Consider the following 113,430-nt stretch of genomic DNA (forward strand, 5'->3'; position numbering starts at 1 on the left):
TAGCCACGCGCGGCCTCGGCCAGCGGCAACCGGTGCGAAATGATGGCACTGGGCTTGAGCTCGCCATTGCCGATGCGCTCCAGCAGGTAGGGCATGTGCTTCTGCACGTGGGTCTGGCCCATCTTGAAGGTGAGCCCCTTGTCGAATGCATCGCCAAACATGAAGGCATGGATGAAGCCGGCATACACGCCGGGCACGCTCACCGTGCCGCAGCGGCGGGTGGCGGCGATGCACTGGCGCAACGCCACGCCGCTGCTGCCTTCCAGCTTCAAGGTGGTCAACGCGGTTTCCAGCGCACTGCCTTCGGCTTCGAACCCCACCGCCTCGATGCTGGCATCCACGCCGCGCCCATCGGTCTGCGAGACGATGATGTCGGCCGGGTCGTCGATTTCGTCGAAGTTGATCGGGATGACACCGTAGGTGCGCGATGCGAAGTCCAGCCGGTAGGCGTGGCGGTCGACCATGAACACCCGTTCGGCGCCCAGCATGCGGCAGCACGCCGCCGCCATCAGGCCGACCGGGCCAGCGCCGAAGATGGCCACGGTGGACCTCTGCTTGACGCCTGCGTCCACCACCGCCTGGTAGCCGGTGGGCAGGATGTCGGAGAGGAACAACACCTGCTCATCGTGCAGGGCATCGGGCACCACCAGCGGGCCGACATTGGCCTTGGGTACGCGCACGTATTCCGCCTGCCCACCAGACAAACCGCCATAAAGATGGCTGAAGCCAAACAATGCCGCAGGCGGGCGCATGTCCTTGTGGTTGAGCGCCGCACCCTTGCCGGTGTTGGTAGTTTCGCAGGCCGAAAATTCCTGCAGCAGGCAGTGGAAGCACTGGCCGCACGCCACCACGAACGGAATCACCACACGGTCGCCCGGACGCACTGCGGTGACATCCGGGCCCACCTCTTCCACGATACCCATGAATTCGTGGCCGAGAATGTCGCCAGGGCGCAGGTCGGGAATCTTGCCGTGATACAGATGCAGGTCCGAACCGCAGATCGCGGTGGCGGTCACCCGCAGGATCAGGTCGTCGCGTTCCACCAGCAACGGGTCGGGTACCGTTTCAACCCGCACATCGCGCGAGCCGTGATAGTTGAGGGCGAGCATGCAGTTCTCCGTGAGGGCCGGCGGTCAGCGGCAACGCACGCAGTGTTGATGGGGCGGCGTTAAAAACCTCAGCACGGCGCGTGCGTGTGATGTGGACGCGCACGCGCAGCGACGCGGTGTTGATGCGCAGGTCACGCGTGGCTAACCCCGCCGCTCGCAGGCTGGATCGACTCGCACGGTGGCTGTAAGCAGCTCGCGCCGCTGGCCATCTTCAACAATCCACACTCTGCAGGAGACCGCAATGGGAAGCATCTTGAAGCTCGTGACCGCCGGCGCCGTGGGCGTCATCGCCTACAAGGCCTGGCAGCGCCGCCAGGGGTTGGCGACTGATACGCAGCAGGGCGATACGCAGCAGGGCGATACGCAGCAGGACGGCAGCACGCCGCCGCATGGCGACCCGCTGCGCGGTGCCCTGCAGAATGACGCCCAGCGCGATACGCAGCACGCTGCAGGCGGTCGCGCGCAGGCGCTCGGTGCGTTGTCGGTGTTCCACGAGCAAGAGCGCACCCTGGCGCAGCTGGCCGTCACCAAGGGCGTGGTTGGCGAGGTGCTGGAATTCGCCCGCAAGATGGACCAGGCGCATAGCGCCGCACTCACCGACCTCAGCCGCTTCGGGCCGGATCGTAGCAGTGCGCAGGCCAAGTCCACGCTTGCCCAGTTCGAAACCGGGCGCAAGCGTCTGGACGGATTGCATGCACAGGAGTTCGAGCGCGAATACCTGCAGGCATCGGTGATCAGTCACGAAAAGGCGCTCGCCGTGCTGGACGCGCAGGTCAGCAGCGAGCCGGGCTCCAGCGACCTGGGCAAGGAGCTCAAGCGCGAGCGCGACATGATTGCCGAACACCTGGAGCATGCGCGCGGGCTCAAGGCCAAGCGCACGCAGACGCATTGATCCGACTACCAGCGCATCCGGCAGACACACGCCAACGGAAAACGCCATGAGCACAGCAGACGCAAACCGCAAACCCACCGACATGGAACACGTGAGCATCAGCGAGGAATGGGAGCTGCAGTATTGGGCCCGCGAACTCGGCATGTCAGAAGACGATCTGCGGGCTGCGGTCGAGGAGGTCGGCAACGTCACCACCAAGCTGCGGGATTATCGGCCGCCGCATTGAGCGGTGTGTGATGCCTGCTTGCAGGCTGCGCCTGGCCGAGCTGTAGGTGCGTGTTGCCGGGTGCCTGCTGAGTTGATCAGTAGTGGAAGTGATGGGAAACAGGGGCGGCCACGGTCGCCCTTGTTCTTTTTGCGTCGGCAGATCGCATTTGAGGGCATCGATTGCATCCGAGCCAGTTGCACATGCGTGGGTACACGAGGCGCAAGGTGCTTGTTCCCCCCTTTACATCCTCGTGTTCGTTCGACCACCAAAGTCATGAGAAATTGCTGCACACCGGCACTCGTCCTGTGCTCGGCTGCGTGACGATTTGCTGCGCTGATGTGATTCTGATGGTGGCTTAGCGTGGTGTCGTCAGATACCGAGATCGATCCCAAAGCGCAGGCAGCGCCCACTCGCCCTGTGCTCGGCTATGTGAAGATTTGCTGCGCTGTTGTGATCCTGATGGTGGCTTAGCGTGGTGTCGTCAGATACCGAGACCGATCCCAAAGCGCAGGCAGCGCCCCTAGCTGGTAGCCGCTGGCATTCAATCGCGGAAGCTCTGCCCGAGTCGATGCGGCATCGGTTCTTCATGGCCCACTTGTCGCTCAATCACTCAGTCACGCAGTCGCTTGGTGGGCCGCGAGCAGCACTCGCTGATGCTAGAGAAGCCGCTCGAAGGCGGAGATGGCGGGGCAACGTTTCGCGTTCGCATCCCTGCCTATGCCGCCGGGTCTCGAGTGATTGATCCAAACAAGTCTGCGCGTGCCCAGCACTACGCTCAACATGTAGGCTTGCGCTGCTGCCACGCTTCTCAAAGCCGAAGCTCTACTTCAGCCCCGTAAAGCTCAGCACCTCAAGCCTGCGCGCAGCCATGCCGCCCCTCACGCATCCTCCGCCACCGGCTGTTCGAAGCCCGCCGCCTGGCGTTGCCATAGGCTGTCGAACACGCCGCCGCGTCCGCGTAGTTCGGCCGGGCTGCCGTCTTCGACGATGCGCCCGTCCTGCAGCACCACGATGCGGTCGAAGCCGATCACCGTGGACAAGCGGTGGGCGACCGCCAGTACCGTGCGGCCGCGCATCAGATGGTCCAGTGCGGACTGGATCTCTGCTTCGGATTCGGTGTCCAGCGCGGAGGTGGCTTCGTCCAGGATCAGGATCGGGGCGTCCTTGAGGAACGCACGCGCAATGCCCAGGCGTTGCCGCTGGCCGCCCGACAGCATCACGCCGCGCTCGCCAACCAGCGTGTTGTAGCCCTGCGGCAGTTCGCGGATGAAGCCATCGCAGAAGGCGTGCCGTGCCGCAGTGTGGACCTCGGCATCGCTGGCTTCCGGGCGGCCGTAGCGGATGTTGTCGGCGATGCTGCGGTTGAATAGCGCGGTTTCCTGCGGCACCACGGCAATGCGGTCGCGCAGGCTGTCCTGGCTCACGCTGCGGATGTCCTGGCCGTCGATCAACACACGGCCCGATTCCACATCATCCAGCCGCTGGATCAAGGCGATCAGCGTGGACTTGCCGGCGCCGGATGGGCCAACGATACCCACCTTCTGCCCGGCGGGAATGTGCAGGTCCAGTGCCTCGATCACCGCCGGGCGGTCCGGGTAGGCAAAGCGCACGCCTTCAAAGCGCACGTCGCCTTCGGCCAGCGCCAGCGGTGCATCGGCATCGGGCAGGGCGTGTGGCTGCAGGATGATCTGCAAGGTATCGGCGATGGCGCCCAGCTGCTGCGTGGTGTCGACCAGGGTCAGCGCCAGGTCGCGTGAGCCGTGCAGGATGCGGAAGGTCAAGGCGCTGACCAGCACCACATCGCCGGCACTCACCGCGCCGCCGCGCCAGGCGCTGATCGCCCAGATCAGCATGCCGCCCGCCATGATCGACAGACAGATGTCGTGGATGACGCGGGCCTTTTCCACATACATCCAGCTGCGCCGGTGCGCGACCGCCTCGTGGCCGATTTCCTGCGCCAGGCGTGCGCTCTCGCGGTCGCGTGCAGCAAAGGCCTTGATCGTCCACACGTTGGACACCGCATCCACCAGCTCGCCGCCCACGCGTGCGGCCTGCGCGGCAAAGCGCTGATGCTTGGCACGGCCGCGGATGCCGAAGCTGGTGATGATCGCGGCCACCACCGCCACAAACCCGATCAAGGTGGCGGCCATGCGCCAGTCCACGGTGAACAACACCACGATGGCGCCGATGAAGTCGACGATGGGCGGCAGGATCTTCCACGCTAGGCCGCCATAGATCTGCCCGGCCGCGGTGCCCAAGGCGGTGATGCGGTTGCCCAGCGCACCGGCAAAATGCTCGGTGAAATAGCGCATCGGGTGGCCGGTGAGATGGCGGAATAGGTCCACCCGGATATCCACCACGCTGGCCACCACGGTACGGCAGCCCAGCCAGCCGCCCAGCCGCCAGAACAGGTTTTCCACCGCAATCAACCCGATGAACAGGCCCAGCGGCGTCCACACATCGGCCTGGGTGCGCTGATCGGTGGACATGGCATCCACCAGCAGCTTCATGCCGTACTGCACCGCGACCGCGCAGCCGGCCGCGCCAATGATCAACACCAGCAGACCACCGAAGTGCCATGGGCGTTGGCAGATGTAGTGCCACAGAAAACGTGCCGGCCTGGCCGGCAGCAACTCCGATTGCGCGGCGGCGGCGGTACTCATGTGGCGATGTCGTCCAGGGCAAACTGTGGTGCGGAGAACCCGAAGCGCACCTGTTCGTGGCGCAGCTGCGCGGCCAGTTCGGCATGCACCTCGCGCTCGCCGGCCGCATCGGCGTAGCCGAGCAGCCCGGTGAGGCAGTGACGGTTGTTCTCCCAGCCGGGGTAGTCGAGCACCGGATACAGGCACAGCCCTTCCATCGCCACACCGCGCTGCAGCGCCAGCGCCACTTCGCCGCCCACGTGATCGAGCCAGCGGGCGCGGTGGTCGCCTTCGGCGCCGGTTTCTGCCACCACGATCGGGCGTTGATAGCGCTGCCAGATCTCGCCAAGCATCTCCGAGAACGGGCGATAGTCGGGCGAATCTGCCGCGATGGTGGCCCCGCCCAGATACCACTGATTGTTGGAGTAGTAGTTCACGCCAATCATGTCCAGGTACTGCGGCGCGCCGCCCAGGCCCGGCCATTGCGTGCCGCACAGCATGTCCCAGGCTTCGAACTGCGCCTGCCGCAGGCGTTCGGCTTCGCGCCGTGGCCCGGGGCGGTCGTTGGACGCGGCCACATGGATCGCCGGGTCCACCTGCACGAAGCGCGCGCGCGGCTCCACGCTGCGCACAGCCTCGATCGCGGCGATGCTCGCGCGCACCAGTTGGTGCTTGAGCTCGAAGCCACGCCCGCGCGCCAGTGGATGCATGCGGCCCTGATCGCCACCGGCCCACGCCCAGTACGAGATCTCGTTGAGCGGTGCATACACCGGCACCGCGTCGGTTTCGTTCTTGACGCACTGCGCCACCGCAGCGCTGAAACGCGCAAAGCGCTCCACGAATTGCGGGCGCCAGATATCCACGTCATCCGGCCACCCGTAATGGCACAGGTCCCAGATCACCTGGGTGCCGGTGGCCTGCGCCGCATGCAGCATCGGCAGGAAGCTGGACCAGTCGTAGTGGCCGGGCCGCTGCTCGATCAGATGCCAGCGCAGCCCATCGCGTACGGTGCGCAAGCCATGCGCGGCCACCGCGCGGTAGTCGTTCGCCGCCCAGCGGTCGTGCCGGGTGCCAGCAATCAGGTCAAGCCGGCGGCCATCGCGGCGGCGATGGGTGGAACACTCGAAACCGGCCATGAAAAAACTGTCGAACACTGTGGGGGTATGCATCTCACATCCTGCTGCACGACGCGCGCCGGAGCCACGTCGCATCTTCAAACCAGTGGCCGGCAGCACATGGCTGCCGGTTGGTGCGGTCATGCCTCATGCGGCGAGTTCGGCGCGGCGCTTGTGCTCGGCATCTTCGATGCGCTTGTACAAGGCCAGCGCCTGTCCCACCACCTGGTCCATGTTGTAGTACTTGTAGGTGCCCAGCCGCCCAAGGAAGGTGACGTTAGGCGTTTCCGCGGCAAGCCGCTCGTAACGCCGGTACAGCTCGGCGTTTTCCGCACGCGGAATAGGGTAGTACGGGTCGCCCTCGGCAGACGGGTATTCGTGGGTGATGCTGGTCTTGGGGTGCTGCTGGCCGGTGAGATGCTTGTACTCGGTGATGCGGGTGTAGGCCACCTCCTCGGCCGGGTAGTTGACCGTGGCCACTGCCTGAAACTGCTCCTGGTCCACGGTGCTGTGTTCGAACTTCAACGAGCGATACGGCAGCTTGCCGTAGCAATAGTCGAAGTACTCGTCGATGGGCCCGCAGTACACCAACTGGTCGTAGTCGAGCTCGTCGCGGATCTCGCGGTAGTCGGTGTTGAGCATCACCTTGATGTTGGGGTGGTCGAGCATGCGTTCGAACATACGCGTGTAGCCGTGCAGCGGCATCTGCTGGAAGGTGTCGGTGAAGTAGCGGTCGTCGTCGTTGGTGCGGGTGGGCACGCGCGAGGTCACCGACTTGTCCAGCTGCGAGGGATCCAGACCCCACTGCTTGCGCGTATAGCCACGGAAGAAGGTCTCGTACAGTTCGCGGCCCACCTGGTTGATCACCACGTCTTCGCTGGTGCGGATCTCGGCCACCGGTTCGGCGCGGCTGGCCAGGAAGGCGGCGGCTTCTTCTTCGCTGCGCAGCTGCAGGCCGTAGAGCGCGTTCAAGGTGGTCATGTTGATCGGGATCGGTACCTGCTGTTCGCCCACCTGCGCCAGCACGCGGTGTTCGTACGGCCGCCACTCGGTGAAGTTGGACAGGTAGTCCACGATGCGCTGCGCATTGGTGTGGAAGATGTGCGGCCCATAGCGATGGATCAGCACGCCGGCATCGTCGTGGAAGTCGTAGGCGTTGCCACCGATATGCGGGCGGCGGTCGACCACCAGCACGCGCTTGCCCAGGCCGGCGGCCAGGCGTTCGGCCAGCACGCTGCCGGCAAAGCCGGCGCCGACAATCAGGTAATCGAAACCACGCCGGCGGCTGCCGCCGCTGCGCTCGGTGGCCAGCGGTGCGCCGCCGGAAGCCTTCAGGGTGTCCATGTGATCTTCTCCTTCATCAAATCGTAGGTGTGATCCCAAGACATATCGCCCAGCACCGCGTCGGCGCGTTCCAGCAGCTGTTCGCGGTTGGCGCTGTCCTGCAACGCGGCCTCGCAGGCGGCGATGAATTCAGATGGGGTCTCGGCGATGTACACCACATCGGTATCGCCGTAGGTGCGCACCACATCGTGGATGGGCGTGGACACCACCGGGCAGCCGCCCGCCAGATATTCGGGCGTCTTGGTCGGGCTGATGTAGCGCGTGGAGGCGTTCAAGGCGAACGGCATCAGCGCCACGTCCCACCCGGACAGATAGCCGGGGAGTTCGTCGTAGGTCTTGCCGCCCAGGTAGTGGATGTTGTTGGCACGCGGCAGCTCGGCCGGGTCGATCTTCACCACCGGGCCGATCATCACGAACTGCCACTGCGGGCGCTGCGCGGCAATCTCACCGAGCAACGCCACATCGAACCGCTCATCGATCACGCCGTAGAAGCCCAGGCGTGGGTGCGGGATGTCGGCCTGATCCGGTGGGTCGTCCTGCGCAGTGCGCGCAGCGGCGAAATGCGCCACGTCCACGCTGCTGGGGCACGGGTGTGCGTTGGCATGCAGGGCGCGCTTGGCTTCCCAAATGCTGTAGCCGCCGGTGAACACCACATCGGCGCGCTGCAACAGCTCGCGTTCGCGCTGCACCAGCTCCGGCGGCGCGCCGCGGAAGGCGGATAACTCGTCCATGCAGTCGTAGACCACCGTGCGTGCCTGCAGGTGATCGCTGAAGCGCAGGCTCATCGGCGTGTAGTACCACAGCACCAGATCGCGCACGCCCAACTCGGCCAGGTAGCCGTCCAGCAACTGACGCTGCACCTGCGTGGCGGCATCGCCGTCGCAGCCGGCCGGCAGCCGCGGCACCAGTACCTGCACGCCGCCTTCTTCGCCACGCACCTGCAGCCAGGGCTCGGGCTCGTCGCAGGCGATGGGTTCTTCCCAGAACAGCAGGTTGGCGTCTTGCGCAAAGCGCGACATCAGATGTTGCGGGCGCTGGTAGACAAAACTCCAGCGCAGGTGCGACAGGCACAGCAGGGTCGGGCGTGTGGCATCGAACTGCGGTGTGGTCGCCGATGGCACGGCACGGCGGCTCTTGCCGATGTCGTATTGAAAGTGTCCAGCCCAACTCATGCAAGGTCCTCGATCGGGGGAAGGGGAATGGCGCCTCAGGCGCCGGAATGCCCGTGTGCGGGCAGCAAGGCACGTGCAGGCTCGTGACGGCGGCGCCCATCGCTGCCGGGCAGCAGCTTGCGCAGCGGCGCCACGCGTTCGCCCATCGGCGTGGTGGCGCGCGGGCGCACCAGGCGCGACTGCGCATAGCCTTCCGGATGCAGCGACTGCCAGCGCCAGGTATCGGCGCACATGCGCTCCAGGTCGTACTGCGCCTTCCAGCCGAGCAGTCGGTTGGCCAGCGCGGTGCTGGCGTAATACACCGCCACTTCGCCATCGCGGCGCGGCGCGAACTGCAGCGGAATACGTCGCCCGCTGGCCCGCTCGAACGCGGCGGCAACTTCGAGCACGCTGTGGCCCCGGCCGGTGCCCAGGTTGACCACCAGCCCCTGGCGCTCGTGGTGCAGATACTCGATGGCATCCACATGCGCGCGCGCCAGATCCATCACGTGCAGATAGTCGCGCACGCCGGTGCCGTCAGGGGTGGGGTAGTCGTCGCCGAACACCTGCAGCGCATCGCGGCGGCCCACTGCCACCTGGGCGATGTACGGCATCAGATTGTTCGGCACGCCACGCGGATCTTCGCCGAGATATCCGCTGGGATGCGCGCCCACCGGGTTGAAGTAGCGCAGCAGCGCGGCGTTGAATTGCGGCCAGGCCGCGCTCAGGTCGCCGATCATTTCTTCCATCATCAGCTTGGTGCGCCCATACGGGTTGATCGCCTTCAACGGCGCATGTTCCTCGATCGGGCTGCTGTTCTCGTCGCCGTACACGGTGGCGGACGAACTGAACACCAGGTTGGCCACCCCGGCAGTGCGCATCGCACGCAGCAGCGCCAGCGTGCCGGTGACATTGTTGTTGAAGTAGCGCAGCGGCTCGCGCACCGATTCGCCCACCGCCTTGAGCGCGGCGAAGTGGATCACCGCCTCGATCCGCTCGCGCTGCATCAGCTCGGCGAGCTCGGGCGCACGCACGTCCAGGCAATGAAACGCCGGGCGCGCGCCGATCAGATGGGCCAGGTGATCGAGCACGCGTTCTGATGAATTACTCAGATTGTCGACGATGCAGATCTCATGCCCGCGCCGCGCCAATTCAACGCAGGTGTGGGAGCCGATGTAGCCGGTACCGCCGGTGACCAGGATTCTCATTGCTGTGGGCCTTGTGGGGGCGCGGGCGCGCGAGCTAGCCAGTGGCGCGTGCTGCGACAGATCGCACGTCCGGGTGCGCATGTGTGATGGCCCTGATTCCCAAGGCGCACTGCTTCACCGCCGCGTGGTGCCTGCGGCAGGAAGTGGCAACGCGGAAGAGGTCATGCATCACGATCCAGTGGTGTCTACGGTATGGATCGCGCCGTTAGAAGAAACGCAACAGCAAGTATGCGCAGCGCGAGTGCGGCCTTGACCGGAAAATCACGCATGGACGTGGCTGCCAGATGCAGTATCTGATGTGCGCGCACATGCCGTGATGCGCAAACAAAAACGCCACTCGAGCCAGTGGCGTTGTAGAACGCAAAAAAGGCTGTGTTGGTCAGAGCGTGACCGCACCACCGGAGATGGTGAGCAAGGTGCCGGAGGTGTAGCTGGCAGTATCGGAGGCCAGCATCACGTAGGCCGATGCAAGCTCCACTGGTTGGCCGGGGCGGCCCATCGGCGTTTGCGAGCCGAAGCTTTCCACCGATTCTTCGTCCATGCCGGCGGGAATGAACGGTGTCCAGATCGGGCCCGGCAGCACCGCATTGACGCGGATCTGCTTTTCGGCCAGCACGCCGGCCAACCCGATGGTGAGATTGGCCAGCGCACCCTTGGTTGCGCCATAGGGAAGGATGTTTGGCGTGGGCTTCTTGGATTGCACCGAAGCGGTGTTGATGATGGAACCGCCGTCCTTCATCAACGGCACCGACAAGCGCACCAGGTTGAACACTGCGTGCACATTGGTATCGAAGGTCTTGCGCCACTCGTCCAGGGTGATTTCTTCGAAGCTTTGGAAGTACTTCTGGTAGCCGGCGTTGTTGACCAGGATGTCCAACCCGCCGAATTCGCTGTTGACCTTGTCGATCAAGGACGCAGCCTGGTTGGGGTCGCTGATGTCGCAGCCCACCAGCAGTGCGCGCACGCCGGCTTTTTCGATCAACGCACCGATGCGTGATGCGTCTTCCTGCTCATCCGGCAGGAAGGCGATGGCCACATCCGCGCCTTCGCGTGCGTAAGCGATGGCCACGGCGGCGCCAATGCCGCTGTCGCCACCGGTGATCAACGCGCGTTTACCTTTCAGCTGCCCGTGGCCCACATAGCTGTCTTCGCCGTGATCCGGGCGCGGGTCCATCTTGTCGGTCTTGCCGGGGAAGCCTTGCTGCTGCGGCTTGAATGGCGGGCGCGGGTAGTTGGGCACGGGCATGGTGATCTCCTGACGGGGAAGGAAGCTGGACGGTCAGTGTGGCCACGCAGAAGTAAACATCGGGCATAGGCGATGTCGCCGCGATGTGTGTTGGCTGCGCACACCGCCGCGCGGCACTCACCCGCTGCTGATTGCGGCGGTTCACCACGCAGTATTCATGCGTTTTTGCTGTGCTTGCTCGAATACTTTCGGTATCAGAGGAGCGTACAGATGATCTTTCGTCGTCATGGTTTGTCGTTGTGTCTGCTTGGGCTGACGCTGCTGTTTATCGCCGCCCAGGTGTATGCGGGGTTGCATGCCTATAACGAGGAACTGGCACAGTTGGGCCAGGCAACCCTGACGCTGGGTCAGTACCTGCGCAGCGGGCACTTCATCTCTGCGTTGTTTGAAAACTGGGAAAGCGAATTCCTGCAGATGGGCATGTATGTGCTGCTCACTGTCAAGCTGCGCCAGGTGGGCTCGGCCGAATCGCGGCCGCTCGATCCTGATGAAGAAACGAGCGAGATTGCGCCGGGCCGCACCCCGTGGCCGGTGCGCAAGGGTGGCCTGTGGTTGCGCCTGTACGAGCACTCGCTGGCCATCGCCTTCGGTGTGCTGTTCCTGCTGAGCTTTGTGCTGCATCTGCTGGGAAGCTGGCGGCTGGAACTGGCCGAGCGCGCGCAGCAGGGCCTGCCACCGATCAGTTTGCTGCAGCACTTCACCGATGCCGCGTTCTGGTTCGAGTCGATGCAGAACTGGCAGAGCGAATTTTTGGCGGTGTTCTCGTTGGTGGTGCTGACCATCTGGTTGCGGCAGAAGGACTCGCCGCAATCCAAGCCGGTGTCCGCACCGCATTCCCAGACCGGTGGCTGATGGGTGCTGCCTTCACGCAACGCTGCTGCACCTTCACCCTTCGGCAATGCGCGCGTGCCTAGCGTTGACCACAACGACACTGTGTCCAGAGCGGAGTGCATATGGGGACCGAACCGAAAAAACCGTGGGGTCCGGAAGACGACCAGAAGAAGCCGTTCACACCGCAGGAGCGGCGCAACGAGGACGTCAAATGGAAAGAGCACGACATGCCCGATGAAGACCGTGACGTCAACAAGGCCGACCCGGAGCACGATTACGAGCGCCCGGACGGCTCCGAACGGCGCTGACCGCCGCGCATCGGTGCAACGAACAACGCCCGCATCGCGCGGGCGTTTTTCATGTGGTGGAAAACGCAACGCGCACTTCAGCATCAATGATGGTGGTAGCCCACATCCGCAGCGATCTTGCCGCGGAACACCCGGTACGACCACGCGGTATAGCCCAGCACCAGCGGCAGCAGCACGATCAAGCCCACCATCGGGAAGATCTGCGATGACGGTGGCGCCGCCGCCTGCCAGATGGTGTAACTCGGCGGCACCAGGTACGGCCACATGCCCAGCACCAGGCCGATGAAGCCCAGCACGAAGATGGCCAGGGTCAACAGGAACGGCGAGGCATGGTTGCGCGAGGTGTTGCCGGCGCGCCACAGCAGCATCGCCACCACCGCGGTGATCACCGGGATCGGCGACAGCCACCAGAAGTTGCCGTGCTCGAACCAGCGCGCCATCACGTGCGAACTCAAGAACGGCAGCCACGCGCTGACCAGCACCATGAAGGCCACCACTACGCCCACTAGCGGGCGGGTGAGCTGGCGCGCCAGTTCGTGGGTGCGGCCATCGGTCTTGAGGATCAACCAGGTGCTGCCGAGCAACGCATAACCGAACACCAGCGCCGCCCCGGTGAGGATGGTGAACGGGCTAAACCAACCGAACACGCCGCCGACGTAGCGGCCGTTGTCCAACGCCATGCCTTCCACCAATGCGCCCAGGATGATGCCTTGCGCAAAGGCGGTGAGCATCGAGCCGCCAATGAATGACAGCGTCCACAGCCGCCGCGAGCGATGCGCCTTGAAGCGGAATTCAAACGCCACCCCACGAAACACCAGCGCCATCACCATCAACAGCACCGGTAGGTACAGCCCGGAGAGGATCACTGCATACGCGGTAGGGAACGCCGCAAACAGGCCGGCCCCGCCAAGCACCAGCCAGGTCTCGTTGCCGTCCCAGATGGGCGCGGCGGTGTTCATCATCAGGTCCACTTCCTGCTCGTCGCGGGCGAACGGTGCCAGCATGCCCAGCCCCAGCACGAAACCGTCCAGCACCACGTACATCAGCACGCCGAAGCCGATCACGCCGAACCACACCACCGGCAGCCAGTAACTCAGGTCCATGGCGCGTGCTCCTGTTCCAGGGATTCATCGGCCGCCGACAACGGCCGCGCAGGCGTGTGTTCGCCGCTGGCCACGTCCGGGCCATCGCCGCGCGGTTGCGGGCCGGTGCGGATCAGCTTGGCCAGGTACCAGATACCCCAGCCGAACACGAAGGCATAGCCGGCCACGTAGACCGCCAGCGACACCGCCACCATCGCCGTCGATTGCGGGCCCATCGCATCGGCCGTGCGTAGCAGCCCGTACACCACATACGGTTGGCGGCCGATCTCGGTGACGAACCAGCCGGCCACCAGCGCAATGAAGCCGGCCGGTAACATGAGGTTCCAGGCAATGATCAGCGGGCGCGCGTGCAGCCGTCCGCGCCACCACGCGATGGCCGAGATCCAGGCCAGCAACAGCATGGCCATGCCCAGGCCCACCATGATGCGGAATGCGAAGAACACCGGCGCAACCGGCGGGCGCTCCTCGCGCGGCACCGAAGTGAGCGGGGCGATTTCGCCATCCAGCGAATGGGTCAGGATCAGGCTGCCTAGGCGTGGAATCGCCACTTCGTAATCGTTGCGCTCGGCCTCGGCATTGGGCACGCCGAACACCACCAGCGGCACGCCATTGCCGTCGCCATCGCTGTGCCAGTGCGCTTCCATCGCCGCCACTTTCATCGGTTGGTGTTCCAGCGTGTTGAGCCCGTGCTGGTCGCCCACCAACACCTGGATCGGCAGCACGATGGCGGCAAACGCCACCGCCAGCCGCAGCATCAGCGCCGCCGCGTCCACATGCTTGCGCTTGCGCAGGTAGTACGCGCCCACACCGCCCACCACGAAGCAGGTGGTGATGAACGAGCCCAGCGCCATATGGGTGAGCCGGTACGGGAACGACGGGTTGAAGATGATCTGCAGCCAGTCCACCGGATGCACCACGCCATTGACCATGCGGAAGCCGCGCGGGGTGTGCAGCCAGCTGTTGGACGAGAGGATCCAGAAGGTGGACACCAACGTGCCCAGGGCCACCATGCAGGTGGCGAAAAAGTGCAGCCGCTCGGACACGCGCCCCCAGCCAAACAGCATCACGCCGAGGAAGCTGGCCTCCAGAAAGAACGCGGTGAGCACTTCATAGCTGAGCAGCGGGCCGATCACCCCGCCAGCGATGCGGCTCAGCTCCGGCCAGTTGGCGCCGAACTGGAACGCCATCACGATGCCGCTGACCACGCCCATGCCGAACGACACCGCGAAGATCCGCAGCCAGAAGAAATACAGGCGCTTCCACACGTCGTCGTGGCTGCGCAACCAGCGCCATTCCAGAAACCCCAACAGGCTGGCCAGCCCGATCGTGAAGGCGGGGAACAGCACATGGAACGAAATCACGAACGCAAACTGGATGCGAGAGAGCAGCAACGCGTCCACAGACATCTCCCTAGAGGGCGGGCTGGGCAGGCGCGGGCAGGCCAGCCGCACCGGCCCCGCTGCGTGCGACGCCGGCACAGGCCGCACGCCGCGAGCAGGCATGCCGGCCGAGCGCAGCGGGCACCGCAGCCGGCATCACGCCCGCCTGGCGCGCAGGTACGCCGCGCTGACGCAACACTGCGCGAACAGGGTCCGCGCCCTGGCCGGGCGCGACCGTGATCGGCTGCACAGATCGGCGTTCGCGCGCTGCCGGGCGCTGTCGCGCCGCGCGTTCAACCACGACGCAGATGGCGCAGGCAGCGCGGGGCGAGCCAGTCCGCCAGAACCGCGTTCATCGAGCCCGGCGTCAGGCACAACGCGTCGCGCACGGCGGCAATCGCCTGCTGGTCGGTCAGCTGGGGATGCGCATTCCAGGCATCGCAGACCGCGCGGATGGTTGCCTCCGGGATGCCGTCGAACGGGTAATAGCCAAGCTCGCCACGGCGGTGCTCGGCACGCCAGTGGGCCAGTTCCGCCTGCACATCTGCACGCGGATGCGCAGTGCGTGGCTGCGCCGAGAGTGCATTCATGGGACACCTCATCACCTGTGTCGCCTCAGTGTTGGCAGCTTGCGCGCAGGTGCACGTGAGCGGTTTCTACACATGGTGCTGACACGCGGTGCGTAATTTGTGGGTAAGTCAGTCGCCCGGGCGGGAGCCCATGAAGGGTTCAGTCCGATGCGTCACGATGCATTGGCTGCCGCTGACTCCGCTGGCATCCTTGCCGCTTCGTTCTGAATCAACCGAGCTGATCCATGGCTCCGTGCCACCGGCCGCAGATTCTCGCGGTCGCTCAGGCCCAACCCTTTGCAGTGCTTGGCGCGTGTGCGGGATTGGCACGCCGACCGGGCCGGACCATGACGCTTGGCACTGGTAGAACCCGCTGTGGCCGGCGAACGTCCGAAGGCGGCTTGGCGAGCTCTAGCCGCGACGGGGGCAAGCGTGGGATGGTTCCGCTGTCGGCGGGTGAAGGACCAGGGGATGACAGGCCGCGATCTTCGCGCCGTCGTCACAATTTTCAACCGAACATGTACCAGTCATTGCGGACAGAAGCGCCTATGGACCGTCTTTCCTGCGCCATCATCGACGACGACGTGGAGTTCTGCGATCAGGTGGTGGAGTTGGCCACCGATAGCGGCTTCCGCGCCAAGGGGATGCATTCGCTTGGCGAAGCCAGCCATTGGCTGGACAGCAACTTCCCCGATCTGCTGGTCGTCGACGTCGGCCTGCCGGACGGCAGCGGCTTCGACCTGATCGAGCGGCTCGACCCGGACCACACTCCGCAGATCGTGGTGGTGTCCGGCGACTACGCGCGCGAGACCCAAGGCCGTGCGCATCAGTTCGGTGTCAGCGAGTTCCTCACCAAGCCATTCGCCCCCGAGCGTCTGGAGCGGGTGCTGGGCGGGCTGCGTGAGGCGCAGCAGGGCAACCTGGGCATCGTCGGCAACAGCGACAGCATCGTGGCGTTACGCAAGGACATCGTGCGCGTGGCGCCGACCGATCTGAACGTGCTGGTGACCGGCGAAACCGGCACCGGCAAGGACCTGGTGGCGCGCGCCATCCACCGCGTGTCCGGGCGCCGCGGGCGCTTTGTGCCGGTTAACTGCGGCGCGATCCCGGAAGAACTGCTGGCCAGCCAGCTGTTCGGCCACGAGCGCGGCAGCTTCACCGGTGCCGACCGCCGCCATGCGGGCTTTTTGGAACAGGCGGCCGACGGCACGCTGTTCCTGGACGAAATCGGCGAGATGCCGATGCGCCTGCAGGTGTACCTGCTACGGGCGATCGAATCGCGCACCTTCATGCGCGTGGGCGGCAGCGAGGAGATCCCGTTGAATGCACGCGTGGTGGCCGCCACCCACCAGCGCGTGCAGCGCGACCAGGCGGTGCTGCGTGAGGACCTGTTCTATCGCCTCAACGAATACCCGATCCAGGTGCCGCCCTTGCGCGAGCGCCGTGGCGATGCGCGTCTGCTCGGCCTGCGCGTGATCGACGAGCTCAACGCCACATACGGCAAGCGCAAGTTGCCCACCAAATCGCTGTTGCGCTATTTGGCCCACCACACCTGGCCGGGCAACGTGCGCGAGCTGCGCTCGTTCATCCGTTACCTGTACCTGCGCACCGATGGTGACCTGCTCGTCGCACCCGAGGTGGAGCAGACCGTGCCGCAGGCCGACGAAGACGGGCTGCTGATTCCGGCCGGCTGGACCATGCGCCAGGCCGAAGACGCCATGATCGAAGCGGCGCTGGCACGTACCCGCTACAACAAAAAGGCGGCTGCGCGCGAACTCGGCATCAGCGTGCGCACCTTGCACAATCGCCTGAGCGACAAGGACAACGCGTGAGCGATGCGGCCCACCTGCGTCGCCGCGAGCTCATGCATCAGTTGCGTAACCGGCTCAATGTGATGGGCTTCGCGCTGTATTCGCTGCGCGCCGAAACCCCTTCCAAACCGCTGGACACCCTGCGCACCGCGCACCAGTCCGCGGTGGAGCTGCTCAACCAGCTGGGCGAAGAAGAACGCGCGCTGCAACCCGCAGAAACCGCGCCGGATACGGCCGATCAGTGATGTTCGACGGGCGCCTGCTGGCGGCTGAGTAGCGTGGTGATGGTGCGCGGGTTGTAGGGCTTCATGCAGTACGACAGATGCGCATACCGTTGCGGCAGCGTGTAGCGGTCGTAGCCGGAGCAGAACGAAAACGGCACGCCACGCGCCAGCAACGCATCGGCCACCGGGAACACCGCCTGGCCGCGCACGTTGACATCCAGCAGGGCGCCATCGATGCCGATCCCCGATGCCACCAGTGACAGTGCTTCGGGCACGTTGCCCACCGGTCCCACCACCTTGACACCGGCCTCGGCCAATAGATCGTTGAGCGATTCGGCCAGCAAATAATCGTCTTCGACCACCAGGATGCGGCGGCCGCGCAAGGGGCTGTCGTGCATGGGATGACTCCGGTAAGACGCTAAGGTGTAGAGAGTCGCGCAGCGCATGATGTACGCAACGTCGGTTAACGGTATGCGTAAGCGGGCGCGTCAGACCTGCACATGCAGCGGCCGGAAGCGGGGTGTCATGGCAGGCGATGCCGGTTTGCGCGATCATCTACGTTCTATGGCGGCCAGTTGTCGCTGGCTGATGCGACTCTCATGACCGACACCTCCCTCCGCAGCGACGTCCACAGCGACGCCGCTGTGCATTCCCCCCTTTTCATTCTGGGCGTGGGCGCCACCGGGCTGGATGCCACGCGGCTGGCCGAGCTGCTGGAGACCATCGGCAACGGGGCCAACCTGGCGGTGATGCTGCTGCTGCGCGACCGTGCGCTGCTGGATGAAGCGCGGCTGCGCGACCTGCTTGGCCCCCAATCCCAGCAGTTGGTGGCGCCGTGTGACGGCGACCGCTTGCAGCCAGGCCGCTTCTATCTGCCGCCGGCCGATACCCTGGTCACGCTGGAAGAAGGCCGCCTGCGTCTGCGGCCGCTGGATGGCGAAAGCGACCATGGCCTGATCGACAGCTTTTTCGTCTCGATGGCGCACGACCAGGATGGCAACGTCATCGGCCTGATCATGGGCCGCGTGGATGGTGACGGTACGTTGGGCACGGCGGCGATCAAGGAATGCGGTGGGCTGGCGCTGGTGGTGGGCGATGCGTCCCTGCACGGGCTGGATCTGCATAGCGCCAGCAGCCCGGCCGCGGTGTCCGACGATATCCTGCCGCTGCCGCGCGTGGCCGCACGCATCTCCGCGCACATGCAACGGCATCACGGTGTTGCGCATGCCGTGCCGGAAGGCGTGCGCAGCGGCGCGGAGAGCAATCAGCTCAGTCAGGTCGCCGGTATCCTGCGCAACACCACCGGGCACGATTTCCACGGCTACAAGCGCGCCACCTTCCTGCGCCGCGTGCAGCGACGCATGCAGGTGGTGCAGGTCGATACCCTGGACCAATACCTGGATGTACTGCGCAGCCGCCAGGACGAGCCGCTGCTGCTGTTCAACGATTTGCTGATCGGGGTGACCCAGTTCTTCCGCGACCGCCGCGAGTTCGAGTTCCTGGAGCAGCAGGTGATTCCGCGGCTATTCCAGGGCAAGCAGAATGGCGACAACCTGCGCGTTTGGGTGCTGGGGTGTTCCACCGGGGAAGAGGCGTATTCGCTGGCGATGCTGCTGCGCGAACATGCCGAGACGCTGGAGTCGGTGCCGCAGATCCAGATCTTTGCCAGCGATATCGATGGCCGCGCGCTGGCCACCGCACGCGTGGGGCGCTATTCCTCCAGCATCGTGGGCGAAGTGCCGCCGGAGCGCCTCAAGCGCTGGTTCACCAAGGAAGGCGACACCTATGCGGTGAGCAAGGAGTTGCGCGAGCTGTGCGTGTTTTCCCAGCACAGCATCGTCAAGGACCCGCCGTTCTCGCGGCTGGATCTGGTGTCGTGCCGCAACCTGCTGATCTATCTGGATGCCGAACTGCAGAACCGGGTGATCCCGCTGTTCCATTTTGCGTTGAAGCCGGGCGGCTACCTGTTCCTGGGCAATGCGGAAAACGTCTCGCGCCACGCGAAATTATTCGCACCGGTGGAGCGCAGCTTCCGCGTGTTCCAGAAGATCGACGCCGAGACGCGGCTGCATTCCACCTTTCCGTCATTGTCGCCGGCGCGCCCGGGCAAGGTGCCGGCGCCGGTGCAGCGCTTGCGTTCGTCCAGCCAGGCGCTGGTGCGTGCGGGCGAGCGCATCGCCGACCGCTACGCGCCTGCGTACGCGGTGTTGGACGAGCACTTCGATGTGATGCATTTCTCCGCGCAGGCCGGGCGCTTCGTGCGCCCCGGCAGCGGCCCGCCCAGCCTCAACCTGCTCAACCTAGTGCACCGCGATCTGCGCCTGGAACTGCGCGGTGCGCTGAGCCGTGCAGAGGCCGACAACGCGCCGGTGCAGGTCAAGGGCATTCAGATGCGTGGTGACGGGGTCACCTGGGCGGTGGACATCTTCGTGGAGCCTACCTCCGATTCGGAGGTGCCGCGTGGCTATGTGGTGTTGTTCCAGGAAGTGGAGCTGCGCGAGCTTGCGGAATCAGCGTCGCAACCACCCGCCTCCGACAACGAACATGTGCAGGTGCTGGAAAACGAGCTGCGCATTACCCGCGAACGCTTGCAGGCGATGATCGAGGAGCTGGAGAGCACCAACGAGGAGCTCAAGTCCTCCAACGAGGAGTACCAGTCGCTCAACGAAGAGCTGCAAAGCGCCAACGAAGAGCTGGAGACCTCCAAGGAAGAGCTGCAGTCGGTCAACGAGGAAGTCACCACCGTCAACGGCGAGCTGGCGCATCGCGTGCAGGAGTTGGCGCATGCCAATAGCGATCTGAAGAACCTGCTGGAAAGCACCCAGATCGCCACGGTGTTTCTGGACAACGAACTGCGCGTGACCAACTTCACCCCGGCCGTCACCGACATCGTGCCGCTGGTGGAAAGCGATATCCATCGCCCGATCAGCCACATCAAGATGCGCGTGGCCTACGAGGAATTGCAGGACGATGTGCGCCGGGTGATCCGCACGCTGGCGGTGCTCGACCGCGAGGTGGAAAACCCCACCACGCGCGCACGCTACATGGTGCGCGTGCTGCCGTACCGCACGGTGGACAACTTCATCGGCGGGGCGGTGATCACCTTCATGGATGTCACCCCGCTGACCCGTGCCGAAGATGCGCTGCGCGGTAGCGAGCAGCGCCTGCGCACCTTGATGGAGGGTATTCCGCAGCTGGTGTGGCGCTCGCTCGATGGCGGCCGCTGGACCTGGTCCAGCCCGCAATGGTCGGCCTACACCGGCCAGGCCGATCAGGAAAGCCGCGAGCTGGGTTGGCTGGAAGCGGTGCACCCGGACGATCGCGAACTCACCATGGACGCGTGGCGCGACTGCCCGGCCAGCGGCGGGCTGGACGTGGAGCACCGGCTCTACAACGCGGCCGAGCGCGGCTACCGCTGGTTCCATACCCGCAGCGCGCCGGTGCGCGACGACAACGGGCACGTGCTGGAATGGCTGGGCACCTCCACCGAGTCGGACAACCTGCGCCGCCTGCAGGAAGAGCAGCGCGTGCTGGTGACCGAGCTGCAGCACCGCACCCGTAACCTCATCACCGTGGTGCAGTCGGTGGCGACGCAGACCATGCAGAGCAGCGGCACCATGGACGAGTTCGCCGGCAAGTTCGAAGACCGGCTGGCCGCGCTCTCGCGTGTGCAGGGGCTGCTCTCGCAGGCAGAGAATGCGCCGGCCACCATCGGCGCGTTGTTGCGCATGGAGCTGGATGCGCTCGGTGCCGAGCCCGATCAGCGCCGCATCATCCTGGACGGGCCGGATGTGGCCTTGCGCAAATCCACCGTGCAGACCCTGGCATTGGCGCTGCACGAGTTGGCCACCAACGCACGTAAATACGGTGCACTGGCGGTGGACACCGGCACGCTGACCATCCGGTGGCGGGTGGAGACCAGCGAGAACGCGCCGGCACGGCTGGTGTTGTCGTGGGTGGAAGAGGGCGCCAGCCTGCAACAGCGGTCCGTGCGCGCGGACGCGGGTGGCTTCGGCAGGCGCCTGATCGAAAAGGCGTTGCCGTACAGCCACGGCGCGCAGACCCGCTACGAGCTCAGCGACACGCGATTGGAATGCGAGATCCAGCTGCCGCTGACGTCGGTAGACGACTGAGGGCAGCGCCCTACGTTGCTGGGGCGAAGGGATGCGGGTTCGGTATTCGTATCCTTGCAGGGCGGCGGCGCTGCGTGTAAGTCACATCGCGCGCAAGCGCGCTCCTACGCTGTGCGTTGCATTGGCGTGGCTGGCGGCAATGCAGCAGGCGTGGCGTCGGCACGGCGCCGCGCCTTGGTTCCGCGTTGCCGGCGCTCAAAGGGGCACGCGCAGCTGTGCTGCGCGGTCGCCAATACTGCGCCCAGACGTGCCGCCGTGCGCCGCTATCGCAGTCTTGCCCTTCAAGGGCGCCTGGCCGCCGGTGGCAGCAAGAACTAGTGCGATGACACTGGCGCGGCGCAGTGCGTGTCATTGCGCTGCGCCACGTGCCCGTTGTTTCGGCACGCATGCAGCGCGTCGGTCTACTACCCAGCGTGATTGTCGGCGTGTATGGCAACAGCCAGCGCCGGTGAATGTGCGATGCATTGCCTGAGTCTGCTCGATCGTCTTGCTGCGGACTCGTCGCAGCGGCGTGGCTGCGCTGCGCATCTTCTGCACACGGATAGATGTGTTCGCAATACAGCTTCAAACGTTGGTGCAGATGCGCTCGCTGGCTATGCCACAGGCGCTTCCATACGCCTGCGCCATGGAAATTCTTGCACGCCAATGCAGTTCTTGCGGCGTGATGTGAGAAATTTTTGAAGACCAGCGTGCAAGGGCCTTGGCATGTCTACATTGCGTAAGTACTGCATCGTTCAAGACTTGGCGCGTTTTTTGCGTGGCTTGTTTGTACAGGGCGTTACGCACAGTGGAGCAGTCATGATTACCCGCATTCTTCAGTTGTCCGCCAGGGTGGCGAGCAACGCATGGGTCGAGGTCGGCGTGGGTGCCGATGCCGACATTCTGGTCGCCGACCGCGGCGGTAAGCGCGAGGAGCGTGCCACCTTCGGCCGCCGCGCGCCGGGTCAGCAACGCTCGCTGCACATGCAGGAGCCAAGCTGGCTGGGCGGTGTGGATCTGGCCATCTGGGAAACCCAGCGCTGCGCGATTCCGTTATGCGGATTCGTGTGCACCGCCTCGGTGGATGGCAACACGGCGGCCACCTGGTTGAGCCCGGACAACCGCGCGCTGTACGCGGCCGGGCTGCGCAATGTGATGGATATCGGCGGCCGCCTGCAGATGGGGTTCTCGTTGCTGGTGGCCTCGTCGTCCAGCATGCCCACGCACCGGCCGTTGTGTATCGATGGCGATGTTGCGCAGTGGTTGCAGCTCAGCGGCCACGAGGCAATGCGTCGTCTCGGCCCTTGGCGCCTGGAGCGTTGCGCTGCAGCGGCCGGCGTGCGCCCCGAATGGGCAGCGGAAGGACGCCCGGCGCCGCTGTTGCGCGCTTGATCGCCTGCGCAACAGGCGCGTAGCAGAGCACATGAAGAAGGGGCGCGCTGCGCCCCTTGGTGTTTCAGTGAAACCGATACAACGATGCCGAGTGGGCAGCGATGTCGTCCCGACATGACCGAAGTCAGATGTCGTCGCCTTCGCTATCGCTATCGCTATCTGCGCGGGCACGTTGCTGGGCCTGCTGATGGTCCTGCTTGCCATACGTGCCGCTTTGGCCAAAGTTGGGCTGGGTCTGGCCATCGCGCTCGGCATGGCCGTCCGGCTCGCCTTCGCCGAGCCCACCGCCATGGCCGTGCCCGCGCGGGTAATAGGCTTGCGGCTGGCCATCCTGCGGCGGCGCGGCATCGGCGGTGTCAGCGGCAGAAGGATCCTGCCGGCCACGGCCGTCGACGGACGCATCGCCGCCGTCGCCTCGGTACGCCGACTGGCGTTCGTCGTGGGTCTCCAGTTTGGGCTTGTCGTTCATGGCAACTCCTGTGTCGTGCGGTGAGCAAAAAACGCCCGGGCCGCGAACGGCCCGGGCAGTCATGCGCGGTTGCGCGGTGGGATCAGCGCTGGATATCGCCGGTCGTGGAACCGGCGCCCGGGCCGGCGCCAAGGTCCGCGCCAGTGACGCGGTCCAGCTCCGGGTTGGACAGCAGGCGCAGCGACATCGCATCCAGCGCCTTGGTCTGGGTGGCATCCAGCGCCACCGTGGCCAGGCCGTCGCCGCCATCCACTGCAGCCTGCTGCTCGCGGTCGGCGATGACTTCCCACTGCTCGCCAGCATTCCACGGGCCGACCATGTCGCCTTCGCCCTGCGACATGTTGTAGTACTTGTCGGTGAAGCGCGGGTCGCCCGGCAGCTTGCCCGGCGGGAAGTTGGGTTCGATCGAATACAACGCTTTTTCGAACGACTTCTGATGCGCCACTTCGCGCGTCATCAGAAAGCGCAGTGCATCCACAATGCCCGGATCGTTGGTCACATTGATCAGACGCTCGTAGACCAGCTTGGCGCGCGCCTCGGCGGCGATGTTCGAGCGCATGTCGGCGGTGGGGCAGCCGATGGAATCCACGTACGCGGCCGTCCACGGCACGCCGGCCGAATTCACCAGCGCCGGACCGCCACCGTAGAGAATCTGCTGCGTGTGGCTGGTGCTGTTCTGGGTCATGTTGCGCATCTCCATGGCTTCTTCCATGCCTTCGGAGAGCACCGCCTTTGGGCCCTTGTTGAGCATCGCAATGATCGAGCCGATGATTTCCAGGTGGCTCAATTCTTCGGTTGCGATGTCGAACAACAGATCCTTGCGGCCCGGATCGTCTTCGCCCAGCGCCTGGGTGAAGTAGCGCATGGCCGCAGCCAGCTCGCCTTGCGGTCCGCCAAACTGCTCGAGCATCAGCGTGGCCAGATCCGGATTCGGCTCGGCAACGCGGACGGTGTACATCAGACGCTTGTTATGCATGAACATGGGTTTCGCTCCATGACTGGCGCCAGGCAATAACTGCCACTGCAAGAGCGGACAGGACGCGGGGCTGGCTTGCGGAGGGAGACCTGCTGAAGATCAGCAGGAAACGCGGGGCGGGCAGGGCCGCCTCGCCCGGAACATCAGGCCGCCTTGCTGGCCTGGGATGCTTTCTGGTTGCCGCCCTGTTCGGCGAGCAGGGTGAGCTTTTCGTCGGTGGCTTTTTCTTCTTCCAGCGTTTCCAGCAGCAGCTTCAACGCATCGGCATAGCCGAGCTGCTTGGCGAGCGCGGCAATGGTGCCGTACGAGGCAATCTCGTAATGCTCCACCTTCTGCGCGCCCCCGATCAGGGCCGCATCACGCACCGGGCCGGCTTCGATCGAGTCGATAACCTCACGGCTCTCTTCGACCAGGCCTTCCATCGCTGCACACTTGATGCGCTTGAGCTTGATGCTGAGCAGTTCAACCACCTGGTCGATACGTTCGACCTGGCCCTGGGTTTCTTCCAGATGCGTTTCGAAGGCCTGCTTGAGCTTGGGCTCGGTCGCGGCGCGGGCCAGGCGTGGCAACGCCTTGGTCAACTGCTTTTCGGCGCTGTAGATATCGGACAGTTCGTGGACAAACAATTCTTCAACGGTTTTGATCGCCATGAGTGGCTCCTTTCTGGGTGGACGAAGGGGATGGGGCGGACTAACGCTTGGCGGTGACGCCTTCCAGTTGTTCGCGTTCAAGAAACGCGACGACGATGGCTTCCTGGTGTTCGATCAACCACTCGGCCATCTCGATTTCCTGCTGCAGGATGTCTTCGCAGATCTGCGCGACCTCTTGCTCTCCCGCACTGCGCGCGGCAACCACCAGCGCGCGGTAGGACGCAATTTCCAGATGCTCGAAGGCGTAGCTGATGCCTACGCCATTGGTGACCTCATCGGTCATCATCGAGTTACCCGCTGCGTGCATGCTGGCGAGCACGCTGCTCAACATTCCCTTGGCGGTTGGGATGCTGCCGTCGAGCAATTCCAGGCAACGCTGCACGCCTGCGCTCTGTTGCTGGGTTTCCTGTACATGCTGCTCGATGCGATGCTTGAGCTCCGGGTAGTGCTCGATGCGCGCGGCCATCGCGGTCATCATGGTTTCTGCTTCCTTCTCCATGGCGTAGGCGTCCTGCAGCCACTTCACCAAACGCTCCCTGGATTGCATCGTCGTCATCGTTGGATCTCTGCGGTCATGTCGTTGTGTGCTGCCTACGCTAATCAGCCGAGTGTTAGGGCGATTGGTGGATGCGGTGAACCCGGTGCGATGGCGGCCTGTTCAGTCCGCGCAACGCGATGGAGCGCATCGATGCATCACGCCGGTTCGATCGACGCAGAGCGCGCCAACGCCGCGTGGAAACCGTCTTGCAGAATCGTGCGCGCGCAGGTTTCGCGCACGTCGGTTTCGGCGGTAGCGCAATCGCGCGGCACGCTCACAGCGAACCCATGCGCAGCGGCGTCGATGGCCGTCGCCAGCACGCAGACATCCAGCGCCACGCCGGTGATGACCAGGTGCTCCACCTGCAGATCCTTCAGCAGCGGCGCCAGCGGCGTGTTCAAGAACGCCGAGTGCTTGGGCTTGAGCAACTGGTAATCTTGCGGATGCGGCGTCAGCAGGCGCGCGATCTCGCAGCCACGCGCATCCGCCTGCGAGGCCAGTGCGATCAACGCGGGAAGGTCCGCATGCCAGTCGGAGAAATTGTCATTGGCGTAGAGCACCGGCCGTTGTGCCTGCCGATAACGCTGTGCCAGTGCATCGATGCTGCGCGCGGCGCCTTGCGCGCGATGGGCGAGTTGCTCGCCCCCATCGAAATCGAAGCGGTTGAACATGTCCACGATCAACAGGGCAGAGCGCTGCGTGCTCATGGCCGTGCTCCGACGGCAAGGGCCACCATGCCCGGCCGACGTACGCGCCTGTTGCAGGGGGGCGCAGGTCGCAGGGCGAGGGATGACCATGGGTCACGGCGACCGCGGGTCAGTGCGCTGGCAGAGAAGAATGTCGGCATGCAAGCCTCCTCGTCAGTGGTCACGCACGAGGCTAAGCACGCTGCGTACAGCGGCAATGAACGCGGCGTCGACGCGGCGTCTGCACTGGCCTGCTCGCCGGTGCGTTACAACAGGGCTTCCTGCACAACGGACCACCGCAATGACGCCACTGGATAAACCTCTGCGCCGTGAATTGCGCATCGGCGAGCAGTCCTACACGCTGACCATCGACCCGGACACGCTCAAGCTGGTGGAGAAGGGCAAGCGCAAGGGCGTGGTGCTGCGCTGGGAAGACCTGGTCAGCGGCGATGCCGCCTTGGCCAGTGCCCTGCAGGCGTCGCTGCAGGGCTAAGAGCAGTATCAAAACGACTGCGCAGCCGCCAAGCGGGCGCGGCCGCTGCGCGGAATCGGCATGTACCCCGTACACTCCAGTTACTCCACGCTGTCCGCACCCACCTGACGACTGCTCGCCACGTGTTGTTAGCAGCTCTTAGGCAAACAGACGCGCTAGTTCGCGTACCGCCGCTTCCGATGCAGCGCGGTCCGGCGCGCCATCGGCGTTGTTGTAGTCGTTGGGACCTTGCGACTGCACCAGGATGCCATCGCGACGCGGCACCACGTTGAGATTGTGGCCGCGCCACACCAGCCCATAGGTGACCTCCGGCTGCGGGATCAGCCGCGCGGTCTGCCCACGAATCGGAATGACGCTTTCATCGCCCAGCAAGGCACGCGCGCCGTAGCCGGTGGCATTGATCACGCACTTCTCGCGCAGGTCGGCGAACTGGCGCGGGCTGTCGAAGCTGCGCGTGTGCAGCTCGCCGCCGGCAAGCATAAAATCGTCCATCAATAGCCGTGCGTAGGTGCTCAGGTTGAAAGTGAGCTGGCTGTAACGGCGCACGAACGGTACCGGGAACGGATGCGCGCCGGCGGCCACCGGCTTGGAGTGCGGCCCCAGGTTGCCAAGCAGGTCGCGTTCCAACGGTGGATAGTCCGGCTCGTGTGCTTCGGGCGAGGCGATGCGTTGGTCGAACGGCACGTCCGACAAGGCATAACCATCGCGCCATTCGATCGGCTCGCCCGGCAAGCCGAGCAGGGTCTGGTAGCGGCGAAACGAGATGCGCGCCATCTCCTCCCAGCGGGTCCTGAAATCCGCGTTGGCGTGTTCGCTGGTGCACACGCGCGAGTCGGGCGACCACACGCCGGTGGCATAGAACGAGCGCACATCCGGCAGCTGCTCGCGTGCGTAGATGCGCACGCGCAGGCCGGCGCGTTGCGCCACCAGCGCGGTGATCAGGCCGATCGCACCGCAGCCGATCACTGCCAGTTCGCGCACATCGGCATCGGCGCTGCGCACCAACCGCAAGGCGTGCTCGGCCGCACCCCACGACAACGACCAGCCGCTGCCACCATGGCCGTAGTTGTGCACGACGGTCTTGCGGCCGATGCGCTCGGCCTCGATCCGCGGCCCCTGCGCGCGGAACGGGCGGGTGCAGCCATTCACCGCAATGATGCGATCGACCGATGCGCGGATCGGCGCCAGCGGCGGCGTGGCAGCGAACCCGACCGGCTGCGCGGCAGGCGCTGGCGCCACGCCAGGGGCCGATGGCATTACCAAGGCGTTGCGGCTGGTACGCGTTGCCGCCCAGCCGCCGCTGGATGCGAGCGCGAGCACGGCGGCGCTGCCTTGCAGGAAATGACGACGATGCATGTGGCTCCCGGTGCAGTGGACGGCAGGCGGCGAGCATACCGCGCAGGCTGCCGCTGTCCGCGCGCGGCGCCTGCGGGTTTGCTCCGCCGAACCGGCAATTGAGGGCGCGTTTGCGCCCATTCGTCGCCTGGGCCGTTGCGCGCGCCGCGTGCCGGCTATGCTCGCCGCGTCCACCCACCGAGCCATCTGCCGTGTCCGCCAGCGTGTTCCTGATTGTCCGCATCGTGTTTGCCTGGGCCGCCGCGCTGATCGTGGCCGGCATCATGTGGGCGCAGCTGTTCGGCTCGGCAGGCTCGTTCTTCGGGTTGATCAGCATCGTGCTGATGGTGATGGCCTTGATGAGTTCGATCACGCATGTGCGGCGGGTGCGCTTGATTGCCGGGCGCCTGGACCACGATGCCTTGTCGAGCCGGCAACGCCGCCAGATCGAGATTCCGCTGGATGCGCAGGCCGCCTTTGCGGTGGTCGAAGATGCGGTGCGCGCCCTGCCGCGCGTGGAGGAGGTGGAGCCTGCACCGGGTAGCTTGCTGATCCGCGCAAAGGTGCGCCGCATCGACCCGTACGAAGGGCGCCAGCCCTCGCGCTGGAATCTGTTTGCGCGCTTTGCGATCAAGCGCAACCAGGTACTGGTGACGGTGACCCCAGGGCAGGGCACCAGCAGCGTCACGCTGTTGTGCGAGCCCGATGCCGGCGCCTGGGTGGACCTGTTCGCGGTGGATGAGGGCAGCAACTATGAAAACGCCGAGGCGATCAACCGCGCGGTGGTGCGCCGGGTCGGCGAGCAGCGCCGCGACGAGCAGGCCGCGGCCGAACAATCGGTGATCGAAAAGGAGCTGGCGGTGGCGCGCTTGAACCTGCTGCATGCGCAGGTCGAGCCGCATTTTCTCTACAACACGCTGGCCAGCGCGCAGGTGCTGGCGCGCACCGATCCGCCGCGCGCCGACATCATGATCGGCCATCTGATCCAGTACCTGCGCAGCTCGCTGCCCAGCGCCGACGGTGCCATCGCCACCCTGGGCGAAGAACTCGAACGCACCCAGGCGTACCTGGAGATCCTGCGCATCCGCATGGGCACGCGGCTGGCGCTGCAGGTGGAAGTGCCCTACGAACTGCGCACGTTGCAGCTGCCGTCGATGATGCTGCAGACCCTGGTAGAAAACGCGATCAAGCACGGGCTGGAAGCCAAGCCCGGCGGTGGCACGGTGTGGATCCTGGCGCGCCGCCAGGACGACCAGGTCACCCTCACGGTGGCAGACGACGGCCAGGGCTTCAACAACCACAGCCACGGCACCGGCATCGGCCTGAAGAACCTGCGCGAGCGGCTGCAGCTGATCTACGGCGGCAAGGCGAGCTTTGCGATCGTGTCCAACTTCCCCAGTGGCGTGGCCGCCACCATCAGCTTGCCGCTGCCGGCAGTGTCATCGCCCGCATCCGCATCTACCGCCGCGGCGCCACCGCCGCTGCCCAGCACTGCCCCCACGCAGACGCAGGTGCAGGCATGAGCGCGCTGCGTGCGGTGATCGCCGAAGACGAAGCGCTGCTGCGGCAATCCCTGCTCGCGCTGCTGGCCGAGGTCTGCCCGCAGCTGCAGGTGGTGGGCGAATGCGAAGACGGCGCCAGTGCGCTGGACACCATCGCCACCCAGCAACCGGATGTGGTGTTCCTAGATATCCGCATGCCCGGTCTGACTGGCATCGAGGTGGCACGCGCGATGCGCGAGGTCAGCCCGCGCACCCAGGTGGTGTTCGTCACCGCTTACGATCAATACGCCATCGATGCGTTCGAGCAGGGCGCGGTGGACTACCTGCTCAAACCGATCAACCGCGAGCGGCTGCAGGCCACCTGGCAGCGCGTGCAACAACGCGCCGCCGCCGGCCAGCCCGATGGCGCCATGCTGGAATCGCTGCTGCAGCGCCTGGCCGCACGCCCGGGCGCAGCCAGCGCCGCGCCGCCACTGGCCTGGCTCACCGCCAGCAGCGGCCGCGAAACGCGGCTGATCGCCCTGGATGAGGTGGCCTATTTCCAGGCCGACCAGAAATACACCACGGTGATGACCGCCGCCGGCGAGGCGATCTTGCGCACGCCGTTGCGCGAGTTGCTCGACGTGCTGGACCCGCACGTGTTCAAGCAGATCCACCGCTCCACCATCGTCAACATGAAAGCCGTGGCCTCGGTGGTGCGCGACGACAGCGGCAAGGGCCGCCTGGCGCTCCGCGGCCGCAGCGAAACGCTCACCGTGAGCCAGCCCTTCATGAGCCTGTTTCGCGGCATGTGAGCTCCGCACCCCGTCTTCCCCCGTACCGCATCGACTGAAAGGATTGCCGCCATGCGCTTGCTCGCTTCCCTGGTGTATTGCCTGCTGGCCCTGGCCGGCTGCCACGAACGTAACGGCACCACGTCCATTACCCGCGCCACCAGCGAGGGCCGCGATGTGCTCTTCAGCAAGACCCTGGCCACCGCCAGCGAATTGAGCATGCATTGCCTGGCCAGCAGCAGCGGGCAGTGCCATTACCTGGTGTACGTGGAGCAGTGCGCCGGCCCAGCTGCGGGCGCCGGCAAGGCTGCGGCCTGCGCCAGACAGACGCTGGACCGCTTCACCCTGGCACCGGGCCAGGAGCGCGCCGTACGCGGCGTGAGCAGGCAGGCACATACCTGCGTGGACATCAGCGCTCCCGGAGCGGATTGCCACGGTTGATGGTGCTGTCGATGTGCCACGCACGCGCTGCAGCGATTGCCCTGAGCAGCCCTGCCACTGCGAAACCAGCGGCAGCAATGCAGCAGCGCATCACGCACGCCTGCTGAATACGCACTGACGGCAAGCGGCCGCATCTGCGAGAATTGCCGGCTTGTTGCCGTTGCACGGCGTCTTACTGCCAGGCCTGTCATGTCCGAACACTCGTTGCGCCGCGATGTCGGCCCCTTCGCCCTCATGCTCACCGGGCTCGGCTCGATCATCGGCTCCGGCTGGTTGTTCGGCGCCTGGCGCGCTGCCGGCCTGGCCGGCCCCGGCGCGATTTGGGCCTGGATTCTGGGCGCGGCCATTATCACCACCATCGCGCTGTCGTATGCCGAACTCGGCGCCATGTTCCCCGAGTCCGGCGGCATGGTGCGCTACAGCCACTACTCGCACGGCTCGCTGGTGGGCTTCATCGCCGGCTGGGCGAACTGGATCGCCATCGTGTCGGTGATCCCGGTCGAGGCCGAGGCATCCGTGCAATACATGGCCTCCTGGCCGTGGCCTTGGGCGCAAAGCTTGTATGTGCAGGCGCCGGGTGGGGCGGGCGAGTTGTCGGTGCCGGGGTTGCTGATTTCGGCGGTGCTGGTGCTGGTGTATTTCCTGCTCAATTTCTGGAGCGTGAAGCTGTTCGCGCGCTCCAACACCTTGATCACCGTGTTCAAGCTGGTGGTGCCGGCAGCGACCGGCGTGGCGCTGATCGCCAGCGGGTTTCATAGCGAAAACTTCAGCGTGGGCATCCACGGCGATGCGCATGTAATCGACCTGGCCGCCGTGCTCACCGCCGTGGCCACCGCCGGCATCGTGTTCAGCTTCAACGGCTTCCAGAGCCCGGTGAATCTGGCCGGCGAAGCGCGCAACCCGGGGCGCAGCATTCCGTTCGCGGTGCTGGGCTCGATCGCGCTGGCCACGGTGGTGTACCTGATCCTGCAGGTGGCCTACATCGGCGCGGTGCCGCCGGAGTTGCTGGCCAAGGCCGGCTGGCACGGCATCGATTTCCGTTCGCCGTTCGCCGAGTTGGCCATCATCGTCAACCTGCACTGGCTGGCCATGCTGCTGTACATCGATGCGTTCGTGAGCCCCAGCGGCACCGGCATCACCTACACCGCCACCACCGCGCGCATGGTCTACGGCATGGAAAAGAACGGCACCTTGCCGGCCGCGCTGGGCAAGCTGCACCCGGTGTGGGGCGTGCCGCGCATGGCGATGTTCTTCAACCTGGCGGTGTCCTACCTGTTCCTGTTCTTCTTCCGCGGCTGGGGCACGCTGGCGGCGGTGATTTCGGTGGCGACGATCATTTCCTACCTCACTGGGCCGATCAGCGCGATGGCGCTGCGCCGCCACGCACCGGACATGCACCGCCCGCTGCGCATCGCCTTCCTGCCGATCCTGGCTGGCGTGGCGTTCGTGATGGCCACCGAGCTGCTGTACTGGGCGCGCTGGCCGCTGACCGGCGAGATCATCCTGCTGATGGTGGTGGCGCTGCCGGTGTACTGCTACTACCAGGCCAAGCAGGGCTGGCCGGACCTGCGCCGCAACCTCAAGGGCGCGGCGTGGATGGTGTGCTATCTGCCGATCGTGGCGCTGCTGTCCTGGGCCGGCAGCACCGATTTCGGCGGCCATGGCTACCTGAGCTACGGCACCGACCTGGCGGTGGTCGCTGCGGTCGGGCTGGTGTTCTACATCTGGGGCGTGCGCAGCGGTTGGCGCACCCCGTCAGTGGAGCAGGCGGTAGCGCGCGCCTGAGGGTCAGTGCCGCGGTGCACCCGTGCGGTGACGCGCATGCAGTTGCACGCTGAGTGATGAAACGCAAAAGGCCAGTGCACGTGCACTGGCCTTTTGTTTTGAAGCGGGTGTTGCGTGAGCGTGTGGCGCGGTGCCTTTCGTGCAACGCAGGTGGGCGGTGCACTTGCGCGGCGCGCGTCAGGCGTTGACCACCAGCCGCGGCGCGCCATCGAACCGGTCCAGGTCGCGTAATAGTTCGGTATAGCGGCGCAGGCGGCCCATTTCGCGCATGTTGACGATGTCCTCGTGGCGCAGCTCGCGCTTGGAGGTCACTTCCTGCTTGTAGCGCAGCACTTCCGGGTAGCGGCGGGCCATGTCCAGCGCATCGGCCACGCATTCCACCGTGTCGGCATCGGGGGTGACCCGCGCGCGGGAGTTGAAGGCGCGCAGCCAGCGCTCGAAACCGGCGCTGTGGTCGAACAGGTCGGCGATGTACCACATCACGAACAGGATCGACGCCCACGAGGTGAAGATGATGACGATGCGGCTGAAGGTGAGGTGGTAGTCGTTCTGCCAGAGCTGGTGGGTGATCACGCCCAGCAGGATCAGCGAGACCGTCTGCCAGCCGATGATCGAGGCGATCACCCATTGTTTCTTTGCCACGCTGAGCAGGTCGACCTCTTCGTCGAGCTGCGCGTCGGTCTTGTCACGCCAGTGCGCAACCTGCTCGTTGAACGGGAGTCGGTGGAGTGCGTTGTCCTGCAGCAGCAGGCCCAAACCTTTGAACAATGCGATCATGACGAGCTCCTGACGGATGGCTGGTACGAGCGACTTGCGACTGGCAGGTGCCAGATGCCCTAGTTCTAGCACTTTCACGCGGCTTGGCAATGGCTGAGCCCTGCACCGGCCGGGCCTTCCTGTGTCATCGCGCACAAAACGCCTGATTTACGGTGGTTTAGTGCGGCGCAGCACCGGTGGCGCCTGCAGTCGTGCTGCACTGCACACTGCGCAGGAGTGCCTGGCCGATTCCGACTCTGCCGCGCCAGAAGTACAGGATGCGTGAGCGGCAGCCATCGCGACACGGTCTTGCAGGGAGCCCGCGTATCATTGCCCGCATGTCTGCCGTCCTGCGTACGCTCACCGCCCCCGCCGCTGCACAGATCCGTCGCTGGGTGTTGGATGCCTTCCCGCGTGGCCAGAGCAGCATCGAATACGATCAGCCCCTGGGCGACGCCGGGCTGTTCGGCCCCGACAGCGTCACCTGGCGTATCCATGCGGAATTCCCCGGCATGCTCGCCGGGGGGCTATGCGCGCTGATGTTGCAACTGCTGCACCCGCGCGCGCTGGCCGGGGTCTACGACCATTCCAACTTCCGTGCGGATCTGGTCGGCCGGCTGCGCCGCACCACCAACTTCGTTTCCGGCACCACCTACGCCCCGCAGGCCGAGGCCGAGCGGTTGATCGCGCGCGTCCGCGCCATCCACAGCCACATCGTTGGCCACACCGCCGACGGTGTGGCGTACCGCGCCGACGATCCGGCGCTGCTGACCTGGGTGCACGTGACCGAGGCCTACGGGTTCCTGCAGGGCTACCGCCGCTATTGCCGCGACGTGCCGGTGGACATCGCCGACCGTTACTACGACGAAGCGCGCCGTGTGGCCGAAGGCCTGGGCGCCACCGATGTGCCCGCCAGCGAAGCGCAGGTGGCGGCGTACTTTGCCCAGGTGCGCGGCGAGCTGCGCATGGATGCTCGCTCGCGCGAGGTGCTGGAGGTGCTGACCAGCATCCAGCTGCCGGTGCCGGCCGCGCGCTTGTCACGCGGGGTCTTCCTGGGCGCCGGCAACGCCCTGCTACCGGACTGGGCCAGCGACATGCTGCAGCTGAGCAGCACACAGCGCCGCCAGGCCGGCGCCTCGGCGCGGCTATTGCGCCGGCTGTCGCCGCTGTTCCGGACCGCGCTGCGCGACGGCCTGTCTGCACGCGCCTGCCGCCGCATGCAGCTGCCGCCTGCGGTGTTGTTGCAGTGGCCTGATGACGCTGTGGCGACTGCGTAAATGTAGGCGCGGCGTGTCACGTTCGCATTGCCACGGACCTTAGCCTCCGCGCGCATCCCTACAAACGCGCATCACCCGTAGGAGCGCGCTCGCGCGCGATGGACCTTACCGATCACGCGCCGGCCCTTCACTCTTGTGCAGGCACCGGGCAAGCACTGAGCAGGCCTGCAAGGCTGTTTGTGGCGATGGCGTAAGGGCGCCTTGCTCCGTCAGCTTCCAAGCCCTGGACTTCGCCGTACGTCGCAATCGCAGCGGCATTGCTAACAACCTGCTATTGCACGGCATCACGTTACGCAGCTTTCGCAGTTGCAGCGGAGTGGCTACGCGGCTGTTCTCAACGGTTTAGGCGTCCTCGATAACGCCCAATCGCGCGCAAGCGCGCTCCTACGGGTGATGCGCGCTGGCGAAGTCTGGCGGTGAGAGCCTGCGATGGGTTGGCGCGCATGGCATCACGGTAAGCATGCCGCGCAGACGCTGTGCGGTGTTTGCGCTTGTGTCTAACGGCCCACGCGTTTTGATGCGTTCTCGCTAACGCCCCATCGCGCGCGAGCGCGCTCCTACGGTGGTGTCGGTTGGCGCTGCGTGCGTGGTTATGCGCTTACCAGATTTTGACGCGCTGTTCCGGTGCCAGATACAGCTGTTGGCCCTGGGTCACTTCGAAGGCCGGGTACCAGGCGTCGAGGTTGCGCACGGTCTGCGTGCGGAAGCGTCCGGGGGCGTGCACATCGGTGAGGACTGCGTTGCGCAACGCCTCGTCGCGGTACTTGCCGCGCCAAGCCTGTGCAAAGCCCAGGAAGAAGCGCTGGTCTGGCGTGAACCCGTCCAGAGTCTGCGGCTGCTTGCCCTGCAACGACAACTGATACGCGTCGTAGGCGGTGGCCAGGCCGGCCACGTCGGCGATGTTCTCGCCCAGGGTGAGCTTGCCGTTGACCGACAGATCCTCGAACGGTTTGTAGCTGCCGAACTGTGCGGCCAGCGCGTCGCTGGCGGTCTCGAACTTCTTCAGGTCCTGCGGCGTCCACCAGTTGTGCAGCTCGCCATGTTCGTCGAACAGCGCGCCCATGTTGTCGAAGCTGTGGCTGATTTCATGGCCGATCACCGCGCCGATCGCACCGTAATTCACCGCATCGTCGGCGGCCGGGTCGAAAAATGGCGGCTGCAGGATCGCGGCCGGAAAGATCAGGCGGTTTTCCAGCGGCACATTCAGCGCGTTGACCTCCTGCGGCAGCATGTACCACTCGCCGTGATCCACCGGCTTGCCCAGCTTGGCCAGGTTGCGGCGGTACTCGAACAGCTCGGCACGTTCGACATTGCCCACCGCATCATCACGCCGTACCTCGAGCGCGCTGTAGTCGCGCCAGTTGTCCGGGTAGCCCACGGCCACGGTGAGCCCGGCGATCTTGGCCTTGGCGTGCTGCTTGGTCTGCGGGCTCATCCACGCCAGCGCGTCGATGCGCTTGCCGAAGGCGGCGATGATGTTCTTGGCCATCGCTTCGGCGCGCGTCTTGGTCTGCGCACTGACGTATTTCTGCACGTAACGCTTGCCCACCGCTTCACCCAACGCGGCGTTGGTGGCGTCGATGCCACGCTTCCAGCGCTGGCGCTGCTGTGGGGTGCCTTCCAGGGTGGTGCCATAGAAGCCGAAGCGCGCGTCGGCAAACGGCTTGGACAGGTACGGCGCGGCGCGGTCGAGCGCGCGGAAGCTCAGGTAGTCCTTCCATGTCTGCAGCGGCTGCGATTGCACCAGCGCCGACAGTCCGGTCACCGCCTGCGGCTGCCAGACGATGAAGTCGCGCTGCGCCTTCAACCCGGCGGCTTCAAAAAATGCGCTCCAGTCCAGGCCGGGTGCCTTGCGCGCGAAGTCGGCCTGGGCCCAGGCATTGGCGCCGTCCTGCACGTTGTTGGTTTGCTCGGCACTGGCATGCACGCGTGCAATGGCGGTTTCCAGCGCCAGGATGCGCTCGGCCTTGGGCGCGGCATCGGCAATGCCGGCAAGTTCGAGCACGTTGACGATGTAGGCGCGATACGCCTCGCGCATCTGCGCCATGCGGCCGCCATCCAGATAGAAGCTGCGCTCGGGCATGCCCAGGCCGCCTTGCACCAGGTACGGCACATACCGCTGCGGATGATGCAGGTCTTGCGACACCCACAAGCCGAACAGGCGATCGGTGTAGAAATCGGTGGAATTGAGCAGGTCCACATCGGCGCGCAATTGCCCGCCGAGAGTGCGCGCCAAGGCTTGCTTGTCCTCGAGCTGCGCGATGGCATCCAAGGCCGGTTGCACCGGGCTCACGCCCTTGGCCTCGATGCCGGCCTCGTCCATGTAGGCGGCGTAGTAGTCGCCAATCTGCTTGTCTTCGCCGGTGACACGGTCGTTGGCGGCGTCGCCTTCGATGATGTCGCGGCTGTGCTGCTCGGTCTTCACGGTGATGCTGGTGAAGCTGTTGAAGCTGGAGCGGTCGTCCGGAATCTGCGTGGTCTTGACCCAGGTGCCGTTGGCGTAGCCGAAGAAGTCATCGCCCGGCGCCACGCTGCGGTCCATGCCGGCCACATCGAAACCGAAGTCGCCCAGTTGCGGAGTGCTGGGCGCCGCCTTGCTGGCATTGTTCGCCGCCGAGGTGCCGCCATCGTGGTGGCAGGCGGTAGTGACCAGCAGCGTGGCCACGGTGGCGGCGATCAGGACAGGGCGGTGCAAAGAGACCATGCGGTGCAACTCGAAACCGGAACAGACTTCGCAGTGTAGGTCTCTGGCGCAGTCGCGTCCTGGCTCTGACGGGTGGTTCGCGTGAGGACGGGTCTTGCGGACACGCCTGGTTCAGCGCCGCCGTTGATACCAGAAGCCCAGCGCATCGCGGGTCTGCAACATGCGCCGCCCGCGCCACAGGAACCGCAACAACAAGCCCACATGCTCGCGCTTGGAAAAACTGCGCAGCTTGCGATCGGAGGTGTGCACGGTCTGGCGCAGGATCACAAAGCGCCCGCAGCGCGCCAGGCTGCGGCTGAGCGCGACATCTTCGCCGGCGTAGTAGCGCGCATCGAAGCCGCCGGCGCTGACGAATGCCGCGCGGGTACAGAACAAAAAGCAGCCTGGCGCAATGCCGCTAAGCCGGAAGATCCAGCCGAACACGGCCTGGGCCATGCGCTCCACCCACACGCGCTTGCCATGCAAGTGCACGCGCGCGCCACCACCCACCGCACCGGCATCCAGTGCCGCAAGCGCGGCGGCCATCACCTGCGGATTTACCTGCGTATCGGCATCCAGAAACAGCAGGCGATCGCCATGCGCGGCCTGGGCGCCGGCATTGCGGGTGGCGGCGATGTGCCGCAACTCCACCTCGATCACGCTAGCGCCGTTGGCACGCGCGATCGCCGCGGTGTCGTCGCTGCAGGCATCGGCCACCACGATGGCTTCGTAGTCCAGTTGCATGGCCTGCGCACAGGCATGCAGGCACTGCAGCGTCTGCCCGATCAACGCGGCCTCGTCATGGGCGGGAATCACGCAGGAGAGCATTGCAGTTGCACTCGGTGGCCAAGGACCCGCGCAGTGTGCAGGGGATGCGCGGGCCATGGCGTGAGCTGACGCGTCCGCAGCGCCTGCGGACGCGTGGTGTGGCTCAGCGGTTGACCGCGCCCATCATCGCTTCGGGATAGCGGGTGCCTGCCGCTGCCTGGGGCGGAAAGATCGCATCGATGCGGGCGAGCTCGTCCGGCATCAGCGCCACGTCCAGTGCGGCGATGTTTTCTTCCAGATAGGCCAACCGCTTGGTGCCCGGGATCGGCACCAGGTCCTGGCCCTGCGCCAGCACCCAGGCCAATGCCAGTTGCCCGGGCGTGACGCCCTTGTCGGTCGCGATCGCCTTGACCTGTTGCACCAGCTGCAGATTGCGGGTGAAGTTCTCGCCCTGGAAACGCGGCGAATGGCGGCGATAGTCGTCGGCATCGAAGTCATCCGGCGAGGCGAACGCGCCGGTCAGGAAGCCACGCCCCAGCGGCGAATACGGCACGAATCCGATCCCCAGCTCGCGCACGGTGGCGAACACGCCGTTGTCTTCGGGCTCGCGCGACCACAGCGAATATTCGGTCTGCACGGCGGTGATCGGGTGCACCGCGTGCGCGCGGCGGATGGTGTCGGCCGCGGCTTCGGACAGGCCCAGGAAGCGCACCTTGCCCTGTTCGACCAAGCGCGCCATGGCACCGACGGTGTCTTCGATCGGCACGTTCGGGTCCACGCGATGCTGGTAGTACAGATCGATGTGCTCCACGCCCAGGCGGCGCAGGCTGGCCTCGCACGCGCTCTGCACGTAGTCCGGGCTGCCGTCGATGCCGCGCACGGACGGGTCGTTGGGATCGAGCTTGATGCCGAACTTGGTGGCCAGGAACACTTCATGCCGGCGCGAGGCAATGGCTTTGCCGACCAGCACTTCATTGGTGTGCGGGCCGTACATGTCGGCGGTATCGAGCAGGCTGATGCCGCGGTCGAGTGCGCGGTGGATCACCGCGATCGAGCCGGCCTCGTCGCTGCGATCGCCATAAAAGGCGCTCATGCCCATGCAGCCGAGGCCCAGGGCGGAAACGGTGGGGCCGGAACGGCCAAGCGAGCGGGTGTGCATGGTGGGGGAAACTCCGTGCAGGGGTGAGAGGGCGGCAGGATCGCGCGCGGGGTGTTAGTGCGGCGTGGCCCGTTGATCGGGCGTGCCCAACGTGGACATGCGACGCGGGTGTCAATCAGGTGCGTGTGGTGACCGCAGGTGAGAGCTGCACTGCATGCGCGCGCTGTGCCGTTGGCGATGCAGTTGTGGAGGCGTGTACTGCGCGATCAATGTGGCAGAGGTCGAACGGCAGTGTGCGGTGGCGACCTTTCGCGATCGAAGTGCATCAAGTCCGCAATGACCACGACGCACGCACAGCGCCATCGGTCTACAGCGACACCATGCATTTCTCGTTTGCGAGCCGTTGAATGCCGCGGAGCACATCACCTTGCACAACAACTGCAAACGCTCCGCCTGCAGGCCGGCTACCGCGCGACGCGCAACCACTCCGCACCTACAACGTCACAACCTGCACAGCACCGCAATCAACGCCGAAACGTATTGCGCGCAAGGCCAGGCATGCACACAGCACATGCCTGGCCCTGCACTGGATCAGCCCTTGAGCTTGGCGGCGATTTCAGCCACGCGCTTGCCGAGCAACCTGGCGGTTTCCAGATCGCCGCTGCGTGGTGCTTCCTCCGGCGATGCGTCGGAGGGCGAGATGGCCAGTGCACCACCCCAACCGGCGGTCCAGTTGATGTCCTGCGGGCCGTGCGCCTTGGTGTTGGACGGCGGCAGGCCGGTGCCGACCCAGACCTGGCCATGCTGCTGCGACAGGGTCCAGAAGTACTGGATGGTGGCGTACTTGTCGCCGTTCACCGAGGCCGAATTGGTGAAGCCGGCGGCGACCTTGTCCTTCCACGCCTGCGTGAACCACGGCTTGGAACTGACATCGGCGAACTTCTTGAACTGCCAGGCCGGCCCGCCCATGTAGGTGGGGCTGCCGTAGATGATGGCATCGGCAGCGCCGATCGCTTCCCAGGCCTCGTCGGGCAGGTTGCCGTCCTGGTCGATGCGGTACAGCGTGGCCTCGCCAACGCTGGCGGCACCGGCGTGCACAGCCTCGGCCTGCTTGACGGTATGGCCGTAGCCACTGAAATAGACGATGGCGATCTTGGTCATGTGCACTCCTGGGTTGAGGGAAGCGCCCATGGAAGCACGCGCCAGCGTGCAGATTAATGACCGCGGGCGGGACGAACTGTTGCCGAGGCCGCCAGGCCCGGGGCCGGCGCGCCGATGTGTTCCACCAGGTAATCGATGAAGCTGCGTACCTTCGGCGCCAGGTGGCTGCGGCTGGTGTACACCGCATAGATGCCGATGTCGGCCAGATGGTAGTCGGGCAGGATGCGCACCAGGCGGCCGGCAGCGATGTGCTCGTCGGCGAGGAAATCCGGCTGGATCACCACGCCCTGGCCAGCCACTGCGGCCGCGCTCAGCACGTGGCCGTTATTGGCGCGCAGGCCGCCGCGCAGGCGCACGTCGATATCGCCGTCGGGCCCGTGAAAGCGCACATCGTCGCCGGTGGGCGCGTAGTGATACAGCAGGCATTCGTGGCCGGCCAGGTCGGCCGGATGCTGCGGGGTGCCCGCGCGTGCCAGATAGGCCGGGGCCGCGCAGGGCACCAGCCGCACCGTGCCCAGCTGCCGGGCAATCAGGGTGGGCGCGGGCTGGCGGGTGATGCGCAGGGCGACATCGAAGCCTTCTTCGACCATGTCCACCAGGCGATCGGACAGCGACAGGTCCAGTTCCACCTGCGGGAAACGCGCGCGGAAGCCGGGCAGCAAGGCGGCCAACTGCACAATGCCGAAACTCACCGGTGCATTGACCCGCAGCAGCCCGGACGGCGCCAGCGCCTGCGCGCCCACCGTGGCTTCCAGGTCGTCCAGGTCGGCCAGCAGCTGCAGGCAGCGCTGGTAATAGGCGGTGCCGGCACTGGTCAGGCTGACCCGCCGGGTGGTGCGGTTGAGCAGGCGGGTGCCCAGCCGCTGTTCCAGCGCGGCCACCTGCCGGGTGATGTTGGCGGTGGAGCGGTCCAGTGCATCGGCGGCGGCGCTGAAACCGCTGCGCTCAGCCACCGCCACGAACACGCGCATTGCATCCAGGGTATCCATTGGCGGTCGATTGTTGCCGTAGTCGCAATAAATTATCCGAATTGGCGCGGTTTATCCGATTTTTGCACGGCATACCCTGTGCACCTTGGCTGCCATACCGGCGCCGCCCCGGAGTTCGCCCATGTCCGTCCTGCCCTCGCTGTACATCTCGCATGGCTCGCCCATGACCGCGCTGCGGCCGGGCGAGCTGGGGACGCAACTCGCCACGCTGGCGCAGGGCCTGCCGCGCCCACGCGCGATCGTGGTGGCCAGCGCGCACTGGTTGGCGCGGCGGCCACTGGTAGGTGCTGCCTCCAAACCCGTCACCATTCACGATTTCGGCGGTTTCCCGCCGCCGTTGTACGAGATCGAGTATCCGGCCCCGGGCGCCCCGGCGCTGGCGCAGCAGGTGACGCGCCTGTTGGAACTGGCTGGCCTGCATCCGCAGCAGGACCCGCAGCGCGGCCTCGACCACGGCATCTGGGTGCCGCTGCGCATGCTCTACCCGCAGGCCGACATCCCGGTGGTGCCGCTGTCGATCCAGCCGGAACTGGGCCCGGCTCACCAGTTTGCGGTGGGCCGCGCGCTGGCGCCGCTGCGTGCGGAAGGCGTGCTGGTGATCGGCTCGGGCAGCATCACCCACAACCTGCACGACCTGCACCAGGGCTATAGCGCCGAGCGCGAGGCACCGTATGTGCGTCCGTTCATCGACTGGACCGAGCGCAGGCTGGCCGACGACGACGTGCCCGCGTTGCTCGATTACCGGCGCCAGGCACCGCACGCCGCGCGTGCGCATCCCACCGACGAGCATCTGTTGCCGTTGTACGTGGCGATGGGCGCGGCCGGTGGCGACCGGCTCGGTGCGCAGCGGATCGACGCCGGCATCGATCAGGGCCTGATCGGCATGGATATCTACCGCTTCGATGGTGCGCCGCCGGTGGACCAACCGGTGGCTGCGTAATCGGGCGTGCGGGGTTGCTGCGCGTGAGATCGGCGCAGGGGTTGGATGGCTGCCGCATGGCCGTCGTTACCAAGTGCCGCGCCGCGATGCGTGAGCGGCGGGCTTCACGCAGGGCCGCATCACGGTGATGCCGCATGAGGTGAACAGGCGCGGCGCGCTGCATGGCGCGCCAGCCCTGAAGGGTTCACCGGCTCAGGGCGCCAGTCTCACTGAGTGAGACGCAAACCGGCATGCTGTCTGGGTGAAACTCCTCGACAAGCTCGCTGTCCTCGCCGACGCCGCCAAGTACGACGCGTCCTGCGCCTCCAGTGGCGCCAACAAGCGCAATTCGCTCGGCACCGGGGGCATCGGCAGTACCGAGGGCATGGGCATCTGCCACTCTTACACGCCCGACGGCCGCTGCGTGTCGCTGCTGAAGATCCTGCTCACCAACTTCTGCGTGTTCGATTGCGCGTACTGCGTCAACCGGGTGTCCAGCAACGTGCGCCGCGCGCGCTTCACGCCCGAAGAAGTGGTGACGCTCACGCTGGATTTCTACAAGCGCAATTACATCGAAGGCCTGTTCCTGTCCAGTGGCATCATCCGCAATTCCGACTACACCATGGAGCAGTTGGTGGAAGTGGCGCGGCAGCTGCGCGAGGAGCATCACTTCGCTGGTTACATCCACCTCAAGACCATCCCCGATGCGTCGCCGGAATTGCTGGCCGCCGCCGGCCGCTACGCCGATCGTCTGAGCATCAATATCGAATTGCCGACCGAGCAGGGGTTGACCCAGCTGGCGCCGGAAAAGAGCGTGGGCGGCATCCGCGCGGCGATGGGCGAGCTGCGCTGGCGCATCGAAGAAAACCAGCTGGAGCGCAAGGCCGAGAAAGTGCGCTGCGCCAAGCCGCCCAGGTTTGCGCCGGCCGGGCAGAGCACGCAGATGATTGTGGGTGCCGACGGTGCCAACGATCGCAGCATCCTGGACACCAGCCACAATCTTTACGGCAATTATCGGATGCGCCGGGTGTATTACTCGGCCTTCAGCCCGATTCCGGATGCCTCCTCCAAGCTGCCGCTGCAGGCACCGCCGCTGCAGCGCGAGCATCGGCTGTATCAGGCCGATTGGTTGCTGCGTTTCTACGAATTCAGCGTGGAAGAAATCGCGCCGTCGCAGTCCAGCGGCATGCTGGATCTGGACGTGGACCCGAAGCTGGCCTGGGCGCTGCGCAATCCGGAGCGGTTTCCTGTGGATCTGAATCAGGCGCCGCGCGAGATGCTGTTGCGGGTGCCGGGCCTGGGCACGCGCAATGTGGAGCGGTTGTTGTTGTCGCGGCGGCACGCGCGGTTGCGGGTGGGCGATCTGGCGCGGTTGCGGGTGCCGATGAAGAAGCTGCTGCCGTTTGTGAGTGTGCTGGATCATCATCCGCGGCAGCGGTTGGATGACCCGGCGCGGTTGCGGGCGCAGTTGGCGCCTGCGCCGCGGCAGGCAAGTTTGTTCGATTGACGCCTGTGCCTTCTCCCGTCGGGAGAAGGTGCCCGAGGGGCGGATGAGGGTACGGTTGCACGCATGACTTGGAAGTTCTTGATTGCTTCTACGAATCCCCAATTCCCACCACCGAATCCCTGCGCCAAGAGCTTCCACGCCTTGCGGCGCGGGTTACTTTTGTCTTGGCAAAAGTAACCAAAACCGCTGTCGCCTGACGCGATCCGGCGCGATACAGCCGCACCGGTGCCCTGCGCTCCTCGCCATACGCGGCACGGCGCCCAAACTCGCTGCGCTCAAACAGGGCGCCTCTTCGGCCACGTATGGCTGCGGTGCTCGGCTCGCTCCAAGGCGACTTGGTGCAGCAAAATCAACGGCGACAAGCGACAAGCGACAAGCGACAAGCGACAAGCAACCAGCAACCAGCAACCAGCAATCAGCAATCAGCAATCAGCCGTATCAGTAGCAGCAATAACCGCAACATCCCGCAGAAAAATCGCAACAACGCAACGAGAGTGCCGCCAGTAGAGCGATGGCGAGATCGGAAATCTTGAGGTCAGGTGCAAGCGATGTTCAGCGCTGAAGTTGAGCCAGGTTGGAGTCTTGATGCATGGCGTGCGTTGGCGCGGGCGGGGTGGTGTGCGCAGGTGGGGCCGGATGCGGTGGATTGGAATGGGGGCGCGCAGGGTGGGTTGTTGATGGGGCAGGGGGTGCTGGATTTGCCGGCGGTGGTGGCGGGGCCGCGGGTGTCTGCGGAGTTTCTGCAGCTGGCGTCGGCGGTGTTGTGCCATCGCGATGTGCAGCGGCATGCGGTGCTGTACCGGTTGTTGTGGCGGATTGCCTCTGGTGAGCGGGCGTTGCTGGAGCGGGCCACCGATGTGGATGTGCATCGGGTGATGCAGTGGCAGAAGGCCGTGCAGCGCGATTCGCACAAGATGAAGGCCTTTGTGCGCTTCCGGCGTTTGCCGGGTGAGGAAGAAGAATTCGTGGCCTGGTTCGAGCCCGAACACTGGATCCTGGACCGGGTGGCGCCGTTCTTTGCGCGGCGGTTTGCCGGTATGCGTTGGGCGATTCTTACGCCGTACCGCAGCGTGCGCTGGGATGGCGAAGCGTTGACGTTTGGCGAGGGCGCGGCGCGCAACCAGGTGCCCGCCGACGATGCGCAGGAAACGCTGTGGCGGACCTACTACGCGCACATCTTTAATCCGGCGCGGCTCAATCCCACCATGATGCGGCAGGAAATGCCGCAGAAATACTGGAAGAACCTGCCCGAGGCCACGCTGCTGCCGGAGCTGATCCGCGAGGCCGGCGTGCGTGTGCGCGAGATGGCTGAACGCGCGCCCGAGCCGGTGCGGCGACGGGTGCCGGCAACGCCTGCGGCGCTACCAGCCGTGGCTGCGCAGAGTCTTGCGCAGCTGCGCGTGGCCGCGCGCGATTGCCGGCGCTGCGACCTATGGCAGCCGGCAACACAGACGGTGTTCGGCGAAGGGCCGGACGACGCGGCGGTGATGGTGATCGGCGAGCAGCCGGGCGACGAAGAGGATCTGAGCGGGCGGCCGTTTGTGGGCCCGGCCGGGCGCTTGTTCAATCAGGCACTCGGTGAGCTGGGGATCGATCGGCAGCGTTTCTATGTCACCAATGCGGTGAAGCATTTCCGTTTCGAGCAACGCGGCAAGCGCCGCTTGCATCGCAATCCCGAACGCAGCCATGTGCAGGCGTGCAATGGCTGGTTACAGGCCGAGCGTGCGCAGCTGCGGCCCGCACAGATTGTGTGCCTGGGCGCGACGGCGGCGCAGGCGGTATTGGGGCCGGGCTTTCGCTTGATGCAGGAGCGCGGGCAATGGCAGCGCCTGGACGATGGCACGCCGGTGCTGGCCACGGTGCATCCATCCTGGGTCTTGCGGCAGGGCACGCCGTCGGCGCGCGACGCCGGCTACCGCGGATTTGTCGCGGATCTGCGCCAGCTGTTACAGGCACCGCCGGCGTAATTGCCGGTGTCGGCGCAAAAAAATGCGCGTGCAAACGCACGCGCACGGTGTCGCAGTTCGAACGACACCAAGGGAACGGCGTGAATACCGGCCGTTCCGTCACCGCCGCTTCGCGGTGATGTCGCAGCCCGCGAGAGCCGCATCTGTAGCGACTGGGTCGTCACAACGGTGCCGCATGTCACAGGCCTGCACTGGCGTAGGAGCGACCCAGCACGCAATCAGGCATCCCAGTGACGCGTCACGCGTGCCGGGGCGCTCCTACATAAAGCAGTGCAACGCGCTCTGAAAAAAACCGCCTGTGCGCGTGTTCGATCACCGCAGGCAAGCAGCGGTGATCAGCCGCACAGGCATGCCGATTACGGCATCAGCACCTTGTCGATCACGTGGATCACGCCATTGCTCTGCATGACGTCGGCCGTTGTGACGGTGGCGGTGTTGCCCTTGGCATCGGTCAGAGTGACCTTCTTGCCGTTGAGCTTTGCAGTGAGCGGTTCGCCCTGCACGGTGGTGAGCGTGGCACTACCGCCGCCGGCCTTGATCTTGGCGATCAGCGAGGCGGCGTCCACCTTGCCTGCCACCACGTGGTAGGTCAGCACCTTGGTCAGCGTGGGCTTGGACGCGGGTTTGAGCAGCGTGTCCACGGTGCCGGCCGGCAGTGCGGCAAACGCGGCATTGGTGGGCGCGAACACGGTGAACGGGCCTGGGCCCTTGAGCGTGTCGACCAGGCCGGCCGCCTTCACTGCGGCGACCAGGGTGGTGTGGTCCTTGGAATTGACGGCGTTGTCGACGATGTCCTTGGTGACCAGCATCGGTGCGCCACCCACCATGGGGTTGGAGGCGGCGTAGACCGGCGCAACGGCGCTGGACAGGGCAATGGCGGTGGCAATGGCAAGCGACTGGAGAGACGTCTTCATGGACAGCGATCCTTTGAGTGGACGATCGCCTGGATGGCAACCGTACGCTTCAATACGCCGGCCACTCCGGCGCGGATGCATCACGCCGCGTCGACATTTCCGCTTCCGTTCGGACTCGTGACAGAAACGTTATGCCGCTGCACGCTGAGATCGCCGGCCGGTGCGCCCACCTGTCGCCGCACCGCATGCATGTCGCGGACCGGGCGCACTTCGATACAGCCGGTGGCCGCCCAGGGGAAGGCGGCTGCGATGCGCAACGCCTCGTCCATGTCGGCGGCCTCGATCAGGTTGAAGCCGCCCAGTACTTCCTTGGTTTCTGCAAACGGCCCATCGCTTACGCGGACCGCGCCGCCGCGTACACGCACGCTGCGCGCGGTGGTCGCCGGCTCCAGTTGTTGCGCCTGCAGCAGCTGGCCTTGCTGGTGCATGACATCGGCATTGGCGAAGCAGTGCCGCATCATGCTGTCGGCTTCTCCATCCGGCAGCGTATCCAGCAAGGTGGCATCCAGATAGACCAGCAACAGAAACTGCATTGGCGCATCCTCGCAATCGTCTGCTGCCGAGTGTAGCCGGCAGGCCTTGCGCTGCGGCGGTTCCACCCCCGCGCGCAAACGCGGTATGTTCCATCATCGGTGCCGTGTTGCGGTGCCACATGCCTTGCCGCGCCGCGGCCGATTTTTTTCTGGGTTTTGCATGCATTCGATTGATGTCGTCCTCGCCATGTTGCTGGCGGTCGCGGCCAGCGGTTACCTGATCCGCATCCTGCCGTTCTCGTTGCCCTTGCCGTTGGTCCAGATCGCGCTCGGCGCGGTGGTCTCCGGTGTGTTCGATGCCGGACACGAGCTGGAACCAGAGTTGTTCTTCCTGCTGTTCCTGCCGCCGCTGCTGTTCCTGGATGGCTGGCGCATTCCCAAGCAAGGCCTGTTCCGCGACAAGGCGGCCATCCTCGAACTAGCGCTGGGGCTGGTGGTGTTCACCGTGGTGGGGGCGGGCCTGCTGATCCACTGGCTGATCCCGGCGATGCCGCTGGCGGTGGCGTTCGCGCTGGCGGCGATCATCTCGCCGACCGACCCGGTGGCGGTGTCGTCGATCGCCTCCAAGGTACAGATTCCCAAGCGGCTGATGCACATCCTGGAAGGCGAGTCGCTGCTCAATGACGCCTCCGGCCTGGTGTGTTTCCAGTTTGCAGTGGCTGCGGTGCTCACCGGCACCTTCTCGGTGGCGACCGCATCGCTGACGTTTCTGTGGGTGGCACTGGCCGGCCTGGGCCTGGGCGTGGCGACCACCTTCGGGCTGAGCCGCATCCAGGCCTGGATCTGGCGCCACTTCGGCGAAGAACCCGGTTCGGCGATCCTGGTCAACCTGCTGACGCCGTTCGCCGCCTACCTGCTGGCCGAAGCCTTCCACGCCTCCGGCATCCTGGCGGCCGTGGCCGCCGGCATCACCATGAGCTACGTGGAAATGGCCGGCAACGCGCCGGGCAACATGCGCCTGCAGCGCTCGGCGGTGTGGGACACGGTGCAGTTCACCTTCAACGGCATCATCTTCGTGCTGCTTGGCGAGCAGCTGCCGGGCATCCTGGACGGCGCGGTGCGCAGCGTGCAGGAGGCCGGGCACCTCAATCCATGGTGGCTGGCGGTCTACGTGGCCACCATCAGCGCCAGCCTGATGGCGCTGCGCTTTGTGTGGGTGTTCCTGTCGCTGCGCTGGAACCTCTTCAAGGCGCAGCGGCGTGGCGAGGCGCATGTGAGCCCGCCATGGCGGATCGTGGTGGCGGTGTCGCTGGCCGGCGTGCGCGGCGCGATCACCCTGGCCGGCGTGCTCACGTTGCCGTTGGTGCTGGAAGACGGCTCGCCGTTCCCGGCCCGGCAGCTGGCGATCTTCCTGGCCGCCTCGGTGATCCTGGTGTCGCTGCTGGTGGCCAGCGTGGCATTGCCGCGCCTGCTGCGCGGCCTGGAGTTGCCCGAGGAAGAAGACGAGCAGCTGAAGGAAGACCTGGCGGTGAAGGCCGCTTCGCAGGCGGCGCTGGAGGCGGTGGAAAAACTGCGCCAGCGGTTGGTGGAAGACAGCGCGCATGCCGAGCGCTACAACGCCGCGGCCAACCAGGTCAGCCAGCGCTATCAGCGCAAGCTGGGCGCGGTGGACATGGCCGAAACCGACCCGGAAGAGGCGGGCGCCTTCGAACAGGCACTACGCCAGTTCCGTCACGCCGCGCTGGTGGCCGAGCGCAACGAGCTGTTCAAGCTCGCCCGCCGCCGCGAGATTTCCGACGATCTGTCGCGCCGGCTGGTGCGCAATCTGGATCTGATCGAGTCGCGTAAACGCGCGTGAGCGCGCCTGCGGCGCGCGGGAATTGGGAATCGGGAGCGGGGAATCGTAAGGGCCAAAGCGGCTGTGCGGCCTCGGCGGCGTAGGAGCGCGCTCGCGCGCGATGGGGCTCTCCCGGTGATGCCGGTCGATCGGGAATCCAGAGTCGGGAACCGTAAAACCCAGCGCGGCGGTCCGGCCATGGCTGTGTAGGAGCGCGCTTGCGCGCGATGGAGCCGTCCCGGTGAAACTTCTCGCGCACAGGTGCGCGCCTGCATCTCACATCGGCCATTCGCGACACGCACTCCAACGGCTGCGTTCGCTATGCACAAGCGCGCGCTGGCAACGGTCGGGAGACACCATCCCATCTTTACGCCTCCCATCTTCATGGCGCACGGCCTACCCTGTAACGCTGATCGTTCCAGTGCAGAACCCCATGACTCCGATCGTTTCCATCCAGGGACTCAGCAAGACCTACGCCGGGGGATTCCAGGCGCTCAAACGTGTGGATCTGGACATCCAGCGCGGTGAGATCTTTGCATTGCTCGGCCCCAACGGCGCCGGCAAGACCACCTTGATCAGCATCATCTGCGGGCTGGTCAATCCGAGCACCGGCACCGTGCTGGCCGATGGCCACGACATCGTGCGCGACTACCGCGCCGCGCGTGCCAGCATCGGGCTGGTGCCGCAGGAGCTGGCCACCGATGCGTTCGAAACCGTGTGGGCCACGGTGCGCTTCAGCCGCGGCCTGTTCGGCAAGCCGGCCAATCCGCAATACCTGGAGTCGGTGCTGCGCCAGCTGTCGTTGTGGGACAAGCGCAACAGCAAGATCTCCACCCTGTCCGGCGGCATGAAGCGCCGCGTGCTGATCGCCAAGGCGCTGGCGCACGAGCCGCGCATCCTGTTCCTGGACGAGCCCACTGCCGGCGTGGACGTGGAGCTGCGCCACGACATGTGGCAGATGGTGCGGCGGCTGCGCGAACAGGGCACTACGGTGATCCTGACCACCCATTACATCGAAGAAGCCGAAGACATGGCCGACCGGGTCGGGGTGATCAACCGCGGCGAGCTGGTGCTGGTGGAAGACAAGCACACGCTGATGCGCAAGCTCGGCAAGAAGCAGCTCAGCTTGAGCCTGCAGGCGCCGCTGCATGTGATTCCCGCGCCGCTGGCCGACCTGCCGCTGGAGCTGTCCGCCGATGGCACCAGCCTGATCTACACCTTCGACACCCAGGCCGAGCAGACCGGCATCGGTGCGCTGCTGCGACGGCTCAACGAACAAGGCATCGATTTCAAGGACCTGCATTCCAGCGAAAGTTCGCTGGAAGAGATCTTCGTCAACCTGGTGCATGGCGCACGCAACGCGGAGGTGCGCGCATGAACCTGCATGCGATCGGCGCAATCTACCGCTTCGAAATGGCGCGCGCGTTCCGCACGCTCACCCAGTCGATTGCCTCGCCGGTGTTGTCGACTTCGTTGTACTTCGTGGTGTTCGGCGCGGCGATCGGCTCGCGCATGGGCGCTATCGACGGCATCAGCTACGGCGCCTTCATCATCCCCGGCCTGGTGATGCTGTCGCTGCTCAACGAAAGCATCTCCAACGCCTCGTTCGGCATCTACATGCCGCGCTGGGCCGGCACCATCTACGAGGTGCTGTCCGCACCGGTGGCGTGGTGGGAGATCGTGATCGGCTATGTGGGCGCGGCAGCGACCAAGTCGGTGATGCTGGGCTTGCTGATCCTGCTCACTGCGCGGCTGTTCGTGCCTTACGAAATCGCGCACCCGGTGTGGATGCTGGGCTTTCTGGTGCTCACCGCGCTGACCTTCAGCCTGTTCGGTTTCATCATCGGCATCTGGGCCGACGGCTTCGAAAAATTGCAGGTGATCCCGTTGATGGTGGTGACGCCGCTGACCTTCCTGGGCGGCAGCTTCTACTCGATCAACATGCTGCCGCCGATCTGGCAGAAGGTCACCTTGTTCAACCCGGTGGTCTACCTGATCAGCGGATTCCGCTGGAGCTTCTACGGCAAGGCAGACGTGCACATCGCGGTGAGTACCGGCATGACCTTCCTGTTCCTGCTGGTGTGCCTTGGCGTGGTGGCGGCGATCTTCCGCAGTGGGTATCGGCTCAAGGCGTGAGGCGTGAGTGCAGTGGTTTTGTCGGCCGCATTTTAGTGGATGCCGTCGAAAGTCCGGGTCAAACGCGCCGCAAGTCCAGATCAAACGCTGAGTGGGTCGAGGGCGCGGTGCCCTCAGCGCTCGCGGGACACGCCGTGAACCCGTCCCTGAGGGCTCGGTGGCGGCATCCATGCCGCCACACGGTCCCGCAAGCGGCGAGGACATCGCACCAGAACGTCTGCTGGTTGCTTCGTTGAAAGCCATGCACACCGACCATTGGATGCCGACGGAAGTCCGGGTCAAACGCGTCGGAAGTCCGGATCAAACGCTGAGTGGGTCGAGTGCGCGGTGCCCTCGCCACTTGCGTGACACGCCGTGAACCCGTCCCTGGGGCTCGGTGGCGGCATCCATGCCGCCACACGGTCCCGCAAGCGGCGAGGGCACCGCACCAGAACGCCTGCTGGTTGCTTCGTTGAAAGCCATGCACACCGACCATCGCGACTGGTCTTTGCCCGCTAACCGGCGCGGGACCTGACGCGGCATGGATGCCGCGTAGCGCCGACATGGACGTGCGGACAGCGTGTCCCGCGCAATGGGCGGGTTAGCCCTGCACCTAGTGCGCGGATCAGCCGGCCTGTCGTCGCCTGGCGTGACGTGGGTTTGTCAGCCGCGCTTACTCGGCAGCAGGCTTGGCGTCGCTCTTGGTGTCCAGGTAATAGGCCACCACCTCGCCCTTGACCTTCATGGTCATCGGATTACCGCGACGATCGCGCGCCTTGCCGGCCTGGACCTTGATCCAGCCTTCGCTGATCGAATACTCCTCGACGTTGTCACGCTCGATGCCGTTGAAGCGCACGCCAACACCGCGGCTCAGGGCGTCGGCATCGTGAAACGGGCTGCGTGCATCGATGGCCAGATGATCGGGAGGGGTATCGCTCATGGGAAAGGGCGTCATGACGACCGGGATGACCGTCTTCGGCCGCACAGGATACGGGCCTGCGCGGCGATGACCAGCCCCCTGCAGGTGGCCGCGGGCGGCGTAACGGTTTGCATGGCGCGCGTCAGGCGGCACACTTCACGCTGAATCTTTCTGTGAGACCCCCGCCATGCCCGACAACAGCGCCGATTACGAAGACGACGACGGCCTGCCCTCCGATCTGGAGGAGGCCGATGACGTCGACGATCATCCTGGGCGGGTCTGGAACCTGCTGGTGCTGATCAATCCCGGCGACGAAGAGACTGCGCTGGGCCAGTTCGACGCCTGGCGTGAAGCGCAGGCCGAGGCGGAAGAGGACGACGAAGACGATGCCTGGCTGTGGGCGCTGAAGGACGCCATCGACTGGCGCTCGGGGTTTTACGTCGACTGGAAGGACACCGATTCGTTCATCGCTGCCATCGACGAGCTCAGTGCGCGCTGGAACCTGCGCATCGACTGGGGCGGCGACCTGGATGACGAAGACTTCGCCAACGGCCTGGGCGTGCCCGACCTGATGGCGGTGGCCTTCGACCGCCTGCGCGAGCACGGGTATTCGCTGTGGAACTGGAACACCGGCGGCGACGCCTACGCAGGCTGGATCGCACTCAGCCGTGACGACGACGCGATGCTGGCACTGACCTCGTTGATGGACGTGGAAGTGCGGCTGGGGAATGAGGCGTTCTGAGGCCGGGATTGGGGAATCGGGAGTGGGGATTCGCAAGAGCGGTCCCCCGGGGCTGCTGCAGTGTGGGGTGCTTAGGAATACGCGCTGTGGCAGCGGGTGGAAGCGTGGCCTGGCGCTGGGTCATGCAGGCTGTGCAGCGACGCGGCGCCTTGGGTGTGGCTAGTTGGGTGATGTGGTGAGCATGCCGAGCATCCACGAAGACCGCCACCAACCGCCGCGTAGGAGCGCGCTCGCGCGCGATGAAGCTCTCCCGGTAATGCCTCATCGCGCGCAAGCGCGCTCCTACACAAGCGCAGGTCACTGCAGTCTGGATGGTTGTTGCCCCGACGCGCGTGCGTGCGTGGGAAAGCCTGGCAGTCGAAGGCATCAGGCCGGAAGACCTGCCGCGTAGGAGCGCGCTCGCGCGCGACGAAGCTCTCCCGGTAACGCCCCATCGCGCGCAAGCGCGCTCCTACACAAGCGTGACGTCACTGCGGTCTGGATGGTTCTGCTCCGACCCGCGTGCGTGCGTGCGTGGGCAAGCCTGGCAGTCGAAGGCATCAGGCCGGAAGACCTGCCACGTAGGAGCGCGCTCGCGCGCGATGAAGCTCTCCCGGTAACGCCCCATCGCGCGCAAGCGCGCTCTTACACAAGCGTGACGTCACTGTGGTCTGGATGGTTGCTGCTGCGATGCGCGTGCGTGCGTGGGCAAGCCTTGCAGTCGAAGGCATCAGGCCGGAAGACATGCCGCGTAGGAGCGCGCTTGCGCGCGATGAAGCTTTCCCGGTAACGCCCCATCGCGCGCAAGCGCGCTCCTACACAAGCGTGACGTCATTGCGGTCTGGTACGCAGCCATGCAACCAACGACACTCACCGATCAGGCGCAGTTACCAATCAGGCCGCAGTCACCGCTTTTACGATTCCCGACTCCCGACTCCCGACTCCCCAATCCCCAATCCCCAATCCCCGCCTCCTCAAGGCACCTCCCCCCGGGCCTGCGCGCGCGCATTGGCAATCAGCGCCTTGAGCAGGGCGCGGTCGGTATGGCGGGAGATGGCGATGGCGCCAAGGGCGATCGCCTCGGTGCGTAGCGGGGCGGGCACGTCGTAGTGCGCGCCGCTGAGTTTGTTCTGGAAGGCGCGGCGGGGAATGCCCAGCCGCGCCGCCATTGCATGCAGCTCGTCCAAGGTATCGCCGAGCAGGTGCGCCCAGCGCTGGTCGCGCCACAGGTGCACGGCATCGTCGACGTAGACGGCCATCAGCTGGCCTCAGGCCTTCTTGCTCTTCTTTTTCTTGGCGCCGTCGGTGGCGTCGGCGTCGTCCTGCGCGGTTTCGGCCGCGCTGTCGTCAGCGTCGGCGTCCGCATCAGCGGCGTCCGCATCGGCTGCCACTGCATCGCTGTCGCTGTCGTCTTCGCCTTCTTCGCCTTCGCCGGCGTCATCGCCATCGGCATTTTCGAACTCGGACACCAGCGTGGTCAGGTATTCCTTGGCGGTCTTGCCTTCTTCGGCGGCCAGGTCGTCGATCATCTGCTGCAGCTGGGTCGAATACTCCAGCGAGATGGTCTTGCCTTCCTTCTCCTGCAGGTTGGCCAGGTGCTTGAGCATGGCCAGCATCGGGACCGGGTTGTCGGCGCTGCCCATGGTCTGGCCGCCGATCGACAGCATCCACTCGCTGCCGCCCTGCAAACCGATCGCGGCGACGACGCGGCCGTCGGCATCCTGCAGCACGGCGTGGTTGGTGACCTGGGGCGCCTGGCCCAGACGGACGATCGGGCGCTTGGGTTGCTGCTTCTTGCGCTTGTCGCGCTTGGCCTTGGAATTGCGGGACATGGTGTTCTCGACGCTGGAAATGGCCGGCCATTCTAGGCGCTTGTGCGCGCCACGGCTCGGACTGGCCCTGCGGTACGCGCGGCGACGCTGCCGATCAGCTCGCCAGGCGGTGCGAAAAGCCCACCCGCCAGCGATGTCTGGCGCGTCAGTTCGGCTGTGCCGACTCGCTGGTGGCCACCCGTGGCGCGGCGATGGCCGCTTCGGCTGCCTTGGCGAGCGCGGCCGCCGAGGCCACCTGCGCGCTGGACGACACCCGCGGCGCCGCCGGCTTGGTGCCGGCCGCAGCAGGTGCAGGCACCGGCGCTGCGGTGCCGGCAGCGGCCGGTGCGGTTGTGCTGCTTCCGGCCGCCGCAGGTGTGCCCACCGTGGCGGTGCCGGTGGCGGCAGCGCCGCTCAGGTCCGGCACATGGGTGTCGGCATCGGGAATGGGTTTGCCCAGTGCCACGCCCTGGTCACTGCCGGCCAGGGCCGCCTGCTCGGCGTCCTGGGTCATCACCACGATGCTGATGCGGCGGTTGATCGGATTCTGCGGGTTGGTCTTGTCGAACAGCACCGACGAGGACAGCCCCACCACGCGGGTCACCTTGGCATCGGCCATGCCACCGCCCACCAGCGCGCGGCGCGCGGCGTTGGCGCGGTCGGCGCTGAGCTCCCAGTTGGTGTAACCGGCATCGCTGCTGTAGGCGGTGGTGTCGGTGTGGCCGGTGATGCTGATGTGGTTGGGCACCTGATTGATGAAGCTGGAGAGCTCGCGCAGGATGTCCACGGTGTAGGGCTTGAGCTGGTCGCGGCCGATGTCGAACATCGGGCGGTTCTGCTTGTCCACGATCTGGATACGCAGGCCATCGGGGGTGAGATCCAGCAGCAGCTGGTCCTTGAACGGCTCCAGCGCCTGGCTCTTGTCGATGGCTTCCTTCAGGTCCTGCATCAGCGCTTCCAGGCGCTTCTTGTCCTTGGCGCGGCTATCCACGTCGGTATCGGCGGCGTTGTCGCGCTTGCGGCCCATTTCGTCCTTCTGCCCCTTGGCCATGTCGGCGGTGCCGCCGAGCTTGATCATAGAGGTGCTGGCGCCGCCGGGCCCGTTCATGCCGGGCGAGGGCGCCGGCGATTTGCCGGACAGCGGGCTGGGATTGCGGAAATATTCGGAAATCGCCGCGCGCTGTTCCTTGGTGGTGGCCGCCATCAGCCACAGCACCAGGAAGAAGGCCATCATCGCGGTCACGAAGTCGGCGAACGCCACCTTCCAGGCGCCGCCATGGTGGCCGCCGCCCTGGACCTTCTTGACCCGTCGGATGATGACGGTGGATTTGCCCTCGGCCATGACCGCGGTCCTACTTGATCGTCTTCAGGTGCGTTTCGAAATCACCGAAGCTCGGGCGCACGTTGGAGGGCAGGGTCTTGCGCGCGAATTCCAGCGCAATCTTCGGGTTGTAGCCGCGCAGGCAGGCCGGCAGCGCGGTCTTGACCGCTTCGTAGATGCGTCCGTCCTGCTCGGCACGCGCTTCCATCGCCGCCGACAACGGCGACACGAAGCCATACGCCAGCAGGATGCCGAGGAAGGTGCCGACCAGTGCGGCGCCGACGTGGTGGCCGATCTCTTCGATCGGCCCGCCAATCGAGCCCATGGTGATCACGATGCCGAGTACGGCCGCCACGATGCCGAAGCCGGGCAGGCCGTCGGACACCTTGCTCAGCGCATGCGCCGGTGCCAGGGCTTCGTGGTGATGCTTTTCCAGTTCCAGCTCGAGCAGCGGCTCCAGCTCGTGCGGCTCGATGTTGCTGCCGATCATCAGGCGCAGGCAGTCGGTGATGAAGTCCAGCAGATGGTGATCGGCCAGCACCTTGGGATAGGTGCCGAAGATGGTGCTGTCCTGCGGCTTTTCGACATGGTCTTCCAGTGCCATGAAGCCGTCGCGGCGGGCCTTGTTCAACAACTCGTAGATCAGACTCAGGGTGTCCTTGTAGTCGTCGGACTTGTACTGCGGGCCCTTGAACACGCCCATGACGCCGGTCAGCGTTTCCTTGACGATCTTGCCTGGCGTGCTCACCAGGAACGCGCCCAGCGCCGCGCCACCGATGATCATCAGCTCGTACGGTTGCCACAACGCGCCCAGCTTTCCGTGCGACAGCACATAGCCGCCGAGGACACTGACGATGACGACGATGAAGCCGATGATGATGAGCATGGCGCAGCCGGGAGCAAGCTAGGGTTGCTGTTTGTTTCGGCCCGGGCGGCGGATTCTTGAAGCGCGTGACGTGAAGATGTGCGCTGCGACTGAACGCATTAGCCCCTGCATCAGCCCACGCCGCTCGCGTCCGCCTGCGTGCATTTGACGGCCTCGCCGCCCGCCAACGTTAGCGTTGCCTCGCCCGCGTGCGCCCAGAAGGCGTTGCCGTGGATGTCCGCGTAGCGGGCGCCAGTCGGGGCGTCGGCATGCGTGAGCAGCAGGGTGCGGCCGTTCACGTTCAGCTGCACGGCCTGGGTCGCCGCATCCGTATGCACGCCCACCATCTGCTCGCCGCAGCGCCACTGCGCAGTGGCCGATGGAGCGGGAGTTGGCGCGGTTGGGGAGACGCCCGCCGGGCGGGGCGGCGGGCCGCCCACGCTGGCGTCGGTGATGGCCGGCGTGCTGCCGGCCGCTGGTGAGTCGGCTGCGGCAGGCGGGCGATCGTTGCCATTGCAGCTTGTCAGGGCTAGGCCCAGGGCGAGCAGGCTGGCCAGGTGTAGCGGGGAGACCGGGTGCATGTGACGCCTCCTGTCGGATCAGGGTGCCGCAGCGCCGGTTGACGCTGCGGGACTGTCAGGACCGGTGCGCCGCCGCGCGCATCAGGCCGGTTGGGTCTCGGCGCCTGCGCGCTGCAGCGGATTGGGCAGCGGCTGGCCGTCTTCGGTGAACGCCAAGGAGACCGAATTGAGGCAGTGGCGCTCGCCGGTGGGCGGCGGACCGTCGGGAAACACGTGGCCCAGATGGCTGTCGCAGCGCGCGCAGACGATTTCAGTGCGGACCATGCCGTAGCTGGTATCGCGGATCTCGCGCACATGCGCCGGGTCGTAGGGCGCAAAGAAGCTGGGCCAACCGGTGCCGGAATCGAACTTGGCATTGGAGCGGAACAATGGCAGCCCGCACAGGCGGCAGGTGTAGATCCCGTCGAGTTTGTTGTCCAGAAACACACCGCAGAACGGGGCCTCGGTGCCGTGGTGCAACAGCACGCGCTGCTCCTCGTCGCTGAGCCCGGCAATTAGGGCATCGCGCTGGGCGGGGGAGGGCGGGGTGAGGTCGAACTGGCTCATGGGGCTCTCGCATGCGCTCGCTGGCGGGGTGCCGGCGCCTGCCCCTGTGATGTGGGCAGTGCGCGCTGGGTTCAACTGCTGGCGCGAAGCCGACCGGCGCGATGGTCGAAACGTTGAGAGTGCAACAGAGACTCAGCGCCCGCGTCGGTACCGATGCCCGGAGATCCTGCGTTAAGGAGCGCTGCGTTTTCGCATGGCGCCGACGTCGCCGAAGCGTTCAGGGCCCGGCGGGGTCCGTGCATTGCCGCCGCGTGCCGGCGGCCCCATTGATAGCCTATCTCTCATGCAACGTGGTGCCCGACATGACGATCCCTTCTTCAACGCGCGGCCTGGTGCTGTGTGGCCTGCTGGCTGCCGCCGGCACGGTACTGGCGCAGTCGGCCACCACCACGCGCTCGTCCAACACCCTGCAGCCCATCACCACGCCCACGCCGGTGCAGCCCACGGTCGCGCCGCCGCGCCCGGTACAGCCAACCCCCACGATGACGCCGGTGCCGTCGCAGCTGGGCCAGCGCCCCAACGCCCCGACCATCCCGACCCGCGGACCGGCACAGACGCCGGTGGCCCCGGCCGGCAGCCAGGTGCCGGCCAGCACGCCGATGGTCTACGACCGCAACGGGCGCTTGCTGCAAGGCATGCAGCCGGCCGGCCCCAACCGCGTGCTGGACACCAAGACCGGCCGCTACTACGACGCAGTACCAGCCGGCGATGGCATGCGCGTGGTGCGCTGAGGGCGCTGTGCGGGCCGCCGCGTGCTGAAGCACGCGGCAGCGATCTGGCTATGCACCACGCAGCTCGCAATGCTTTTAGCGGCGAACTTGCGCGAACTTGCGCGAAACTCGATGCCGGTTCGGCAGGTGGAAGGCAGTCTCGGCAGGTTCGCGGCAACCGACCAACGTCCGCCAGCTTCGACTACGCCGGTAGTTCCACTTCGCCATCAGTCGGCCAGAGGCCCTTAGTCACACCATCCCGTCAAGCATTGCGACCCCGCGGGGCATCTGCGCAATTCGGCCGCTAACCCGCTAACCCGCTAACCCGCTAACCCGCTAACCCGCTACCGGACCGGTCACCGGCCAACCGCGAATCCCGATTCCCCAATCCCGATTCCCGATTCCCCATTCCTACCCCTCAATCGGCAACGCCAGCGTCTCCTTCACTTCTTCCATCACGATGTAGCTCTTGGATTCGCGCACGTGCGGCAAGGTCAGCAAAGTGCTGCCGAGCAACTTGCGGTACGAGGCCATCTCGCTGATGCGGGCCTTGAGCAGGTAATCGAAATCCCCCGAAACCAGATGGCACTCCAGCACGTTGGGCAGCTTGAGCGCGGCGCGGCGGAATTCTTCGAAGATGTCGCCGGATTTGTAGGCCAGGCTGATCTCCACGAACACCAGCAGGCTTGCCTTGAGATAGTGCGGATCCAGTCGCGCGTAATAGCCGGTGATGGCGCCGTCGCGCTCCAGCCGGCGCACGCGTTCGGTGCAGGGCGTGGTGGACAAGCCCACCCGTTCGCCCAGCTCGGTAAAGGAAATCCGGCCCTCCTGCTGCAGGATGCGCAGGATCTTGCGGTCGATCTTGTCCAGCTCACGCGCGCGGGTGGCCATGGGGTCTGTGTCCAGGCGGATTTGACAGGAAGTTTCGCTGCGAAGCGGTGCTGATTCCAGAAATAGCACTGCCTGGCTCGCAATATACTGCGTCTAAACGTCTCCCTCGGCACCTGGTTCTGGGGGAATGCTCTCTTTGAGGAGAACGACATGCGGGTGCTCATTCTCGGTAGCGGCGTCATCGGCACCACCACTGCCTGGTATCTGGCGCAGTCCGGCTGCGAGGTCACCGTGGTGGACCGGCAACCGGCCTCCGGCCTGGAAACCAGCTACGCCAACGCCGGCCAGCTCTCCTTCGGCTACACCTCGCCGTGGGCCGCGCCGGGCGTGCCGGGCAAGGCGGTGAAGTGGCTGTTCGAACAGCACGCACCGCTGTCGATCCGCCCCACCCGCGACCTGCGCCAGCTGGCCTGGCTCAGCCAGATGCTGCGCAACTGCACCGCCGAACGCTACGCGGTGAACAAGGCGCGCATGGTGCGGTTGTCCGACTACAGCCGCGACTGCCTGAACGCGCTGCGCGCCAGCACCGGTATCGAATTCGAAGGCCGTCAACTCGGCACCATCCAGCTGTTCCGCACCCAGCAACAGCTGGACGCGGCCGCGCAGGACATCGAGGTGCTGGCGCAGTACGGCGTGCCCTACGAGCTGCTGTCCCCGGCGCAGATTGCCCAGTACGAGCCCGGCCTGGCCGGCGGTGGCGCGCAGATGGCCGGCGCGCTGCACCTGCCCGAAGACCAGACCGGCGACTGCCGGCTGTTCACCCAGCGCCTGGCCGACCTGGCCACGCAGGCCGGCGTGCAATTCCGCTATGGGCAGCAGATCGAGCGCCTGGAGCATGCGGGCGGCGAAATCACCGGCGTGCAGATCGATGGCCGCCTGGTCACCGCCGACCGCTACGTGCTGGCACTGGGCAGCTACTCGGCCGATCTGCTGCTGTCGCTGGGCCTGCATCTGCCGGTGTACCCGCTCAAGGGCTATTCGCTGACCATCCCGATCGTGGACGCGCAACGCGCGCCAACTTCCACGGTGCTGGACGAGAGTTACAAGATTGCGCTGACCCGCTTCGATGAGCGCATCCGCGTCGGGGGCATGGCCGAGGTGGCCGGCTTCGACCTGTCGTTGAATCCGCGCCGCCGCGCCACCCTGGAAATGGTGGTCAACGACCTGTTCCCCGGTGCCGGCGATCTGGCCCAGGCCGAGTTCTGGACGGGCCTGCGCCCGGCCACGCCGGACGGCACCCCGGTGGTGGGCGCCACGCCGTACGCCAACCTGTTCCTCAACACCGGCCACGGCACGCTGGGCTGGACCATGGCCTGCGGCTCCGGTCGCTACCTGGCCGACCTGATGCAGGGCCGCACGCCCGAGATCGATACCGAAGGCCTGGATGTGTTCCGTTATCTGTCCACGCGCAGCACGCGCCCGCACCGGGAGGCCGCGTAGTGCGTCCTGCGCAAGCGTTGATCGACCTGGACGCGTTGCGTCACAACTACCGCCTGGCCCGGCAACTGGGCGGCGGCAAGGCATTGGCGGTGGTCAAGGCCGACGCCTACGGCCACGGCGCGGTGCGCTGTGCGCAGGCGCTGGAACCGGAGGCCGACGGCTTCGCCGTGGCCTGCATCGAAGAAGCGCTGGAGCTGCGCCAGGCCGGCGTGCGCGCGCCGGTCCTGCTGCTGGAAGGTTTTTTCGAGCATGACGAGCTGGCGCTGATTGCCGAACACGATCTATGGACGGTGGTCGCCACGCCATGGCAGGTGCGCGCGCTGGCCGAGTTCCGCAGCCCGCGCCCCTTGCGGGTGTGGTTGAAGCTGGACAGCGGCATGCATCGGCTCGGCCTGTCCCCGGAGGATTTCCGCGCCGCATGGCTGCATTTGCGCGGCTTGCCGCAGATCGACTCGCTGGTGCTGATGACGCACCTGGCACAGGCCGACGAGCTGGAGTGCAGCCGCACCGACGAACAGGCCGTGGCGTTCGCGCTGACCTGCGGCGGCATGCGTGCGGAAACCAGCCTGCGCAATTCGCCCGGCCTGCTTGGCTGGCCAGCGCTGCGCAACGATTGGTCGCGCCCGGGGCTGATGCTGTACGGCGCCAACCCGTTCCCGCAGCCGACCGAGCTCACCGCGCAACTGCGCCCGGTGATGACGGTGCGCTCGCGCATCATCAGCGTGCGCGACCTGCCGGCCGGCGAGCCGGTTGGCTATGGTGCGCGCTTCGTTGCCGAACGGCCCACGCGCGTGGGCGTGGTGGCGATGGGCTACGCCGACGGCTACCCGCAGTTCGCGCCCAACGGCACGCCAGTGCTGGTGGATGGCAAGGTGTGCCCGCTGATCGGCCGTGTGTCGATGGACATGCTCACCGTGGATCTCACCGAGCATCCGCAGGCCGATGTGGGAACGCCCGTGCAACTGTGGGGCGACACGCCGCAGGTGAGCACGTTGGCCGCGCAGTGCAATGTCAGTGCATATCAGCTGCTGTGTGGACTCAAGCGCGTTCCGCGTCACTACAGCGCCCCTGCACACGCGTAACGCCGCTGCGCGCTAACAACACTGCTTCGCAGGCTTGAGCTGTAGGACGTGGCAGTGGATGCCCAGATCAACACGACCACACGACAACGGCGCTCTGAGGCGCCGTTGTCTGTTCCAGCATGGCGTGCGTGTCGCGCTTTGCGCGCGCTGCATCAGCGCTGCGCGGTGTCCCGGTCACGATCGCCGCGGAACTGCTTGCGCACCCAGTCGTCGATCATCGCTTTCTCGAACCGCAGCGGGTCGGTGTCGTTCATGCGCGGGCCGCTCATCAGGAACGCCGAATCCACCAGCTTGCGTTCGCCCTGGTCGATCACCGCGCCACTGGCATCGGTCAACGTGTATTCGAAGCTCATGCGCGGCGGGTAGATGTCCTTGACCACGCGCACGTCCTGCATGCGTGGGCCATGCCATGGCTCGTACTGGCCGGCGCGGCGGATATCGGTGATGGTCACGCTGAGGCGCTGGCCGTCCGGCAGCTGCCGCTCGGCGCTGCGCTGGAAATAGGTGGCCAGCTGGGTCACCCAATCGCCGCGCTGCGCTTCCCAGCGGTTGCCGCTGTAGCGGATATCGGAGAACTGCGCCGGGTCGGTCCAGCGCACCTGCACCGGGCCATCGTTGGACAGGGCGCGCGGGGCATCCGGATCGGTCACGTTGCGCACCCCGGCGGTGGCCCCGGTGCTGGCAAGCAGGCCGGCGAGCAGCAGGCTCGCGCTGGACACAAGCAAACGTTTCATGGAAAGCCTCCAGAAGAGATGGCCGGCAACGCCGGGCACAGGATCAGTGTGGGGCCGGCCTGCACGCCCCGCAACGCGCGCTGCGCCTGGGGCTGGCATGGCGTTGCCGCCCGGTTAATGCAGCTGGCTGCGGTGCTGACGGCGGGTTCACCAAGCCTGCGCTTCCGCTTCACGGCCCAGCCCGGAAGATCGCTGCCATGGATACCTACCCCCGCACAAAATCAGCCTCCTCGGCGCCGGCACACATGCCGTCGGACGTGCGACTGCAGTTCATCGATTGGGCAAAGCAGCACGGCCACAATCCGGCCACCGGCGCTGCCGCCTTCGTGGCCCTGCAGAGCGACCTCGACCTGGACATGGCCACCCGCAGCATGCCGCTGGAACCGGGCGCCGACGCCCGCGAAGCATTGCGCGAACATCTGGCCGCACTGGCGCGCCAGGTTGATGTGGCCGTGCAGTTTCCACCCGTGTACGCCTACACCTCGGCCACCGGCGCGGAGTACCGCTACTCGCTGATGCTGGTCATCGCCGAGGATTGTGTGGAGTGGACCGGGCGCGTCTGGCAGGGCCTGGACTACCAGGGAATGCTGACCGGCCGCGGCCAGGGCCCGCGCGCCAATTACACCCAGCTCGCACGCATGGCGCTGGAGCGCGAACTCGACCAGGAGCGGCCGCGTTATGTCCAGTCCTGATCTGGAACTCATCCTGCCGCAAGGGGCGCATGTCGCCGATGCGGATGACAGCTTTAGCCAGCAGTGCCGCGATGAATGCGCCCGGCTCGGTCTGTCGCGGGTGCGCCTGCTGCTGCTGGACGCCGACTACGCGCGTTCGGGCCTGTGGCGCGAAGAGGCGCAGCGCTGGGTGGACGAGCAACTGCGGCGCGAAGGTGAATGGGCATTTCGCGGCTTGGTGGCCGGCATCATGCTGCTGAGCGCAGGTATCGTGGTGGTGGCTGCTCTGCTCTGGTAGCAGGGCGGCAGGCTGGGCGATCCTGCGGCGCGCGAGCGCGGTGTGCACCCGCCGACGACATCGGACATGGTTTCATCCGCTCGTCATCCGCCCTGGCATCACCCGTGGACCCTGATTTGAGCACTTCAGCCCTCAGCCCCGAATCGATCGTCGCCGCATCGGCGCCCGTCGCAGAGCCGACGCTGGATTCGGGCATGTACCGCGAAATCTTCGACAACGTGGACGCCGGCTTCTGCATCATCGACATGGTGTTTGAAGGCGACCGGCCCACCGATTACATCTTCCGCGTCACCAACGAGGCGTTCCAGCGCTACACCGGCCTGTCCGAGGTCGCCAATGTCTCGATGCGCAGCCTGCGCGCCGATCATGAGCAGGAATGGTTCGACCGTTACGGGCATGTGGCGCTGACCGGCAATCGCATCCATTTCGAAATGCAGGCCAAGGCGCTGAACCGCTGGTACTCGGTGGACGCGTTTCGGGTGGGGCCGCCGGAGCTCAAGCGGGTGGCCGTGCTGTTCATGGACATCACCGAGCGCAAGCGCGTGGAGCGCGAGCTGGCCGAGAGCGAGGCGCGCTTCAGCGCGCTGGCGGACGGGCTGCCGATGCCGGTCTGGGTGCTCGATGCGCAAGGCGTGGTGCGTTTCGTCAATAGCGCCTATGGCGAATTTTTCGGCGTGGATATTTCCAGCGGCACCGTGTCGGCCTGGAGCGAGTTGCTGCATCCGGAAGACGTGCCGGTGTTCCAGTTTGAACTGGCGGCCTCGCTGGAAGAACAGCGCGGCCTGCACGCGCTGGTGCGCGCGCGCCGGCACGACGGGCAGTGGCGCTGGATCGAAATGACCGCCACGCCGCGTTATTCGGCCGACGGCCGTTTCATCGGCCTGGCGGGCAGCAGCCCGGACGTGACCGAACAGCGCGAAATCGCCCTGGCGCGTGAGCAACTGCTCGAATCCGAGCGCAGCGCGCGCAACGAGGCAGAGAGCATGGCGCGGCTCAAGGACGAGTTCCTGGCCACGTTGTCGCACGAGTTGCGCACGCCGCTCACCACCATCCTGGGCTGGAGCGAGCTGCTGTTGCAGCGGGTCGAAGAGGGCCACCCGAACTACAAGGGCCTGTCGGTCATCGCCAGCAGCGCCCGCGCGCAAAAACGCCTGATCTCCGACATGCTCGACCTCAGCAGCATGCTGCTGGGCAAGGTGCAGCTGGAAGTGGAATCGCTGGATCTGGCCGAGCAGGTGCGCGAAGCCCTGGGCGCGCAGGAGCCGGTGGCCGAGGGCAAGGATCAGGTCCTGCAGCTGCATGTGCCGCCCACGCCGTGTCTGGTGCTGGGCGATGCCACGCGGCTGCAGCAGGTGTTCTGGAATCTGCTGTCCAACGCGATCAAGTTCACGCCCGCGCACGGCCGCATCGATGTGACCGTGGAGCACGACGACGGCCACTTCATCGTTTCGGTGCGCGATTCCGGCGACGGCATCGCTTCGGAATTCCTGCCGCATCTGTTCGGCCGGTTCCGCCAGGCCGACGCCACCACCACCCGCCAGCACGGCGGCCTGGGCCTGGGCCTGGCCATCGTGCAGCAGCTGGTGGAAATGCACGGCGGCCAGGTCGGCGCCACCAGCGGCGGGCGCGGCAAGGGAGCCACCTTCACCGTGCGCCTGCCCGAGCATCAGCCCGACCAGGCCAAGCGGCCGCGGCGTGAACTGCGTCGGCGGCTGATGTCCGAACAGATCGTGGAAGCGCGCGCGCTCAACGGCCTGCGCTTGCTGGCGGTGGAAGACCAGCCGGACATGCTCGACTATCTGCGCCGCCTGCTGGAAGAGCAGGGCGCCGAAGTGGTGACCGCCGGCAGCGCCACCGATGCGTTGGCCCTGATCGACCACCGTGGCTATGCACGCTTCGATCTGATGCTCACCGACATCGGCATGCCGGGCATGGACGGCTACGGGCTGATCCGCACCGTGCGCGAGAACATGGGCCTGGATGCGACCGCATTGCCGGCGGTGGCGGTCACTGCGTTGGCACGCGACGACGATCGCCAGCGCGCGCTGGCCTCCGGCTTTCAGGAACATCTGGCCAAGCCGTATAGCGTGGCGCAGTTGGTGACCGCGGTACGCGCCGCGCGCGAACCGGCCGAATGATGCAGTGCGCTTGATGCGATGCGGCCGGGTTGCCGCATCGCATCGTGTCGCTTCGACAACGCAACTCCATGCGTTTGCTGCATCGTTCACGGCCGATGGCCTAGCGTGCGGGCTCCCCTTTCGGAGATCGCGCGATGCCCAAATACGCCCCCCATGTCTATACCGAACAGGCGCAGATCGCCACGCTGGAGCATTGGGTGAAGCTGCTCGACGGGCAGGAACGCGTGCGCATCGAGCTGGACGACGGCAGCATGATCGCCGGCACCGTGGCGGTGCGTCCCACCATCCAGACCTATCGCGACGAACAGGAACGCGAAGGCAGCAATGGCCAGTTGCGCATCGACCATCTGGATGCCTCGCAGGAGCCGCAATGGATCTGGATGGATCGCATCGTGGCGGTGCATCCGATGCCGCTGGGCGCCGACCCGCAAGTCATGCCCTGACAGGCGGCCTTTACAGGGTGTTTACTTCTCGCAGGCGCGTCACCGGCATCATGCCCGACTGTCGCAACTGTTCAGGATTCCGCCCGCAATGAATGCTCCCGTCTTGAAGCTCGCCCGTTGGCCGCTGCCGCTGCTGACCGTCGCCGTGCTCGCCGCCTGCGGCGATACCGCCACGCTTGAGATCGCACAGGGCACCGGGCCGAATCCGCAATTGCCCGAACCGGTGAAACGGCTGATCCCCACCGTCAAGGTAGCGCCGGTCAAGCGCTGGGCCGCCAACGCCAAGCCGATCGCCGCCGACGATCTGCAGGTCAATGCGTTCGCGCGTGATCTGGATCACCCGCGCTGGGTGTATGTGCTGCCCAACGGCGACGTGCTGGTGGCCGAAACCGCCGAACCGCCCAAGCCCGACGATGCCGGCGGCGGTGGCCTGCGCAAGAAGGTGCAGGGCGCGATGATGAAGAAAGCCGGCGCGGTGGTGCCCAGCGCCAACCGCATCACCTTGCTGCGCGATGCCGATGGCGACGGTGTGGCAGAAGTGCGCACGCAGTTCATCAGCGGCCTGTTTTCGCCGTTCGGCATGGCGCTGGTGGGCGATCGTTTCTACGTGGCCAATGCCGATGCGCTGGTGAGTTTTCCGTACGCGCCCGGCGACACCCACATCACCGCCAAGCCGACCTTCGTGGCCAATTTGCCGGGCGGCCTCAACCATCACTGGACCAAGTCGCTGCTGGCCAGCGCCGATGGCAGCAAGCTGTATGTGGGCGTGGGTTCCAACAGCAACGTGGCAGAGAACGGCATGGAGGCCGAGCTCAATCGCGCTGCCATCCTGGAGATCGACCCGGCCACCGGCAGCAGCCGCGTGTTCGCCAGCGGCCTGCGCAACCCGGTCGGCACCGCCTGGGAGCCGCAGAGCCAATCCTTATGGGTGGTGGTCAACGAGCGCGATGAAATCGGCAGCGATCTGGTGCCCGATTACCTCACCTCGGTGCGCGACGGCGGTTTCTACGGCTGGCCGTACAGCTACTACGGGCAGCACGTGGACGAACGCGTGGAGCCGCAGAATGCCGAGCTGGTGGCCAAGGCGATCAAGCCGGATTATGCGCTGGGCCCGCACACCGCCTCGCTGGGGCTGAGTTTTGCCAGCGGTAGTTTGTTGCCACAGCGTTTCCGGCAGGGCGCCTTCATCGGCCAGCATGGCTCGTGGAATCGCGACCCGCCCAGTGGCTACAAGGTCATCTTCGTGCCGTTTGCCAATGGCAAACCCGCCGGCAACCCGATTACGGTGTTGGATGGCTTCCTGGATGCCGAAGGCAATGCCCAGGGCCGGCCGGTCGGTGTGACGCCGGACAACAGCGGCGCGCTGCTGGTGGCGGATGATGTGGGCAACGTGATCTGGCGGGTGACGCCGAAAACGCGCTGAGGCTGGCGCGGCACAAAAAAACCGGGCAGTGCCCGGTTTTTTGATGCGCGTGCGGTGGGCCGCTAGCGCGGTGCTTCCGGAGAGGCATTGAAGCGGCGGGCATAGTCGCGTTCTTCGCTGATCCGAGCAACTTCCTCATCGGCCATTTCCGGCGCTCCATACACGGCATAGGCCACGCTGCCGTCGTCGCGTTCACCGACCTGATGCAGCCGGTAGCGGGGCCGCCCGGCGCCGGTGTTTTCCGGGTAATGCATCGGTGGCGGGGTGTCGTCCAGGTCCATCTCGCTGTTGTCTACAACTCCACCTACGAACAGGGCTCGCATTGCGTATCTCCGGTGTGGGCGTAGCTGCAGCCTAGGTCGGTGGATGTTGCGTGGGCATCAATGCCCCGTATAGGCGCCGCAACGAGCGCGGCAGGCAGCCGGCACCGGTCCCTTACAATGGGGGCCTGTTCCTGACCCGATGATCCGATGGCTGGCCCGCACGATGCTCCGCTTCAAGCCCTGTTCCTGCCGTTCGCGCAAGGGGTGCTGTCCTGGCCACAAGGCCCGGTGCTGTTCCTGCGCGCGCGCGACGGCTGGCCGCTGCGCGAGCATGCCGTGGCCGAGGTGCTGACCTGCGAACAAAGCTTCCGCCCGTTCGCCGAGGCGCTGGAGCGCAGCGGCTGGCAGGTGCGCGAGGAAACCGAGATCGAGGCCGACGCCACCCGCTATGCGATGGTGCTGGTGCTGCCGCCCCGCCAGCGCGAAGAGGCCCGCGCCCTGTTTGCGCGTGCGGTGGCGCTGACCGCCCCCGGCGGCTGCGTGGTGGCCTGCCAATCCAACAACGAGGGTGCGCGCTCGGGCGAGGCCGATCTGCGCCAGCTCACCGGCCTGGCCGGCAGCCTCACCAAGCATCACTGCCGCACGTACTGGAGCGGCCCGCTGCCGGGCAGCACCGATGCGGCCTTGCAGGCGCGCTGGGCGGCACTGGATGCGCCGCGCAAGATCCTGGACGGGCGCTTCGTCAGCCGCCCCGGCGTGTTCGCCTGGGACCGCATCGACCCGGCGTCGGCGTTGCTGGTCGAGCATCTGCCAACCACCCTTGCCGGCCATGGCGCCGATCTGGGCGCCGGCTTCGGCTATCTCTCCGCCGAAGTGCTGGCGCGGTGCCCCAAGGTCACCGCACTGGATGTCTACGAAGCCGAAGCGCGCGCGCTGAACCTGGCGCGGCGCAACCTGCAAGGCAGCGCGCATCCGGCGCAGCTGCAGTACCACTGGCGCGATGTCACCGCCGGGCTGGCCGCGCAGTACGACTTCATTGTCAGCAACCCGCCGTTCCACACCCCCTCGCGCGCAGACCGGCCGGACATCGGGCAACGCTTCATCGCGGTGGCCGCGCAGGCGCTGCGCCCGGGCGGGCAATTGCTGCTGGTGGCCAACCGGCATCTGCCCTATGAGCAGGTGCTCAACGACAGCTTTGGCCAGGTCCGCGTGGCGGCCGAGCGCGATGGCTTCAAGCTGATCGCCGCCGTGCGCGGGCGTGGAGCGCGCGCATGAAGCTGGTCAAGCACATTGCCAATCTCGGCTATGGCAGCCGCAAGCAGGTGACGCAGCTGTTCCGGCAGGGCGCCATCACCGATGCGGCCGGCGAGGTGTTGTACGCCGACGATCAGGTGGACCACGCCGCGATCCGCATCGATGGCGAGCCACTGGATCCGCCGCCCGGCTTCAGCGTGCTGCTGCACAAACCCAGCGGCTACACCTGCTCGACCAAGGACACCGGCCGGCTCATCTATGAGCTGCTGCCACCGCGCTTTCGCCTGCGTGCGCCGGTGCTGGCGCCGGTGGGGCGGCTGGATCGCGAGACCAGCGGCATGTTGCTGATGACCGACGACGGCGCGCTGCTGCACCGGATCATTTCGCCCAAATCCGCGCTGGACAAGGTCTACGACGTCACGTTGGCCGAGGACCTGCGCGGCGATGAGGCGGCCTTGTTCGCCAGCGGGACGCTGCTGCTGGAAGGCGAAATCAAGCCGCTGCTGCCGGCCGAGCTGGAGGTGCTGGGCGCGCGTCAGGCCCGGCTGACCCTGCATGAAGGCCGCTACCACCAGGTACGCCGCATGTTCGCCGCGGCCGGCAACCACGTGGTGGCGTTGCACCGCAGCCGCATCGGCGGGTTGTCGCTGGATGGGCTGGACGCCGGGCAATGGCGCACGGTGGGTCCGGAGGATCTGGACGTGTTGTTCGGGCGCGGTGACGCCGCATGACCGCCGCCACGCCGCTGCCGTTCTGGCCGCAGGCGGTGATCTTCGACATGGATGGCCTGATGCTCGACAGCGAGCGCGCCATCACCGCCTGCCTGTCACAGGCCGCCGACGAGCATGGGCTGCAGATCGAGCCCGCATTCTGGCTGCGCATGGTCGGCACCGGTGATGCCGCGTGCCGGCGCCTGCTTGGCGAGCGCATCGGCACCGCGGCCATGGAACACGTGCTGGCGCGCTGCCAAGGCTTGTACGACGCCGCGGTCAGCGCGGGCATTGCGCATCGGCCCGGCATCATCGCGTTGCTGGAGTTCCTCAACGCGCACGGCATGCCGCGTGCGGTGGCCACCTCCACCCAGCGCCCGCTCGCGTTGCGCAAGCTGGCTGCCTCCGATCTGTTGTGGCGTTTCGATGCGGTGTGCACCGCCAGCGATGTCGCGCACCCAAAGCCGGCGCCGGATATCTAGTTGCTGGCCGCCCGCACGCTGGGCGTGGACCCTGCGCAGTGCCTGGTGTTGGAAGATTCACCCACCGGCGTGCGTGCTGCACTCGCGGCGGGCATGACCCCGATCCAAGTGCCGGACCTGCTCGCACCCGATGCGGAGGTGCGTGCGCTCGGCCATCGCATCGTTGCCTCGTTGATGGATGCGCAAACCTTGCTGGAAGCGCGGCTGGCCTGAGATGGTGTGGTTGGTGCGGTGGTGGTAATCGCGCCACGGCTCCAACGTTCGTCATCGCTGCGCAGTTGCGCGTGCGATGTTTGCTCTAGTGCAGGTGGTGATGTGTCGCAGCGATTGGCTGATTGGCAATGCCTAGTCACCGCTACGTGCGCTGCAGCGGATACGCAACCAACCTGTGTCTAGATAAAACGCACCGCCTCAGACGGTGCCGCCTCAGACGTACTGCATCTTGCGCGACATGCCGCCGTCGACAATGAAGTCCTGCCCGGTCACAAAGCCCGATAGCTGCGGCGCCAGCAGATATACCGCCAATTGCGCGATGTCCTCCGGCGTGCCGACGCGGCCAACCGGATGCTGGGCATGATCGCGCCGCGAGAGCTTGGGTGCGCGCCGCCGCGCCGGTGCACGCCAGGCATCGGTACTGATCCAGCCGGGGCTGATGCTGTTGACGCGCACCTGCGGGCCTTCGCTCAGTGCCAGCGCATGCGTCATCGCTACCAGGCCACCTTTGGCGGCGGCATACGCTTCGCTATGGGGTTCGGATTGCCAGGCGCGCGTGGAGGCGATGTTGACGATGGCGCCGCCATCGGCCGCTTTTGCGAGCGCGGGCAGGGCATGCTTGCTGCACAGGAACGCACCATGCAGGCTCGAGAGCCGGCGCTGCCATTCCTGCCATTCCAGTTGCGCCAGCGCGGCGATATGCGGGTCCGGAACGCCGGCGTTATTGACCAGGCCGTCGAGCCGCCCGAAACGTTTGAGCGCGGTGGCGACCAGGCGCGCGGCATGTGGTTCGCGCGCGGCGTCGGCACGCACGAAGGCGCTGCGGCGCGGCAGTGCCCAGTCCTGCAGGCAGGCCTTGCCCGCATCGGCATCCAGATCGCCAATCACCACGCTGCCGCCGGCACCGAGCACGGCCTGCGCAATGCCGCGGCCAATGCCTTGCGCACCACCGGTGATGATCACCACGCGGTCCTGCAGCGGTGCGGGATTCCAGGCGGAAACAGCGGGAACCAGAGCCATGGCGTGCAATTGCGTCAGCGAACGGGAATTCCACTGTAACCGTTGCGATGTCAGCGCTACAGCAAGATGCGGTGCGCTTGTGGCCGCTTTGCGCACCCGCGCATGTCATCAGCATTTCATACGAATTTCTTTTCATGGCGCGCGCCGACATGGCCGCCAGGGAGCGGTCCGGCTCCTCCCCCATCGGAAAACCTCATGACCTTTGCTCCCGTGCATCCTGCGCGTCGTCCTCGCCATGCCGTGTTGATGCTCGCCGTCACTGCCGCGCTCACCTCCGCCACCGTGCAGGCACAACAGGCTAGCGCTACGTCCGCGCAGACCACCGAGCTGGATCGCGTGCAGGTATTGGGCAGCTATGCGTCCAGCCTGGAGCGTGCGCTCAACGACAAACGCTATGCGCCTAGCGTGATCGATTCGATCGAAGCCGAAGACATCGGCAAGTTGCCTGCGCAGAACGTGGCCGAAGCACTGCAACGCCTGCCGGGTGTGACCATCGAGCGTGATCGCGGCGAAGGCGTATACGTGCGCGTGCGCGGCCTGGGGCCGAATTTTCAGGTCACCACGCTCAATGGGCAGACCATGGCGGTGAACGAGAACGTGCGCAATTCCGGGCAGACCGGCCGCCAGTTCCGCTTCGACACCTTGCCGGCCGAGCTGGTCTCGGGCCTGGAAGTGATCAAGAGCCCGACCGCCGCGCTGGATGAAGGCGCCATCGGCGGCGTGGTCAACGTCAAGACCTTTCGCCCGCTGCAATTGGGCAATGCAGAAACACATCTGTCGGCCGAACTCAGCCACCCGCAGCTGGCCGATGAGAACGACCCGCGCGTATCCGGCCTGTACAACTGGGTCAATGCCGACAAGACCCTGGGCGTGCTGTTCGCCGCTGCCTACGCCGAGCGCAGCCTGCGCCAGGATCGTGTCAACGAAACCTACTGGGAGCACTACGCCGATGGTATCGACGGCAACGGCGATGGCATTGCCGATACCGGCGCCATCTACGCGCCCTCGGCGATCCGCCCGACACTGGAACTGGAGCAGCGCAAGCGGATCGGCGTGGCCAGCTCGATCCAGTTCGCGCCCAGCGAGGCGCTGGAATTCAACCTTGACCTGTTCTACGCGCGCCAGCAGGTGGACTACGACGAGTTCGCGATCGGCACCGGCTGGGAGCCGCGCAACATGCGCAATCTCAGCATCGCCGGCAATGCGGTCACCGCGTTCGATTACCAGAACGGCCAGGTGCAGCTCTCGCGCGAAACCTCCGGCATGACCGACGAAAACCGCAGCGTGCGTTTCAGCGGTGCCTGGCAGGGCGATGCATGGAAGCTGCAGGGCACCGGCTTTGTGTCGCGTGCGCACAGCTGGAACGATGCACCGATTCGCCGCACCCGTCTGCGCACCGGCACCACCGTCGATCAGCGCGTGGTGTTCCCCACTGCCTCCGGCAACAATCTGCCGCAGTGGTCCTTCACCGATGGTTATGACCCGACCAATCCGGCGCAGACGCCGGGCCGCCGGCTGGAGTGGCGCATCATCGACGCGGTGGACCACGAGCGCGCGCTGCAATTCGATGCCGACCGCATGCTGGAAGGCGGCGTGTTCAGTGCGCTCAAGCTGGGCGCCAAATACCGCACCCGCGAGCGCCGCTATGACCGCACCGACCTGGTCAACAACAGCATCGCCGGCCGGCGCTTTGATGCCAGCTATTTCTACCCCTCATTGCCGGTGAGCGACATGCTGGACGGTGGCAACGGGCAGCTGCCGCGGCAGTGGCTGGCACCGCGCGAAGCGCCGTTCTGGGGTGACTGGCCGACTGCGGCGGATCTGGCCAACAGCCCCACCAGCGAAGACCTGCAAAATTCCTACCGCGTGCTCGAAGACATCAGCTCGGCGTATGCGATGCTGGAATTCTCCACGCCACTGGGCGGGCGCGATGTGCGCGGCAATGTCGGTGTCCGCGGCGTGCATACGCAACAACGCACCGAAGGCCATGCCAATCTCGACGGCGCCGCACAACCGGTGGTGTTCGAGCGCAGCTACAACGATGTGCTGCCGTCCTTGAACGTGGCCTACGACCTGCGCCCGACCATGGTGCTGCGCGGCGCCGCGGCGAAGGTGATCACCCGCCCGGATCTCACCGATCTGTCTTCCAAGCTCACCTTCAACTCCAGCGGCGAAGTGCTCACCGCCAGCGGCGGCAACCCGAACCTGGAGCCGTTCGAGGCACTGCAGTACGACCTCACCTTCGAGTGGTACACCTCGCCGTCGTCGGCGCTGGTGGCCGGCGTGTTCTACAAGGACATCAGCCGGTTCGTGCAGACCCAATTCTCCAACCTGGACTACCAGGGCCGCCGCTATCTGCTCTCGTCCAAGGTCAACGGTGGCAAAGCCAAGGTGCAGGGCGTGGAGCTGGCCTGGCAGCAGGTCTTCACTGGCTTGCCGGCGCCATTCGATGGCCTGGGCATGCAGGCCAACTACACCTGGACCGACAGCGAAGCCAACTATGTGGACGGAGACACCACCTTCCAGGATGCGTTGGAAGGCGTGGCCAAGAACAGCTACAACCTGGTCGGTTTCTACGAGAAGGGGCCGCTGTCGGTGCGGCTGAGTTACAGCTGGCGCGACGACATCGTCAACTCGGTGGGCACCGCCGATATCGCCACCAACAACACCCGCGCCTACGGCACGCTGGACGGCAACATTTCCTGGCAGATCACCCCGGCGCTGGCCGTGTTCGCCAATGCCATCAACCTGACCGGTGAGGTGCAGCACATGTATGTCGGCGACCACCTGTTCTCCGGCTATACCGACTACGGGCGCACCTACTCGCTCGGCCTGCGGGCGAACTTCTGATGCGCACGCTGCAGACCCTCGCAGCGGCCGTGTGCCTGTTGCTGAGCAGCGCGGCGCCGGCGGCGCAGTTAGAGGTTGATACCGCGCCGCCGGCTGCCACCGACCAGGACGCCGCGCCACGCCAGTGGCTGGCCGGCGACCATCATGTGCATAGCGAGTGGAGCGTGACCTGGGACCGGTCCACGACGCCGCCCACGCCGATCCGCGGTGGCGATTCGCCCTACACGCGCAGCCGCAATGCGCAGCAGGCCGCCGCCAACGGGCTTGCGTGGATGGTGCATACCGATCACGGCGGCCCGGGCCATTCGCGGGTGACCCGTACCCAGGCCTGGCCAGCGCTGCAGCAGGCCAGGCGCGCGGTGCCGGCGCTGATCCAGTTCCACGGGATGGAATTCGATGTGCCGGCGGCCGAGCATGCGTCGCTGATCATCGCACCAGGTGCCGACGAGCAAGCGCAGCTGGAGCGGCTGGAGCGCGACTACAACCGCTCCGAACTACTGGACGGCAGCCTCCGCGATACCGAGCCGGCGATGCTGGCGGCGCTGCACGCCATGCAGGCGATGCAGCCGCAGCCGCTGCTGATCGTCAACCATCCTTCGCGCACAGCGACAGCGCCCGGGGTCTGGGGCAAGGTCACTCCGGCGGAGTTGCGTGCATGGCAGGACGCTGCGCCGCAGGTGGTGATCGGCATGGAAGGTGCGCCCGGGCATCAGGCCGACACCGCGCATCGTGGGCTGTATCGCAATGCCGGCGCGCCGACGTTGGGTGGCTTCGACCAGATGACCGCACAGGTGGGCGGCGTGTGGGACAGCCTGCTGGCCGAAGGCCGTCATTTCTGGATCACCGCCACCTCCGATTCGCACCGCAACTGGCGTGATGGCGGCGCGGAATTTGACCCGGGCGAATACAGCAAGACCTATGTGTGGGCGCATCGCGATGCGGCCGACATTCTGCGCGCGTTGCGGGCCGGGCAGAGCTTTGCGGTGACCGGCGATCTGATCGATGCACTGGAGTTGCGTGTGGAGTCGGTTGCGGCCGATGGCGGTGTCCGCGCGCACGCCGGGATGGGCGGCACGCTGCAGGCTGTGGCAGGTACGACGCTGCAAGTGCGCGTGCGCATGCACGAACCGCAGCAGCCCAACCGCCACGGCCAGCGCCCGCAGGTGGCGCAGCTGGAGGTCATCACCGGTGGCGCGCAGCGTGGCGGCGGTGTGCGCACGCAGGTGCATCGCATTGCGCGTGCGGCGTTGCTGTCGCAGGACGGCTGGCTGAGCGCGCAGGTGGACCTGCCGGAGTTGGCCGATGGGGGCTTCGTGCGCGTGCGCGGCAGCAACACGGACGAACCCACCCCGCAGCCGGATGGCGCCGGCGAAGATCCCTGGCAGGATCTGTGGTTCTACTCCAATCCGGTGTTCGTCACGCCGGCGCGGTGAGCTGCGGCGCGTGGCGATCTGGCCCTGCGAACGCGCAGCTGTAACCCGGCCTGATCGGCGCATGTCAGCACGCGGACGTGAGGCCCACGCCGCCCGCGTGCAGGCGACGTGGCAATGCGCGGTGCCTCAGTGCGCGGCGCCGTGCAACACCCGCTCCCAGCCATCGCGGCCGAGGCGTTCGAGCGTTTCGATATTGCGCTCCACGATCACATCCGGGTCCGGGAAGGCGGCCACCGCGCGTTCCACGCTGTCTTCGCGCAACAGGTGCAGGGTGGGGAAGGGCGAGCGGTTGGTGAAGTTGGCCACGTCATCGGCTGCGGCGCCGGCAAACTGATAGTCCGGATGAAAACTGGCTACCTGCAGCACGCCCTGCAGATCCAGCGCCTCCACTGCCGCGTCGGCGTTGTCGAGGAAGTCGTTGTAGTCCAGGAAATCGGTGAGCACGTCCGGGTGCACGATCAGCGTGGTGTCGATCTGCTCGGCCGGCGTGTCGCGCAGCAGCACCAGTTCCTCGGCCAGCTGTTCCAGCAGCGCTTCGGGCGTGCTCGCATCGCTGAGCACCAGCCGCACCTGTTCCTTGACGTAGACCGCCTTGGCGAACGGGCACAGGTTCAGGCCGATCACCGCGCGCTCGATCCACAGGCGGGTGGCGATCAGGGGATCGGTGGGGTCGGGTGTGGAGGTCATCGTGGCGGCAGCAGCGTGATGGCGCGCCAGTGTATGCGATCGGGCTTTGGGCACGCGCTGCGCGCGCGGGTAACGGTTCGCTCTGCTGCTGCCAGCGGAGAGGGGCGACGGCAAATCGCGCGCCAGCCGCCCACTCACCACCGATGCGTCAGTCAGGCACTCAACGCCGCATCAATCGCGGAAGTTGTCGAACTGCAGCGGCAGCTCGAAGTCGGCCTTCTTCAACACTGCGATCGCGTCCTGCAGGTCGTCGCGCTTCTTGCCGGTGACGCGCAGCTTGTCGCCGTTGATCTGCGCTTCGACCTTGAGCTTGGCTTCCTTCAACTTGGCCACCAGCTGCTTGGCCTGCTTCTGCTCGATGCCCTGCTTGACGGTGACCTTTTGCCGCGCACCGGCCAGGTTAGTCTCCACATCGCCAAACTCCAGGCAGCGCACATCAATGCCACGGGCCAGCAGGCGCGCGCGCAGGATGTCGGTCATCTGCTTGACCTGGAAATCGCTCGGCGCGGACTGGTTGATCACCTTGCCGTCTTCGAGCTCGAACTTGGCTTCCACGCCCTTGAAGTCGAAGCGGGTGTCCAGCTCGCGGTTGGCCTGATCCACCGCATTGGTCAGTTCGTGCTTGTCGACTTCGGAAATCACGTCGAAGGACGGCATGGCAATTCCTCTTCAAAAGATCGGCAGCCAGTTTAAGACCCACCCGCATGCGATGACAGGGGCAGCAGTGGCGCGTGCGCCGGTCGCGGCTGGCAGGGATGGGCGTGCGCGCGAATGCCAAGCACGTACATCGACGATGCGGCCCGCGCGTACCTGCACGCGATTGCGCCCACCCAGACCCTGCGCAACTCCGGGCAGCGCAGGCGCTGCATGCACCGCAGCGGTCGCGAACCACCGTCTGCCCCGGCGATAATGCCGCATGTCTTTGACCGCGCCCGCCCCCCGTTCCCCGTTGCCTGCCATCGCCTGGATGGTGGCGGCAGTGGCGTGTTTTTCGCTGATGGATGCCGGCATGAAGCTGTTGTCGGCCAGCTACCCGCCCTTGCAGGTGACCTTGTTGCGCGGCGCGGCGTCGTTGCCGTTCGTGCTGGTGTGGGTGTTCGCCACCGCCGGGCCGCGCGCCATCATCCCGGTGCGCTGGGGCCTGCATCTGCTGCGCGGGGTGCTGGGCATGGTGATGATCGGCTGCTTCGTCTACGGGCTGAAGCGCATGCCGCTGTCCACCGCCTACACGCTGTATTTCGTCGCGCCGTTGCTGGTGGCCGCGCTATCGGTGCCGCTGCTGGGCGAACACGTCGGGCCGCGGCGCTGGACGGCCATTGCCATCGGCCTGGTCGGCGTGATCGTGGTGCTGCGGCCGGGCGTGAACGGGCTGATCTCCTTGCCCGGCCTGATGGTGCTGCTGGCGGCCACCGCCTATGCCATCGCCGCGATCACCGTGAGCCTGTTGACCCGCACCGACACTCCGCAGGCGATGGTGGTGTGGTTCCTGCTGTTCATGGCGATCGGCGCCGGCCTGCTGGCCATCCGGGACTGGGTGCCGTTGCGCGCCGAGCACGCCTGGCTGATCGCCGGCATGGGCCTGGCCGGGGCGTTGGGGCAGGTGGCGCTGACCCAGGCCTTCATGCGGGGCGAGGCCTCGATGATCGCCCCGCTCGAATACACCGGGCTGGTCTGGGTGATCGGCTGGGACTGGCTGCTGTGGCAGACCCTGCCCGACGCATGGACCTGGACCGGCGCCGGCATCATCGTCGCCAGCGGCCTGTATTTGTTGCGCCGGGAGCGGATCCGGCAGGCCGACAGGCCGCCGCCGCTGGATAGGCCGTGATTGGGGATTCGGGATTTGGGATTGGCAACAGCAGGAATGCCGTTGTCCTTGCGAATCCCCAATCCCCAATCCCGACTCCCGGTTGTGAACATTGACTGGTAGGCTTCACGACCCCCCAATCGGTCCCGCGCGGTGATCCAGTTCCAGCGCCTGCACAAGTCCTACACCGTCGACGGTCGCCAGATCGTGGCGCTGCATCCGCTCGACCTGCGGATCGGCCCCGGTGAGGTGTTCGGCATCATCGGCCATTCCGGCGCCGGCAAGTCCACGCTGATCCGGCTGATCAACCGGCTGGAAGAGCCCACCGGCGGACGCCTGTTGATTGGCGACGAAGACGTCACCGCGCTGGACAGCACCGGCCTGCGCGCGCTGCGGCGCCGGGTCGGGATGATCTTCCAGCACTTCAACCTGCTGTCTTCGCGCACGGTAGCCGGCAACGTGGCGTTCCCGCTGGAGCTGGCCGGCACGCCGCGCGCAGAGATCGACGCGCGCGTGGCCGAACTGCTGGCGCGGGTCGGCCTGGAGCAGCACGCCACCAAGTACCCGGCGCAGCTGTCCGGCGGGCAGAAGCAGCGCGTGGGTATTGCGCGGGCGCTGGCTACCCGCCCGCAGATCCTGTTGTGCGACGAAGCCACCAGCGCGCTGGACCCGCAGACCACGTCCTCGGTGCTGCAGCTGCTGGCGCAGATCAACCGCGAGCTGGGCCTGACCATCGTGCTGATCACCCACGAGATGGAGGTGATCCGCCGCGTCTGCGACCGCGTTGCGGTGCTGGACGCCGGCAAGCTGGTCGAAACCGGCCCGGTGACGGAGGTGTTCCTGCATCCGCAGCACCCCACTACCCGCCGCTTCGTGTCCGAAGCCGAGCATGTGGACGAAGCCGAGCTGCACCGCGATTTCGAAGCGGTGGGCGGGCGCATCGTGCGGCTGACCTTCCTGGGCAACGGCACCTACGAGCCGGTCCTGGGCCGCATCGCCCGCGAGACCGGTGTGGACTACAACATCCTGTCCGGGCGCGTGGACCGCATCAAGGACACGCCCTATGGGCAGCTCACCGTTGCCCTGACCGGTGGTGACCAGAACGCGGCGCGTGCCGGGTTCGTGGCCGCCGGTGTGCATGTCGAGGACCTGCGCGTATGAACCTGCTGCCCATCGCCGCCGCGCCCGGCTTCTTCCGGAATCTCGATGCCGCCAAGTGGGGCGACATCGGCCAGGCCACGCTGGACACCTTGCTGATGCTGGCCGGCGCGCTGCCGTTGACCTTGCTGATCGGGCTGCCGCTGGGCGTGGCGCTGTTTCTGTGCGGGGCGCCGCAACTGCGCCGCCGGCCGGTGCTGTACGGCGCGCTGGCCGCAGTGATCAACCTGCTGCGCTCGGTGCCCTTCATCATCCTGATGATCGCGATGATCCCGCTCACGCTGATGCTGATGGGCACCTCGCTGGGCGTGCGCGGCGCGATCCTGCCGTTGGTCGTCGGTGCGGCGCCGTTCTATGCGCGCCTGGTGGAAACCGCCCTGCGCGAAGTGGACCGCGGCATCATCGAGGCCAGCCAGGCAATGGGCGCGACCACCCGCCAGCTGGTCTGGCGCGTGCTGCTGCCCGAAGCGCGGCCCGGCCTGATCGCTGGCGCCACCGTCACCACCATCGCGCTGATCGGCTTCACCGCCATGGGCGGTGCAATCGGCTCCGGCGGCCTGGGCGATGTGGCCTACCGCGAAGGCTATCTGCGCTCGCATTCGGATGTCGCGCTGATCACCGTCATCGCGCTGCTGGTGCTGGTGCAGTTGCTGCAGATGCTCGGCGACCGCCTGGTGGCGCGTTACAGCCGCCGTTGAGCACGTGGCCTGCGGGACGGCGGCCGATGCCCTCGGCGGCCATCGCTGGCCTGCACGGGGCAGCGTGCGCCACCGCCGCCAGTGGGCGCGTGCGCTGCCGCAGTCCGGCAGGCCCGCGCCTGCATCGCCCCGGCGCGGGCGGTCTGCTAGGTTTGTCGTCTGCGGCGGCGCCGCGGTCCTCCTCCTCCCACGGATCCCTACATGAGCACATTTGCGTTTCGTTCCCTTCTGGCTGCCGCCACGCTGGCGCTGGCGTCCTGCGGTGGCGGTGGCAGCAGTGGCGGTGACACCCTCACCGTGGCCGCCACGGCGGTCCCGCATGCCGAAATCCTGGAAGTGGTCGAACCGCTGCTGGCCAAGGACGGCGTGAAGCTGGACGTGCGTGTGTTCAACGACTACGTGCAGCCCAATGACCAGGTCGTGCAGAAGCAGATCGACGTCAACTACTTCCAGACCGAGCCCTACCTGGACGCCTACAACCGCGACCGCAAGAGCCAGCTGGTGACCGTGGTGGGCGTGCATATCGAACCGTTCGGCGCGTACTCGCGGCGCTTCAAGTCGCTGGCCGACCTGCCCAGCGGCGCGGACGTGGTCATTCCCAACGACCCGAGCAACAACAGCCGCGCGCTGATCCTGCTCGACAAGGCCGGCGTGATCAAACTCAAGGATCCCAGCAATGCCTTGTCGTCGCAGCGCGACATCGTGGACAACCCCAAGCAGCTGAAATTCCGCGAGCTCGATTCGGCGATGCTGCCGCGCGTGCTGGACCAGGTGGATCTGGCCCTGATCAACACCAATTACGCGCTCGACGCCGGGCTCAATCCCACCCGCGATGCTCTGGCGATCGAAAGCAAGGACTCGCCGTACGTGAACTTCCTGGTCGCCCGTGCCGACAACAAGGACGATCCGCGCGTGCAGAAGCTCGCCAAGGCACTGACCAGCCCGGAAGTGAAGGCCTTCATCGAGCAGAAGTACAAGGGCGCGGTGCTGCCGGCGTTCTGAAGTGCAGATTCTGAAGTGCAGATGATGCGCGCGCCATAACCGTACGCGCGGGCAGGGCGCGCGATGGCGATTGCCAGCGTCGCGTCCGCAGCCTTGCGCGGCAGTGCCGCAGATAACAGCCATCGCCTGCCAACCGGTTGCTGAGCGCCAAACGCAGTACGTTCGTTGCTTGACGGTGTGCGCACGACCATTGCGACTGGCTTTGCCCCACCATCGCGTCACCTTTGGCGGCATGGGTCCCGCCAAGGAGCCTGCAGCGACATACGTGCGGCGTGCGCTGCGGTGGTGGCGGGCAGGGCCCTGCAACCGCGTCACTGTCCAATGCGCTGCAAAACCACTGCCAGAACTTTCTGCAATGGATGCATCGATCGGCACGCTGATCGGCGCAGCCCGCAGCGGCTGCGGCATCTGTGACTGACCTGCCGCACGCGTATGTCGACACGCACCACACTCCGCATCGGTTTCCATTGCACCTGCCGGCTCACAAATCAGCCGACGCTCTTCCTCACACTGCGCTACCGATACTCTCCTGATGCCCCTCCTGCTTGCCATTCCATTAGCCGTGATCATCGCCCTGGCGGTGTTCGCGGTGCTGTTCCCGCTGTCGTTGCTGCAGCGCTTCCGCGTCGGCACCGCCCGCCGGCAGGCACACGGCTGGCTGTTGCTGATCAACCTGGTGTCAGCGGCGGTCTCCAGCGTGCTGTTCGTGGTGTTTACGCTGATTGCCGCGGCGTTCTGGCCGGGGACGATCAGCCATGCCGCGTTTGGCTGGGCCTGCGGGCTGGTGTTGGGAGCGGTGGCGCTGCGCCTGACCCGCTTCGAACGCACCACGCAGGGCCTGTTCTACCGGCCCAACCTGTGGCTGGTGCTCGCGCTGACCGGCTTGGTCCTGGTGCGAATCGTTGCCGGGCTAGTGCAGGGCTGGCGCAGTACCTGGCACGGCGTGCCATGGCCGGTGGAAGGCTGGCTCAGCCACGCCAGCCTGCTTGGCGCGGCCGGTGTGTTGCTGGGTTATGCGTTGGCGTATGCCACCTTGCTGTGGTGGCGCTGGCGCAGCGCCCGCCTGCGTGGCAGCGTCTATTGGCGCTGAATCGCATGGCGCGATCGCAGCATCCGTGAGCGCAAAAAAAAAACGGGCCCGAAGGCCCGTTTTTTCATACACACGCGTGTTGCTTGCGCGTGTTGCCTGGACGTTGCGCTTAGAAGCGAGCGCCGACGCCGAAGCCGACGGTCCACGGATCCAGTTCCAGCTCGCTGCCGGTACCGGCACCACCCACACGCAGTTCCGGACGCGAACGCATGTAACGGGCGTCGGCGCGTGCGAACCAGGTGGAGTTGATGTTCATGTCCACGCCCACGGTGCCGATCACGCCCTTGGCGGTATCCAGGCCCACGTGCTGACCGGTGGTGGAGGCTGCGTCGATCTTCTCGTTGCTGAAGTTCGACTCGTAGTAGCCCACGCCCACGAACGGACGGAACACGTTGTCGGCCTGGCCGAAGTGGTACTGGCCGCTGATGGCGATCGGCTGCTGCTCGACAGTGCCCACCTTGCCCACGCCATCGGCGTTGACGCGGTGGTTGAACTTGTCGGCTGCGCCCCACAGTTCAACGGCCCAGTTGTCATTGATGTAGTAGCTGGCGCTCAGGGTCGGCGCCGGGCCACCGTCGACGTCCAGGCCAGGAGCCGGGTCGTTCTTCGGCTTGATCAGCGCAACGCCGCCGACCACGGCCCAATGCTTGCCGGATGCGGTGTCGCTGCTGCTGGACATGGCGGTCGAAGAGGTGTCACCGGTGTAGGTGGCCTCCTGCGCGAACGCGGACGGTGCAATCGCAAGTGCGGATACAGCAGCCAGGCTCAGGATGGAAATGGAACGCATGAGGGTCTCCTCGTCTTATTGTTAGGCCCTTGGAGTGGGCCGCGCCAAAGCTATTCCTGAAAATCTGAATCCACGCCCACCTGCGGCTCGCTAAAATTTCGTTTGTTCAGGAACTTTCCCGAGAAGACCGTGATTGCTGGATTCAACGCTGAAAGTGCATTCACGCAGATGCGTTCGCCGTGACGATGCAAACACCGCTGTTGCGTGGATTGCCCGCAGAAATTGCCGCGGATTGCCGTGTGCTGGTACTGGGATCGATGCCCGGCAGCGCCTCATTGCATGCGCATGCCTACTATGCACATCCACGCAATCGCTTCTGGCCGGTGATGCAGCAATTGCTCGGCATCGATGCAGACGCGCCGTATGACGCACGTCTGCAGCAACTGGCCGCGCGCGGTGTCGGGCTCTGGGATGTGATCGGCGAATGCGCACGCCGAGGCAGCCTGGATGCGGCGATCGTGCCGGGCAGCATCGTGGTCAATCCGCTGCCCGAGCGGTTGACCACGCTGCCGCAGCTGCGCCTTGTGGTGTGCAACGGCAGTGCCGCCGCGCAGGCGTGGCGCCGCCACGTGCAACCGGCGTTGTCGCCGCCGCTGACGCGCCTACCGGTGCAGGCCGTGCCCTCGACCAGCCCGGCCAATGCTGCGTGGTCGCTGCCGCGGTTGTGTGCGGCGTGGCAGCCCGTGCGCGATGCGCTGCGCTAGCTGGAAGGCGTGGCATATCGCTCACGCGGACGTTCTCAGCGCGTTTGCACCGCGCATGCAGCACCATCCCGCCGCCAGAAGTCATGCCTGCCTTAGGCACACGCGCGGCGGTGGCGCGCTGCGCATCATCGGCCACAGCACATAAGGAGAGACTGCATGGCAATCACGTACCGGACCACGTTCGCCATTGCACTGGCTGCCTGCCTGGCCGCAGCTGGTGGTGTGGCCAGTGCCGATGAGCTGCACTGCGAGGTCAACACGGACTACGACCTCACGCTCAATCCGCGCAGCCTGATCCTGATCCGCGACAGCGGCACGCCGCAGCGGCTGGTCATGCGCCAGGGCGCGCTTTTCGTCGACGACCGCTGGGTGACGTTGAGCGACGACGATCGCAACCGTCTGGTCCAGTTCGAGCAGCAGACCCGCGCCGTGGTGCCGCTGGCGCAGGAGGTCGGGCGCGAGGCGGCCGATATCGCCATCACCGCGCTCGGCGAAGTGGCGGCCGGCTTCAGCCGGGATCCGTCGGCCACCCGGACGCAGCTGGCCAGCGTGCGCGACAAGGTCGACCTGCGCCTGAAGCAGAGCTTCGGCAAAAGCCAGCTGACGCCGGTGGATATCGACGATGAAATCGGCACGCTGGTGGCGGAGATGCTGCCGCAACTGATCGGCGATGTCGTGGCCAGCACCGTGCAGGCCGCGATGACCGGCAACGGTACGCAGCTGCGCTCGCTCGACGGCCTGGAGCAGCGCATCGAGCGGCTGGTCGAGCCGCAGGCGCGCGCGCTGCGGCCGCGTGCGCAGCAGTTGTGCACGCGGATGGAGGCGCTGGACGCATTGGACAATGCGCTGGCGTATCGTCTGCCGTCAGGCGCGCCATTGCAGCTGTTGCAGGTGGATCGACGCCCTGCCAAGTAAGCATGCAGCCCCTGCGCGGACGCTGCATCCCGCCACGCGTGCGATTTTTTCGGCGGCAATGGTTGGCGCTGCGGCTCCCGGCCGGCCACAATAGGGGTTTCCCCATTCTGTTGCCGGAGTTCCCGTATGGCCGAAATCAAGGAAGCACTTGTCCCCGATATCGGTGACTACAGCGATGTCCCGGTGATCGAAGTGCTGGTGTCGGTCGGCGATACGGTCAGCAAGGACCAGAGCCTGGTCACGCTGGAATCGGACAAGGCCACGATGGAAGTGCCCTCGTCGGTGGCCGGCGTGGTCAAGGAGATCAAGGTCAAGGTCGGTGACAGCCTGTCGCAGGGCGCGCTGGTCGCGCTGATCGAAGTAGCCGATGCCGGTGCCGAGACGGCTGCGGCGCCAGCGCCTGCCGCTGCGCCCGCCAAGGCTGCACCTGCTGCCGCACCTGCGCCGGCTGCCAAGGCGGAGCCGGCGGCGCCTGCTGCAGCGTCTGTCGGCGGTCAGGTCGAGGCCCGTGTGCCGGACATCGGCGACTACAGCGGCGTGCCGGTGATCGAAGTACTGGTGGCGGTGGGCGATACCGTCGCCAAGGACCAGAGCCTGGTCACGCTGGAATCGGACAAGGCCACGATGGAAGTGCCCTCGTCGGTGGCCGGCGTGATCAAGGAGCTCAAGGTCAAGGTCGGCGACAGCCTGTCGCAGGGCGATCTGGTGGCGATCATCGCTGCCAGCGATGGCGGCGCCGGTGCGGCGCAGTCCCCGGCCAAGCCCACCACCGACACCGCTGAAACCGCCGGCAAGGTCGAGCCGGTGGCCGTCCCGGCCGAGCCGGACAAGCTGGCCCAGCGCGAGATCGCGCAGGTGCAGTCGGCCCGTTCCACCGCGGCATCGCAGCCGGCCCAGGCAGCGTCCGGCACCCCGAGCAGCCCGCCGGTGACCTTCGATGCCGACAGCGTGCTGCCGTCCAAGGTGCCGTATGCCAGCCCGGTGGTGCGCGTGTTCGCGCGCGAGCTGGGCGTGGATCTGAACCAGATCAAGGGCAGCGAGAAGGGCGGCCGGATCACCCGTGAAGACGTGCAGCGCTTCGTCAAGGCCGCACTCAGCGGCGGCGCGCCTGCCGCAGCCGGTGCCGCACCGGCCGGTGGTGGCAACGGCCTGAACCTGCTGGCCTGGCCGAAGGTGGACTTCAGCAAGTTCGGCGAAACCGAAACCCAGCCGCTGTCGCGCATCAAGAAGATTTCCGGTGCGAACCTGGCGCGCAACTGGGCCATGATTCCGCACGTCACCCAGTTCGAATCGGCCGACATCACCGACCTGGAAGCCCTGCGCGTGGCGCTGAACAAGGAGAACGAGAAGGCCGGCATCAAGCTGACCATGCTCGCCTTCCTCATCAAGGCCAGCGCCGCGGCGCTGAAGAAGTTCCCCGAGTTCAACGCCTCGCTCGATGCGGCCGGCGAAAACCTCACGCTGAAGAAGTACATCAACATCGGCTTTGCCGCTGACACGCCGAACGGCCTGGTCGTGCCGGTGATCCGCGACGTCGACAAGAAGGGCGTGCTGCAGATCGCGCAGGAAAGTGGCGAGCTGGCCAAGAAGGCGCGCGACGGCAAGCTGGGCCCGGCCGACATGAGCGGCGGCTGCTTCTCGATCAGCTCGCTCGGTGGCATTGGCGGCACCGCGTTCACGCCGATCATCAATGCACCGGAAGTGGCGATCCTGGGCGTGTCCAAGTCGGCGATGCAGCCGGTCTGGAACGGCAAGGACTTCGCACCGAAGCTGATGCTGCCGTTGTCGTTGAGCTACGACCACCGCGTCATCGACGGCGCGCTGGCCGCGCGCTTCACCACCTATCTCAGCCAGGTGCTCGCCGACATGCGACGCGTCCTGCTGTGAGAGCAGCGCTGCTGACGCTCGCCTTGCTGGGTGTGCTGCCGTGGTCGTCCGCGGCCGCACGCGAATGCGCCAGCACGCTGGGCCGCGGCTGGCCGCCGGCGGTGGGCAACTACGGCACCGCGGTGACTACGCTGCTGGATGGCGGCGCCAAGCCGATGCTGTCGTTGCTGACCCTGCCAACGCGTGGTGTCGAAAGCGGCATCGCGCTGGTGCCGGGCAAGTCCGGCAGCGACTGGACGGTGCGCTTCAGCCGTGCCGACGAGCGGGTCTACAGCTGGGTCAGCCAGACCGACCGCGGCGCGGTGCAGTTCCGCACCGAACAGACCCCTGAAACCGTCGAGATCCCGATCCCGGCGGCGCTGGCGCAACGCCTGGTCGGCAGCTGGACCACGGCACTGACCCAGCTCGCACCGAGCGGCCAGACCGCACCGGTCACCGAAGGCGAAGTGCTGTCGTTCCTGGTCGATGGCGTGCGCTACAGCGGCACGCGCCCGAGCTGCGGTGTTGGCGAGCTGCTGTTGCAGCAGGCCGCGCTGCTGATCGAAGCCAGCGAAGGCAAGGAAAAGAAGCGCGACAAGCGCTGGACCCAAATCGAATCGTCGCTGGATGAACTCCAGCAGACGCTTGCCGGCACCGCCGGTTAAGCCACAGGAGAAGCAAATGGCGGTCATTGAAATCAAGGTTCCGGACATCGGCGATTACAGCGATGTCCCCGTCATCGAAGTGCTGGTCGCCGTTGGCGACAGCGTGGTCAAGGACCAGGGCCTGGTGACGCTGGAGTCGGACAAGGCCACGCTGGAAGTGCCGTCCTCGGCCGCCGGTGTGGTGAAGGAACTCAAGGTCAAGATTGGCGACAACCTGTCCGAAGGCGCAGTGGTGTTGCTGCTGGAGACCGAAGGCGAGGCCGCTGCCGCACCGGCCGCGCCGAAGGCCGAGACCAAGGCCGCTGCGCCTGCTGCACCTGCTGCGGCCCCCGCGGCGGCCGCACCCGGCAGCAAGCCGCCGGTGACCCCGTCGCACCGCGCCCCGGCCGAACCGGCCGCGCCCAAGCCGGCGCTGGCCAGCGGCAAGGCCGCCGATATCGAATGCAAGATGGTGGTGCTCGGCGCCGGCCCTGGCGGCTACACCGCCGCGTTCCGCGCCGCCGACCTCGGCCTGGACACGGTGCTGATCGAGCGCTACGCCAGCCTGGGCGGCGTCTGCCTCAACGTTGGCTGCATCCCGTCCAAGGCGCTGCTGCATGCCGCTGCGGTGATCGATGAAGTGGCCCATGCCGGCGACTTCGGCGTGGACTTCGGCCAGCCCAAGATCACCCTGGACAAGCTGCGCGAGTACAAGGAAAAAGTGGTCGGCAAGCTCACCGGCGGCCTGGCCAGCATGGCCAAGCAGCGCAAGGTGCGCACCGTCACCGGCGTGGCCAGCTTCGTCTCGCCCAACGAGCTGGAGATCGTCGGCGACGACGGCAAGACCCAGCTGCTGCGCTTTGAGCACTGCGTCATCGCCGCCGGTTCGCAGGCGGTGAAGCTGCCGAACTTCCCGTGGGACGACAAGCGCGTGATGGACTCCACCGACGCGCTGGAACTGCACGACATCCCCAAGACCCTGCTCGTGGTCGGCGGCGGCATCATCGGCCTGGAAATGGCCACGGTGTACAGCGCGCTGGGCAGCAAGGTCACCGTGGTCGAGTTCATGGACCAGCTGATGCCGGGCGCCGACAAGGACCTGGTCAAGCCGCTGGCCGATCGCCTGAAGAAGCAGGGCGTCGAGGTCCATCTCAAGACCAAGGCCACCGACGTCAGCGCCGATGCCAAGGGCATCACGGTGTCGTTCGAAGCGGCCACCGAAGGCGAAAAGCCTGGCCTGCAGGCGACCGCCTTCGATCGCGTGCTGGTCGCGGTGGGTCGCTCGCCCAACGGCAAGAAGATCGGCGCTGAAAAGGCCGGCGTTACCGTCACCGAACGCGGCTTTATCCCGGTGGACCGGCAGATGCGCACCAATGTGCCGCACATCTTCGCCATCGGCGACATCGTCGGTAACCCGATGCTGGCCCACAAGGCCACCCACGAGGGCAAGCTGGCCGCCGAAGTGGCTGCTGGCGAGAAGAAGGAATGGGTGGCGCGGGTGATTCCGTCGGTTGCCTATACCAACCCGGAAATCGCCTGGGTGGGCGTCACCGAAACCGAGGCCAAGGCCAAGGGCTTGAAGGTGGGCGTGGCCAAGTTCCCGTGGGCCGCCAGCGGCCGTGCGATCGGCATCGGCCGCACCGAAGGCTTCACCAAGCTGATCTTTGACGAAGACACCCACCGCATCATTGGTGGTGCGATCGTCGGCGTGCATGCCGGTGATCTGCTGGCCGAAATCGGCCTGGCCATCGAGATGGGCGCCGAAGCCGAAGACATCGGCCACACCATCCATGCGCACCCGACCCTGAGCGAGTCGGTTGGCATGGCGGCCGAGGTATACGACGGCACCATCACCGATCTGTATATCCCCAAGAAGAAGTAAGCCGCACAGCGTCTTGTGTGCTGACAGCGCCCCGCATTGCGGGGCGTTTGTCGTTAGGCAGGCATGCCTGCAGGTCGTCGATGCGAGGTCGACTCGACGGCGATGCCAGGGCATGCGTGATGTGCGCCGGTGTCGGCAAGGGCAGCGTTGGGCGCGTCCTGCCCATCCTGCGCGAGCAGTGGCGCGTGCTGCCACGCGCTCGCGCCACTGCGTGCGCGAACGTGGCTCCATCACCGCAGCATCGTGCGACGCCGCTGCAACCGCGACGCTGCAACCACGAACATGACCCCGCAGCGCAGCTTGCACGCCAGGCAGCGCGCTTGCACCATCGAGCCGCGGACACCGGGTTCGCGCCTGGGGAGACAACGGATGGTCAAGGTAAGGATGTCGGCGTTGTTGGTCGCCGCAGGGTGCGCGTGCACGTCGCTGAGCGCGCAGGCCCAGACCACCGTCATCACCGCCGCCCGCCTGCTGGATGTGCAGGCAGGACGCTATGTGGAGCGCCCGCAGATCGACGTCGTCGCCGGCCGTATTACGCGTGTCGGTCGCCAGGGCGACCCGGTGCCACCACAGGCGCAGCGCATCGACCTGGGCGAGCGCACGCTGTTGCCCGGGCTGATCGACATGCATGTGCATCTCACCGTGGATCCCACGTTGGGCGGCTACAAGGGCCTGGAATACACCGACAATTTCTGGACCGTGGTGGGCGTGGCCAACGCCGCCAAGACGCTCCGCGCCGGGTTCACCACGGTGCGCAATGTTGGTTCGCTCAACTATGACGATGTCGCGCTCAATCAGGCGATCGAGCGCGGCACCGTGCCGGGACCGCGCATCGTGCCGGCGACCTACGGCATCGGCGCGACCGGCGGGCACTGCGATGCCACCGAGTTCCCGCCATCGGTGCGCGTCACCGGCCCCGGTGTGGCCGATGGCCCGGATGCGATCCGCGCAGCGGTACGCACGCTGCGCAAATACGGCGCCGAAGTGATCAAGTTCTGCGGCACTGGCGGCGTGCTGTCCAAGACCGACAGCGTTGGCGGGCAGCAGTACAGCCTGGAGGAAATGCGCGCGCTGGTGGACGAGGCGCATCGCCTGGGCTTGAAGGTCGCCGTGCATGCGCATGGCACCGCCGGCATCAACGATGCGATCCGCGCCGGTGCCGACACCATTGAGCACGCCAGCCTGGCCGATGCCGAATCCTTCAAGCTGGCCAAGGCGCGCGGCACCTGGTTTTCGATGGACATCTACAACGACGACTACATCCTGGCCGAGGGCGAAAAGAACGGTTTGTTTGCCGAGTCGCTGGAGAAGGAGCGCCAGATCGGGCGCAAGCAACGCGAGACCTTTCGCGCCGCACATGCGGCGGGCGTGCGGCTGGTGTTCGGTAGCGATGCCGGCGTATATCCCAATGGCGACAACGCGCGACAGTTCGCCAAGATGGTGGAGTGGGGCATGACCCCGCTGGAGGCGATTCGCGCCGCCACCGTAGACGCCGCCGATGCATTGGGGCGCAGTGCCGACGTCGGTGCCATCGCGCCGGGGCGCTACGCCGATCTGATCGCGGTGAGCGGCGATCCGCTGCAGGACGTGAGCGTGCTGATGCAGGTGGAGAGCGTGATCAAGGGCGGCGAACGCGTCGCCGATTGAACCGTCGCAACTGACGCCGCGCTGCGGTGTTACGGGGCAGTGCAGTGCGGTGCAGTGCGGCAGTGCGGTGTAGTGCGTGAGCGCGTGATGCTCTGCCCGCGAGCATCGATCTATCGCGCAGCACACAGTGTGTGTGGCACGTGCAGTGATGCAGGTTTTCATCAGCCTGGATACCAGGTAGCCGCTGGCGGTAGCGCTGCGATCACGCATCAAGCACGCGGCAGGCAAGCAGGGGGGGGGTATGGGGTGAGGCGCGCAGACGCGCATCCCAGGTTTGCGCAGCAGTCGCGCATTGCGCATGCTGCACGCAGCGCGTGGAGTAACGCGCAGATGCAGATGCAGACGCAGACGCAGACACCAAAACGACAACGCCCCGCACAAGGCGGGGCGTTGCGTCACACGGGGGCAGCGCAGATCAGAACGCGAACGTCACGCCTGCAACCGGGCCCTTGAACTCCTGCTTCAGGCCGATCAGGCCATCGCTGCCGCGCTGGTCGACGTCGAGCTTGAACCAGTCGTAGCCGGCGAAGATGCCGAAGTTCTTGGTGAAGCGGTATTCGGCCATCGCATTGGCACGGCTCAGGTCGCCCGAATAGTCGCCAAAATCGCCCCAGCTGGTGTTGAGGTACTGGCCCTGCACGTTGAACAGCCAATGCTCGCTCGGACGTGCGGTGAAGCGGATACCCACCACCGGTGCCACGCCGTCTTCGCTCTCGTCGAGCACGTCGCCGGTGAACACATCACCCAGGTCGGCGTAGGCGTTGGCCTCGACCTTGGCGTATTCGGCACCGATCTGCAGGCCCAGGCTGAATTCCGGAGTGTCGACGACCGAGTAGTCGTACACCAGGCTGGCCACCTGGTACTTGAGCTCGCCCTTGATGAAGCTGCCGCTCGGCACGGTGAAACCACCGGCGCTGACGTCTTCGCCCAGGGTCTCGCGGCGATCTTTGTCGTACTTGAAGTAGTCAAAGATCAAACGCTGGCGGGTGCTCATGCGGAACACGCCATCGATGCGCGGCTCCCACTCCTTGCCACCGAAATCGAAATCCTGGTCCAGGGCGATTTCGTTGCCAGCCACCACGGTGTTGCCACGCAGGGTGTTGTCGTTATCGATGTTCATCGCGCCAAGACGGATCTGGAAGCGATCATCGGTATCTTCGGCGTGGGCAGGCGCGGCATAGGCAGCGGCCAAAACGCACGGGATGGCCAGTGCGAGCAGGTGTTTCATGGGGAGCTCCGTATTCTTGGAAGGCAGGCGATCGGGCCTGTGGCGCGCACTATCGGTAAAAGCGCGTCCACCAAGAGTGAAAGCGTTGTGGTACCGAAGTGAAGAACTTCCTAGCAATCGGACAAAACGGTCCGCTTTGCCTGTCCCGCGACATCCGGGTCAATACGCACCATTGTGGTGTCTGAGTGCTGTCACACCGCCGCGGAGGTCGGCGGATTGGACCGGAGGTGGGAAGGTGGGGGTGCGACAAAATGCGTCACAAAAGCAGGAGCCCCGGTCTCCCAGGGCTCCTAGACGCAGCCTGCAGTGGAACCTTTCGACGAGGATGTGCAGGCCTCGCAGGTTCTGACAGCCGGTTTGTGGCAAAGTTCCTCCCGTCGCGTGGCACCGGCATGGTGCGTCGCAACAAGTTCATGACTTCTCCCGGTTGTCTCGCAATTTGTCCAATTGCTATACTTTCGCGGCTCGACGAGGCGCATCTGCGCTTCCCACCCATCCACACGCAAGGTACCCGTAGTGCTGAACTCCGTTGACGCGGGTCGGCGGTTGATGCTGCGCGCTGCGGTATATCCGCTTGCCGCTGTAGCTATAACCAGTCTGGGGTTGCTGCTGATGGGGCCCCGTTACTCTGCCGGTCTGGCATTGACCGGGTTTGCGACGGTGTTGGGCGGCTGGGTGGCGGCGCGGACGGCGCTGGGGGGCGGCATCCAGGCGGCGGGCATTGCCATGGTCCGTCTGATTCTGGCGATGGTGCTGAAGTGGGTGTTGGTTTTCGTGGCGCTGGCGCTGGGCTTTGCCCTGTGGCGGCTGCCTCCTCTGGCCTTGTTGGCGGGTATCGCCATCGGGCTGATTTTTCAAGTTCTGGCTCTGGCCAGGCGTTGATTCGAACTTAAAGGGCTCCGGACACATGGCGGGCGAGGCAGCAACACCTACCTCCTATATCCAGCACCACCTGCAGAACCTGGTTTATCCGGTGCGGGATGGCGGCGGCACGTTCTGGACCATCCACGTCGACACCCTGGTCATGGCCGTGTTGATGGGCCTGGTGATGGTCTTCGCATTCTGGATGGCCACGCGCAATGCCACTGCCGGCGTGCCGGGCAAGTGGCAGGCGTTTGTCGAGATCTGCCTGGAATTTGTCGATCGCCAGGCCAAGGACACCTATCACGGCACCAGCAAGCTGGTGACCCCGATCGCGATCACGATCTTCTTCTGGATCCTGTTGATGAATCTCATCAAGATGATCCCGGCCGACTTCATCGCCATCCCGCTGGGCTGGGCTGGCATCCACGCCTGGAAGCCGGTCCCCACCGCCGACGTCAATGCCACCTTGGGCATGTCGATCAGCGTGTTCTTCTTGATGATCGTCTTCTCGCTGCGCTCCAAGGGCGTGGGCGGCATGACCAAGGAATTCCTCACGGCGCCGTTCGGCAAGTGGATGATGCCGTTCAACCTGCTCCTGAACATCGTCGAGTGGCTGAGCAAGCCGATTTCGCTGGCGATGCGACTGTTCGGCAACATGTTCGGCGGCGAGATCGTCTTCCTGCTGATCTGGGTGCTGGGCGGTGCGGGCATCGCCGGCATGGTTGCCGGCGGCGTATTCGGCCTCGGCTGGATGCTGTTCCACCTGTTGGTGATTCCGCTACAGGCCTTCATTTTCATGATGCTGTCGATCGTGTACCTGAGCCTTGCGGAAGACAGTCACTGAGTTTCGTTTCACCCTTCATCCGCTTTATCCCGATTTATCCATCACCCTTAGAAACTTTCGTTCGGAGATCACCATGTACCTCGCCGTCCTGACCAACCTCGCCCAAGTCCAGAGCTCCACCGTCCTCGCCGTCGGCATCATGATCGGCCTGGCCGCGCTGGGTGCCGGCCTCGGTCTGGCCATCATGGCTGGCAAGTTCCTGGAATCTGCCGCTCGCCAGCCGGAACTGATCCCGGTTCTGCAGGTCCGCATGTTCATCACCGCCGGCTTGATCGACGCCGCGTTCATCATCAGCGTCGCTGTCGGCCTGCTGTTCGCCTTCGCCAACCCGCTGGCCCAGGTGTTCATCGAGCGTCTGTCGCAGGCTGCCGGCTGATCCAGCGGTAGCAGGATGTGGACGCAGCCATGGTGGTTGCGTCCGCGGATGAAGGTCGGAAAGCGTCGCCGTGCGGTGGCGCTTTCACCCCTAAAGAGCGATTGAGCGACCCATGGACATCACCCTTACCATCTTTGCCCAGGCGCTGGCCTTCGCCGGTCTGATCTGGATCGTCGCGACCAAAATCTGGCCGCCGCTGTTGAAGGCGATCGAAGAGCGTCAGCAAAAGATTGCTGAAGGTCTGGCTGCGGCCGACCGGAGCCAGAAGGATCTGGCGCAGGCGCAGGAGAAGGTCAACGAGGCGCTGAAGGACGCACGCACCAAGGCCAACGAGATCATCGACCAGGCCCACGCGCGCGCCAATCAGGTCATCGAAGCGGCCAAGCTCGAAGCGATTGCCGAAGCCAACCGTCAGAAGGATCTGGCCCAGGCCGAAATCGACGCATCGGCCACCCGTGCCCGCGAAGAACTGCGCCGTCAGGTGTCGTCGCTGGCTGTCAGCGGTGCCGAAAAGCTGCTCAAGCGCGAAATCGATGCCACTGCCCACAAGGCACTGCTCGACGAACTGGCAGCGGAGATCTGATCGATGAGCCAGGCCCTCACACTTGCCCGTCCCTACGCCCGTGCCGCATTCGCGATTGCGCGTGAGGGCGGCAAGTTCGCGCCCTGGTCCGATGCACTTGCGTTCTCGGCGCAGGTCGCCGGCGATCCGCGCGTGGCTGCGCTGTTGCTGAATCCGGCGCTGCACCAGGATCAGGCCGTGACGCTGCTGGCGCCGCCGGCTGCCGAAGCGGACTATCAGCGTTTTCTCGGCCTGTTGGCCGATGCACAACGGCTGGCCCTGCTGCCGGAAATTGCAGGGTTGTACGAGCAGTTGCGTGCCGAAGCCGAGCACGTCGTGAAAGCGACGGTGACCTCGGCCACCGACATGAGCCCGGCCGAGCTGGCCACGATCACTGCCGCGCTGAAGAAGCGCTTCGGCCGCGAGGTGGATGTCACCACCGCGGTGGACGCTTCGCTGATCGGCGGCGCGGTGATCGACACCGGCGAGATGGTCATCGACGGCTCGCTGAAGGGCAAGCTTGCGCGCCTGCAGAACTCGCTCGCCCACTGAATTCACATAAACGCATGGCCCTCGTGGCCGGCACCTAGGACTGAACGATGGCAACCACGCTCAACCCCTCCGAAATCAGCGACCTGATCAAGACCCGCATCGAGGCTGTCAAGCTGTCCGCCGAGTCGCGCAACGAAGGCTCCGTGACCAGCGTGTCCGACGGCATCGTGCGCATCTTCGGCCTGGCCGACGTGATGCAGGGCGAAATGATCGAACTGCCGAACAACACCTTCGCCCTGGCGTTGAACCTGGAGCGCGATTCGGTCGGCGCGGTGGTGCTGGGCGATTACGAAAACCTGCGCGAAGGCGACGTGGCCAAGACCACCGGCCGTATCCTGGAAGTGCCGGTCGGTCCTGAGCTGCTTGGCCGCGTGGTCAACGCACTGGGCGAGCCGATCGACGGCAAGGGCCCGCTGGGCGCCACCCAGACCGCACCGGTGGAGCGTGTGGCCCCGGGCGTGATCTGGCGCAAGTCGGTCGATCAGCCGGTGCAGACCGGTTACAAGTCGGTCGATGCGATGATCCCGATCGGCCGTGGCCAGCGCGAGCTGGTGATCGGTGACCGTCAGACCGGCAAGACCGCGCTGGCGATCGATGCGGTGATCAACCAGAAAGGCACCGGCATCAAGTGCGTGTACGTGGCGATCGGCCAGAAGGCCTCGACCGTTGCCAACATCGTGCGCAAGCTCGAAGAGAACGGCGCGCTGGCGCACACCGTGGTGGTGGCGGCGACCGCGTCCGAATCGGCCGCGATGCAGTACATCAGCCCCTACGCTGGCTGCACCATGGGCGAATACTTCATGGACCGCGGCGAAGACGCGCTGATCGTGTACGACGATCTGTCCAAGCAGGCCGTGGCCTACCGCCAGATCTCGCTGCTGCTCAAGCGCCCGCCGGGCCGCGAAGCCTATCCGGGCGACGTGTTCTATTTGCACTCGCGTCTGCTCGAGCGCGCCGCGCGCGTGTCCGAGGAGTACGTGGAGAAGTTCACCAACGGTGCGGTGACCGGCAAGACCGGTTCGCTGACCGCACTGCCGATCATCGAGACGCAGGCCGGTGACGTGTCCGCATTCGTGCCGACCAACGTGATTTCGATCACCGACGGCCAGATTTTCCTGGAAACCGACCTGTTCAACGCCGGTATCCGTCCGGCCGTGAACGCCGGTATCTCGGTGTCGCGCGTCGGTGGTGCGGCCCAGACCAAGATCATCAAGAAGCTGTCCGGCGGCATCCGTATCTCGCTGGCGCAGTACCGTGAGCTGGCGGCGTTCGCGCAGTTCGCCTCGGATCTGGACGAAGCCACCCGCAAGCAGCTCGAGCGCGGTCAGCGCGTCACCGAGCTGATGAAGCAGAAGCAGTACGCGCCGATGTCCATCGCCAATCAGGCGCTGTCGATCTATGCCGTCAACGAGGGTTACCTCGATGAAGTGCCGGTCAACAAGCTGCTGGCGTTCGAAGAAGGCCTGCACGCGCACTTCGCCAACACCCAGGGTGAGCTGGTCTCCAAGATCAATACCACCGGCGGTTGGGACAACGACATCGAAGCCGCGTTCAAGAAGGGCATCGAAGAGTTCAAGACCACGGGCAGCTGGTAAGTCAGTAGCCGGGATTTGGGATTGGGCAGTCGGGATTCGTAAGAGCGGTTATTCGGGGGTTTAGGCCACTCGAAGCACCACTTACGAATCTCCAGATTCAGGTATTCGGGAGTCGTGGTGCGGGATGCGGGGGGGCTTGAGCCAATCCCGAATCACCAATCCCGAATCCCACGAGCGAAGCGAGCGAGTATGGCAGGCGGACGCGAAATCAAAACCAAGATCAAGAGCGTGCAGAACACCCGCAAGGTGACGCGCGCGCTCGAAATGGTCTCGGCCTCCAAGATCCGCAAGGCGCAGGAACGCATGAAGACCTCGCGTCCCTACGCGCAGGCCATGAAGCAGGTGATCGGGCATCTGGCGCAGGCCAGCACCGACTACCAGCATCCGTTCCTGGTGGAGCGTGAGCAGGTCAAGCGGGTCGGCTACATCGTGATCTCTTCCGACCGAGGCCTGGCCGGCGGTCTGAACAACAACCTGTTCCGCAAGATGCTGGGCGAAGTGCGCCCGTGGCAGGACAAGGGTGCCGAGATCGACGTGGTCACCATCGGTCAGAAGGCCTCGGCGTTCTTCCGCCGGATCAAGGTCAACATGGTCGGCAGCGTCACGCATCTTGGCGACAGCCCGCACATCGAGCAGTTGGTGGGCGTGATCAAGGTGATGCTGGATGCCTTCACCGAGGGCAAGGTGGACCGCGTGTATCTGGTCTACAACCGCTTCGTGAACACCATGACGCAGAAGGCCAGCTTCGAGCAGTTGCTGCCGCTTCCGGCCGCCGAGCACAAGGTGGCGCACCACGACTGGGACTACCTGTACGAACCCGATGCCGCCACCGTGCTGGAGCACGTGATGACGCGCTACATCGAGTCGCTGGTGTACCAGGCCGTGCTGGAAAACGTGGCCTCCGAGCACGCCGCGCGCATGGTGGCCATGAAGGCCGCCAGCGACAACGCCAACAAGATGATCGGCACCTTGCAACTGGTCTACAACAAGGCGCGCCAGGCGGCGATCACCCAGGAAATTTCGGAAATCGTCAGCGGCGCGGCAGCCGTATAGGTACGGCCGGGATTGGGGATTCGGGATTGGTAGGGGCGCAGCGGATTGCGCCCTTGCGAATCCCCAATCACGAATCCCAAATCACAAAATTCCACGAGATGGCATCTGCCACTCGGACAGAACAAAGCTAACCGGAGCAGCATAATGAGTCAGGGCAAGATCGTTCAGATCATCGGCGCGGTCGTCGACGTCGAATTCCAGCGCAATGAAGTGCCGAAGGTCTATCACGCGCTGAAGGTCGAAGGCACCGCCATCACCCTGGAAGTGCAGCAGCAGCTCGGCGACGGCGTCGTGCGCACGATTGCGCTCGGCTCCACCGACGGATTGAAGCGCAACCTGCTGGCCACCAACACCGAGCGTGCGATTTCGGTGCCGGTTGGCGCCGGGACGCTGGGCCGCATCATGGACGTGCTGGGTCGCCCGATCGACGAAGCCGGCGACGTGCAGGCCTCGGACCATTGGGAAATCCACCGCGCTGCGCCGTCGTACGAAGACCAGTCGTCCAGCACCGAATTGCTGGAAACCGGCATCAAGGTGATCGACCTGATGTGCCCATTCGCCAAGGGCGGCAAGGTCGGCCTGTTCGGCGGCGCCGGCGTCGGCAAGACCGTCAACATGATGGAACTCATCAACAACATCGCCAAGGCGCACTCGGGTCTGTCCGTGTTCGCCGGCGTGGGTGAGCGTACCCGTGAGGGCAACGACTTCTACCACGAGATGAAGGACTCCAACGTCCTGGACAAGGTCGCGATGGTGTACGGCCAGATGAACGAGCCGCCGGGTAACCGTCTGCGCGTTGCACTGACCGGCCTGACCATGGCCGAGTACTTCCGCGACGAGAAGGACGAGAACGGCAAGGGCAAGGACGTGCTGTTGTTCGTGGACAACATCTACCGCTACACGCTGGCCGGTACCGAAGTGTCCGCGCTGCTCGGCCGCATGCCGTCGGCCGTGGGTTACCAGCCGACCCTGGCCGAAGAAATGGGCGTGTTGCAGGAGCGCATCACCTCGACCAAGAGCGGTTCGATCACCTCGATCCAGGCCGTGTACGTGCCCGCGGACGACCTGACCGACCCGTCGCCGGCGACCACCTTCGCCCACTTGGACTCGACCGTCACGCTGAGCCGTAACATCGCCTCGCTGGGTATCTACCCGGCCGTGGATCCGCTGGACTCCACCAGCCGCCAGATGGACCCGCTGGTGATCGGCCACGAGCATTACGACACCGCCCAGCGCGTCCAGCAGACCTTGCAGAAGTACAAGGAACTGAAGGACATCATCGCGATCCTGGGCATGGACGAGCTGAGCGAAGAAGATAAGCAGTCGGTGTCGCGCGCACGCAAGATCGAGCGCTTCTTCAGCCAGCCGTTCCACGTGGCCGAAGTGTTCACCGGCTCGCCGGGCAAGTACGTCTCGCTGAAGGACACGATCCGCGGCTTCAAGGCGATCTGCGACGGCGAATACGACCACCTGCCGGAGCAGGCGTTCTACATGGTCGGCAGCATCGAAGAAGCGGTCGAGAAGGCCAACAAGATGAGCGCCAAGGCCTGATGCGATCCCAGCCGCTGTGCGGCTGGAATCGAGAATCGGGAATCGGGAATCGTAAAGGCGGGTCATCGGTGAATCGGAATTGAGAGGAATGGAAACGCGCGCAGCATGCCGCTCTTCCGATTCCCCACTCCCGATTCCCGATTCCCGCCTCACACAGTGAGGCACCATGAGCACTATCCGTTGCGACATCGTCAGCGCCGAGCAGGAGATCTTCCGCGGTGAGGCGACCCTGGTCGTGGCGACCGGGGAACTGGGCGAGCTGGGCATCGCGCCCAAGCACGCGCCGCTGATCACCCGTCTCAAGCCAGGCAAGGTGGTGGTGACTACCGCCAGCGGCGAGCAGCTGGACTTTGCGATCTCCGGCGGCATCCTCGAGGTGCAGCCGCAGGTGGTGACCGTGCTGGTCGACACTGCCATTCGTGCGCAGGACATCGACGAAGCGGCTGTGCGCAAGGCCAAGGAAGAAGCCGAGCGTCTGCTCGCCAACCGTGGTGACACGGTGGACGTGGAACAGGCGCAGCGCCAGCTGGCCGAAGCCACGGTGCAGTTGCAGGCATTGGAGCGGCTGCGTCGCACGCTCAAGCATTGAGTTGCGAGACAGCGCACTACACGAAAACGCCGGCCTTGTGCCGGCGTTTCGTTTTTGGCGATGTGCCTGCGGTGGTCGGCATCGTTGGACACAACCAGGCGGCACACTGCCCGCCCGGGTCGCACTGCTGCCGGCGATGCTGCGATAGCGCGATGCCCTTCAACTTCAACGAGGAAACCCCCATGACCCGTCTGACCGATGGCCTACGTGGTTGCGCGCTGAACGGCGCGCTTGCCGTGGTGTTGCTGGGCTGTGCGTTGCCGGCGCGCAGCCAGCCACCCCTCGCGCCGTTGCTGGACAAGATCGCCGAGCGCAACGCGATTGGCGACGCGGTGGCGTTGAGTAAATGGGACAGCGGCAAGCCGGTGCTGGATCAGGCACGCGAAGCGGCAGTGCTGCAGAACGTGCGCGACCAGGCGCCCGCGCATGGGCTGGACCCCGACGATGCAGCGCGGTTCTTCGGCGCGCAGATCGAGGCCAACAAATCGGTGCAGTACGCGCTGCTGAACCGATGGCATGAGCGCGGCCGTGCGCCGGACACCGCGCGGCCAGACCTGTCGACCTTGCGTGTGCGGCTGGATGCGTTGCAGGGCGAACTGCTCGATGCCCTGGCCGAAGCCGCCGCTGCACGCGCAGCACCCAACTGCCCGGCCAGTACGGCGCGGGCGGCGGCGCACTATTCCGCGCAATGGCAACTGGATGCGGTACACCGCGCCGCGCTGGTTCGCGGTCTGGGCGATTTCTGCCGCTGATCTGGCTGATCTGGCTGATCGAGCTGATCGAGCTGATCGAGCTGATGGGTGTGGGTGCGATCGCCGGTGTGATCTCACGTCACTGGCTGATGCGCTCTGCCCCGGTTTTGGCTGTGCTTTGCTTGACGTGCACTAGAGCGGCTAAACGTAACGACTAATCGTCATGTGGTTGCGCACGGCGGGGAGCAACCGACGTGTCCGGTGTACTTGAGGATTTCAAGCGCCGACCGCGCCTGCATGGCAGCTGCAAAATCGTGTTGTTGGCTGCTCTTAATCGGCCGGATCATCAAACCGCGTGCAAGCGAGACGTCACTAAGGCGCCGTTCCCTCAAGTGAGCCGCCACTACGGCGCCGTCCCCTTAAGAGGGGGACGCTCCAATCAAGCGACGTACGCTGCCAGTCACGCCGGTCGAGCTGTTTGCATGCCAGCCGTGCCGGCGCTTCTGCCCGGCGTCGCGGAATAGCACCATGATCGCGCAGTCTGGGCTTGCAGCGATCAGCGATACACCACGTGCCGGCCAACGAAGAACGACACGATCGCAAGCCCGCCTTCCACCAGCGGCTTGGCCAGCCACGCCTGGCGCAGGCCGACCAGATCCACGGTGGCCGAGAGCAGCCAGGTGCTGATCACCGTCAACGCCAGCCACATCACCGCAAAGCGCGCGAAGCGCTGCCAGCCCAGCCGTGCATCGCCCTGCTGGGCGAAGGTGAAGCGCCCGTTGAGCCAGAACCCCAGCGTTGCGCCACTGATACGCCCGAGTAGATTGGCGGGCACTGCCGGCATGCCGGCGGCCGTGCACGCAATGAAAATGCCGCAGTCCACGGCCAATTGCAGGGCGCCGATCATCGCGAACTGGCCGCCTTGGCGGAACAGGCTCATGTGCTGGGGGAGGTCGAGAGGGGCGCTCATCCTAACGGCAGCGGCGCTTAAAAATCTGTCATCGGTGCCTGTTGCAGTCGCAATGGTCATGACGCACCCGGCAGCCAGCGACTAGAATTCAAGCCATCTTTTGCGATGGAACCCCGTGATGACCCTGCCTCTGCACGTCGTGATCCTGGCCGCTGGCGAGGGCAAGCGCATGCGCTCGGCGCTGCCCAAGGTGCTGCAGCCGCTTGCCGGCCAGCCGATGCTCGCGCATGTGATCGCCACCGCGCGGGAACTGCAGCCGGCGGCCATCCATGTGGTGCATGGACATGGCGGCGCGCAGGTGCAGGCCGCATTCGCCGACCAGTCCGATCTGCAGTGGGCCGAACAGCGCCAGCAGCTGGGCACCGGGCATGCGGTGCAGCAGGCGCTGCATGCCGTGCCGGACGCAGCGACCGTGCTGGTGCTGTACGGCGATGTGCCGCTGATCCGCAGCGAAAGCCTGCGTGAGCTGCTGCACGCGCCGGGCCGCATCGCGGTGCTGGTGGCGGACCTGGCCAACCCCACCGGCTACGGGCGCATCGTGCGCAACCCGGAAGGCAAGGTTGCGGCAATCGTCGAGCAGAAGGACGCCGATGACGAGCAGCGCCGCATCCGCACCATCAACACCGGCATTCTCACCGCCGAATCCACCGCCTTGCGGCGATGGTTGGGTGGGCTGTCCAACGACAACGCGCAGGGCGAGTTCTATCTCACCGACGTGTTCGCCAGCGCCGCGGCCGATTACACGCCTGCCGACATGGTGCAGGTGTCCGACCCGCAGGACGTGGAGGGCGCAAACGACCCGTGGCAGCTTGCCCAGCTGGAGCGGGCCTGGCAGCTACGCGCCGCCCGTGCGCTGTGCCTGCAGGGCGTGCGCATGGCCGACCCGGCGCGCGTGGAGCAGCGCGGCCGTGTGCAGGTGGGACACGATGTGCAGCTTGATATCGATGTGATCCTCGAAGGCGAGGTGACCCTGGGCGATGGCGTGGTGATCGGCCCGTTCGTGCGTCTGCGCGATGTGCAGCTGGCCGCCGGCACGCAGGTGCGCGCGCACTGCGACCTGGAGGGCGTGGTGACCGAAGGCGCGGTGCAGATCGGGCCGTTTGCGCGGTTGCGCCCGGGCACCGTGCTCGCCGATGGCGTGCATATCGGCAACTTCGTCGAAACCAAGAAGGTGGTAATGGGCGCCGGCAGCAAGGCCAATCATCTGACCTACCTGGGGGATGCGGTGATCGGCAGCAAGGTCAACATCGGCGCCGGCACCATCACCTGCAACTACGACGGGGTGAACAAGTCGCAGACCACGATCGGCGACGGCGCTTTTGTCGGTTCCAACAGTGCGTTGGTGGCGCCGATCGAGATCGGCACCGGGGCCACGATTGGCGCCGGCTCGGTGATCACCCGCGATGCACCACCCCACCAGCTCAGCGTGGCGCGGCCACGTCAGACCGTAATTGAAGGCTGGGAGCGGCCCAAGAAGAAATAAGCGCCTGTGTTCCAGCGAAAGCGGGCTGTGCGTTTCCGGCACGACACATGCGCTGCAGACGCGATGCATCACGCCGAAAACTAAGGAGCTCCTGCATGCGCATGCGACCCTCCATTGCGTGGTTGATGGTGTGGCTGGCACTTGCGGGTGTCGTGCCACATGCATCAGCCGCACCGGTCTACCGGCTGTATCTCGCCCCTGACGGCGATGACACCGCAGCCGGCACCAGCGCTGCCACCGCGCTGCGCAGTCTCGCTGCCGTACAACAGCGGTTGATCGCGCAGCGGCCGGCTACGGCGGTAGATGTGATCATCGCTGCGGGAACCTATGAGCGGCAGTCGGTGCAATGGCACGTCATCACCGGCGCGCCGCTGCGCTTCATCGCCGCACCCGACAGCGCGACGTCACCGGTGTTCGATGGGCGCGGTGCGGCGACCTGGTTCACCTTGCGAGGCGGCAAGGACACGCCGACCCGTGTGACATTCGCCGGCCTGACGATTCGCAATTACTGGATGGCGCTGGATCTGGGCAGCAGCAAGCGCAGCGCCGATGGCAACAGCGACAACGTGATCCGCGACATGCGCTTCGAGCGGATTGGCGGCGTGTACGGCAGCAGTCCTGAAGCGGCCTACGCGTTTGCGGCGATCCGGCTGCAGAACTCGCGCAACAACCGGATCGAGCACAATCACTTCAGTGCGGTGGAGAACGCTGCCCAGACGGCGAGCTATGTCCATGCGCTGTATCTGGCGCGCAGTTCTTCGGGCAATCGCATCGAGGACAACAGCTTTACCGACATCAGTGGAGATGCGATTCGCACCCGCGATCGCTCGGATGCCACGCTGGTGCAGGGCAACCGCTTCATCAGGGCCGGCAAGTACGCGGCGTTCTCCGACTGGTTCAAAACCGATGGCGAATGCCCGTCGCAGGGCGGGCAGTTCATTGGCAATACCGTCGGGCAGGGATATCAAGGGCCGGTTGCCCCGACGCGCACCACTGGCGCCGATGATGCCTGCGGCCCCTTGCAGCGGCCACGGATCGAAGCACGGGCAACGCTGCGCGATGATTGAACGCGCTGCGACGTTGATTGCAGGGGATGATCCAGCGGTGCGCGAGTGCACCACGTGCAACTGCCGGCTGGTCGCGCAACACCTCAACACAGCGTGCAGTGGCCTTGGCGCTTAGAGCAGCTATCAAAACGACTGCGCAGCCGTCAGGCGGGCGCGGCCGGTGCTCGGAATCCTCATGTACGCCGGTACACTCCGGTTCCTCCGCGCCGTCCGCATCCACCTGACGACTGCTCGCTACGTTTTGTTAGCCGCTCTTAGCTGCCCGGATCCAGCGGCAACAACAACGTCACGCACAGGCCGCCGTGCTCGCGGTTGTGCAATGAAATACGGCCACCATGCGCTTCGGCAATCTCGCGCGTCAGCGCCAGGCCCAGGCCGGTGCCGTTGCGCTTGGTCGAATAGAACGGCATCAGTGCGTTGTGCAACACCGCCTCGTTCATGCCATTGCCGCGGTCCAGCACTTCGATGCGTAGCCACTGCGGCAAGCGGGTGACGCGCACCGCCACCTCGCTGTTGGGCGGCTGCGCCTCACTGCAGGCCTCGTGTGCGTTCTTCAGCAGATTGAGCAGCGCCTGTTCGATCTGTGCGGCATCGATGCGGCTGGAGACATCGACAGGCGTGCCCTCCAGCTGGAACGGAATCTGCTGCCGCAGGCGCTCCAGAAACGGTGCCCATTCGATGGTCTGCAACTGCGGCTGCGGCAGTTTGGCAAAGCGCGCATAGCCGCGAATGAAGCCCTCCAAGTGGCGCGCGCGTTCTTCGATGGTCTCGAACACCGTGCCCAGCCGATCGGTGCGCTCACGGCGCAGCAGCTCGGCACCGGAGTGCGCCAGCGAGGCGATCGGCGCGAGCGAGTTGTTCAATTCGTGGCTGATCACGCGGATCACCTTCTTCCAGGTCTGCACTTCCTGGCGCCGCAGTTCGGTGGTGAGGGTGCGGATCAGCAGCAGTTCGTGGCCGCGACCGTTCAAATGGAAGGCGCGGCGCGACAGGTGATAGATCTGCTCGTCGTCTTCATCGTCGCCGTCTTCGCGTACCGCGAACAGACAGTCGCCACCACGTGCCAGCGCGTCGCGTAGTTCGTTGGGCATGCGCTCCAGCACGTCGTCCAGATGCTGCCCCTCGAGCTTGCGGCCGCCATGCAGCAGCTTGCGTGCCGCGTTGTTGGAAAACCCGATGCGGCGCAGGCCATCGCCGCCGGGCACCACCAGCAACATGGCCACCGGCGTGTTCTGCAACATGGTGTCCAGCATCAGTTCGCGCTGCACCAGATCGCGCCGCTGCGCACGCAAGACCTCGCCCAGTTCGGCATGCGCCTGTACCAACTGCGCCAGCTCGTCATTGCCGCGCCAGTACACACCGAAGTTGTATTCGCCATCGCGGTAGCTGCTGGTGGTGCCGGCCAGGGCGCGGAACAGCGAGCGCATCGGCGCAGTGGCGCGCTGCAGACTCCACCACATCGTCAGCAGCACCACCAAGGCCGACACGGCAGCCACTTGCCAGCCACGGTCCAGCCAGTAGGCAATGGCCCACGGCAAGGCAGCAGCCAGCACCAGCACCGGAATCAGGCGCAGAAACAGCGAGAAGGTGAAGGAGCGCGACAGCATCGGCCTAGTCCTGGCTGATGCCGTAACGGTCCATGCGCCGGTACAGCGCCTGCCGGCTCAAGCCCAGATCGGCCGCAGCCTGCGCGATCACACCTTGTGCGCGCGCCAAGGCCTGTTCGATGCGTGCGCGATCCGGCTCGCCGCCGGGCAGCGGGGCTGGACGTGCAGTGGCACTGCGCGGCAGGTTGAGATCGGTGGCCTCGATGCGCACGCCCTGGGCCAGCAACATCGCGCGTTGCAGCACATTACGCAATTCGCGCACGTTGCCCGGCCAGCTGTGGCGTTGCAGTGCATCGCGCGCTTGCGGAGAGAGCAGGGTCTCGCCCGCCAGGAAATGCTCGGCCAGCGGTGCGATATCGCCTGGCCGTTCGGCCAGTGCGGGCAAGGCGATTTCGACGGTGTTGAGGCGGTAGTACAGGTCTTCGCGAAAGCTGCCATCGCGGATCATCGCCGGCAGGTCGGCGTTGGTTGCGCTGATGACGCGCACCTTGGCATGCCGCTCGCGATTGGAGCCCAGGCGCTCGTAGCGGCCGGTTTCCAGCACGCGCAGCAACTTCATCTGCCCGGCCAGCGGCAGGTTGCCGATTTCGTCCAGGAACAGCGTGCCGCCGTCGGCAGCTTCGAACTTGCCCTCGCGTGCCTTGTTGGCACCGGTGTAGGCACCGGCCTCGGCGCCGAACAGTTCGGCTTCGATCAACTCGCCCGGCAGCGCGCCGCAGTTCAGCGCGACGAATGGCCCGCGCTTCACCGCGGAATTGGCCTGGATGATCTCGGCGATCTTTTCCTTGCCGCTGCCGTTGGGCCCGGTGATCAGCACCGGCAGATCCGAGCGCGCGACCTGGCAGGCCAGCGCGATTGCCCGTTCGCTGGCGGGGTCGGCAAACACCGCGCCACGCAGATCGTAGCGCTCGGCCAGCTGTTCGCGGCCACGGCGTTCGCGGTTGCGACGGCGCTCCAGCTCGCGGCGGGTTTCGGACAGTTCCAGCAGGTTGTTGACCGTGGTCAGCAGCTTGGTGTCGTCCCAAGGCTTGGCGATGTAGTCGGCCGCACCGGCCTTGACCAGTCCGACCGCACTGCCCAGGTGCGTCCAGGCGGTGAGCAGGATCACCGGCAGGTCGGGGTGGCGCTGGCGGATCTGTGCAAACAGCGCCTCGCCCTCCTCACCGGAGGTGGTGTCGGCGGTGAAGTTCATGTCCTGGATGACCAGGTCGAATTGCTGCTCTTCCAGCAAGTCCAGCCCTGCCTGCGGCGCATGCGCATGCCGCGATTCGATGTCATGCAGCGAGAACAGGACCTCCAGCGCCATGGCGACCGCGCTGTTGTCATCGATGATCAGGATCTGCGGCATCGCGGTCTCTTGGAGGGAAGTGGTGCGCGTCAATGATCGCAGCATACGGCGCCAGCCGGCGTTGCCGCATGCCATGGCGGCATGTCGGCTGGGGCCGCAGGGCAGAGCATCCTGAGTGATGCGTGCGCCGCCAGAGAGCCGGTGGAACGTCCCGCGTGCGACCAAGGCGGCTACCGTACGGGTCGTGGTGGCGATGGGGGCGGCGGTGGCGCGGGCGGCAGCAACGGGGCATACAGTGACGCGGCCCAGTGCAGCGTCAGCGGCGCCTGCTCACGCAGCACCTCCACGGTCACCGGTGTGCCTGCTGCGGCGCGCAAGGCGCGCAGTAGATCCTCCACGCTAGCGATGCCCTGGCCATTGGCCGAACGCAGACGGTCGCCCTTGCGCAGTTGCAGCAGCAGGGTGTTGCTGGCATCGGCGACCAGCAGGCCAGCGGCGGCGCTGGTCAGGACCAGCGTCTGTGCGTTGTGTTGCCAGCGCAGGTGGTGATTGTCGACGCGCAACACCTGACGATCGTGTCGGTCGCCAGCAGTCTGCGTGACGGCCTGCATCGGCGTGCCGCTGCCGGCATGCAGCGCACCCGCCGCGGTCCCTACTGCGAGCGCGCTGACTGCGATGAGGGAACAGGCGAGAGGGCGCATAGGGATCCTATCCATCGAATTGAGTACTGCCGTCGCAGGGATCTGTGGCTGAAACGCCTGCAGCGAGGGGTTCCGGCCACACCTGCGGATCTGCTTGAGGCAACGGCCCATGCAATGCCTCAGGCGCTGCGCGTGGCGACGGCTGGGGGCACCGCGGCCGCGCGGCGTGCCGGCCAGAACACCGCGATCTGGCCAAGTGCCCACAGGGTGACTGCCCCGATCGGCAAATAGATCAACGGCAGGCGTGGCAGCTCGTAGCGGGCCATCAGCCACAGATTGATCGAGTACGCCATGAGCATGCCAAGCACGATGCCGATCGAGGCGAGCAGGAAGTTCTCGACCTGGAAATAGCGCAGGATCTGCCCGCGCGTGGCACCCAGTGCACGGCGGATGCCAATCTGCTTGGTCCGTTGCTGCACCCAGAAGCTGGCTAGACCGACGATGCCGAGCGCGGTGACGATCAGTAGCGCGATGCTCATGGTGACCAGCAGCCAGGCCATGGAGCGATCCTGGCGATAGAAATTTCGACGCATCACCTCGAACGCTTTCGGATTTTCGATGATGCGGCTTGCGCTGTTTTTCTCCAGTGCGGCTACTGCCTGACGCAGGACCTCGTCACGACGCGCCGGATCGGTGCGGAGCAAGTAGCGGCCGCCCTCCTTGTAGGTCATCTTGACCGGGGTGAGCATTGAATCGTCGTAAGCAGCGGCGCCGCCGTAATTGTTGACGCGTGCCAAATGCTCCACGATGCCGACGATCTTCATGGGCGTGTCGCCGCGATAGATCGACTTCCCCAAGGCCGATTGGCCGGGGAACAGTTTGTCGGCCACGCTTTTGGTCAGGATGACACTTGGGATGGTGGCCGTCTTATCGTCGGACCACGTAAATTCGCCTTCCGTGAAGCGGCGGCCCTGTATCAAGGTCAGGCCCATCGTATCCAGGGTCTGGCTGTCCCCGGTGTAGTCGTTGACGTTGATCGTGGAGTTTTTCTGGTCGGCGGTCAGTTTGAGGCCGCTGACCCACATGCTGTCACCGTAGGGAATCTGGCTGACGCTGGACGCATATTTGACGCCAGGGATACTGCGCAGGGCGGCCAGATCCGTTTCCGTCAATGCGCGCGCATCTTCGTCGCGTCCGATGCCGCTGATGGTGAGCGTCACCAGTTCATTCTCTGCCAGCCCGCTGGGGCGTTGTGTGCGTTGCAGGCGATCGCCGATCAGGAACAGCGCATTGGAGATGATGGCGCAGCTGAGGGCCACTTCGAGCACGATCAACGCAGCAGCCGTCTTGTGACGCTGCAGGGTGGACAGGATGGGGCGGATTTCCATGAAAGAGTCCTTGATTGGGGCTGGCGAACGCTGCGAGATAGCCGCGCTGTTCGAAAGGTCAGCTCACTGCGCTTTGAGTTGAATGGCAGGAGGGATGCTGCAAGCGCGCCATGCGGGGAGCATCCCGGCCACGACGCTCGCCAAGAGCGCAAGCGCAAATGTCGCCAGCAGCATCACCGGGTCAAGCTTTGCCAGATCCGCATATTCAGCGGGTTGTTGACGCACGCCCCACAGGCCCAGCATGGCGAGACCCAGCCCCAGGATGCCGCCGGCCAAACCGATCGTTCCGGCCTCGACCAACGACTGCGCGAAGATGCTGCGCTTGGTTGCGCCCAGTGCCCGTCGCACACCGATCTCTCCACTGCGGCGCATGAACTTGGCGAGCAGCAGGCCAACCGTATTGACCAGGCACACCAACAGAAATCCGAAGGCCAACCATGTCTGTAGACGGACATCGCTGGGAACCACCTTCTGGAAGTCCAGCCACTCCATCACACTACGCAACTGGACGTTGGTCGGCTGCTCGTAGCGCCCAGCACGATGTTGCTGATCCGAATAGTTTTCAAGGTACTGGCGGTAGGCCGTGACTTTTTGCGGGCTATTCAGCTGCACCCAGTATTCAACCCAGGAGCAAGAGGCATTGATGTCTTCCGGTGAAATGCTCTCGCCCCAGCACGAACGCTGACCACTGCTTGAAAGCTTCAGCTCCATCGCGGTGCTGAAGGGCAGCAAGAGTTGCTCGGGCTTGTCGTAGGCTCTGCCGCCCAAGTTGTAGAACGCCGGCGTCAAGCGCCAATCGCGAATAACGCCTACCACCCGCATGATGTTGCGGTTGACGTTGACCGTGCGGCCAACGCTGTTTTCGCCATTGAACAACTTTTTGTTGAGCGCCTCCGACAGCACCACGACCCGCGCACGGCTGCCATCGTCATTGGTTGTCCAAGCGCCGCCATAGAGAAACGGCACGTTGAACATCGAAAAGAAATCAACGGAGGTGTACCGTGCGTCCAGCATCATTGGGCGCAACGATTTGTTCTCCGGCTCCAAGGGAACGGTGCCGGCGCTCATCAGGGCCTGCCGGTCTCCGCGTTTCTCACGGAGTAGTGCTTCGGCATCGAAACGCGTCAATTGATTCAGTGCGTCGTCGTCTTGATAGCCCAGTGAGCGCGCATCCAATTGGGGATGGAACAGCACGCCACTTTTCTCAGGGATCGGGTCGCCGGACAGAATGTAGAACACCGTCAACGTGGTCATGCTGGCGCCGATGCCCAGCGCAATTGCGAGCACCATCAGTGCGGTGAGCACCTTGTTGCGGCGGAAGCTGCGCACCGCGAGATTGAAGTAATAGCCGAACATGCCGTGCTCCTCAGTCGGCCAGGGTGGATGCGGCGGCGGGCGCACGCATCAGGCTGGGGTTGCGTTCCAGATCCGTGGCCTGGCCGTCGACGATGTGCACGTTGCGCTGCGCGCGTGCGGCCAGTTCCGGGTCGTGGGTGACCATCACGATGGTGGTGCCCTGGCTGTTGATTTCTTCCAGCAGTTCCATCACGCCGCGTGCCATCTGCGAGTCGAGGTTGCCGGTGGGTTCGTCGGCGAGCAGCAGGCGCGGGCTGCCGGCCAGTGCGCGTGCGATCGCGGCGCGCTGTTGCTGGCCGCCGGAGAGTTCGGTGGGGTAGTGGCGCAAGCGCGAGCCCAGGCCGACCTTGGTCAGCGCTTCTTCGATGCGCTGCTTGCGCTCGGCGGCGGCCATGCCGCGATAGCGCAGCGGCACATCGACGTTGTCGAACAGGTTGAGGTCGGGAATCAGGTTGAAGCCCTGGAAGATGAAGCCGATCTTCTGGTTGCGCAGGCGCGAGCGCGCATCGTCGGAGAGATGGCTCACATCCTCGCCGTCGAGCAGGTACTGCCCGCTGGTGAAGGTTTCCAGCAGCCCGGCCAGGTTGAGGAAGGTGGTCTTGCCCGAACCCGACGGCCCGGTGACGGCGACGAATTCGCCTTCGCGCACATGCAGGTCGAGCGAGCGCAGCGCATGTGTTTCCACCTGTTCGGTGCGGAAGACCTTGGAGACCGATTGCATCTTGAGCATTGCCGAAATCCTTGTGCGAAGAGAAAGAGGAGAGTGCGAGTCAGTGCACGGTGACGCGCGGGGCGTCGCCGAAGTTGTCGGCGCCGGAAACCACCACGCGGTCGCCTGCCTGCAGGCCGGAGAGCACCTGCACTTCGCCCAGGCTGCTGACGCCCAGCTTCACCGGGCGGCGCGCGGCAGTGCTGCCTTCCATCACATAGGCGTAGCTGCCACCGGATTGCTCGACGAAGGGACCGCGCTCGACCTTGAGCACATTGCGGCGCGTGTCGATCACCACCCGCGCGCTCATGCGCTGGCTCTGACGCAGGCCGGGCGGTTGCTTGTCGGTGAAGCGGATGCGCGCGGTGACCTCACCATTGACCACTTCCGGCGAGACCGCCGAAATGGCGCCGGCGAAGGGTTCGCCGCTGCCGCTGGTGAGCTGCGCCGGCATGCCGATCGCCAACTCACGCGCAAAGCTTTCCGGCACCTTGATCTCGACTTCGAACTTGGACAGATCCACCACGCCGAGGATGGGTGCATTGGCGGCCACCTGGGTGTGCTGCACCGCCTGCACCTGGCCAACCTGGCCATCGAACGGCGACAGCAGGGTGAGCGCATCGACCTGGCGTTGTACTTCGGCCACCACCGCGCGCTGGCGGTCGGCCAGCAGCCGCTTATTGCGGGAATCCAGGTCCGCGCCCTGGCCCTTCAGGGCGGCATCGCGCTGCGCGTGTTGCAGGTCGATGTCGGTCTTCTTCAAGGTGTCCTGTGCCTTGGCCAGCTCCACCTGCGGCACCGCGCCGCCATCGTAGCCACGCTGGTAACGCTCCAGGTCGCGCACGGCGGCCTGCTTGTCAATCTTGGCCTGGTCGGTGAGCTTGCTGGCGCTGGCACGGGCGAGCGTGGCATCCAGGGCGGCGCGGCTGGATTCGGCTTCCAGGCCGGCCAGGGTGGCCTGTTCCTGCGCCAGCTTGCTGCGCAGCTCCGGGCTGTCGATGCGCGCGAGTTCCTGGCCCTGCTTGACCACATCGCCGGCCACCACGCTCAGCGTCACCGTGCCGGCCGAGATGGCGTACAGCACCGGGCTGTTGGCGGCGATCACGCGGCCGTCGGCGGCAATGTCGCGCACCAGGTCGCCCTGGCTCACGGTGGCGATGCGCACGCGGGCGGCGTCGAACGAGCGGCTGCCGGCGCTCCAGGCGTTCACCGCCCAGCCGATGCCGGCGAGGACCGCCAGCGCGGCAATGCCCGGCCACAGCCAACGGCGCCATGGCGCGGTCTGGGAGGAGGTGCGGAGTACCTGGTCCTGTGCGGAGGTGTCGCGGATCATGATCGGCTTGCTCGGTGGCGTGTGTGTGCTGAAGCAGAACATGTGCCAACCTATAACTTATTGATATTTATCTATTTTTTCGGAAGCGCCGCAGTGTCCGCAGTGTCCGCGGACACTGGCGCGGACAGCCTGTCCGGTCGAGGTCATGCTGCGGACATCGGCGGACACGCTAAAATGCGCGGCTTTCCTGAAGAGAACTGACCTATGTGCGGCATTGTTGGAGCGATTGCCGGGCGCGACGTGGTTCCGGTCCTCATCGAAGGGCTCAAGCGTCTGGAGTACCGGGGCTATGATTCCTCCGGCATCGCGGTGCTGGACGGCGCGCACGTACGCCGCGTGCGCCGCACTGGCCGGGTGGCGGAAATGGCCCAGGCGGCGCAGGCCGAACAGTTTGGCGCGACCCTGGGCATCGGCCATACCCGCTGGGCCACCCATGGCGGCGTCACCGAAGCCAATGCGCATCCGCACATCAGTGCCGGCGTGGCGCTGGTGCACAACGGCATCATCGAAAACCACGAGGAGCAGCGCGAAAAGCTGCGCGCGCTCGGCTACACCTTCGAGTCGCAGACCGATACCGAAGTCATCGCGCATCTGATCCATCACCATCTTGCCGATGCGGGCGATCTGCTCAGCGCGCTGCAGCGCACGGTGAAGGAACTCACTGGCGCCTACGCGCTGGCGGTGATGAGCCAGGCCGAGCCGGAGCGCTTCGTCTGCGCACGCATGGGTTGCCCATTGCTGATCGGCGTGGGCGAGGGCGAAAACTTCGTCGCCTCCGATGTCTCGGCGATCGTGCAGGCCACCCGGCAAGTGATCTTTCTGGAAGAGGGCGACACCGCCGAATTGCGCCGCGATGGCGTGCGCGTGTTCGATGCGACCGACACGGCAGTGGAGCGCCCGCTGCATTTATCCGATGTCTCCTTGGCCTCGCTGGAGCTGGGCCCGTTCCGCCACTTCATGCAGAAGGAAATTCACGAGCAGCCGCGTGCGCTGGCCGACACCATCGAAGCGGCGATCGATGCCAAGGGCTTCCCCGCATCGTTGTTCGGGCCCACTGCCGATGTGGTGCTGCGCGACATCGAAGGCGTGCAGATCCTGGCCTGCGGCACCAGTTATTACGCCGGCCTGACGGCGCGCTACTGGATCGAAGCGATCGCCGGCTTGCCATGCAGCGTGGAGATTGCCAGCGAATACCGCTACCGCGCCGCCTATGCCAACCCGA

The 113,430-nt window shown here is 65.8% G+C and carries 105 protein-coding genes, 2 other RNA genes and 1 pseudogene (2 of these 108 cut by a window edge); 60 read left to right on the plus strand and 48 right to left on the minus strand.

All coding sequences use genetic code 11. The features are described 5' to 3' along the window. Window positions 1-1,109, minus strand: the 5' portion of a protein-coding gene (locus QRM89_RS15910; RefSeq protein WP_011038786.1) for a zinc-dependent alcohol dehydrogenase. Its footprint begins 55 nt before the window's first position; the window shows 1,109 of its 1,164 coding nt (coding positions 1-1,109); its start codon is at window positions 1,107-1,109; its stop codon lies beyond the left edge, outside the window. Between the two features lie 241 nt (window positions 1,110-1,350). On the opposite strand from QRM89_RS15910, the gene QRM89_RS15915 reads away from it, so the two are divergent. Together QRM89_RS15915 and QRM89_RS15920 are read left to right on the plus strand one after the other, a co-directional pair. After that, complete coding sequence (locus QRM89_RS15915) at window positions 1,351-2,001, plus strand: DUF4142 domain-containing protein (RefSeq protein WP_285448460.1); 651 nt, start codon at window positions 1,351-1,353, stop codon at window positions 1,999-2,001. 46 nt (window positions 2,002-2,047) lie between these two features. Beyond that, window positions 2,048-2,227, plus strand: a complete 180-nt coding sequence (locus tag QRM89_RS15920; protein WP_012439379.1) for a DUF3606 domain-containing protein — start codon at window positions 2,048-2,050, stop codon at window positions 2,225-2,227. An 860-nt stretch (window positions 2,228-3,087) separates the two neighbouring features. On the opposite strand, the gene QRM89_RS15925 is transcribed toward QRM89_RS15920, so the two are convergent. The 6 genes from QRM89_RS15925 to QRM89_RS15950 form a co-directional block, all read right to left on the minus strand. Further along, on the minus strand, window positions 3,088-4,872 hold the full coding sequence (locus QRM89_RS15925; RefSeq protein ID WP_285448461.1) for an ABC transporter ATP-binding protein: 1,785 nt from the start codon (window positions 4,870-4,872) through the stop codon (window positions 3,088-3,090). After that, window positions 4,869-6,020, minus strand: coding sequence for a beta-glucosidase (locus QRM89_RS15930; RefSeq protein WP_285448462.1), 1,152 nt, complete (start codon window positions 6,018-6,020; stop codon window positions 4,869-4,871). Before QRM89_RS15930 ends, QRM89_RS15925 begins: the two co-directional genes overlap by 4 nt. 93 nt (window positions 6,021-6,113) lie before the next feature. Next, the gene (gene glf, locus QRM89_RS15935; protein WP_103701952.1) at window positions 6,114-7,310 is read right to left on the minus strand and encodes a UDP-galactopyranose mutase; all 1,197 of its coding nucleotides are present in this window, start codon (window positions 7,308-7,310) and stop codon (window positions 6,114-6,116) included. Next, window positions 7,298-8,482, minus strand: coding sequence for a glycosyltransferase family 1 protein (locus tag QRM89_RS15940; protein ID WP_285448463.1), 1,185 nt, complete (start codon window positions 8,480-8,482; stop codon window positions 7,298-7,300). Before QRM89_RS15940 ends, glf begins: the two co-directional genes overlap by 13 nt. 35 nt (window positions 8,483-8,517) lie before the next feature. After that, a complete protein-coding gene (gene galE, locus QRM89_RS15945; protein ID WP_285448464.1) occupies window positions 8,518-9,669 on the minus strand; it encodes a UDP-glucose 4-epimerase GalE in 1,152 nt (383 codons plus the stop codon). Between the two features lie 379 nt (window positions 9,670-10,048). After that, entirely contained in the window at window positions 10,049-10,915 is an 867-nt protein-coding gene (locus QRM89_RS15950) for a glucose 1-dehydrogenase (RefSeq protein ID WP_011038778.1), read from the minus strand. 210 nt (window positions 10,916-11,125) lie between these two features. Between QRM89_RS15950 and QRM89_RS15955 the strand changes: the two genes are divergently transcribed. Both QRM89_RS15955 and QRM89_RS15960 read left to right on the plus strand, forming a co-directional pair. Further along, window positions 11,126-11,767 (plus strand): DUF6766 family protein, encoded by a 642-nt coding sequence (locus tag QRM89_RS15955; RefSeq protein WP_285448465.1) that lies wholly within the window; start codon window positions 11,126-11,128, stop codon window positions 11,765-11,767. A gap of 101 nt (window positions 11,768-11,868) precedes the next feature. Then, on the plus strand, window positions 11,869-12,054 hold the full coding sequence (locus QRM89_RS15960; protein WP_012439371.1) for a hypothetical protein: 186 nt from the start codon (window positions 11,869-11,871) through the stop codon (window positions 12,052-12,054). 83 nt (window positions 12,055-12,137) lie between these two features. On the opposite strand, the gene cydB is transcribed toward QRM89_RS15960, so the two are convergent. The 3 genes from cydB to QRM89_RS15975 all read right to left on the minus strand — a co-directional run bounded on the left by cydB (window position 12,138) and on the right by QRM89_RS15975 (window position 15,126). Beyond that, window positions 12,138-13,157, minus strand: a complete 1,020-nt coding sequence (cydB, locus tag QRM89_RS15965) for a cytochrome d ubiquinol oxidase subunit II (protein WP_012439370.1) — start codon at window positions 13,155-13,157, stop codon at window positions 12,138-12,140. Further along, window positions 13,148-14,557, minus strand: coding sequence for a cytochrome ubiquinol oxidase subunit I (locus QRM89_RS15970; RefSeq protein WP_285448466.1), 1,410 nt, complete (start codon window positions 14,555-14,557; stop codon window positions 13,148-13,150). The genes cydB and QRM89_RS15970 overlap by 10 nt, the downstream gene beginning before the upstream one ends. Window positions 14,558-14,829: 272 nt before the next feature. After that, the gene (locus QRM89_RS15975) at window positions 14,830-15,126 is read right to left on the minus strand and encodes a hypothetical protein (RefSeq protein ID WP_016945154.1); all 297 of its coding nucleotides are present in this window, start codon (window positions 15,124-15,126) and stop codon (window positions 14,830-14,832) included. Window positions 15,127-15,653: 527 nt separating this feature from the next. On the opposite strand from QRM89_RS15975, the gene QRM89_RS15980 reads away from it, so the two are divergent. Together QRM89_RS15980 and QRM89_RS15985 are read left to right on the plus strand one after the other, a co-directional pair. Beyond that, the gene (locus tag QRM89_RS15980) at window positions 15,654-16,937 is read left to right on the plus strand and encodes a sigma-54 dependent transcriptional regulator (RefSeq protein WP_014506450.1); all 1,284 of its coding nucleotides are present in this window, start codon (window positions 15,654-15,656) and stop codon (window positions 16,935-16,937) included. Continuing rightward, window positions 16,934-17,161 carry a hypothetical protein gene (locus QRM89_RS15985; protein WP_285448467.1) on the plus strand — a complete coding sequence of 76 codons (228 nt, stop codon included), beginning with the start codon at window positions 16,934-16,936 and terminating at the stop codon, window positions 17,159-17,161. The genes QRM89_RS15980 and QRM89_RS15985 overlap by 4 nt, the downstream gene beginning before the upstream one ends. Here the strand turns inward: QRM89_RS15985 and QRM89_RS15990 are convergent. Then, window positions 17,155-17,538 carry a response regulator gene (locus QRM89_RS15990; RefSeq protein WP_042595731.1) on the minus strand — a complete coding sequence of 128 codons (384 nt, stop codon included), beginning with the start codon at window positions 17,536-17,538 and terminating at the stop codon, window positions 17,155-17,157. The two genes, QRM89_RS15985 and QRM89_RS15990, sit on opposite strands and share 7 nt — an antisense overlap. A 201-nt stretch (window positions 17,539-17,739) precedes the next feature. On the opposite strand from QRM89_RS15990, the gene QRM89_RS15995 reads away from it, so the two are divergent. Both QRM89_RS15995 and QRM89_RS16000 read left to right on the plus strand, forming a co-directional pair. Continuing rightward, complete coding sequence (locus QRM89_RS15995; protein ID WP_285448468.1) at window positions 17,740-21,273, plus strand: CheR family methyltransferase; 3,534 nt, start codon at window positions 17,740-17,742, stop codon at window positions 21,271-21,273. Between the two features lie 798 nt (window positions 21,274-22,071). Then, the gene (locus QRM89_RS16000) at window positions 22,072-22,644 is read left to right on the plus strand and encodes a hypothetical protein (RefSeq protein ID WP_285448469.1); all 573 of its coding nucleotides are present in this window, start codon (window positions 22,072-22,074) and stop codon (window positions 22,642-22,644) included. 124 nt (window positions 22,645-22,768) lie between these two features. On the opposite strand, the gene QRM89_RS16005 is transcribed toward QRM89_RS16000, so the two are convergent. The 5 genes from QRM89_RS16005 to QRM89_RS16025 form a co-directional block, all read right to left on the minus strand. Beyond that, window positions 22,769-23,113: a hypothetical protein gene (locus QRM89_RS16005; RefSeq protein WP_114999926.1), complete on the minus strand. Its 345-nt coding sequence runs from the start codon at window positions 23,111-23,113 to the stop codon at window positions 22,769-22,771. Window positions 23,114-23,195: 82 nt separating this feature from the next. Further along, window positions 23,196-24,095 (minus strand): manganese catalase family protein, encoded by a 900-nt coding sequence (locus QRM89_RS16010; RefSeq protein ID WP_012439362.1) that lies wholly within the window; start codon window positions 24,093-24,095, stop codon window positions 23,196-23,198. Between the two features lie 137 nt (window positions 24,096-24,232). Next, window positions 24,233-24,739, minus strand: a complete 507-nt coding sequence (locus QRM89_RS16015; RefSeq protein WP_011038765.1) for a ferritin-like domain-containing protein — start codon at window positions 24,737-24,739, stop codon at window positions 24,233-24,235. A gap of 40 nt (window positions 24,740-24,779) precedes the next feature. Further along, on the minus strand, window positions 24,780-25,295 hold the full coding sequence (locus tag QRM89_RS16020) for a ferritin-like domain-containing protein (protein ID WP_285448470.1): 516 nt from the start codon (window positions 25,293-25,295) through the stop codon (window positions 24,780-24,782). Between the two features lie 137 nt (window positions 25,296-25,432). Then, window positions 25,433-25,984 carry an isochorismatase family cysteine hydrolase gene (locus QRM89_RS16025; RefSeq protein WP_274348212.1) on the minus strand — a complete coding sequence of 184 codons (552 nt, stop codon included), beginning with the start codon at window positions 25,982-25,984 and terminating at the stop codon, window positions 25,433-25,435. 280 nt (window positions 25,985-26,264) lie between these two features. Between QRM89_RS16025 and QRM89_RS16030 the strand changes: the two genes are divergently transcribed. After that, complete coding sequence (locus QRM89_RS16030) at window positions 26,265-26,456, plus strand: hypothetical protein (protein WP_016945150.1); 192 nt, start codon at window positions 26,265-26,267, stop codon at window positions 26,454-26,456. Window positions 26,457-26,516: 60 nt separating this feature from the next. Beyond that, a non-coding RNA gene (locus QRM89_RS16035) (sX9 sRNA) lies at window positions 26,517-26,590 on the plus strand. A 4-nt stretch (window positions 26,591-26,594) separates the two neighbouring features. Here the strand turns inward: QRM89_RS16035 and QRM89_RS16040 are convergent. After that, window positions 26,595-27,812, minus strand: a complete 1,218-nt coding sequence (locus QRM89_RS16040) for an FAD-dependent oxidoreductase (RefSeq protein ID WP_285448471.1) — start codon at window positions 27,810-27,812, stop codon at window positions 26,595-26,597. A gap of 191 nt (window positions 27,813-28,003) precedes the next feature. On the opposite strand from QRM89_RS16040, the gene QRM89_RS16045 reads away from it, so the two are divergent. The 4 genes from QRM89_RS16045 to QRM89_RS16060 all read left to right on the plus strand — a co-directional run bounded on the left by QRM89_RS16045 (window position 28,004) and on the right by QRM89_RS16060 (window position 32,292). Next, the gene (locus QRM89_RS16045) at window positions 28,004-29,314 is read left to right on the plus strand and encodes a histidine kinase (RefSeq protein ID WP_115572392.1); all 1,311 of its coding nucleotides are present in this window, start codon (window positions 28,004-28,006) and stop codon (window positions 29,312-29,314) included. Continuing rightward, entirely contained in the window at window positions 29,311-30,087 is a 777-nt protein-coding gene (locus QRM89_RS16050; RefSeq protein ID WP_103701925.1) for a LytTR family DNA-binding domain-containing protein, read from the plus strand. Before QRM89_RS16045 ends, QRM89_RS16050 begins: the two co-directional genes overlap by 4 nt. A gap of 51 nt (window positions 30,088-30,138) precedes the next feature. Further along, a complete protein-coding gene (locus QRM89_RS16055) occupies window positions 30,139-30,507 on the plus strand; it encodes a hypothetical protein (protein WP_161960944.1) in 369 nt (122 codons plus the stop codon). A gap of 189 nt (window positions 30,508-30,696) precedes the next feature. After that, complete coding sequence (locus tag QRM89_RS16060) at window positions 30,697-32,292, plus strand: APC family permease (RefSeq protein WP_011038757.1); 1,596 nt, start codon at window positions 30,697-30,699, stop codon at window positions 32,290-32,292. 177 nt (window positions 32,293-32,469) lie between these two features. Here QRM89_RS16060 and QRM89_RS16065 read toward each other — a convergent pair whose 3' ends face one another. Then, complete coding sequence (locus tag QRM89_RS16065) at window positions 32,470-33,069, minus strand: hypothetical protein (protein ID WP_285448472.1); 600 nt, start codon at window positions 33,067-33,069, stop codon at window positions 32,470-32,472. Between the two features lie 317 nt (window positions 33,070-33,386). Between QRM89_RS16065 and QRM89_RS16070 the strand changes: the two genes are divergently transcribed. Next, on the plus strand, window positions 33,387-34,325 hold the full coding sequence (locus tag QRM89_RS16070) for an oxygenase MpaB family protein (protein WP_285448473.1): 939 nt from the start codon (window positions 33,387-33,389) through the stop codon (window positions 34,323-34,325). Between the two features lie 598 nt (window positions 34,326-34,923). On the opposite strand, the gene QRM89_RS16075 is transcribed toward QRM89_RS16070, so the two are convergent. The 5 genes from QRM89_RS16075 to QRM89_RS16095 all read right to left on the minus strand — a co-directional run bounded on the left by QRM89_RS16075 (window position 34,924) and on the right by QRM89_RS16095 (window position 41,025). Continuing rightward, complete coding sequence (locus QRM89_RS16075) at window positions 34,924-37,029, minus strand: M13 family metallopeptidase (RefSeq protein ID WP_285448474.1); 2,106 nt, start codon at window positions 37,027-37,029, stop codon at window positions 34,924-34,926. A gap of 111 nt (window positions 37,030-37,140) precedes the next feature. Next, on the minus strand, window positions 37,141-37,836 hold the full coding sequence (locus QRM89_RS16080; protein WP_103701918.1) for a glycosyltransferase: 696 nt from the start codon (window positions 37,834-37,836) through the stop codon (window positions 37,141-37,143). 103 nt (window positions 37,837-37,939) lie between these two features. Beyond that, entirely contained in the window at window positions 37,940-38,935 is a 996-nt protein-coding gene (locus tag QRM89_RS16085) for an aldo/keto reductase (RefSeq protein ID WP_076056789.1), read from the minus strand. Between the two features lie 531 nt (window positions 38,936-39,466). Then, window positions 39,467-40,036, minus strand: coding sequence for a flavodoxin family protein (locus QRM89_RS16090; RefSeq protein ID WP_011270027.1), 570 nt, complete (start codon window positions 40,034-40,036; stop codon window positions 39,467-39,469). Between the two features lie 53 nt (window positions 40,037-40,089). Continuing rightward, window positions 40,090-41,025, minus strand: coding sequence for a LysR family transcriptional regulator (locus QRM89_RS16095; RefSeq protein WP_042594551.1), 936 nt, complete (start codon window positions 41,023-41,025; stop codon window positions 40,090-40,092). A gap of 121 nt (window positions 41,026-41,146) precedes the next feature. Between QRM89_RS16095 and QRM89_RS16100 the strand changes: the two genes are divergently transcribed. The 3 genes from QRM89_RS16100 (at window position 41,147) to QRM89_RS16110 (ending at window position 45,418) form a co-directional block, all read left to right on the plus strand. After that, window positions 41,147-41,965, plus strand: coding sequence for a class III extradiol ring-cleavage dioxygenase (locus QRM89_RS16100; RefSeq protein WP_042594553.1), 819 nt, complete (start codon window positions 41,147-41,149; stop codon window positions 41,963-41,965). A gap of 241 nt (window positions 41,966-42,206) precedes the next feature. Further along, window positions 42,207-43,451, plus strand: coding sequence for a putative DNA modification/repair radical SAM protein (locus QRM89_RS16105; protein WP_103701916.1), 1,245 nt, complete (start codon window positions 42,207-42,209; stop codon window positions 43,449-43,451). Window positions 43,452-43,999: 548 nt separating this feature from the next. After that, entirely contained in the window at window positions 44,000-45,418 is a 1,419-nt protein-coding gene (locus QRM89_RS16110) for a UdgX family uracil-DNA binding protein (RefSeq protein WP_103701912.1), read from the plus strand. 356 nt (window positions 45,419-45,774) lie between these two features. On the opposite strand, the gene QRM89_RS16115 is transcribed toward QRM89_RS16110, so the two are convergent. Both QRM89_RS16115 and QRM89_RS16120 read right to left on the minus strand, forming a co-directional pair. After that, window positions 45,775-46,332, minus strand: a complete 558-nt coding sequence (locus QRM89_RS16115; RefSeq protein ID WP_186829557.1) for a fasciclin domain-containing protein — start codon at window positions 46,330-46,332, stop codon at window positions 45,775-45,777. Window positions 46,333-46,412: 80 nt separating this feature from the next. After that, a complete protein-coding gene (locus QRM89_RS16120) occupies window positions 46,413-46,865 on the minus strand; it encodes a YciI family protein (protein ID WP_103701910.1) in 453 nt (150 codons plus the stop codon). Window positions 46,866-47,025: 160 nt separating this feature from the next. Between QRM89_RS16120 and QRM89_RS16125 the strand changes: the two genes are divergently transcribed. The 3 genes from QRM89_RS16125 (at window position 47,026) to QRM89_RS16135 (ending at window position 50,778) form a co-directional block, all read left to right on the plus strand. Next, a complete protein-coding gene (locus QRM89_RS16125) occupies window positions 47,026-48,663 on the plus strand; it encodes a Na+/H+ antiporter (protein ID WP_011038744.1) in 1,638 nt (545 codons plus the stop codon). Window positions 48,664-49,075: 412 nt separating this feature from the next. Next, window positions 49,076-50,020, plus strand: a complete 945-nt coding sequence (locus tag QRM89_RS16130; protein ID WP_285448475.1) for an ABC transporter ATP-binding protein — start codon at window positions 49,076-49,078, stop codon at window positions 50,018-50,020. Next, window positions 50,017-50,778, plus strand: coding sequence for an ABC transporter permease (locus QRM89_RS16135; protein WP_011038742.1), 762 nt, complete (start codon window positions 50,017-50,019; stop codon window positions 50,776-50,778). The genes QRM89_RS16130 and QRM89_RS16135 overlap by 4 nt, the downstream gene beginning before the upstream one ends. Window positions 50,779-51,430: 652 nt before the next feature. Here QRM89_RS16135 and QRM89_RS16140 read toward each other — a convergent pair. Next, a complete protein-coding gene (locus QRM89_RS16140) occupies window positions 51,431-51,697 on the minus strand; it encodes a DUF3297 family protein (protein ID WP_011038741.1) in 267 nt (88 codons plus the stop codon). 166 nt (window positions 51,698-51,863) lie between these two features. Between QRM89_RS16140 and QRM89_RS16145 the strand changes: the two genes are divergently transcribed. Beyond that, on the plus strand, window positions 51,864-52,418 hold the full coding sequence (locus tag QRM89_RS16145) for a hypothetical protein (RefSeq protein WP_273676659.1): 555 nt from the start codon (window positions 51,864-51,866) through the stop codon (window positions 52,416-52,418). A 953-nt stretch (window positions 52,419-53,371) separates the two neighbouring features. Here QRM89_RS16145 and QRM89_RS16150 read toward each other — a convergent pair. From QRM89_RS16150 to msrB, 6 genes are all read right to left on the minus strand, one after another. Continuing rightward, window positions 53,372-53,656, minus strand: a complete 285-nt coding sequence (locus tag QRM89_RS16150; RefSeq protein WP_014506481.1) for a DUF4031 domain-containing protein — start codon at window positions 53,654-53,656, stop codon at window positions 53,372-53,374. Window positions 53,657-53,665: 9 nt separating this feature from the next. Beyond that, window positions 53,666-54,364, minus strand: a complete 699-nt coding sequence (locus QRM89_RS16155) for a hypothetical protein (RefSeq protein WP_285448502.1) — start codon at window positions 54,362-54,364, stop codon at window positions 53,666-53,668. Between the two features lie 10 nt (window positions 54,365-54,374). Next, complete coding sequence (motB, locus tag QRM89_RS16160) at window positions 54,375-55,550, minus strand: flagellar motor protein MotB (RefSeq protein WP_285448476.1); 1,176 nt, start codon at window positions 55,548-55,550, stop codon at window positions 54,375-54,377. Window positions 55,551-55,560: 10 nt separating this feature from the next. Beyond that, window positions 55,561-56,415 carry a flagellar motor stator protein MotA gene (gene motA, locus QRM89_RS16165; RefSeq protein WP_285448477.1) on the minus strand — a complete coding sequence of 285 codons (855 nt, stop codon included), beginning with the start codon at window positions 56,413-56,415 and terminating at the stop codon, window positions 55,561-55,563. A 110-nt stretch (window positions 56,416-56,525) separates the two neighbouring features. Beyond that, entirely contained in the window at window positions 56,526-56,975 is a 450-nt protein-coding gene (locus tag QRM89_RS16170; RefSeq protein ID WP_285448478.1) for an MliC family protein, read from the minus strand. An 81-nt stretch (window positions 56,976-57,056) separates the two neighbouring features. Further along, a complete protein-coding gene (msrB, locus tag QRM89_RS16175) occupies window positions 57,057-57,521 on the minus strand; it encodes a peptide-methionine (R)-S-oxide reductase MsrB (protein WP_285448479.1) in 465 nt (154 codons plus the stop codon). A gap of 302 nt (window positions 57,522-57,823) precedes the next feature. On the opposite strand from msrB, the gene QRM89_RS16180 reads away from it, so the two are divergent. Continuing rightward, window positions 57,824-58,252, plus strand: coding sequence for a hypothetical protein (locus QRM89_RS16180; RefSeq protein WP_285448480.1), 429 nt, complete (start codon window positions 57,824-57,826; stop codon window positions 58,250-58,252). 390 nt (window positions 58,253-58,642) lie between these two features. On the opposite strand, the gene QRM89_RS16185 is transcribed toward QRM89_RS16180, so the two are convergent. Next, window positions 58,643-59,122, minus strand: a complete 480-nt coding sequence (locus tag QRM89_RS16185; protein ID WP_005992148.1) for an Lrp/AsnC ligand binding domain-containing protein — start codon at window positions 59,120-59,122, stop codon at window positions 58,643-58,645. A gap of 150 nt (window positions 59,123-59,272) precedes the next feature. Between QRM89_RS16185 and QRM89_RS16190 the strand changes: the two genes are divergently transcribed. Both QRM89_RS16190 and alr read left to right on the plus strand, forming a co-directional pair. Further along, a complete protein-coding gene (locus tag QRM89_RS16190) occupies window positions 59,273-60,562 on the plus strand; it encodes a D-amino acid dehydrogenase (protein WP_285448481.1) in 1,290 nt (429 codons plus the stop codon). Next, a complete protein-coding gene (alr, locus tag QRM89_RS16195; RefSeq protein ID WP_285448482.1) occupies window positions 60,562-61,644 on the plus strand; it encodes an alanine racemase in 1,083 nt (360 codons plus the stop codon). Before QRM89_RS16190 ends, alr begins: the two co-directional genes overlap by 1 nt. A 152-nt stretch (window positions 61,645-61,796) precedes the next feature. Here the strand turns inward: alr and QRM89_RS16200 are convergent, their stop codons facing one another. After that, window positions 61,797-62,378, minus strand: coding sequence for a DUF3016 domain-containing protein (locus QRM89_RS16200; RefSeq protein ID WP_115539548.1), 582 nt, complete (start codon window positions 62,376-62,378; stop codon window positions 61,797-61,799). A 245-nt stretch (window positions 62,379-62,623) separates the two neighbouring features. Between QRM89_RS16200 and QRM89_RS16205 the strand changes: the two genes are divergently transcribed. The 5 genes from QRM89_RS16205 (at window position 62,624) to QRM89_RS16225 (ending at window position 67,351) form a co-directional block, all read left to right on the plus strand. After that, on the plus strand, window positions 62,624-63,070 hold the full coding sequence (locus QRM89_RS16205; RefSeq protein WP_014506489.1) for a hypothetical protein: 447 nt from the start codon (window positions 62,624-62,626) through the stop codon (window positions 63,068-63,070). Beyond that, window positions 63,057-63,347 carry a hypothetical protein gene (locus QRM89_RS16210; RefSeq protein WP_042594577.1) on the plus strand — a complete coding sequence of 97 codons (291 nt, stop codon included), beginning with the start codon at window positions 63,057-63,059 and terminating at the stop codon, window positions 63,345-63,347. Before QRM89_RS16205 ends, QRM89_RS16210 begins: the two co-directional genes overlap by 14 nt. Window positions 63,348-63,541: 194 nt before the next feature. Then, window positions 63,542-65,485, plus strand: coding sequence for an ATP-binding protein (locus tag QRM89_RS16215; RefSeq protein ID WP_115531098.1), 1,944 nt, complete (start codon window positions 63,542-63,544; stop codon window positions 65,483-65,485). A 134-nt stretch (window positions 65,486-65,619) separates the two neighbouring features. Then, a complete protein-coding gene (locus QRM89_RS16220) occupies window positions 65,620-65,928 on the plus strand; it encodes a DUF3247 family protein (RefSeq protein WP_012439331.1) in 309 nt (102 codons plus the stop codon). A gap of 88 nt (window positions 65,929-66,016) precedes the next feature. Then, window positions 66,017-67,351, plus strand: coding sequence for a sorbosone dehydrogenase family protein (locus tag QRM89_RS16225; RefSeq protein ID WP_076056760.1), 1,335 nt, complete (start codon window positions 66,017-66,019; stop codon window positions 67,349-67,351). 62 nt (window positions 67,352-67,413) lie between these two features. On the opposite strand, the gene QRM89_RS16230 is transcribed toward QRM89_RS16225, so the two are convergent. Then, window positions 67,414-67,674 carry a hypothetical protein gene (locus QRM89_RS16230; RefSeq protein WP_075286194.1) on the minus strand — a complete coding sequence of 87 codons (261 nt, stop codon included), beginning with the start codon at window positions 67,672-67,674 and terminating at the stop codon, window positions 67,414-67,416. A 147-nt stretch (window positions 67,675-67,821) separates the two neighbouring features. On the opposite strand from QRM89_RS16230, the gene QRM89_RS16235 reads away from it, so the two are divergent. The 3 genes and pseudogenes from QRM89_RS16235 to QRM89_RS16245 all read left to right on the plus strand — a co-directional run bounded on the left by QRM89_RS16235 (window position 67,822) and on the right by QRM89_RS16245 (window position 70,273). Continuing rightward, window positions 67,822-68,889 carry a class I SAM-dependent methyltransferase gene (locus tag QRM89_RS16235; protein ID WP_285448483.1) on the plus strand — a complete coding sequence of 356 codons (1,068 nt, stop codon included), beginning with the start codon at window positions 67,822-67,824 and terminating at the stop codon, window positions 68,887-68,889. Continuing rightward, on the plus strand, window positions 68,886-69,599 hold the full coding sequence (locus tag QRM89_RS16240; protein WP_285448484.1) for a pseudouridine synthase: 714 nt from the start codon (window positions 68,886-68,888) through the stop codon (window positions 69,597-69,599). The genes QRM89_RS16235 and QRM89_RS16240 overlap by 4 nt, the downstream gene beginning before the upstream one ends. Next, window positions 69,596-70,273, plus strand: a pseudogene (locus QRM89_RS16245) (HAD family phosphatase). Before QRM89_RS16240 ends, QRM89_RS16245 begins: the two are co-directional and overlap by 4 nt. 213 nt (window positions 70,274-70,486) lie before the next feature. On the opposite strand, the gene QRM89_RS16250 reads toward QRM89_RS16245, so the two are convergent. Next, window positions 70,487-71,293, minus strand: a complete 807-nt coding sequence (locus QRM89_RS16250; RefSeq protein ID WP_114999980.1) for an SDR family oxidoreductase — start codon at window positions 71,291-71,293, stop codon at window positions 70,487-70,489. A 195-nt stretch (window positions 71,294-71,488) separates the two neighbouring features. Between QRM89_RS16250 and QRM89_RS16255 the strand changes: the two genes are divergently transcribed. Together QRM89_RS16255 and QRM89_RS16260 are read left to right on the plus strand one after the other, a co-directional pair. Beyond that, a complete protein-coding gene (locus QRM89_RS16255) occupies window positions 71,489-74,143 on the plus strand; it encodes a TonB-dependent receptor (protein WP_285448485.1) in 2,655 nt (884 codons plus the stop codon). Then, on the plus strand, window positions 74,143-75,576 hold the full coding sequence (locus QRM89_RS16260; protein WP_285448486.1) for a hypothetical protein: 1,434 nt from the start codon (window positions 74,143-74,145) through the stop codon (window positions 75,574-75,576). Before QRM89_RS16255 ends, QRM89_RS16260 begins: the two co-directional genes overlap by 1 nt. 126 nt (window positions 75,577-75,702) lie before the next feature. On the opposite strand, the gene QRM89_RS16265 is transcribed toward QRM89_RS16260, so the two are convergent. After that, window positions 75,703-76,263, minus strand: coding sequence for a DUF1415 domain-containing protein (locus QRM89_RS16265; protein ID WP_273673281.1), 561 nt, complete (start codon window positions 76,261-76,263; stop codon window positions 75,703-75,705). A 171-nt stretch (window positions 76,264-76,434) separates the two neighbouring features. Continuing rightward, a complete protein-coding gene (locus tag QRM89_RS16270) occupies window positions 76,435-76,920 on the minus strand; it encodes a YajQ family cyclic di-GMP-binding protein (RefSeq protein ID WP_011038715.1) in 486 nt (161 codons plus the stop codon). A 259-nt stretch (window positions 76,921-77,179) separates the two neighbouring features. Between QRM89_RS16270 and QRM89_RS16275 the strand changes: the two genes are divergently transcribed. The 5 genes from QRM89_RS16275 to QRM89_RS16295 all read left to right on the plus strand — a co-directional run bounded on the left by QRM89_RS16275 (window position 77,180) and on the right by QRM89_RS16295 (window position 82,015). Next, the gene (locus tag QRM89_RS16275) at window positions 77,180-78,088 is read left to right on the plus strand and encodes a DMT family transporter (RefSeq protein ID WP_042594596.1); all 909 of its coding nucleotides are present in this window, start codon (window positions 77,180-77,182) and stop codon (window positions 78,086-78,088) included. A gap of 132 nt (window positions 78,089-78,220) precedes the next feature. After that, a complete protein-coding gene (locus tag QRM89_RS16280; RefSeq protein ID WP_070691693.1) occupies window positions 78,221-79,228 on the plus strand; it encodes a methionine ABC transporter ATP-binding protein in 1,008 nt (335 codons plus the stop codon). A 2-nt stretch (window positions 79,229-79,230) separates the two neighbouring features. After that, window positions 79,231-79,923: a methionine ABC transporter permease gene (locus QRM89_RS16285; protein ID WP_029217164.1), complete on the plus strand. Its 693-nt coding sequence runs from the start codon at window positions 79,231-79,233 to the stop codon at window positions 79,921-79,923. A 201-nt stretch (window positions 79,924-80,124) separates the two neighbouring features. Further along, on the plus strand, window positions 80,125-80,925 hold the full coding sequence (locus QRM89_RS16290; RefSeq protein WP_011038711.1) for a MetQ/NlpA family ABC transporter substrate-binding protein: 801 nt from the start codon (window positions 80,125-80,127) through the stop codon (window positions 80,923-80,925). Between the two features lie 532 nt (window positions 80,926-81,457). Further along, window positions 81,458-82,015: a DUF1453 domain-containing protein gene (locus QRM89_RS16295; RefSeq protein WP_285448487.1), complete on the plus strand. Its 558-nt coding sequence runs from the start codon at window positions 81,458-81,460 to the stop codon at window positions 82,013-82,015. 109 nt (window positions 82,016-82,124) lie between these two features. On the opposite strand, the gene QRM89_RS16300 is transcribed toward QRM89_RS16295, so the two are convergent. Further along, on the minus strand, window positions 82,125-82,802 hold the full coding sequence (locus QRM89_RS16300) for an OmpW family outer membrane protein (RefSeq protein ID WP_040941858.1): 678 nt from the start codon (window positions 82,800-82,802) through the stop codon (window positions 82,125-82,127). Between the two features lie 185 nt (window positions 82,803-82,987). Between QRM89_RS16300 and QRM89_RS16305 the strand changes: the two genes are divergently transcribed. The 6 genes from QRM89_RS16305 (at window position 82,988) to QRM89_RS16330 (ending at window position 90,460) form a co-directional block, all read left to right on the plus strand. After that, the gene (locus QRM89_RS16305) at window positions 82,988-83,506 is read left to right on the plus strand and encodes a DNA-deoxyinosine glycosylase (RefSeq protein ID WP_228431623.1); all 519 of its coding nucleotides are present in this window, start codon (window positions 82,988-82,990) and stop codon (window positions 83,504-83,506) included. A 156-nt stretch (window positions 83,507-83,662) separates the two neighbouring features. Beyond that, entirely contained in the window at window positions 83,663-84,421 is a 759-nt protein-coding gene (locus QRM89_RS16310) for a YggN family protein (RefSeq protein ID WP_116921878.1), read from the plus strand. Window positions 84,422-84,547: 126 nt separating this feature from the next. Then, window positions 84,548-86,308: a dihydrolipoyllysine-residue acetyltransferase gene (gene aceF, locus QRM89_RS16315; protein WP_273673299.1), complete on the plus strand. Its 1,761-nt coding sequence runs from the start codon at window positions 84,548-84,550 to the stop codon at window positions 86,306-86,308. Next, window positions 86,305-86,952 (plus strand): hypothetical protein, encoded by a 648-nt coding sequence (locus QRM89_RS16320; RefSeq protein WP_019237994.1) that lies wholly within the window; start codon window positions 86,305-86,307, stop codon window positions 86,950-86,952. The genes aceF and QRM89_RS16320 overlap by 4 nt, the downstream gene beginning before the upstream one ends. Window positions 86,953-86,968: 16 nt before the next feature. Further along, complete coding sequence (gene lpdA, locus QRM89_RS16325; protein ID WP_285448488.1) at window positions 86,969-88,813, plus strand: dihydrolipoyl dehydrogenase; 1,845 nt, start codon at window positions 86,969-86,971, stop codon at window positions 88,811-88,813. Window positions 88,814-89,182: 369 nt separating this feature from the next. Further along, entirely contained in the window at window positions 89,183-90,460 is a 1,278-nt protein-coding gene (locus QRM89_RS16330; protein WP_228431447.1) for an amidohydrolase family protein, read from the plus strand. Window positions 90,461-90,875: 415 nt separating this feature from the next. Here QRM89_RS16330 and QRM89_RS16335 read toward each other — a convergent pair whose 3' ends face one another. Further along, window positions 90,876-91,688 carry a hypothetical protein gene (locus QRM89_RS16335; RefSeq protein WP_042594608.1) on the minus strand — a complete coding sequence of 271 codons (813 nt, stop codon included), beginning with the start codon at window positions 91,686-91,688 and terminating at the stop codon, window positions 90,876-90,878. A 516-nt stretch (window positions 91,689-92,204) separates the two neighbouring features. On the opposite strand from QRM89_RS16335, the gene QRM89_RS16340 reads away from it, so the two are divergent. The 10 genes from QRM89_RS16340 to QRM89_RS16385 all read left to right on the plus strand — a co-directional run bounded on the left by QRM89_RS16340 (window position 92,205) and on the right by QRM89_RS16385 (window position 100,426). Continuing rightward, entirely contained in the window at window positions 92,205-92,570 is a 366-nt protein-coding gene (locus QRM89_RS16340) for a hypothetical protein (protein ID WP_011035795.1), read from the plus strand. Between the two features lie 25 nt (window positions 92,571-92,595). Beyond that, window positions 92,596-93,396: a F0F1 ATP synthase subunit A gene (gene atpB, locus QRM89_RS16345; protein WP_011035796.1), complete on the plus strand. Its 801-nt coding sequence runs from the start codon at window positions 92,596-92,598 to the stop codon at window positions 93,394-93,396. A gap of 73 nt (window positions 93,397-93,469) precedes the next feature. Beyond that, window positions 93,470-93,772, plus strand: coding sequence for a F0F1 ATP synthase subunit C (gene atpE / locus QRM89_RS16350; RefSeq protein WP_002814105.1), 303 nt, complete (start codon window positions 93,470-93,472; stop codon window positions 93,770-93,772). A 112-nt stretch (window positions 93,773-93,884) separates the two neighbouring features. Next, complete coding sequence (locus QRM89_RS16355) at window positions 93,885-94,355, plus strand: F0F1 ATP synthase subunit B (RefSeq protein ID WP_285448489.1); 471 nt, start codon at window positions 93,885-93,887, stop codon at window positions 94,353-94,355. A gap of 3 nt (window positions 94,356-94,358) precedes the next feature. Beyond that, window positions 94,359-94,886, plus strand: a complete 528-nt coding sequence (locus tag QRM89_RS16360; protein ID WP_011035798.1) for a F0F1 ATP synthase subunit delta — start codon at window positions 94,359-94,361, stop codon at window positions 94,884-94,886. Between the two features lie 47 nt (window positions 94,887-94,933). Next, on the plus strand, window positions 94,934-96,481 hold the full coding sequence (atpA, locus tag QRM89_RS16365) for a F0F1 ATP synthase subunit alpha (protein ID WP_011035799.1): 1,548 nt from the start codon (window positions 94,934-94,936) through the stop codon (window positions 96,479-96,481). 189 nt (window positions 96,482-96,670) lie between these two features. Further along, a complete protein-coding gene (gene atpG / locus QRM89_RS16370) occupies window positions 96,671-97,534 on the plus strand; it encodes a F0F1 ATP synthase subunit gamma (protein ID WP_011035800.1) in 864 nt (287 codons plus the stop codon). Window positions 97,535-97,678: 144 nt separating this feature from the next. After that, window positions 97,679-99,085, plus strand: a complete 1,407-nt coding sequence (gene atpD, locus QRM89_RS16375) for a F0F1 ATP synthase subunit beta (protein ID WP_011035801.1) — start codon at window positions 97,679-97,681, stop codon at window positions 99,083-99,085. Between the two features lie 166 nt (window positions 99,086-99,251). After that, on the plus strand, window positions 99,252-99,674 hold the full coding sequence (locus tag QRM89_RS16380) for a F0F1 ATP synthase subunit epsilon (protein ID WP_011035802.1): 423 nt from the start codon (window positions 99,252-99,254) through the stop codon (window positions 99,672-99,674). Between the two features lie 182 nt (window positions 99,675-99,856). Beyond that, window positions 99,857-100,426, plus strand: coding sequence for a chorismate mutase (locus QRM89_RS16385; protein ID WP_115004043.1), 570 nt, complete (start codon window positions 99,857-99,859; stop codon window positions 100,424-100,426). Between the two features lie 496 nt (window positions 100,427-100,922). Here the strand turns inward: QRM89_RS16385 and QRM89_RS16390 are convergent, their stop codons facing one another. Further along, entirely contained in the window at window positions 100,923-101,306 is a 384-nt protein-coding gene (locus tag QRM89_RS16390) for a GtrA family protein (RefSeq protein ID WP_012439314.1), read from the minus strand. Window positions 101,307-101,454: 148 nt separating this feature from the next. On the opposite strand from QRM89_RS16390, the gene glmU reads away from it, so the two are divergent. The 3 genes from glmU (at window position 101,455) to QRM89_RS16405 (ending at window position 104,136) form a co-directional block, all read left to right on the plus strand. After that, complete coding sequence (glmU, locus tag QRM89_RS16395) at window positions 101,455-102,819, plus strand: bifunctional UDP-N-acetylglucosamine diphosphorylase/glucosamine-1-phosphate N-acetyltransferase GlmU (protein ID WP_285448490.1); 1,365 nt, start codon at window positions 101,455-101,457, stop codon at window positions 102,817-102,819. A gap of 95 nt (window positions 102,820-102,914) precedes the next feature. Beyond that, on the plus strand, window positions 102,915-103,886 hold the full coding sequence (locus tag QRM89_RS16400) for a right-handed parallel beta-helix repeat-containing protein (protein ID WP_285448491.1): 972 nt from the start codon (window positions 102,915-102,917) through the stop codon (window positions 103,884-103,886). Window positions 103,887-104,061: 175 nt separating this feature from the next. Further along, window positions 104,062-104,136: non-coding RNA, sX9 sRNA (locus QRM89_RS16405), on the plus strand. A gap of 4 nt (window positions 104,137-104,140) precedes the next feature. On the opposite strand, the gene QRM89_RS16410 is transcribed toward QRM89_RS16405, so the two are convergent. The 7 genes from QRM89_RS16410 to QRM89_RS16440 form a co-directional block, all read right to left on the minus strand. After that, window positions 104,141-105,493 carry a HAMP domain-containing sensor histidine kinase gene (locus QRM89_RS16410; RefSeq protein ID WP_285448492.1) on the minus strand — a complete coding sequence of 451 codons (1,353 nt, stop codon included), beginning with the start codon at window positions 105,491-105,493 and terminating at the stop codon, window positions 104,141-104,143. A gap of 4 nt (window positions 105,494-105,497) precedes the next feature. Then, window positions 105,498-106,841 (minus strand): sigma-54 dependent transcriptional regulator, encoded by a 1,344-nt coding sequence (locus tag QRM89_RS16415; protein WP_285448493.1) that lies wholly within the window; start codon window positions 106,839-106,841, stop codon window positions 105,498-105,500. A gap of 170 nt (window positions 106,842-107,011) precedes the next feature. Further along, window positions 107,012-107,482, minus strand: coding sequence for a PDZ domain-containing protein (locus QRM89_RS16420; protein WP_285448494.1), 471 nt, complete (start codon window positions 107,480-107,482; stop codon window positions 107,012-107,014). A 119-nt stretch (window positions 107,483-107,601) separates the two neighbouring features. Beyond that, window positions 107,602-108,810 (minus strand): FtsX-like permease family protein, encoded by a 1,209-nt coding sequence (locus QRM89_RS16425; RefSeq protein WP_285448495.1) that lies wholly within the window; start codon window positions 108,808-108,810, stop codon window positions 107,602-107,604. 63 nt (window positions 108,811-108,873) lie between these two features. Next, window positions 108,874-110,166, minus strand: a complete 1,293-nt coding sequence (locus QRM89_RS16430) for an ABC transporter permease (RefSeq protein WP_285448496.1) — start codon at window positions 110,164-110,166, stop codon at window positions 108,874-108,876. Between the two features lie 10 nt (window positions 110,167-110,176). Beyond that, window positions 110,177-110,896: an ABC transporter ATP-binding protein gene (locus QRM89_RS16435; protein WP_057673335.1), complete on the minus strand. Its 720-nt coding sequence runs from the start codon at window positions 110,894-110,896 to the stop codon at window positions 110,177-110,179. 40 nt (window positions 110,897-110,936) lie between these two features. Further along, window positions 110,937-112,208 carry an efflux RND transporter periplasmic adaptor subunit gene (locus QRM89_RS16440; RefSeq protein ID WP_042594627.1) on the minus strand — a complete coding sequence of 424 codons (1,272 nt, stop codon included), beginning with the start codon at window positions 112,206-112,208 and terminating at the stop codon, window positions 110,937-110,939. Window positions 112,209-112,412: 204 nt separating this feature from the next. Between QRM89_RS16440 and glmS the strand changes: the two genes are divergently transcribed. Further along, window positions 112,413-113,430, plus strand: the 5' portion of a protein-coding gene (gene glmS, locus QRM89_RS16445; RefSeq protein WP_285448497.1) for a glutamine--fructose-6-phosphate transaminase (isomerizing). Its footprint extends 812 nt past the window's final position; the window shows 1,018 of its 1,830 coding nt (coding positions 1-1,018); its start codon is at window positions 112,413-112,415; its stop codon lies off the right edge, out of view.

It is taken from the genome of Xanthomonas sp. LMC-A-07, from assembly GCF_030208825.1.
GTDB lineage: Bacteria > Pseudomonadota > Gammaproteobacteria > Xanthomonadales > Xanthomonadaceae > Xanthomonas > Xanthomonas campestris.

Coding starts and splice junctions, on each gene's coding strand:
- QRM89_RS15915 (WP_285448460.1), top strand. CDS start 1,351: ATGGGAAGCATCTTGAAGCTCGTGACCGCCGGCGCCGTGGGCGTCATC.
- QRM89_RS16410 (WP_285448492.1), bottom strand. CDS start 105,493: ATGCTGTCGCGCTCCTTCACCTTCTCGCTGTTTCTGCGCCTGATTCCG.
- QRM89_RS16020 (WP_285448470.1), bottom strand. CDS start 25,295: ATGACGACGATGCAATCCAGGGAGCGTTTGGTGAAGTGGCTGCAGGAC.
- QRM89_RS16265 (WP_273673281.1), bottom strand. CDS start 76,263: ATGACCTCCACACCCGACCCCACCGATCCCCTGATCGCCACCCGCCTG.
- QRM89_RS16005 (WP_114999926.1), bottom strand. CDS start 23,113: ATGAACGACAAGCCCAAACTGGAGACCCACGACGAACGCCAGTCGGCG.
- QRM89_RS16390 (WP_012439314.1), bottom strand. CDS start 101,306: ATGAGCCTGTTCCGCCAAGGCGGCCAGTTCGCGATGATCGGCGCCCTG.
- QRM89_RS16225 (WP_076056760.1), top strand. CDS start 66,017: ATGAATGCTCCCGTCTTGAAGCTCGCCCGTTGGCCGCTGCCGCTGCTG.
- QRM89_RS16400 (WP_285448491.1), top strand. CDS start 102,915: ATGCGCATGCGACCCTCCATTGCGTGGTTGATGGTGTGGCTGGCACTT.
- QRM89_RS16010 (WP_012439362.1), bottom strand. CDS start 24,095: ATGTTCATGCATAACAAGCGTCTGATGTACACCGTCCGCGTTGCCGAG.
- QRM89_RS16235 (WP_285448483.1), top strand. CDS start 67,822: ATGGCTGGCCCGCACGATGCTCCGCTTCAAGCCCTGTTCCTGCCGTTC.
- QRM89_RS16275 (WP_042594596.1), top strand. CDS start 77,180: ATGTCTTTGACCGCGCCCGCCCCCCGTTCCCCGTTGCCTGCCATCGCC.
- QRM89_RS16310 (WP_116921878.1), top strand. CDS start 83,663: ATGGCAATCACGTACCGGACCACGTTCGCCATTGCACTGGCTGCCTGC.
- QRM89_RS16330 (WP_228431447.1), top strand. CDS start 89,183: ATGGTCAAGGTAAGGATGTCGGCGTTGTTGGTCGCCGCAGGGTGCGCG.
- QRM89_RS16025 (WP_274348212.1), bottom strand. CDS start 25,984: ATGAGCACGCAGCGCTCTGCCCTGTTGATCGTGGACATGTTCAACCGC.
- QRM89_RS16335 (WP_042594608.1), bottom strand. CDS start 91,688: ATGAAACACCTGCTCGCACTGGCCATCCCGTGCGTTTTGGCCGCTGCC.
- QRM89_RS16220 (WP_012439331.1), top strand. CDS start 65,620: ATGCCCAAATACGCCCCCCATGTCTATACCGAACAGGCGCAGATCGCC.
- QRM89_RS16415 (WP_285448493.1), bottom strand. CDS start 106,841: ATGCCGCAGATCCTGATCATCGATGACAACAGCGCGGTCGCCATGGCG.
- QRM89_RS16290 (WP_011038711.1), top strand. CDS start 80,125: ATGAGCACATTTGCGTTTCGTTCCCTTCTGGCTGCCGCCACGCTGGCG.
- QRM89_RS16000 (WP_285448469.1), top strand. CDS start 22,072: ATGATTACCCGCATTCTTCAGTTGTCCGCCAGGGTGGCGAGCAACGCA.
- motB (WP_285448476.1), bottom strand. CDS start 55,550: ATGGCCGAGGGCAAATCCACCGTCATCATCCGACGGGTCAAGAAGGTC.
- QRM89_RS16050 (WP_103701925.1), top strand. CDS start 29,311: ATGAGCGCGCTGCGTGCGGTGATCGCCGAAGACGAAGCGCTGCTGCGG.
- QRM89_RS16120 (WP_103701910.1), bottom strand. CDS start 46,865: ATGCAGTTTCTGTTGCTGGTCTATCTGGATGCCACCTTGCTGGATACG.
- QRM89_RS16145 (WP_273676659.1), top strand. CDS start 51,864: ATGCCCGACAACAGCGCCGATTACGAAGACGACGACGGCCTGCCCTCC.
- QRM89_RS16130 (WP_285448475.1), top strand. CDS start 49,076: ATGACTCCGATCGTTTCCATCCAGGGACTCAGCAAGACCTACGCCGGG.
- QRM89_RS15955 (WP_285448465.1), top strand. CDS start 11,126: ATGATCTTTCGTCGTCATGGTTTGTCGTTGTGTCTGCTTGGGCTGACG.
- QRM89_RS16075 (WP_285448474.1), bottom strand. CDS start 37,029: ATGGTCTCTTTGCACCGCCCTGTCCTGATCGCCGCCACCGTGGCCACG.
- QRM89_RS16240 (WP_285448484.1), top strand. CDS start 68,886: ATGAAGCTGGTCAAGCACATTGCCAATCTCGGCTATGGCAGCCGCAAG.
- QRM89_RS16065 (WP_285448472.1), bottom strand. CDS start 33,069: ATGATCGCATTGTTCAAAGGTTTGGGCCTGCTGCTGCAGGACAACGCA.
- QRM89_RS15940 (WP_285448463.1), bottom strand. CDS start 8,482: ATGAGTTGGGCTGGACACTTTCAATACGACATCGGCAAGAGCCGCCGT.
- QRM89_RS16150 (WP_014506481.1), bottom strand. CDS start 53,656: ATGGCCGTCTACGTCGACGATGCCGTGCACCTGTGGCGCGACCAGCGC.
- QRM89_RS15920 (WP_012439379.1), top strand. CDS start 2,048: ATGAGCACAGCAGACGCAAACCGCAAACCCACCGACATGGAACACGTG.
- aceF (WP_273673299.1), top strand. CDS start 84,548: ATGGCCGAAATCAAGGAAGCACTTGTCCCCGATATCGGTGACTACAGC.
- QRM89_RS16090 (WP_011270027.1), bottom strand. CDS start 40,036: ATGACCAAGATCGCCATCGTCTATTTCAGTGGCTACGGCCATACCGTC.
- QRM89_RS16190 (WP_285448481.1), top strand. CDS start 59,273: ATGCGGGTGCTCATTCTCGGTAGCGGCGTCATCGGCACCACCACTGCC.
- glf (WP_103701952.1), bottom strand. CDS start 7,310: ATGGACACCCTGAAGGCTTCCGGCGGCGCACCGCTGGCCACCGAGCGC.
- QRM89_RS16425 (WP_285448495.1), bottom strand. CDS start 108,810: ATGGAAATCCGCCCCATCCTGTCCACCCTGCAGCGTCACAAGACGGCT.
- QRM89_RS16300 (WP_040941858.1), bottom strand. CDS start 82,802: ATGCGTTCCATTTCCATCCTGAGCCTGGCTGCTGTATCCGCACTTGCG.
- QRM89_RS16210 (WP_042594577.1), top strand. CDS start 63,057: ATGTCCAGTCCTGATCTGGAACTCATCCTGCCGCAAGGGGCGCATGTC.
- QRM89_RS16030 (WP_016945150.1), top strand. CDS start 26,265: ATGACGCCACTGGATAAACCTCTGCGCCGTGAATTGCGCATCGGCGAG.
- QRM89_RS16040 (WP_285448471.1), bottom strand. CDS start 27,812: ATGCATCGTCGTCATTTCCTGCAAGGCAGCGCCGCCGTGCTCGCGCTC.
- QRM89_RS16250 (WP_114999980.1), bottom strand. CDS start 71,293: ATGGCTCTGGTTCCCGCTGTTTCCGCCTGGAATCCCGCACCGCTGCAG.
- QRM89_RS16205 (WP_014506489.1), top strand. CDS start 62,624: ATGCCGTCGGACGTGCGACTGCAGTTCATCGATTGGGCAAAGCAGCAC.
- glmU (WP_285448490.1), top strand. CDS start 101,455: ATGACCCTGCCTCTGCACGTCGTGATCCTGGCCGCTGGCGAGGGCAAG.
- QRM89_RS16135 (WP_011038742.1), top strand. CDS start 50,017: ATGAACCTGCATGCGATCGGCGCAATCTACCGCTTCGAAATGGCGCGC.
- QRM89_RS16385 (WP_115004043.1), top strand. CDS start 99,857: ATGACCCGTCTGACCGATGGCCTACGTGGTTGCGCGCTGAACGGCGCG.
- QRM89_RS16270 (WP_011038715.1), bottom strand. CDS start 76,920: ATGCCGTCCTTCGACGTGATTTCCGAAGTCGACAAGCACGAACTGACC.
- QRM89_RS16180 (WP_285448480.1), top strand. CDS start 57,824: ATGACGATCCCTTCTTCAACGCGCGGCCTGGTGCTGTGTGGCCTGCTG.
- QRM89_RS16260 (WP_285448486.1), top strand. CDS start 74,143: ATGCGCACGCTGCAGACCCTCGCAGCGGCCGTGTGCCTGTTGCTGAGC.
- QRM89_RS16185 (WP_005992148.1), bottom strand. CDS start 59,122: ATGGCCACCCGCGCGCGTGAGCTGGACAAGATCGACCGCAAGATCCTG.
- QRM89_RS15950 (WP_011038778.1), bottom strand. CDS start 10,915: ATGCCCGTGCCCAACTACCCGCGCCCGCCATTCAAGCCGCAGCAGCAA.
- lpdA (WP_285448488.1), top strand. CDS start 86,969: ATGGCGGTCATTGAAATCAAGGTTCCGGACATCGGCGATTACAGCGAT.
- QRM89_RS16435 (WP_057673335.1), bottom strand. CDS start 110,896: ATGCTCAAGATGCAATCGGTCTCCAAGGTCTTCCGCACCGAACAGGTG.
- QRM89_RS16355 (WP_285448489.1), top strand. CDS start 93,885: ATGGACATCACCCTTACCATCTTTGCCCAGGCGCTGGCCTTCGCCGGT.
- QRM89_RS16100 (WP_042594553.1), top strand. CDS start 41,147: ATGTCCGTCCTGCCCTCGCTGTACATCTCGCATGGCTCGCCCATGACC.
- QRM89_RS16380 (WP_011035802.1), top strand. CDS start 99,252: ATGAGCACTATCCGTTGCGACATCGTCAGCGCCGAGCAGGAGATCTTC.
- atpG (WP_011035800.1), top strand. CDS start 96,671: ATGGCAGGCGGACGCGAAATCAAAACCAAGATCAAGAGCGTGCAGAAC.
- QRM89_RS16095 (WP_042594551.1), bottom strand. CDS start 41,025: ATGGATACCCTGGATGCAATGCGCGTGTTCGTGGCGGTGGCTGAGCGC.
- QRM89_RS16255 (WP_285448485.1), top strand. CDS start 71,489: ATGACCTTTGCTCCCGTGCATCCTGCGCGTCGTCCTCGCCATGCCGTG.
- QRM89_RS15930 (WP_285448462.1), bottom strand. CDS start 6,020: ATGCATACCCCCACAGTGTTCGACAGTTTTTTCATGGCCGGTTTCGAG.
- QRM89_RS16110 (WP_103701912.1), top strand. CDS start 44,000: ATGTTCAGCGCTGAAGTTGAGCCAGGTTGGAGTCTTGATGCATGGCGT.
- QRM89_RS16015 (WP_011038765.1), bottom strand. CDS start 24,739: ATGGCGATCAAAACCGTTGAAGAATTGTTTGTCCACGAACTGTCCGAT.
- QRM89_RS16055 (WP_161960944.1), top strand. CDS start 30,139: ATGCGCTTGCTCGCTTCCCTGGTGTATTGCCTGCTGGCCCTGGCCGGC.
- QRM89_RS15980 (WP_014506450.1), top strand. CDS start 15,654: ATGGACCGTCTTTCCTGCGCCATCATCGACGACGACGTGGAGTTCTGC.
- motA (WP_285448477.1), bottom strand. CDS start 56,415: ATGCTCATCATCATCGGCTTCATCGTCGTCATCGTCAGTGTCCTCGGC.
- QRM89_RS16200 (WP_115539548.1), bottom strand. CDS start 62,378: ATGAAACGTTTGCTTGTGTCCAGCGCGAGCCTGCTGCTCGCCGGCCTG.
- atpE (WP_002814105.1), top strand. CDS start 93,470: ATGTACCTCGCCGTCCTGACCAACCTCGCCCAAGTCCAGAGCTCCACC.
- QRM89_RS16360 (WP_011035798.1), top strand. CDS start 94,359: ATGAGCCAGGCCCTCACACTTGCCCGTCCCTACGCCCGTGCCGCATTC.
- QRM89_RS15960 (WP_012439371.1), top strand. CDS start 11,869: ATGGGGACCGAACCGAAAAAACCGTGGGGTCCGGAAGACGACCAGAAG.
- galE (WP_285448464.1), bottom strand. CDS start 9,669: ATGAGAATCCTGGTCACCGGCGGTACCGGCTACATCGGCTCCCACACC.
- QRM89_RS15990 (WP_042595731.1), bottom strand. CDS start 17,538: ATGCACGACAGCCCCTTGCGCGGCCGCCGCATCCTGGTGGTCGAAGAC.
- QRM89_RS16230 (WP_075286194.1), bottom strand. CDS start 67,674: ATGCGAGCCCTGTTCGTAGGTGGAGTTGTAGACAACAGCGAGATGGAC.
- QRM89_RS16295 (WP_285448487.1), top strand. CDS start 81,458: ATGCCCCTCCTGCTTGCCATTCCATTAGCCGTGATCATCGCCCTGGCG.
- QRM89_RS16085 (WP_076056789.1), bottom strand. CDS start 38,935: ATGCACACCCGCTCGCTTGGCCGTTCCGGCCCCACCGTTTCCGCCCTG.
- msrB (WP_285448479.1), bottom strand. CDS start 57,521: ATGAGCCAGTTCGACCTCACCCCGCCCTCCCCCGCCCAGCGCGATGCC.
- QRM89_RS16070 (WP_285448473.1), top strand. CDS start 33,387: ATGTCTGCCGTCCTGCGTACGCTCACCGCCCCCGCCGCTGCACAGATC.
- QRM89_RS16215 (WP_115531098.1), top strand. CDS start 63,542: ATGTACCGCGAAATCTTCGACAACGTGGACGCCGGCTTCTGCATCATC.
- QRM89_RS16440 (WP_042594627.1), bottom strand. CDS start 112,208: ATGATCCGCGACACCTCCGCACAGGACCAGGTACTCCGCACCTCCTCC.
- atpB (WP_011035796.1), top strand. CDS start 92,596: ATGGCGGGCGAGGCAGCAACACCTACCTCCTATATCCAGCACCACCTG.
- QRM89_RS15995 (WP_285448468.1), top strand. CDS start 17,740: ATGACCGACACCTCCCTCCGCAGCGACGTCCACAGCGACGCCGCTGTG.
- QRM89_RS16125 (WP_011038744.1), top strand. CDS start 47,026: ATGCATTCGATTGATGTCGTCCTCGCCATGTTGCTGGCGGTCGCGGCC.
- cydB (WP_012439370.1), bottom strand. CDS start 13,157: ATGGACCTGAGTTACTGGCTGCCGGTGGTGTGGTTCGGCGTGATCGGC.
- QRM89_RS16430 (WP_285448496.1), bottom strand. CDS start 110,166: ATGTTCGGCTATTACTTCAATCTCGCGGTGCGCAGCTTCCGCCGCAAC.
- atpD (WP_011035801.1), top strand. CDS start 97,679: ATGAGTCAGGGCAAGATCGTTCAGATCATCGGCGCGGTCGTCGACGTC.
- QRM89_RS16060 (WP_011038757.1), top strand. CDS start 30,697: ATGTCCGAACACTCGTTGCGCCGCGATGTCGGCCCCTTCGCCCTCATG.
- QRM89_RS16080 (WP_103701918.1), bottom strand. CDS start 37,836: ATGCTCTCCTGCGTGATTCCCGCCCATGACGAGGCCGCGTTGATCGGG.
- QRM89_RS15975 (WP_016945154.1), bottom strand. CDS start 15,126: ATGAATGCACTCTCGGCGCAGCCACGCACTGCGCATCCGCGTGCAGAT.
- QRM89_RS16420 (WP_285448494.1), bottom strand. CDS start 107,482: ATGCGCCCTCTCGCCTGTTCCCTCATCGCAGTCAGCGCGCTCGCAGTA.
- atpA (WP_011035799.1), top strand. CDS start 94,934: ATGGCAACCACGCTCAACCCCTCCGAAATCAGCGACCTGATCAAGACC.
- QRM89_RS16305 (WP_228431623.1), top strand. CDS start 82,988: ATGCAAACACCGCTGTTGCGTGGATTGCCCGCAGAAATTGCCGCGGAT.
- QRM89_RS15925 (WP_285448461.1), bottom strand. CDS start 4,872: ATGAGTACCGCCGCCGCCGCGCAATCGGAGTTGCTGCCGGCCAGGCCG.
- QRM89_RS16170 (WP_285448478.1), bottom strand. CDS start 56,975: ATGCACCCGGTCTCCCCGCTACACCTGGCCAGCCTGCTCGCCCTGGGC.
- QRM89_RS16140 (WP_011038741.1), bottom strand. CDS start 51,697: ATGAGCGATACCCCTCCCGATCATCTGGCCATCGATGCACGCAGCCCG.
- QRM89_RS16115 (WP_186829557.1), bottom strand. CDS start 46,332: ATGAAGACGTCTCTCCAGTCGCTTGCCATTGCCACCGCCATTGCCCTG.